The organism is Micromonospora sp. NPDC049662, assembly GCF_040675055.1.
Lineage (GTDB): Bacteria > Actinomycetota > Actinomycetes > Mycobacteriales > Micromonosporaceae > Micromonospora.
The window spans coordinates 1-86,328 of the sequence record NZ_JBFAOC010000028.1 but is presented as its reverse complement, the minus strand read 5'-3'; the positions used below and the strand labels follow the sequence as shown (position 1 = coordinate 86,328).

Here is an 86,328-nt window from a genome sequence, read left to right as displayed (position 1 = left end):
CGTACCTTCCCGTTCACCTCCCTGGCCGGGTACGCCGGCGCCCCCACCCCGTCGATCATGGAGTTGTGGTGGGTGACAAAGCGCCCGAACTAGTGTTCGGCGGGCACCACAACTCCATGATCGGCCACGACGGGGCGGGACCGGCGGGACTGGCGGGCGGCGCGGATAGCGTCGGCGGTGAAGACCAGCAGGGCGAGCCAGACCAGCGCGAAGCCGGCGAGGCGGGCCGGCGGCATCGGCTCGTGGAAGATCAGCACACCGCAGCCGAGCTGGAGGATCGGCGCCAGGTACTGGATCATGCCGAGGCCGGTCAGCGGCAGCCGGTTGGCGGCCCCGGCAAAGAGCAGCAGCGGGATCGCGGTGGCCGCGCCGGCCAGCACCAGCAGCGCGGTGTGCCCGGCCGAGACGTGCCCGAAGGTCAGTCCGTCGTGCCGGGACAACCAGGCCAGGTAACCCAGCGCGGGCAGCGCCAGCACCGCCGACTCGACGAAGAGCCCCTCGGCGGCGGGCAGCCCGAGCCGCTTCTTGATCAGGCCGTAGCCGGCGAAGCTGAACGCCAGGGTCAGCGCCAGCCAGGGCAGCCGGCCGTAGTCGACGGCGAGCACCGCGACGGCCGACCCGCCGATGCCCAGGGCCACCCACTGCGCGGCCCGCAGCCGCTCCCGCAGCACCGTCACCCCGAGCAGCACCACTACCAGGGGGTTGATGAAGTAGCCGAGCGCGGTCTCCACCACCCGGTCGGAGCTGACGCCGTAGATGTAGGTGCCCCAGTTGACGGCGATGAGCGCCGCTGCGGCGACAATTCCGGCGAGCGCCGCGCGTCGGCGCAGCAGGGCCCGCAGGAAGCCGACGTTGCGCAGCGCGCCGAGCAGCAGGGCCACGAAGAGCACCGACCACACGATCCGGTGGGCCAGGATCTCCAACGGGCCGGTGGGCCGCAGCACCTTGAAGTAGAGCGGGAAGAAACCCCAGAGCAGGTACGCGCCGATGCCGTAGAGGTATCCCAGGCGGAGTGGCGTCACGCCTCCACCGTAAGGGGTGAACCTCCGTCTGGTTCCTTTCCGGTGATGGGGGTCACCGGCGGTCGCCGATCGAGGTTCATCCACCGCTCGGGAACGTCCAACGGGGTGAAGCCCGCCCGCGCGTACACCTCGTGCGCGTCGTTGGTGATCAGCAGGATCCGCCGTACGCCCAGCTCGTCCAGGTGGTCTCGGACCGCGCCCACCAGCCAGGTGCCCAGGCCGAGCCCTCGCGCGGCCCGGTCGACGTACACGTCGCAGAGCCAGGCGAAGGTGGCGCGGTCGGTGACCACGCGGGCCACCGCGACCTGGCTGTCGTCGTCGGTCCGGTAAATGCCGAACGGCAGCGACCCCGCGAACGCCCGCACGACGCTGTCCCGGTCGCGTCCCAGTGCCCAGTACGCGTCGGTGGACAGCCAGTGGTGTACCCGGTCCAGGTCGAGTCGGGCGGGATCGGTGCTCAGCAGGTGGCCGTCGGGCCGGGTCAGGGTGAACACATCGGCGACGCTAACCCACCCGAGGGGGCCGCCAGCCGGCCAATTCCCGAACTCTGGTCACCGGACCGCCCCGCCCGTCGGGGCCGGGCGGTCCGGGACGGTGGTGGTCGGTCAGTCGCGGTCGAGGACGGCCCCGAGGATCCACGTCACGATGCTCACGAACAGGGCGCCGAGAACGGCGGCCGGCCAGAACCCGTCCACCGAGAACGGCAGCCCGGCCTGATCGGCGATCCAACTGGTGAGCAGGAACAGCAGCCCGTTCACCACCAGCGCGATGAGGCCGAGCGTGAGCAGGTAGAAGCCGCAGCCGACGGTCTTGATGACCGGCTGGAGCACCGCGTTGACGATGCCGAAGATCGCCGCCACCAGGATCAGCGTGGTGACCGTCTGGACGGCGGAGGTCGATTCCAGGTCGATGCCCGGAATGAGCAGCGTGGCCAGCCAGAAGGCCAGTGCCGTGGTGGCCAGCCGAATCAGCAACCCTTTCAGAAAACCCATGGCGGGGATCGTGCCACGGACCATCCACGGGCGTAACCCGGCGGTTGACCATCGAGGACGACCGGCCCGCCTCGCGCGAGCGCGCAGACCCCTGAGCGCGGGCGCGCGCAGGCCCCTGGGCGCGGGCGCGCTCAGGCCCGTGCCGGCCGGCCGATCAGCTGGGACTCGATCGGAGTCGGGGAGAGCAGTGCCCACCGCAACGCGCGACGGTTCACCACCGCCACCATGTCGTCGCGGATGCGGGTCAGCCAGTCGGCCGAGGCGCCCAGGCCCAGCGCCGCGCCGGCCAGCGTCGCCTCCGCCGGGTGCAGTCGCTGGAGCACCGCCAGGTCGGCGCGGGTCAACGTGTCCACGTCGGCCGGTGTCAGCTCGTCGCGCACCACGAGGGTGGCCCGCCACGCCGGACCGGGTTCGGTCTCGGCCGGCACCGGTCCGGTGTCGACGACCAGCAGCAACGGCCGCAGTGCGGCGCCGGCCGATTCGGCGACCGGCCGGCCCGGCGGGATGAGCGGAATCGTTCCGCCCGGCGCGCCCACCCCCCGTACGAACGGCTCCCACGCGCGGGGTCGCGCCGTCTGCACCACCACCAGCGCCCCCAGCGCCATCGCACGCAACGCGACGAGCTGAGCGGTACGCACCCCGCCCAGCAACAGCACCCGCGTGCCCTCCGGCCGGAACAGCCGCACGGTGACCGCGCCACCCTGCCGGTTGGTGCCGACCATCATCCCCGCCTCGCCCAGGGTCAACTCCCAGTCGTCCGGCGCCGCCTCGGGCCGCCCGGCCGAGGGGAGCGCCAGCGGTAGCGTGCCGGCCAGGCCGTCCAGGTGCGCGCCGTCGAGCCGCCGCAGTTCCCCGCCCGCGCCGTCGACGAGGCGGCCCAACGCGTCGACGGCCACGGTCAGTTCGGCCGTCGACGTGGCGGCCAGGCGTACGGTCAGCTCGGTCACCGCGGCCGGCCCCACGCAGAGCGACACGGTCGTCGCGGTCGCCGGCAGCGTCAGCAGCCGGGGTACCAGCCGCCGGGCCCCCGCCCCACCGCCCTGTGGCCAGCGGACCAGACGGAACGTCGCCTGGACCAGAGTGCCGGTGCGCAGCGACGGCCAGGCCTGAAGTATCGGCTCGCCGTCGTGATGGGCCAGCTCGCCCAGGACCCGCAGCGCAGCGGGTACGCCGAGCGGCCGGGCGGTCAGCGGCCCGAGCCGACGGATGATCCGGCGGGTCGTGCCGGCGAGCGCCCGGCGCAGTGCCTCCGGCGTCCAGCCGTCCGCCCGCAGCACCCGGACCGCGAGCACCGCCCGCTCCCGCCCGACGAGGCGGCCGTCGGTGAGCTGCCGGTACGAGGTCCCGACCGTGCCACCCGCCGTGGGGACGGGCGCCGGTGTGCCGGTGAGCAGCAGTTGGATCCGTACCGGTGGCACGTCCGGCCCCGGCGTCGGTAGCAGCGTGGACGGCGCGGGGATCGCCCGGGACGCGTCGCCGAGCAGGTCGCCGGGGTCTCCGAGTTCCAGCATCACCACCATGCCGCCGGTGTCCTCCAGCACCGCCGCCGGCCCGCTGGACAACTCGGTCGAGCCGACGACGGCTCCGGGCGCGACCAGGTCGAGCAGTTCGGCCGCACCGGCCCGCTCGCCCAGGCCGCGACGGCGGGTCACGTGCCCGGCGGCGGTGCCCAGCCACTCGAAGAGCCACCGGCCCCGGAACCGGGCGCAGGCGGCCGTCACCAGAAGCGTCGCCCCCAACAGCGCGGCGATCATGACCGGGGCGCCCTGGCCGGAGGCGGCGAGGACGACCGCCACGGCGACCTGCCCGGTGACCAGTTGGCCCGCGCGCATCGCCGCACCGAGCCGACCGATGGCGGCCCACCGCGCGGTGGGCCGTCGAGCGGGTACGGCGGCGCTGCCGAGAGTGCCCGACGCGCTGCCGCCGATCGTGGTCGATCCGACGTCCAGTGCGGTGCCGACCGACGGGACGGCGGGGATGTCCGACCCGGCGGTCGGGGAAGTTGCGGTCGGGCCCCACCCGGCGTCGCTCGCCGATTGCGCGCCCGATGTGGTGATCGGCGGCACCGCGCCTCCTCGACCCGCTCTGGACGTGCCCGGCGGCCGACCGCCCCCGGATGCCCGTCACGCGCCGCGACGGGGCTGCCGCACATAGTAGGCGACCGATGGCTGTCGTAGTTGTCCACAGGGGAGAGCCGGGGGTAGCAGAACCGCTACCAGGCCGCTACCGTCAGCCACGAAGTTCATCGCTGACCCGTGTCCGACCGTGCTCGTCGAGCGGGCCACGCGAGCGGTGCGCTCCCACCGCGGGCGCATTGACAGCCAGGCACGACCGAGGAGACGAGGTGACGTCCGGGTGTCCCAGACCCAGGCAGAAGCAGCGGTGATGAAGCAGACCGCCGCGAAGTTCGAACAGGTGGACCAGTCGTTGCAGTCCATGCTGACCGGCCTGCTGGCCGAGTTGGAGGTGTTGCAGCAGGCCTGGCGCGGCGCCGGCGGGCGGTCGTTCGAGCAGGTCAAGCGACAGTGGGCAGACGATCAGGCGGCGTTGCACCGCGCGCTGCGGGAGACCGCCGGTGCCATTCGCACCGCGGGCCGACAGTACGACGTCTCGGACGACGAGGCGGCCAGCCGGGTGGCCGGCACCAACCGCGGCGGCATCCAGCTGCCGCTCTGACCTGCCGGGAGGGCGTTCCGATGGACAACGGTGTGCTGGTCGTCAACTTTGCCGCGCTGCAACAGGCCGGCGCGGACATTCAGCGGGCGCTGAACACGCTCGACTCGCAGCTCGGCCAGCTCGAACGTGACGCTGCGCCGCTGGTGTCGGCCTGGTCGGGTGACGCCCGCGAGGCGTACGAGCAGCGCCAGGCGCGGTGGCGCTCCGCCTCGCAGGACCTGCAGGCGATGCTGCGTGCCATCAAGTTGGCGGTGGACGACTCCGCCGCCGACTACCTCGACACCGAGAAGAAGAACACCGGGCTGTTCCAGTGACGTCGGTGGGCCGGGAGCGCTGACATGACCGCGTCGGCGTCCCGGCCACCCTCGGGCGAGGGCCACGGCGGCGACCGGGTCGGGTCAGGCCGGCTCGGCCGGTCGCCAACGTCGGCGTGCGCCCCGGGGCAGCACGAGGGCCAGCACCACCACGGCGACAGCCGTCACGCCGATCACCGCGCCGGCCACCAGGGCCCGGTCTCGGGCGGTCGCGCGACGCGCCTGGCGGGCCAGCGCGGCCTGATCGGCCCGGTCATCGGCGAGCGCGGCGGCGGATCGTGGTCCGCCCGGCCGGCCGCCGGTCTCGGTGACCGCCCGATAGGGGTTCAACACGCCGGCCCCGTACCCGCCGCCGTGTCCCGGGCCGGGCGCGGGATCGGCCGTGGCGACGATCCGCTCCACCACCTCGGTGGCGGTCAGCTCAGGTCGGTACGCGCGCAGCAGGGCCGCGGTGGCGGCCACGAACGGCGCGGCGTAACTGGTGCCCTCCACCCGCTGGTGGCCCTGGGCGGGCGCGGCGACGAGCACCTCGCTGCCGGGGGCGACCAGATCGACGTACGCGCCGATCTGCGAGAAGGTGGCCCGCGTCCCGTCCGCCCCGATCGCGCCCACCCCGAGCACCCCGTCGTACGCGGCGGGGAACGGGCGCGGGTCACCGTTGTCGTGCAGGTTGCCCACGGCGGCCACCAGCACCACGTCCCGCTCGACGGCGTACCGGACGGCGGAACGGACCTGCGGGTCGTCGGCGTACAGCACCACGGAGAGGTTCACCACGTCGGCGTCGTGGTCGACGGCCCAGCGGATGGCGCGGGCGAACTCGCCGGCGCTGACCGTGCGCCCCGATTCCCGGCCCTGCACCACCTGCTGCTCACTCACACGTACCGGCAGGATCCGGGCGGCCGGCGCCAGTCCGTGGAAGGCGACGTCGGGCCGCGGCGCCGCCGCGATGATGCTCGCCACACCGGTGCCGTGCCCGGCGCAGTCCTGGCCGCCGTCCCCACCCGGTTCGAGCAGGTCGGCGCCGGGCAGCACCCGACCGGCCAGTTGGGGGTGTGCCCGGTCGACGCCGGAGTCGACCACCGCGACCGTCACCCCCGCGCCGGTGGTCAGCGGCGCGAGCCGCGCCGGGTCGTACCGCTGCTGGGGCCACGGTGTGGCCTCGACCTGTCGAACGGGCGTCAGTGGGGTCGCGCAGACCGGAGCCGATCGGCGCGGGCGGGCGGCGACGGCCGGACCGGTCGCGCCGGTCAGCAGCGCGACCGCCAGACCGGCCAGGACCGGGCGCGCAATCGACCGGGACATCGACAGCCTCCGTATCGTGTCGGCTCCGGAACGGGATGTTATCGCCTCGCCGTCACCGGGGCGGACCGCCGCCGGCCAGCCATTGTGATCTTGATGCCACCTTGTAGGTTGTACGCGATACCTGTGGCCTGTTCTCGGGAGGAGAGGTGGCCGTGACCGAATGGGAGCCGGCCACGGAGGCCGAGGTGGCGATGCGGGACGCGCTGCGCGCCAACGATCAGGAGCTCTACTTCCGCCTCCTGTCCCGTACCGAGCTGCTGTTGCCCGTCTCCGCACCGGCATCCGCCGGTCAGGCCGCCGGCTGGGGCACCTGGACGACCGGTGGCCGGACGCACGTACTGGCCTTCACCTCCACCACCGCGTTGCGGGCCTGCCTGGGCGAGCACGCGGGCACCCACCGGCGTGTCCCGTTCGCCGACCTCGCGCTGGGCTGGCCAAACCACGAGTGGTGGCTCGCGGTCAACCCCGGGCTGCCCGTCGAGGGGTACCTGCCGTCCTGGTTCGTGTCGCAGCTCTCCCGTGGTGACGTCCGGCTGCCGGGCCGCGCCATGGGCGCCCGGGCCCGGCTGGAGCGGGCCGAGACCCTCTCCCGGTTCCGGGCGGGTACGACCGGTCGGGACGCCCCGCCCGCCGCCGGGTTCGTACCGCCCTCGCCGCCGGTCCCCGAGGCGACGCCGCCCGGACGACCCGGGCCGAGGGGCGCGACGCCTCCGGTGTCTCCGACCCCCGCCTCGGCCCATCCCAACCGCGCGCCCGGCCCGGGTGACCTGCCGCGCCGCTCCGGGGTGGAGGACATGCCCGCCGCCGGGCCACCGCAGCCGACCGAACCGCCCCGCACCGTCCGGCCGGGCACCGGCGTCGGGCCGGGGGCGAGCCGCACCGCTGCTTCGCGGTACGTGCCCCTGGCCGCCGACCGCACCCGCGCCGCCCCGGTCGACCAGCCGATTCCACGCGCCGGCCGGCCGTCCGCGACCCGGCCGGCCAGCGAGGGCGACGGTCCGGCCGTCGGTGGTGGCGCCAACGAGGACGTCCGGCGCTCCTTCTTCGAACCGACGTCCGGTCGTAAGTCTGGCCTGCCCCCCGGCGACGGTCGGACGGGCGACCGGGCTGCGCCGCCGTCGCGGTTCGGGCGCGGCAGTCAGCCCTTTCCGCGCCGCCGTCCCGCCGACGCGCCCGGCGGCGACAGCGCGACCCAGGCCTTCGCGATGCCCGCGCCGGACGTCGGCCGCGGACCGTGGCCGCCCGCGGCTGACCAGGGCACATCCCGGGTGGTACGAGCGCCGTTGACCGATGACGAGGCCACGCAGCCGCTGCCGCCGCGGCGGCCCGACCCGTTGGCCGAGGAGCCCACCCGCGCGTTCCGGGTGCCCGGTTCGGTCAACGGCGGGCCGCCACCGGCCCGCCCTTCGGAGCCGGCGGACGAGACCCAGGCGATCCCGCGCGGCCGGCCCGCTGAGCGGCGGCGCTTCGAACCGGTGGAGGATCTGCCACCGGCGGTCGCGGAACCGGTCTCCGGCCCGCCCGCCCCCCGTCGCGGCTTCACGCCCATCGTCATCGAGGGCACCATCATCGAGTCCCGGGATCTCGATCCGCCCGAGGTCGGCCCCTTCTTCGACACCGGACGGCGACCCGGCCCGACGACCACCGCCCCGCCACCGTTCAGCCGCCCGTCCGTGCCGGACCCGTCTGTGTCCGGCCCGTCTGTGCCCGGCCCGTCTGTGCCCGGCCCGTCTGTGTCCGGCCCGTCTGTGTCCGGCCCGTCTGTGTCCGGCCCGTCTGTGTCCGGCCCGTCTGTGTCCGGCCCGTCTGTGTCCGGCCCGTCTGTGCCCGGCCCGTCTGTGCCCGGCCCGTCTGTGCCCGGCCCGTCTGTGCCCGGCCCACCCGTGCCCGGCCCGTTCGCGTCCGGCCCGCCTGTGCCCGGCCCGTCCGTGCCAGGTCCCACTGCCTGGGCCGCGTCTGGCGGTGGAGCGAGCCTGTTCGAGCCATCCAGCGTCCCCCCGGCCACCGACACCGGCCCGGCCACCGACGCCGGCCTGAGCGATGCCCGTTCGGCCAGCGACGCTGGCTTCGGCGGCGATGCTGGCTTCGGCGGCGACACCGGTCGGTCGTCCCGATCCCCGGTGGGTTACGAACCCGAGCCGGCACGCCCCGACTCCGACGCGGAGGCGACGATCGCGGACGCCGTCGAGCCTCCGACGGTCGACGAGCCGGCGTCCCCGCAGTTCCAGCCGGCGAACACCGTCGAGGAGGACCTGCTCGGCGCAGCCGGTGCCGGGAGCACGGACACGTTCCTGTCCACTCTGCTGCTGGCGCGCGTGCTGCTGCCGGCGGCGGCGGACTCGAAGCGGGGCAGCCGTCCCGGCGACCCGGGCTTCGTCTGGCGCACCGCCCGCCTCGACGGCGAGACGTACGTGGTGGTCTACACGTCCCCGGAGCGCCTCGCCGACCACGTCGAGGGCGCCGTCGACACGGTCCGGGTGAAGTTCGCCCAGCTGATCCGGCGCTGGCCCGACGAGGACTGGTCGTTCGCCGTCAACCCGGGCACCCCGGTCGGTGCGAAGTTGCCCGGTGACCAGATCGTCGCGTTGGCCAACTGGGCCGCCGAGGTGGGACTCGGCGACGACCTGGAGGTCGACCCGGTGGAACCGGCGGCCGAGGCGGAACCCGCCGCGCGTCCCCGGTACGCCCCGGCGGCGGTCGACCCGGCCCGCCCGACGGTGATGCAGAAGGCGATCGCGCCCAGCCAGCTCGCGTACTACCTGGAGCGGGGGTACGACCGGGTCTCCGGTTTCGTGCACCGGGCCGGTGAGCTGGCCCACCTGGCCACGCCGGCCGAGCTGCACGACGCGTTGGGCCTGAACTACCCCGGTTCGCCGTTCGTGCGGGACGCCGAGGAGATCTACGTGCTGCGTTGGCCGGCGCACCGGCCCAGCCTCTACCGAATTCCGTACGGCGGGCAGAACGAGGCGGCGATGCGTGCCATGGAGGGCTGGGTCATCGAGCGTCCGCCGTTCCGGGGCAACGGCTTCGCCCCGGGCGAGAGCAGTGACGTGGTGGCGGAGTTCAAGGTGGACAGCGCCCGCCTTCCGCACGGCGCGCAGCTCTGGCGGATCGGTGGCGACGGCACCGAACGGGTGGTCGCGGTCCTCGACACGGACGCGGTCACCTGGCGGCGGGTTCCGGAGGAGTGATGCGCGACGGTTACGTGGCCCGCTGGCAGGGCCGGGAGTACCAGGCCAGCCCGGACGGCGACGACATCCGCCTGTACCAGCCCGAGCCGGGCGAGGGCTTCGAGGAGGTCCGCGCGGGCCGCTACGTGCGGGTGCTGCCGGCGAGCGAGATCGAGGATCTGGCGTACGTGCGGACCACCTGCACCTGGCAGGGCCAGCCGTTCATCGTGCTCGGCGAGCACGACGCGTGGCTGCGCGTCGAGTACACGGGTGGTCGTTGGCCGGTGGCCGAGGCGATGCGGTTGGAGGTCTTCGACTTCGGCGTCTACCAGGGCTGGGCGCCGGCCGCCGAGGTCACCGATCTACGCGAGCAGCGGGTCTGACCAGTTACGACTTGGCCCACCGCAGGATCTCGCCGAGCACCACCTCGGGGGCTTCCAGGTGCGGGAAGTGCCCCACCCCGTCCAGCAGACGCCACTCGTACGGGGCGACGACGTACCGGCCGGACCCGAGGGCGGTCCGTGGCAGGGCGGCGATGTCGGCCGCGCCGTGCAGTTGCAGGGTCGGGGTGACCAGCGGTTTCTGCATGAGGCGCACGAATCGGTAGCCGTGCAGCCGCAGCACGGAACGGAAGGCCCAGCGATAGCCTTCCAGCGCGCAGAAAGCGGCCTGCGGGATGCGCATCGCCTCCCGACACCGTTCGGCGTACGCCTCGAAGTCCGCGCTGGCTGCCCAACTCGGGCCGGCCCAGCGGCGCAGGATCTCCTCGACGCCCGCCGCGCCGTCCCTGGTGAGCACGTGTTCGTAGCGGGGGAGCTGAAACTTCAATGCCGGGGTGGAGGCGGCGAACTGGCCGCGCGGGTCGGCGAAGATGGCGGCGCGCAGCCGTAGCGGGTGGGGTGCGCCCAGGACCACCAGCCGACGGACCAGAGATGGGTGGAACGACGCCACCGTCCAGGCGACCATGCCGCCGACGCCGCTGCCGACGAGTGTCGCCGAGCGCTCACCGAGGGCCCGGATGAGGCCGGCGATGTCGGCGGCGAGGGTGTAGCCGTCGTACCCCCGGGGTGGTTTGTCGCTGGCGCCGTAGCCGCGCAGGTCCACGGCGACCGCGCGGAAGCCGGCGTCGGCGACCGCGGGGAGCATCTGGTGCCAGGCCCACCAGTGCTCGGGGAAGCCGTGCAGGAAGAGCACCATCGGGCCGGTGCCGGCCTCGACCACGTGGAAGCGGCTGCCGTTGGCGCCGACGAAACGGTGCGTCCACGGGCCCTCGGTGAGGACGCAGGACTCGTCGACGGCCTCGCCGCGCTGGTCGGTCATGGTTGACAGCCTAGGACCCCGTCGGGAGGCGGCCGTTTTGCCGGCCCGACTGTGACCCTGCGGGGGATCAGACGACCGGGCTGATGTCGACGATGGTGGCCGGGATGCCGGGGCCACAGTCGGCGGCCGGGTCGGCGGGGCCGATGGTCACCCGGACCGTCGTACCGACGGTGAAGGAGCCCTTGTCGATGCCGTGCAGCGCGTACTGCCGGCCGTCGTCGGTGACGAGGCCGTAGCAGGGGCCGTCGCCGCCCCGGTTGATCCGTCCGGCCAGGGCGTTGGCCCGCCGGGCGTCGGTCGGCTTGCGCGGTGGTCCGGTCGGCGGGCGTAGGGTGGGCAGCGGGACACGTGCGCGCGCCGGGCGGCCGGCGGGAGCCGACGGCGTGGCCCCGCTTCCGGTCGGCGCGGCGGAGGCCGGTGGTGGGCTGGTCGCCGGGGTGCCGGACGGGGTCGGTTCGGCGGACACGGTGCCTCCTTCGTTCCGCGTTCCGGCGCAGCCGGCCAGCGCAAACAGGACGGTCAGGCCGGCGCCGGTCAGGGTGGTGCGGGTTCGCGGTCGCACGGGTGATCGGACGCACGCCACCCGGTCGGGGTTCCCCTGGAACGGGCGATGCCCGGGCAGGTGACCTGCCCGGGCATCGCCGTGGTACGGGTGGTGCCGGATCGAGGGATCAGTTGAAGCGGACGCTGGTGTTGATGCCGTCCTGCGAGATGACCTTGATCTTGGTGCCGGTGGCCGGGAGCTTGACGCCGTGGTTCGGCAGCTCCGGGTACCAGTACTGCTGGGTGTCGTCGAACAGCGGCTGCGCCGCCTGGCCACGGACGTAGTTGGCCTGGCTGTTGATGTGCAGCGTGAACGAGTCCGCCTTCTTCAGGCTGAACGGCGCGTCGTAGACCTGGACGCGGGCCCGCCAGGGGGCACCGGTCAGGTTGTAGGACGGCTCCGGGTGGGCGTCGATGATCATGTTCCGACCCTCACCCGGGTGCGCGAACGTGTCGTTGTCCGACCACCGCAGGTTCCAGTACGAGATCAGCAGACCCTCCTGGTACGCGTAGTGGTCCACGAGGTCCGGGCGGGTGTTCTGGTAGCCGAAGTAGTACGGGCCGGTCTTGAGGTACTTGTCGTACGAGGTGTACGACCGGGTACCGGCGATGTAGAAGTTCTCGAACGCCTTGGTGTAGGTGGCCGAGGCGATCTCGAACCTGCCGCCGAAGGTCCAGCCGTTGGCGCCGTTCTCGCCGCCGTCGGTGAACACGGTCTGACCGTCGGCGGTCACGGTGATCGCGTCACCGTAGAAACCGCCCCGGGACACGCCGCCGTCGGTCTGGTAGCGCAGCCGGAACTGCACGACCTTGCCCGCCGCGGAGTTCATCGGGATGTTGACGTCGACCCACTTGCCGCCGCTGGAGCCGTCCAGGGCGAAGCGCCCGGGGGAGATCTCCTTCAGCGGGTTGCCGTTGACGGTGCCGGGCAGGGTCGCCCAGGTCTTGCCGCCGTCGGCCGACGCCTCGAAGAACAGGTAGTCGAAGTTGGATTCGATGTTGTAGCGGCCCTTCATGGTCAGGGCGGCCGACGACTTCCCGGTGAAGTCCAGGGTCCGGGTCATCGTGCTGTTGATGTTGTCCTCGTTGCCGGTGAAGAACTGCTTGCTGCCCTCGAACGGCGCGCCGTTCGAGAAGGTGTAGTCCCGCTTCGGGAGCACGACGACCGCGGCCTGCGCCTCGGGCGAGTTGTACTCCTGCGGGCCGAGGACCAGCGTCTTCTTCTGCCCCGCGACGACGGTCTCGTAGTCGAGCCAGCCGAGCTGGAACTTGTTCCACGCGCCGAGGTCGCCACCGCGCTCGCCGATGCCACCGTCGTTCTTGGCGCCGAGCCGGCTCTGGGCCATCAGGGTCCAGTGCTCGTTGTTGTTGTCGCCACCGCTGATGACGTTGTAGTCGTCCGGCAGACCGAGGTCGTGGCCGTACTCGTGGTAGAAGACGCTCCGGCCACCGTTCTCCGGCTGGATGGTGTAGTCACCGATCCAGACGCCGGTGTTGCCGATTTCCGTGCCACCACCGAGGAAGGTGTCCGGACCGGTGCTGTTCTGGTCGGAGGCGTAGGCGTACCAGCGGTGGCTCCAGATCGCGTCCTCACCCTGGATCGGGTCACCGTCGGCCTGGTCGCCGCCGGAGTGGACGATCTGGAAGTGGTCGATGTAGCCGTCCGGCTCGTTGAAGTTGCCGTCGCCGTCGTAGTCGTACCGGTCGTACTGGTCCATCGACTTCACGTCGGCGGCGATCTGCGCGTCGGTGCGGCCGGCGGCCTTCTGGTCGAGGACCCACTGGTTGGCGGCGTCCCGGACCAGGTCCCAGGTGTTGTCGCAGACGTTGCTGTCGCAGACCGCCGGGTCGTTGGCCGGGTTGGCGGCGTCGTCGTCGGCGATCGGGTCGTCGGAGCGGCCGTACCGGGCCTCGTTGTACTTGACCTTGACCCAGTCGGTGACCTCGCCCTCGACGCTGTAGCGACCCGAGGACTGGGCCTCGTAGTACTGCTTCAGCGACTCGTCACCCGGGTTGGTGCCGAAGTAGAGCTGCCGGTAGTGGTCGGCGGTGTAGTCCGGCTGCCAGACGGTGGAGTTGTCCACGGCCCGGTTGGGTGCCGGGATCTGGTTGTGCAGCGGCCCGTCGAACTTCGTCGGCCCCGCGGTGTCGGGGTCGATGCTCTTGTCCGGGTAGTCCGGGTGCCGCTCGTTGCCGAACTCGGCAAGGATCACGAAGATCTTGTCGGTCTGCTCCCGGGAGAGCTCGACGTACTGGTCCTCGGTCTGAGCCGTGCCCGCCCCGGCGGTGCGGGCGGCGGCCCCGTCGGCCTGGGTCTTACCGACCTTGACGACCGTGCTGCCGTTGATCTTCTCTGCCTTGGACTTGCCGGCCAGGACCTTGCTCAGGCCCTCCTGGCGCAGCGCTCGCCGCTTGTCCTCCAGCGGGTTCGGCAGGTCGTGGTCGGCAAGGGCGGGCTCGGCGACCGACGGAGCGGCCGTCGGCAACTTCGGCTGCGGCGCGGCACTGGCGGACGGTCCGAACGCCAGCCCCGTCGCCGTCAGTGAAAGCCCGAGCAGACCCACTGCGACTTTGCGCACGTGGTACCTCCGGTGTGAGGGAACCGACCCAACGGGGGTACGGGCCGGTGAAAGATCGATCCCACTAGTGGGACCATTGGTGAACATAGACACTGCTGCGACGGGTGGGAAGATGCACGCGTCGATTTGTTGCAAGATTTTGTTGGGAATGCTTTTCACCGTCACACCCCCGCGCTTCATCTGCGCTCGAGTCAGGGCGGACCGGACGGCGACATCCGCAACGATGAATTTCGATCAATAAGATCAGATGAAACGACAGTGGGGCCGGTGGCGTTCCCGCCACCGGCCCCACCGTCAGTTGCCGAACCCGTTAAACCGTCACTTCGTCGCCGGGGTGACGTAGATCGTGGCGGACGAGTTGTCCTTCGCCGCCTTACGGATCGTCAACGAGACGCCGTTCTGCACGCCCGCGTCGGCCGGGTTGCCCGTGCCGAGCACGATCGCGCCGCCGCCCAGCGTCACGCCGTAGTAGTCCGGCGCCGGGCTACCGTCCGGGTTGGTCACCCGGGTGGTGTACGGCGCGTTGCCACGCGACGGGATCACGACGGAGGCGTCGTTGTCCCGGGCGTACGCGGCACCGTCGCGGATCTCGATGCCCGGGTACCAGCCCTTGGCGTCGGTGAAGCCCTTCACCGGCGGCAGGGCCTTGAACTTCGTGCAGTACGCGCTGTACGGCTCGCCCGCCGCCTCCAGGCACTCCGTGAAGGGGTACGTCTTCTGGAGCGTGAAGGCCGCGTTCGACGACTGCGGACGGCTGGGCAGGTTGTCCGTCACCGACGGGTCCTTCTCGGCCGCCGTGCCGGTACGCCGGTACGGCTCGTTGTGCGAGTCGACGATGAGCAGCCCGCCCTTGGCGCCGTAGCTCGGCAGCGAGGTCATCTGACCGGTGACGTGGTTGACGTCGCCCAGCGCGCTGTCCCGGTACCACACCAGCATGCCCGGCGCGTTGTAGGAGATCCGGTCGACCTTCCACGCGTCGCGCGAGTAGATGGTGTCGTAGGCGTACTTCAGGCCCTTGTCGAAGCCGTCGAAGTTGCGCCACTCGGCCAGGTAGTACTGCGCGTGCACCTCGGTGCCGCCGGAGACCTTCCAGCCCGCGCCGGTGGTGTCGACGAAGGTGCCGCCACTGGTCGTCCAGCCGTTGGCGCCGCCCTCGACGTCGTCACTCCATACGGTGGCGCCGCCGCCGGTGACCGAGAAGTCGTCGACGAACCAGTTGCGCTCCTCGAATGCCTCATCGGTGGCCAGGCGCAGTCGCACCTGCACGGTCTGGCCCGCGTACGCCGACAGGTCAACGTAGTCGTGACGCCAGCCGTCGGTGCTGCCGGTCAGGCCGTACTTCTTGCCACCGAAGTCGTTCATCCGGCCGTTCGGGTCGCCGTAGTTGTCCGGCGTCGTGACGACCGTGCCGTCCTCGGCATACACCTTCTGCTCGGACCAGGTGGTGCCACCGTCGGTCGACAGCTCGAGGAAGCCGTAGTCCCAGTCCTCTTCGATGATGTAGTTGTTCCACATCCAGAACTTGGAGTCCGCGGCGTTGGGCACGTCCACCGAGCGGCTCAGCTTGACGTCGGCCCAGCTCTGGTCGTTGTTGCTGTGCCACATCTTGGTGCCGCTGTGCGGGGTGGCCAGCACGGTCACCTTGTCCGGCAGGTCGACCTTGATGCCGTCCTCGGCGTCGATCGGCGTACGCGAGGTCTGCCCGAGCTTGACCTCGCGCGGGTTGGAGCCCGGACGGATGGTCAGCGGGTCGGCCCAGCCGAGCACCCACTTGTCCCAGATGCCCATGTGCGTCGGCAGCGCCTGGAAGATCTCACCCGAGTGCGATCCGGAGGCCATCAGGTCCCAGAAGTCCACGTCGGAGTCGGCGTTGCCGGAGGTGTCGTAGAGGTCCGGCAGACCGAGGTCGTGACCGAACTCGTGGGCGAAGACGCCGACGCCGGCGTCCTCCGGCTGCACGATGTAGTTCGACACCTTCAGGCTGGTGCCCGGGATGGTGAAGCCACCCGGCACCGAGGAGGAGTGCGCCCACACGGCGTACGTGCCCTGGCTGCCGCCGCCGCTCGACTTGCCCTTGCCGGCGTGCACCAGCACGAGGTGGTCGATCACGCCGTCCGGCTCGAAGAGGTTGCCGTCACCGTCGCGGTCGGCCTGGTCTTCCTTGTCGTAGTCGGCCCACGGGAAGGTCGGGTCCTTGGCGGCGAGCGCCTCGATCGCGTCGCCGGCCAGCCGGCTCGCGCCGGCCGGGTTGTCCGGGTGGCCGTTCATCGACTGCTCCCGGCCGGGCACCCAGTTGCCGTTCTCGTCCTGGGTGCAGCGGTTGGCCGCGTACCAGCCCTCGGAGTGCGGCACGGTGATCCACGGGCTGGCCTGCCCGTCGACCGTGTACGCGTTCTTGGACATCTCCAGGTACATGTTGTGCATCGTGCGACCGGAGATGTCGATGCCCTTTTTGCCGTCCGGGCCCTTGAGGTCCTTGCGGACCCGCTCGGTGATGCCCTTCTTGCTGTACAGCATCTTGTTGTAGTGCGACGGCGAGAAGTCCGGCACCCACATCGAGTTGTTGTCCTCGTGCTCGAGGCGCGAGGGGTCCGGGATCTTGTTGTGCTTCGGCCCGTTCTGCACGGTGCCGGGAACGCAGGTCCGGTCCTCGAACACCGTCTTCGGGACCATCACGTTGGTGAAGTCGTCGTTGGCCTTGTCGTTGAACTCGACCAGCAGCGTCAGCAGCTTCGCCGTCTGCGTGTTGGGCGCCTGCTTGATCTGGCGCGGGCTCTTGCCCGTCTTGATCGACTTGGCCTCGATCTGCGCGAGCTGGCGGGCCGTCACCGGGTTGCCCCGCGCGTGCTTCTGGTCGAACGCGCGGGCGTCGTCGACCTTGGGGGTGTAGACGCCGTTCTTGCCCTTGACCTCACGGCCGGAAGTGTCCGGCTGGACCTCGGGCTCGGCGTAGTTGATGTAGTACTCGTCAGCCCCGATCACCGCCCGGGGGGTGGTGGACGGCTGTGCCGCCGCACTGCCACTCACGGTCAGTGACGTGGCCGCGAGGGCGATGACGGGTAGCGCGACGAGTAGTCGTCGACGCGACCCCGGTTGGGAGTTTCTGTTCATGCCGCTCCGTTTCTCGGGCATGGGCGAGGGAAGCCGGCGGACTCCGTGCACGCAGCGTCGCGTCGAGGGCCAGCCGACCTTCGTGAAACTAAATGAGAATCCGGCCGAACGGCGGGAACGTGATGCAGGCGTTATCCGTCGGACCGTCGGCCGGTGGTACGCCCGACGGTCAAAGTCCACAAAAGACGACGGTGGGTGACGGTCCGTGCGGACCATCACCCACCGATCGGGGTACGTCTGTCGTCAGTCCTCGTCGGACTTCGCGCCACTCATCCCGGAGGAGATCAGCTCCATCACCGAGGAGTCCTGCAGGGTGGTGACGTCGCCGAGCGACCGGTTCTCGGCCACGTCCCGCAGCAGCCGACGCATGATCTTGCCGGAGCGGGTCTTCGGCAGCTCCGGCACCAGCATGATCTGCCGCGGCTTGGCGATCGGGCCGAGCGTCTTCGCCACGTGGTTGCGCAGGTCCGCGATGAGCTGCTCACCCGCCTCGCCGGCGATGTCCGTGCTGCCGCGCGGGATGGCGAACGCCACGATCGCCTGGCCGGTGGTCGGGTCGGTCGCGCCCACCACCGCCGCCTCGGCCACCGACGGGTGCGACACCAGCGCCGACTCGACCTCGGTCGTCGAGATGTTGTGCCCGGACACCAGCATCACGTCGTCCACCCGACCGAGCAGCCAGATGTGCCCGTCGTCGTCCTTCTTCGCGCCGTCGCCGGCGAAGTACATCCCCTCGAACCGCGACCAGTACGTCTCGATGAACCTGTCGTCGTCACCCCAGATGGTGCGCAGCATCGACGGCCACGGCTCACGCAGCACCAGGTAGCCGCCACCACCGTTCGGCACCGACTGACCCTGGTCGTCCACCACGTCGGCGACGATGCCCGGCAGCGGGGCCATCGCCGAGCCCGGCTTCGTCGCCGTCACCCCCGGCAGTGGGGAGATCATGATGGCGCCGGTCTCGGTCTGCCACCAGGTGTCCACGATGGGCAGCTCACCCCGGCCGACGTGCTGCCGGTACCACATCCACGCCTCGGGGTTGATCGGCTCGCCGACGCTGCCGAGGAGCCGCAGCGACGACAGGTCGAACCCGGCCGGGATGTCCTCGCCCCACTTCATCATCGTCCGGATCAGCGTCGGCGCGGTGTACAGGATGCTGACCTTGTACCGGTCGACGATCTCCCAGAACCGGCCCTTGTGCGGGGTGTCCGGGGTGCCCTCGTACATGACCTGCGTGGCGCCGTTCGAGAGCGGGCCGTACACGATGTAGGAGTGGCCGGTGACCCAGCCGATGTCGGCGGTGCACCAGTAGACGTCCGTCTCCGGCTTCAGGTCGAACACCGCGTGCGTCGTGTACGACGCCTGCGTCAGGTAGCCGCCGGTGGTGTGCAGGATGCCCTTCGGGCGGGCCGTGGTGCCGCTGGTGTAGAGGATGAACAGCGGGTGCTCGGCGTCGAACGGCTGCGCGGTGTGCTCGGCCGAGGCGGTCTCGACCGTCTCGTGCCACCAGTGGTCCTTCTCCGACCAGGCCACGTCCTCGCCGGTGCGGCGGACCACCAGCACGTGCTCCACCGACGGGCAGCTCGCCACCGCCTCGTCCACGGTCGGCTTCAACGCCGACGGCTTGCCCCGCCGGTAACCACCGTCGGCGGTGATCACCACCTTGGCGCTGGCGTCCTGGATGCGGTTGCTCAACGAGTCGGCCGAGAACCCGCCGAACACGACGCTGTGCGCCGCGCCGATCCGGGCGCAGGCCAGCATGGCCACCGCCGCCTCCGGGATCATCGGCAGGTAGATCGCCACCCGGTCGCCGGCGGTCACGCCCAGGTCGGTGAGCGCGTTCGCCGCGCGGCAGGTCAGCTCGTGCAGATCGGCGTACGTGAGAGTCCGCGTGTCGCCCGGCTCGCCCTCCCAGTGGATCGCGACCTTGTCACCGAGGCCCGCCTCGACGTGCCGGTCCAGACAGTTGTACGCCACGTTGAGCTGCCCACCGACGAACCACTTCGCGAACGGCGGGTTCGACCAGTCGAGCACCTCGTCCCACTTCTTCGACCAGGCCAGCCGGTCGGCCTGCCTCGCCCAGAAGGCGAGCCGGTCGGCCTGCGCCTCGGCGTACGCGTCGACGGTGACGTTGGCGTGCGCGGCGAGCTCGGCCGGCGGGGGGAACTGGCGCGTCTCGTTCAGCAGATTGGCCAATGCCTCGCTCATGCCGTGACTCCTCGTCCTCGGGGTGACCTGCGTCTCGATGGGCACGAGGGTAGTCGCGGGTCCCCCGGCCGGCGACCGCTGCCCACCCCGTCGCGCCGAGCGGCCCCCGCCACGCGCCCGACGGCCGTGCTGCGGGTGCGCGCCAGCGCGGGCCGCTTGATCGACACGAGATCGCCGAAGTGGGGGTGTTCGGACCGCCTTGATAGCCCCACTTCGGTGAAGTCGTGTCGATCCGGCCGACGGCCGGGTGGTCCGGGTCGCGTTGCGGGCGGGTGTGGGCCGATCAGCCCGGTGGGATCGCTAGCGTGGCGGGGTGACCACCGACCCGCTCGCCCCGCTGCTCGCGCTCGCCGACATCGCGCCCGCCGTCGACCGGGCCCGCGAACACTTCGACCGGGCGCTCGGGCACCGCGCGCTGCGCCGCAACGGCGGCCAGGTCGCGGCCGAGGTCGGCCTCCGCTCGGCGGTGGCCAGCGCCGCGCTCGAAGGGGCCGTGCACGAGCGCGAGGAGGTACGCGCCGGCACCGTCACCGAGCCGGTGCTCCAGGGGGCGCTACGGGTCGCCGGTGCCCTGCCCGGTCTGAGCGAACTCTGGCCGAAGGCGCCGCGGCAGGCCCTCGCCCGGCTGCACGTCCTCGCCGCCCGGGACATCGTGCCGGAGGGCGAGCTGGGTCGTCCGGTCGCCGATCCGGTGGTCGCCGCCCGCCTCGACGGGTTGGCCGGGCTGGTGGCCGGCGGGACGAAGGTCTCCCCGCTGGTGCTCGCCGCCGTCGTACACGGAGAACTGCTCAACCTGCGTCCGTTCGCCGGACCGTCCGGGGTGGTGGCGCGCGGCGCCGCCCGGCTGGTGCTGCTCGCCAGCGGCCTCGACCCGCGCGGCCTGCTCGCCGTGGACGTCGGTCACGCCGAACGCGAGCCCGAGTACGTCGGCGCGGCCGGCGCGTTCGCCACCGGCACCCCGGACGGGCTGCGCTCCTGGCTGCGCCACTACATGACGGCCGTCGAGGTCGGCGCCGACCAGCTCACCACCATCGGCGACGACGTTCTCGCCGCCGCGTGAGCGGTGGCTCAGTCCCGCCGGGTCGCCCGGTTGACCTTGGCCTGTAGCGCGCGGCGGGCGATCGGCCCGAGATCGTCGACGATCTCCATGAGGAGCGCGAGCTGGTCGAGCGCGGCCATCGCCCGGTCCGCGCCGGCCGGGTCCACCCCGTCGTAAAGTTCCAGCCCGATGAACGCGGCCGAGACCGCGCGAGCCAGGCCGGGCACGTCGGCCACCTCGGCGAACGGTGAGCCGGCGAGCAGCCTCCGCAGGACCTGCTCGATCTCGTCCACCCAGAGTTGGAGCGCACCGGCGGTGGGGGCGGCCATCCGCTGGTCCGCCTGTGCGCCCGCCAACATCTGGGCCAGGAAGGTGACGTTGCCGAGTTGCCGTTCCTCCTCGTGCAGCGCCCGCCCGACCGCGAGCAGCTCGCGCAGCGAACCGGCCGAGGCCAGCCGCGCCGACCAGTGCTCGACCCGCTCGGCGGTGCTGACCCGGCAGGCCGCCGCGAGCAGGTCGTCCACCGTGCCGAAGTGGTAGAAGACCAGCGCCTGGTTCACGCCGGCGGCGGCGGCGATGGTGCGGGCCGAGACGCCGGCGATGCCGTGCTCCCGGATGGCGGCGATGGCGCCGTCGAGGAGACGCTGCTTGGTGTCGGACATGGCTCTCCTCTCGGACGGGCCGGATGCGGCGGTGCGATCATCGCATCGGTGAGCAGTTGAGCCAGCCAGGCGACCCCGGGCAGCCGTAACGTCCAGCCGACCAGAGCCCAACCGAGATGGATGTGTTCGAGCGATCGGGCGACGGCGGCCACCCCCCGTTCCGGGTGGCCGTCGCCGCCCACGTACTCCGCCCGCCACAGCACGCGCTCGTGCTCCCGGGCCGCCCGGATCCGCAGGCCGACCGGATGCCGCCGGGCCAGCATCCGCCAGGTGGCCGCGCAGGGTCCGCAGTCGTCGTCCAGCCAGAGCACGGCCGGCTCTTGCGAGGGGTACGGCCGCCAGCGCGGCCACCAGTCGCGTACCTGCCGTCGGTAGGACCGCCAGGAATCGCCGTACCGCGTGCGCAGGTCGTGTTGCTCGTGTGGCCCGGCCACCGCCGCGCCGAAGGCCGTCGCCGACACCGCCCCCAGCGCCAGGGCGACGCTCCCGGTGACCGCCGCGGTGAACAGCAACAGCGCCACGGCGACGAGCTGCATCGGGTTGGCCAGGTACGCGTACGGGCCGGTGGTGACCAGCCGCCGCGGCGGATCCCACGGATAGGGCGTACCGCCGCCCCGGACGGCGAACTCCGCGACGGCGGCCAGCGCCGGCACGGCCACCAGCAGGGCCAACTGCGCGACGACCAGGATTCCGGTGCGGTCCAGCGCGATGAGGCCGGCCCATGACCCGTCGCCGACCTCGAACGCCAGGGTGGGGACGAACCAGAGCAGCAGGGCCGCGAAGACGCCAACCTGCAGGAGGGTCCGTGCGCCCAGGTGCCGGCGGTCGGCGCAGAGGCGACCGAGCAGTTGAGCGGGCAGCGCCACCGCGAACAGGCCGACGACCTCCCCGACGAGCCAGTGCGGACCGAGGCTGACCAGCGGGTGCAGCGCCGGCATCGCCACCGCGTCGACCCAGAGGAGCAGACCCAGCGCGACCGGCAGCGGCAGCGCCCGCCGGAGCAGCACCGGCAACGGGCCCCAGAGGGCCGCCCAGCCGATCCAGAGGTCCACCGGCATTCCCCGGTACGCGCCGTCGACCGGAGCGAAGGCGTACCAGCCGGTGCGGCGGGCGACCTCGTGCAGCGCCGCGATGCCGATCCCGGCGGCCAGGAACGCCAGCAGCCCCGCGGCCCGGACGGACCGGTCCCGCTCCCGAGCGCCGACGGCCAGCACGGCGGCCAGCGGCACGGCGAGGCTCAGCCAGCGGGCGACGGTCATTCGAGCGCCAGCATGTCGAGCAGGTGCCCCACTCCGGCGCCGAGCAGCACCTGCTGGATCGGCCCGAAGTACCAGGACGGGTCGAGGCCCCGCGTGTAGTCGACCCGGACCCGGATCTCGGTGTGCCCGGGGTCGACCGCCCGCCAGCTCAGCTCCGCGTGCCGCCAGGTGAACCAGCGCGCGGTGATGGAGCTGTCCTCGACGAAGTCGAAGCCCACCTGCCCCGGCGCGGCGCTCTCCACCTCGGCGAGCAGGTGGCCGCCCGGTCCGTGCGCGCTGCCGTGGTAACCGAACATCCACCGGTCGCCGATGTCGAGCCCGTCGCCGGTGACCTGTCCGGGCGTCGGTACGCCGAGGAGCCGCAGCGGCACCGACCGGACGTCGGTCGGGCGGGGACCGGCAGTGAGACGTTCGGCCACCTGGTCCACCGGGAGCCCGACGACCCGGGTCACCTCGACCGTCTGGTCCGGAGCCACCCGGGGAGCGATGCCCGTGCCCTCCAGGCCGGGCAGGAGCAGCAGGGGGACGGCCACGACGACGTACGGGCGGTTCGCCTCCCGCAGGGCGCGGATCAGCGCGGTGGTCCCGTGCGCCACCGCGTAGACCAGCGGGGCGGCCAGCAGGACACAGATCGCGCCCTCGTGCAGGGCCACCGACGCCAGGAGCAGGGCCATCGTGGTGGCCGTGAAGACCCGCCCGTGAGCCGACCGGCGGGGTGCGAGCGCGAGGGCGGCGGCCAGGAGCACCGGGAGCGCGACGAAGAGCACCGCGCTGTCGGCTCGGCCCTGCCGCACCACCACGACGAAGACGACCGCTCCGAAGAGGGTGATCAACCCGGCCAGGATCCAGTGCGCCCTCGTTCTGCGTGGTGTCGGTGCGCTGTCGTCGGTCATGCGAATCTCCCCGTCTTGAGCGGTCGCTCAAACGGAGGGTACGTCTTTTTGAGCGACCGCTCAATACGGCGTGGGACCGGGGATAATGAACTGTGTCGGATAGGCGACTGTCGACGATGCCGGTGGCACCGTGAAGGGTGAGCGCCGAGAGAGCGGATGCCTACCGAGGGTGGCGTCTCCGGCGAGAGTGGAGGCCGTGCGTCGCCCGGACGGGCTCGGTCAGGCCGTGGCGGCGGCGCGCGTGCGGCGGTGCCGGCCGTACCAGGCGATGCCGATCGCCACTCCCACACCGACCCCCAGCGCGGCCGCCGCCACCGGGACGGCCGGCCGCTCCCGCCAACGGCGGCCCAGCGGAATCGGATGCCGGAACTCCAGCACCGGCCAGGCGTTCTCCGAGGCCAGCTTGCGGAGCTGCCGGTCCGGGTTGACCACGCTCGGGTGCCCCACGCACTCCAGCAGGGGACGATCGCTGTACGAGTCGGAGTAGGCGTACGAGTCGGCCAGGTCGTAGTCCCGGGCGGCGGCCAACTCGGTGACCGCCTCGACCTTGCTCGGGCCGGCCGCGTAGAACTCGACCTCACCGCTGTAACGGCCGTCCCGCACCGTCATCCGGGTGGCGATCACGTCGGTCACCCCGAGCAGCTCGCCGATCGGGCGGACCATCTCCTCGCCGGACGCCGACACCAGCACCACGTCCCGCCCGGCCGCCTGGTGCTCCTCGATCAGGGCGGCGGCCTCGGCGTACACATAGGGGTTGATCAGCTCGTGAAGCGTCTCCGCGACGATCTGGCGGACCTGTTCTACCTGCCAGCCCTTGCAGAGCGCGGCCAGGTAGTCCCGTGTTCGGGCCATGGTCTGCTCGTCGGTGCCGCCCAGCCGGAACATCAGCTGCGCGTACGCCGACTTGACCACGTCACGCCGAGTGATCAGCCCGTCCCGGTAGAACGGCCGACCGAACGCCAGGGCGCTCGACTTGGCGATGACGGTCTTGTCCAGATCGAAGAAAGCGGCACTTCGGCCCACGGCGCGAAAGTCTAGCCGGATGGTCTATCGTCGGCGGGTGCCCGGGGTCAGGCCACCCCTTGGACCTGCGGACGGGCGCCCCCACCACCGCTCAGCGTGACCGTGCTCACATTCGGCGAGGAGATTTTCGCGCTGAGTGGAGTGAACACCACTCGACGTGACGGGCCCGCTCAGGCAGACTTGTCCGCACGACGTGCTTTCACATACCCGAAACAGACAGGCCCTCGGCGGTTGCACCCCCCGTGACCGCTGAGTGGTTCGGCTCGACCCCCCCGGAGCCGAACCGTTGACGACCCCCGTCTCCCCCCGACGGGGGTCGTCCCTTTGCAGGGAGCGCTCCCGGCCTGGTGACGCCTTGGCCGAAGTTGCTCCGCCGTCGGCTCAGGGCGGATCGACGAAGGCTGGTCAGTTGCAGCGCCGTCGGCCTCGCACCCAGTTGAGCCCTGCGCAGGCCCGACAGCTCATCGTCGAGCCCATCGGCGTAGGCCCCGGGGAAACGACCTCCTCGCCGTGGCCACACAACGCGCCCGCCAGTACGCCATGCTCGCCGCCGAAGCCACCTCCCCGGCGGCCATCGCCCAGCCGCCGAGGCCATTGCTCAGGAGAACTTGGTGTTCCACTAATCGCATTGAATGAAGCGGCGGGAGAGATCCACGCGGTGGGTAGATGGCCAATCTGAGCAGGCGTGGTCGCAACGTGTGAAGGCGGACGGAACATCGGTGTGGCGGAACCGAAGCCGACCGAACCGGATCGAGCAGGCCGTGGACGCCGGTGGCCAGGCTCGGGTTGGGGGATGCGGTCCGCGGGACCTGACGTGGGCGAGGTTGAGGCCAGCGAGAAGGCAGCAAGAGTGCCAACGCCTGAGGACACCACTGGTAGGTGCGGGCATGGCAGCCATGCTCGACGGCACACCGGACGGTACTGGATGGAAGGCGATAACGCCGCGGTCCCGCGTTCGGGACGAAAAGAGCTCTGTCAACGAGAGATCCCCGGAGCTTGACATCGATAGGAGGATCGGGATGGCATGAGAAGTGCCGTGCCTGTGAAGGTTTCGATCGCTGAAGGGCTGACTTAGACCATGAGTACTGTCAGGCGCAGCTTCCGCAAACGCCATCAATGGCACGCGTGGTCGGGTGAGTTCGCGGATCTTGAGCGTCTAGGGAGAATTGTCGAAGATTTGTACTCAACTTGGCTGAAAGAGCGTGAATACGAGGAGGGGCAGACGGGAGAGGTTGCTGAAGCGACCGGGGTCATTAATCTTGCCGGAGTTCCAGGTGGTGCTTCTGTCGGCGATGGCAACGAGATATATCCCTTTGTGGGATTAATTGTTGAAGACGAGGACGAGGTTTCGGGACCGATTTTTGAGGTTCTCCCCGAGGTTGATCGAAGAAGCGTCGTAGGCCTGAAGTTTGTGGCCACCCTTCGGCCGTCGGAGCGTTTGAGCGTTACTTTTGCTCGAAATGCTAATGAAGCAGTTATTGTTGAGGTTTCCTCGCGGAGGACGGGGTGGGCCAAGCAGGCTTATGCCCGACTGGCGGACGAGATAGAGAAGGGTGTGCCGCGTTGGGCATCGTTGCGTTCGGAGAACTCCAGGCCCCGTCTCGCAATATTGGCGGCGACGGCTACCGCGGTCTTTGTTGGCCTGGTGTTGCCGAAGTCGAGCGGATTGGAAATCCGGACCTCGGTCGGAGCCTTTGCATTTAGTCTGACGTGGCCAATTTTTTATATAGAACGCCTGCACAAGTGGATATTCCCCGGCTTTGAATTGGTGGGAGAGGGAAGTCAGTCATCTGGTTCCCGCCGTTTAGTAACTTTATTCCTGCTGGGTGCATCGATACCGATCGGAGTTCTAGTAAATGTTGTCTCCTAGCGCGATTTGGAGTCTGTGGAAGTTTGCGGGCGTGGACTAGGCGCTTCGACGGCTTCGGTGCCTGTCTGACGACGGTGACCGGGCCAACGGCAAGGCGCGTAGTGCCAGTGCGGCAGCGAAGCCACGGCAGCTGCTCGATGCGTGTCAGCTACCCACGGCGCCGCTGGTACTGCAACGGCAGTCACCTCGCTTCCCGGTGAACGGTGCGCCGCAACAGAGAGCGAACGGAATCGTCGGGATGCAGGTCGTGGCATGTGCCCGCGCCCGGCCGCATGGGCCCTGCCATCGCCAAGAGGCCGGACACGACGATGGCCGCCTGGTCGGCCACTTCGAGGCCGACGTCGGCAACATCGTTCTGATTGGCCGTTTCTTCGGCAGGCATGCGGTAGACCAAGTCCGAATGCGTCAGATCGTAGATCGTCGTTGCAATGATGAACGCCGGGCCGAGGAACAAAGAAGCCGACCGCGACGGTCGGTGCGCGTAGAGGCCAACGCGACGCTGACGTAACGACAGGGCCCAGCAGCCACGGGTGCCCTCGACGATCATTGGCCGGACCGTACGCAAACCCACGGGTCAGCCGGGGACGCCTGTCACCGGGGTCGACAGCAACGCTGACAGCATCCGGCACGGATCGGGTGACCCGTCGAGGTCACGGATGCAAACCGCGCGGTAATCGTCGAGCCTTTCGCGACACAAGTCCGGGTGGAAGTCGCCGAGGCAGTGGGGGTTCGGGTGGGTCCACCGGGGAAGCGCGACGAGGTCTGGTTCACCAGCCTCTATGCCGCCGAGTACGCGCACATCGTCCGGTACGGCCTGCGCCGCCTCGGCGACGCCGACGCGTCGGCGGAACTCGCCCAGGAGGTGTTCGTCGTCGCGTGGCGGCGGCGTCGGGAGGTGCCGGACCGCAGCCTGCCCTGGCTGTACGGGGTGGCCCGGCGCCTGTTGGCCAACCAGTGGCGCTCCCGGCGGGCCGCACCGGATCTGCTGCCGATCGTGGATGCCGACCTGACGCGGGTGGCCGATCCGTCCGGTGCGGACACGACCGTGGGGGTCGCCGACATTCGGGCGGCGCTGGCGACCCTCAACGACCTCGACCAGGAGATCCTGCGGCTCGTCGGCTGGGAGGAGTTGACGGTGTCCGAGGCCGCGCAGGTCCTCGGCTGCACCCGGGCGACCACGGCGGTGCGCCTGCACCGCGCTCGCCGTCGACTGACCGTGGCGATGTCGAGCCGTCCGGTCCGTCCCCGCCGCCCACTGATGGCGACCACGCGAGAGGAGCTGTGATGTTTTCGGTGGCCCGTACCCGTACCCTCATCGGCCCGGCCGATCCGGCTCGGAGCGCGACCGTCGCACCGCCCTCGGTCGCGGCCCACGAGTTGATCGATCGTGCCGGTGTCGCGGAGGCGGCGGCGCATCGGCGCGTACGCCCGACTCGCCGGCTCGTCCTGACGGCCGGGGCGCTCGCGGTGGCGGCCGGCGCCGCGGCCGCGCTGCGTCCGTCCGGCGAGCGCACGCCGGACGTCCCGGTTGGGCCGGGGGACGCGGTGGGGCTGGTGCTCGTGCCGGTCGCCTACCAGTTCGACGCCGACCCGCCGGCTGCCGGCCCGCGGCTGCGCACGCTGGCCAGCAAGATCAAGGACGCGGGGTACGACACCCGCGGCGGGCGCTACATGTACCACCACACGAAGGTGTGGGGTGACCCGGTGATGAGTTCGCCCGACGACCGTTACCACGTCGCCTTTGTCGGTGAGACGAAGGTGTGGCAGGCCGCGGACGGGACCGGCAGCCAGGCCAACACCCAGCTGGAGCCGCAGTACCCCGACGAGAAGTCCCAGGCCTACTGGCGGCGCAAACTCCCGCAGGGTCCGGCCGATGCTGCCGAGTCGTCGCTGATTCCGCTGCCGCCGATGGAGCTGACGCCACCACCGGCCGATCCGGTGCGACTGCGGGAACTGCTCAAGATTGAGTACGGCCCGGGATCGGCGAGCAAGGCGGTCGGCACGCTCTACGCGCGGTACGTCATACCGCGCGCCACCCGGGCGGAGATCCTGCGCGTCCTCGCCGACCTGCCCGGCCTGCGCTGGCGGGGGCAGGTGACCGACCGCGCCGGTCGGGCCGGTGTCGCGGTCACCTACGACGACCGGGAACACGACGCCCAGTCCCTCCTGATCTTCGATGCGGATACGGGTGGCCTGCTCGCCCACGAGATGCTGACGCTCACGCCGGTACGGCTCAACGCGTACCAGATGATCATCGACACCGCCTGGACCGACCGCGTCGGCTGACCAGCGATTTCTGGGGCCGCTCTCGCGGGAGCGGCCCTGCGGTGTTTTTGCGGCAGCGCCGCCAGCTGCACGAACACCAGTGCGCATAGCAGATCAACCGTCTCGGCGGGCGTTGTCCACAGGCCCCTGAGTTGTCCACAGGCGGCCGGGTCGAGGGCGTCGTTCGGGGTTCGTCGCGAGCAGGGTCGGTGGTGCATCCGATCCCGACCGCTGGAGGCCGCGATGGCACCCCGTACCTCCGTCCCGCCGATCCGACGGCTCCCACTGGTCGTCACCGGGGACGGCGACCTGCTCGACGACCTGCTCCGGCTCGCCGCCGCCGGCGGGACCGAGGTGGAACTCGCCGCCGACCCGGCCGCGGCACGCACCCGCTGGACCTCCGCGCCGCTGGTGCTGCTCGGTGTCGACCAGTCGCGGGCGTGTCTGCGGGCCCGGCTACCGAAGCGGCCCCGGTTGGTGCTCGTCGGCCGGGCCGGTCAGATCGACCCCGGCTGGCAGATCGCCGAGCTGATCGGCGCCGAACACGTCGCCGCGCTGCCCGCCGCCGAGCCGTGGCTCGTGGACCGCCTGGCCGAGCACGGCCCAGACCAGCCGGACGGCCCGGGTGCGCGGGTCGTCGCGCTGTTCGGTGGCCGAGGTGGCGCCGGGGCGAGCGTGCTCGCCGGCGGGCTCGCCGTGACCGCCGCGCGGGCCCGACTGCGCACCCTGCTCATCGACGCCGATCCGCTCGGCGGTGGCCTCGATCTCGTCCTCGGCTGGGAGCAGTTGGAAGGGCTGCGGTGGCCGTCACTCACCAGCGCGGACGGGCGGGTGGACGCACCCGCGCTGGTCCAGGCCCTGCCCAGTCGAGGCGACCTGGTGGTGCTCTCCTGGGACCGCGGCGAGATGCTGGCGCTGCCCGCCGCAGCCATGGCGGCGACCGTCGACGCCGCCCACCGGGGCCGGGACTTCGTGGTGATCGACCTGCCCCGGCAGCTCGACGACGCCGCCGTGGTCGCGTTGCAGGCGGCCGACCAGGCGTTCGTCGTCGTACCGGCGGAGTTGCGTGCCACCGCGGCCGCCGCCCGGGTGGTGGCCGTGGCCGCACCACACTGCGACGCACTCTCGGTCGTGGTGCGCGGGCCCGCCCCCGGCCGGCTGCGCGCCACCGAGGTGGCACGGGCCCTCGGGCTTCCCCTCGCCGGCACGCTGCGCCCCGAGCCGGGGCTCTGCCGGGGCCTCGAACGCGGCGAGGCCCCGGCGGCGGCGGGCAAGGGCCCGCTCGCCGCCCTGTGCCAGCGGATCGTCGCGGACCTCACCGGCGCCACGACCGGTGCGGCATGAGCGGCCAGCCGGAGGACACCTCCTTCGCGGCCCGGGTGCGGCAGCGGATCGTCGCCGCCACCGACCCGGTCACCCCGGCGGCGATCGTCTCCGCCGTACGTGCCGAACCCACCGCTGCCGTGCTGGGCGACACCGCCGTCCTGCGGATCGCCGACCGGGTGCACGACGACCTCGTCGGCGCCGGACCACTCGCCCCACTGCTGACCGACCCAGAGGTGACCGACGTCCTGGTCAACGGCGTACGCGTCTGGGCCGACCGGGGTGCGGGGCTGCACCAGGTGGCGATCCCGGTCGGCTCGGTCGACGACGTCCGGCGGTTGGCGCAGCGGCTCATCGCCAGCGCCGGTCGGCGGCTCGACGACGGCTCCCCGTTCGCGGACGCCCGCCTGCCCGACGGCACCCGCCTGCACGCCGTACTGCCTCCGGTGGCGACCGAGGGTCCCTACCTGTCCCTGCGGACGTTCCGGCATCGCCCGTACACGCTCGACGAGCTGGTGAGCCAGGGGACGGTGCCGCGACCGGTGGCACCGCTGCTCGCCGCGGTCGTCGCGGCCCGGTTGGCGTACCTGGTCACCGGCGGCACGGGCTCGGGCAAGACGACCCTGCTCAACACTCTGCTCGGGTTGGTGCCAGCCACCGAACGGATCGTCCTGGTCGAGGACGCGGCAGAGCTCCAGCCGGGGCATCCGCACGTGGTCGGGCTGCAGGCCCGTACCGCCAACGTCGAGGGGACGGGCGTGGTCAGCCTCGGAGACCTGGTCCGGCAGGCGCTGCGAATGCGTCCGGACCGCCTGGTCGTCGGGGAGTGCCGGGGCGCAGAGGTGGTCGACCTGCTGGCCGCGTTGAACACGGGTCACGACGGCGGTGCCGGCACGCTGCATGCCAACACCCCGTCCGACGTGCCGGCCCGGCTGGAGGCGCTCGGCATGCTCGGTGGTCTGCCCCGCGCCGCGCTGCACGCCCAGGTGGTCGCCGCGCTTCAGGTGCTGCTCCAGGTGCGTCGCGGCGATCAGGGCCGCGTCCTCGAATCGATCTGTCTGCTGCTCCCCGAAGGGCCGGAACGCCTGGCCACCGTGGTGCCCGCCTGGATACGTGGGCGAGGCCTGGGGCTGGCCGCCCGTACGTTCGGCGCGCTGCTGCGGGACCGGGGTGTCGCGGTCCCACCGATCCTCACCGAGCCGTGGCCCGGATCGGCAGGTCCGGCGTGAACGCCACGATGGCGCTGGTCGCGGCGCTGCTGCTGTCCACCGCGATCCTGGTGATCTGGCGGGCGAAGAGCATCAGAGACCGTCGGCGTCGGGTGCTGGCCCCGACCCGGCGTGCCACCGGTGTCGACCCGGACGACGCCCTGGTCGAGTGGATCCGGGACCTCGCTCGCGGGCAGGACCGGCCGACCGAAGACCTCGGCGGCACGGCCGCTTCGGCTGACCCGGGTGCGCTCGTGCAGCCGGGGGCCGGCAGTGGGCGCACGGCCGTCGCCTGGTCCACCCGGGACCTCGACGACAGCCCCGGCCGTTCGAGGGCGACCGGTGGACCCGAGGGACCCACCCGACCGGCCGGCCCGGCACGTCCGCCGGCCCGCCGGGACTCGCGCCGCCCGGCTGCCATTGCCAGGCCCGAGGCCGGAGCCCCGGCGGCCGTCGCTTCCCCGCACCACGAGGCCGGCAGGCTGTTCGCCGACCAGGCGGACCAGAGGGCCGGCGGGCTGTTCGCCGACCAGGCGGGTCATCGGGCCGGCGGGCTGTTGGCGGGGCCGGCAGGCCGCGAGACCGACAGGCCGCTCGCGGACCAGCCGGACCATGGTGCCGGCGGACTGTTCGTGGGGCCGGCGGGCCACGAGCCGGACAGGCCGGTCTCGACCCTTCTGGTACGCGCGCGACGGTCACCGCGTCGGGTGCTGCTCCTGGCCGGTCTGGTGGGAGCAGGTGTCGGAGCCGTGTCCGGCGGGCCGGTGGCCGCCCTGGCGATGGCCGGCTACGGCACGCTCGCCATCCGTGCCCTGCTGCGCCGGAGAACAAATCGGCAGGTCGAGCTGAATCGACGGCGCGGCCTGGATCTGCTGTGCGGCCTGGCGGCCGACCTCCGGGCGGGTTCGCCCATGCCGCCGACCCTCGAGATCACCTCCGTCGCGGGAGCATCGATGGCCGGCGTCGATCGGCTTCGCGACCTGACCTCGGCCGCCGTGCGGCTGGCGGACCGGACCGGCGCGCCGCTGGCGGAGCTGATCGAGCGGATCGAGGCGGACGCCCGTGCGACCGACCGTGGGCTGGCCGCCGCAGCGGCACAGGCGGCTGGCGCACGCGCCACTGCCTGGTTGCTGGCTGCTCTGCCGATTGGTGGGATCGGGCTCGGCTACGGGATCGGGGTCGACCCCCTGGCGGTGCTCCTGCACGACACGGTCGGTGGGGTGTGCGCGGTCCTCGCCGTCGCCCTGCAGATCGTCGGTCTCTTCTGGGCTGAGCGGCTGGGCGCTGGGCCGGGGCGGACCACCTGATGTCCCCGGTGTTGTCCACTCGCGGGACTGCGGGCATACGCCGCCGTCCGGATGCGATCCGGCTCGCGGCAGGCATGGCCGGGCTTGCCGTGGCAGTGGTTGTCGAGGGCTGGTTCGGATGGCTGGGCGCCGTTCCGGTCGCCGTCCTGCTGGATGTGTCGCTGCGGCGGATCGAGCCTCCCGCCGTACGCAGCCAGCGGCTTCGGGAGGCCGCCGACCTGCCGCTCGCCGCCGACCTCCTGGCGGCGGCGATGCGGGCCGGTGCGCCGGTGGACCGCTCGGTCCTAGCGGTGGCCGAGGCGTTGGACGGCCCGCTGGCCACCCGACTGGCCCGGGTGGGCCGCACGTTGCTCCTCGGTGGCGGCCCAGCGGAGGCGTGGTCGGCGTTGGACGGTGTGCCAGGGGCGGATCGGCTTGCCGCAGCGGCGTTCCGCTCGGCCAACAGCGGCGCGGCGCTGGCCGGTGCGCTGACCCGTCTCGCCGACGACCTGCGGGCCGACCGGGCCACCGCCGCCGAGGCGTCGGCCCGTCGGGCGGGCGTCCTCATCGTGCTGCCACTGGGGCTCTGCTTCCTGCCCGCGTTCATTCTCGCCGGCCTGGTGCCGGTGATCGTCGCCGTTCTCGGCGACGTGCTCTGACCCATCGAGGAAGGGAAGACCCATGCGCAAACTCATCGCCCGACTGCGCGGCGACGACGGAATGAACACCGCCGAGTACGCGGTCGGCACGCTCGCCGCGGTGGCCTTCGCGGGGATCCTGTTGAAGGTGCTGACCTCCGGCAACGTCCAGTCCGCGCTGACCGCGGTCATCGACCGGGCACTCAAGTGATCAGGCGCCGGCAGGTCGACCGTACGCGGAACGCTCCCGGGCGCGCGTCCGACGGCGGCCGGAGGGCCCACATCGTCGGCGGCGAGCGGGGATCCTTCACCGCCGAACTGGCGGCCGGCCTGCCGGCGCTTCTCCTGCTGCTGCTCGCCGGCCTGACGGCGGTGAACGCCGTCAGCACACAGGCGAGTTGCCTGCACACCGCCCGCGAAGCCGCGCTCGCCGCCGCCCGGGGCGCCGGCAACGCGGACGGCGCACAGGTCGCACCACCGGGGGCAGAGGTGTCGGTGTCCTTCGACGGCGACCGGGTGCAGGCGACCGTCCGCGCGCCCGTCCGTGCGCTGGGCGGCCGGCTACCACGGGTCACCGTGGCAGCCACCGCCGTCGCAGCGGTGGAACCCGGCGCCCAAGAGATGAGCCGGTGATGCCCCGGCCGACGGTACGGTCGCGCGGTAACGGCGGTAGCCATGGCATCGGCCCGGGCCACGGTCGATTCCGTGGCCGCAGCCCTGACATCGAGCGAGACCTTGACGGCCGAGCAGACGCGGAGCGGGGTGGCGCGACCATCCTGCTGCTCGCGCTGGGGCTGGTGTTCGTGCTGGTCGGGACATTCGGCGCCGCCGTCGCCGCGACCGGCGTGGCAGCCCAGCGGGCCGCGGTGGCCGCTGATCTCGGCGCGCTGGCCGGGGCCACCCGAGCGCTCGACGGTGATGCGGTGGCGTGCGCGTCCGCCGCGGACATCGCCCAGCGCAACGCCGGCCGGATGGTCGACTGCGTCGTCGACGGCCTGGACGTGCTGGTGACCGTCGAGGTGGCGTTCACGCCGGTCCCGGGCCTGACACGGGTCGCCACATCGACGGCCCGCGCCGGGCCGGTGCGCGGCTGAACGGCAGACCCGGCCGGATCGCAGTGGGTAGAGCCTGGTCGGGTTGGACTGGCAGCAGTAGCCGGCGGCGGGGCGGAGCTGTAGGGCCCTGCCCCGCCGGCCGAGCTTGAGGGGGTAGCTCCGCCGATCTTGCACTTTGTGTCGACGATATGTGGCTTTCGTGGCCTATGTCGGCGCACAAAGTGCAAGATCGCGGGCGGGGTGGCGAAACGCCAGCCGGTGCGTCAGCGAGCCTGGAGCGCGTCGAGGGCGACGGCCATGGCGATGACGAGGCGGCGGTCGATCTGCGGGTTCTGCACCTCGACGACGTACTTGTCGCGCAGGCCCCACTTCTTGACGACCGAGAAGACGGGCTGGCCGCCGGCGAGGAAGTCGAAGTGGTACGGCAGCCAGGAGAGCGAGTCGACGAACCGGCGCAGCAGCGCCACCGGCAGGCTGCGCTCCTGACCCGTCACCTGCGGCAGGCCGGCCTGCTCGACGTGCCACGTGGAGCGGAGCAGGGACTGGGCGAAGTCCTTGCGGAACAGGCCGATCGGGTTGCCGGCCGCGTCGGTGACGTCGTACGTCGCGCCGAGGTCGATGCGCTGGCGGGCCTTGAAACCGAGCAGGGGCTGCTGCTTGGAGTCGTCGGTGTAGATCGTCACCTGCTCCTTGAAGGCGAGCCGCTTCTGCTGCGCGAAGGCCAGCAGCTCGCCCTCGCTGCCGTCCGGCGCGACCGCGCGGACCTCGTACTGGTTGACCATCATCCGCAGCCGCTGGCGGATGTGGAACTGCTGCAGGGTCTGCAAGTTGTCGAGCTGCATCTGATCTCCTCAGGGGGTGTCGCGCCGGAGTCTCGCACAGCCGGGCAACCCCCGTCGGCCCACGCTCATCCGGCTCACCCACCCGACCAACCCGCGCACCCCGAACCGGCCACCCCGACCCCGGCCCACCCCGACCAGCTCGCCCCGACTGGTCCAGCCTGACCGGTCCGCCCGGCCGGACCGGTCACGCGCGAATTCAGCGACCGTCCACCGTCGACCGCAACGACCAGGTGTTGAGCACCTGGTGGATGCCGCGCAGTCGCTCGTTGATCTGCTCCAGCCGTTCGGCCTGAGCCAACGCGGCCAGCGCGGCCCCGAGCGCGATCTGCTGGTCGAGGGTGAGGTGTTCCTGGTCGATGGTGTAGAGCAGGTCGACGGTCTCAGCGATCGTGTCGGCCACAACTTCTCCTCGGGCGCGGGGGCGAAATACAACACAAGCATCGATGGAAGCGCTCCCACACCATTGTGCCCAGTGCCACCGGCATTCATGCAAGGTGGCTCAGGAGGGCAGATTGCCCAGCACCACGTCGAGGACCCGGATCGCGTCCGGCTTCGAGAGAGGGTTGTTGCCGTTGCCGCACTTCGGCGACTGCACGCAGGACGGGCAGCCGGTCTCGCAGCCGCACTCCGCGATCGCGTCGCGGGTGGCCCGCAGCCACGCCGACGCCGTCCCGTAGGCGCGCTCCGCGAAGCCCGCGCCGCCCGGGTGCCCGTCGTAGACGAAGACCGTCGGCGCCTCGGTGTCCGGGTGCAGGGCGGTGGAGAGGCCGCCGATGTCCCACCTGTCGCACGTCGCCATCAGCGGAAGCAGGCCGATCGCGGCGTGTTCGGCGGCGTGCAGCGCGCCCGGTACGTCGGCCGGCTGCACCCCGGCGGACGTCAGCGACCGCTCGGACAGCGTGAACCACACCGCCACCGTCCGCAGCTCCCGGGCGGGCAGGTCCAGCGGTCGGGTGTCGATCACCTCGCCGGTGGCGATCCTGCGCCGCTGGTACGACACCACCTGGCTGGTGACGTCCACCTCGCCGAGGAACATCCCGACCGGCCCGGCGTCGACGTAGGAGCGCACCGACACCACGGACAGGTCGGTGACGTCCCGGGCGTGGGTGGACCAGTCCGGCTCCTCGACGTGCACCAACGCGCAGCCGTCGGCGAGGTCCAGCTCGTCGACCACGTACGAGACGCCCTGGTGCAGGTAGACCGCGCCGGGGTGGAGCAGGAAGTGGGACGAGCCGCCGTCGACGGTGCCGAGCAGCCGGCCGGTCGACGACTCCACCACGACGACCGGTGCGCCGCCCTCGCCGCGCAGGTCCACCTCGGGGCGCTCGCGGTGTCGCCAGTACCAGCCGGTGGGCCGCTGTCGCAGCGCCCCGGCTGCCACCAGCTCGTCCACCGCCTCCTTCGCCCCGTCGCCGAAGAGCGCCAGGTCGGCCGGCGTCAGCGGCGCCTCGGCGGCGGCGCAGGCCAGCTGCGGGGCAAGCACGTACGGGTTGGCCGGGTCGAGCACCGTCGCCTCCACCGGCGCACCGAAGATCGCCTCCGGGTGGTGCACCAGGTAGGTGTCCAGTGGGTCGTCCCGGGCCACCAGCACCGCGAGGGCCTCCTGGCCGGAACGCCCGGCGCGGCCCGCCTGCTGCCACAGCGACGCCCGGGTGCCCGGATAGCCGCAGATCAACACCGCGTCCAGCCCCACCAGGTCCACGCCCAGCTCCAGCGCGTTGGTGGAGGCCAGGCCGAGCAGGTCACCGTGCAGCAGCGCGCGTTCCAGCTCGCGACGCTCCTCGCGCAGGTAGCCGCCCCGGTAGGCGGCCACCCGGTCGCCGAGCCCGGGCACGGCGTCGTCGAGCGCCCGCCGCGCGTTGGCCGCCACCACCTCGGCGCCTTTGCGGGAACGGACGAACGCGAGGGTGCGTACCCCCTCGGCGACCGTGTCGGCGAGGAGGTCCGCGGTCTCGCGCAGCGCCGACCGGCGGACCTGACGAAGGTCGTCGTGGTCGCCCGTCGCCTGCGGGGGGACCGGGGAGGAGGAGCCCGAGTCCGGTGGCAGCAGTGGCGGTTCCCAGAGCGCGAAGGTCACCCCGCCGCGCGGCGAGGTGTCCTCGGTGACCGCGGTCACCGGCAGTCCGGTGAGTCGCGCGGCGGCGGTCGCCGGGTCGCCGGAGGTGGCCGAGGCGAGGACGAACACCGGGCTGGCCCCGAAGCGCGCGCACTGCCGGCGCAACCGGCGCAGCACGTGCGCCACGTGCGAGCCGAACACACCCCGGTAGGTGTGGCACTCGTCGATCACCACGTACGCCAGTCGGCGCAGGAACCCCGACCACTGGGCGTGGCCGGGCAGGACGCCGTGGTGCAGCATGTCCGGATTGGTCAGCACGAAGCGGGAGTGTCGGCGGATCCACTCCCGTTCCGCGCGCGGCGTGTCCCCGTCGTAGGTGGCGGGGCGTACCCCCTCCAGCTCCAGGCCGACGACGGCCCGCAGCTGGTCGGCGGCGAGGGCCTTGGTCGGCGCCAGGTAGAGCACGGTGGCCCGGGGGTCGGCGAGCAGCGTGGCGAGCGCCGGGAGCTGGTACGCCAGGGACTTGCCGGACGCGGTTCCGGTGGCGACGATCACGTGGCCGCCCTCGTACGCCAGGGTGGCCGCCTCGGCCTGGTGCTGCCAGGGCGCGACCACGCCGCGGCGGTCGAACGCCGCCCGAAGCTCCGTAGGCGCCCACGCCGGCCACGGCGCCGGCACCCCGACGCGGGCGGGCACCCGCTCGACGTGGGTGACCGGGTCGCCCGCGCCCCGTGCGCGCAGCCGGCGCAGCAGGTCGACCGGCGGGGAGGAAGTCACGTCCTGCACTCTCGCACTGGTGTTCGGAGATGAAAAGCCGGGCCCCGGGGTAAGGGAAAGCCGCCGCCGGTGACCGCAGGGTGTCCCGGCGGTAGTGGTTAGATGCCCAGGAGAGTTTACGGCTCTGGCGAGGAGGACCGATGGAGCTGTCGCTGGCGACGCGCACCGTGGGCGAGCACACGGTGCTTGAGGTCGGCGGTGAGGTGGACGTCTACACCGCGCCCCGGCTCCGCGAACGTCTCCTCGAGCTGATCGACGGCGGCGCCCGGCACGTGATCGTGGACCTCGGGCGGGTCGACTTCCTCGACTCGACCGGGCTGGGCGTGCTGGTGGGCGCGCACAAGCGGCTGCGCACGGCCGGCGGCTCGTTCGCCCTGGTCTGTGACAAGGAGCCGCTGCTCAAGATTTTCCGGATCACGGCGCTGGACCAGGTGTTCCCGCTGCACGCCACGGTCGAGGCGGCGGCCGGCGCGGGCCCGAGCGGCGCCAACGCGTGATGGCGACGGTCCGGCTCTCCTTCTCTCCGGCCCCGGTGCACGTGCGTACCGCCCGACTGGTCGGCGTGGCCGTCGCCCGACGGGCCGGTGTCCGCGAGGACCTGCTGGACGAGGTGCGCCTGGCCATCGGTGAGGCGTGCACCCGGGCGGTCGCGCTGCACCGTCAGTACGGCCTGGCCGATCCGGTGCTGGTGGAGATGTCCGACGGCGGCACGTACGCGGTGCGGGTCGTGGACCGGGCGCCGATCGAGGCCAGCATCGGGCTGGCGGCGCTGCCGCCGGACGAGTTGGCCGACGAGTCGCTGACCGACGAGGCGTTGACCACGGGTGTCGGGTTCGCTCTGCTCGCGGGCTTCGTGGAGGACCTGCAGGTGCGCCCGGTCGACGAGGGCATCGGCACCGAGGTGCGAATGGTGTGGCCCGTCGGGCGCTGACTTCGGAACGACTGCGCACAAGGCCGTGTCCCCGCCGGGGAGGCGGCCTTGTCGTCATGGATCGGGCCCTATATCAGATTTCGTTTCATAACACAGCGACGAAGATCATCGAGACACGGTGCCACCTCGGTGTGACCTCGAACACTGTGGAGGGCTACAGTACCCGGGTTGTCAGCAAGTGATCCAACCCGCAGCCAGCGGGTATGGGTGGTCATCGCTGGTCCGCTGGGGTGGGTTGGCGCGCGCTTGCGAGTCCGCATCCAGGCGTCGACCGGTGCGTCTCCACCCGTCGACGCGAGTGTTCGGTAACAGGAGGACACAGATGTCCGAGACCTTGGCCGCCGACGGCGGCGGGCTTTCCCTTACCGGAGGCAATGTCACGTACGTCGTCATCGCCGCGGTCATCGCGCTGGTGGCGCTCGTCTTCGCCGCCGCTTTGACGAAGACCGTGCTGGCCGCCGGCAAGGGCACCACCAACATGCAGGAGATCTCGGGGGCGGTCCAGGAGGGCGCCTCGGCCTACCTGCTCCGCCAGTTCCGCACCTTGGCGATCTTCGTCGTCGTCGCCGTGGTGCTGCTCTTCCTGCTGCCGGTGCACGACACCGACGGCAGCGAGATGGCCGTGAAGCTCGGCCGCTCGCTCTTCTTCGTGGTGGGCGCCGTGTTCAGCGCGTCCATCGGTGGCGCCGGCATGTGGCTGGCGACCCGCGCGAACCTGCGCGTGGCCGCCGCCGCCCGGGAGCGCCAGGGTGGCCGCGAAGCCGCCATGAAGATCGCCTTCCGGACCGGCGGCGTGGTCGGCTTCCTCACCGTCGGCCTCGGCCTCTTCGGCGCCGCGCTGGTCGTCCTGGTCTACCGGGGTGACGCGCCCACGGTGCTGGAGGGCTTCGGCTTCGGCGCCGCCCTGCTGGCGATGTTCATGCGGGTCGGCGGCGGCATCTTCACCAAGGCCGCCGACGTCGGCGCCGACCTGGTCGGCAAGGTCGAGCAGGGCATCCCCGAGGACGACCCGCGTAACGCCGCCACCATCGCCGACAACGTGGGCGACAACGTCGGTGACTGCGCCGGCATGGCCGCCGACCTGTTCGAGTCGTACGCGGTGACGCTGGTGGCCGCGCTGATCCTCGGGCGGGCCGCCTTCGGCGAGGACGGTCTGGTCTTCCCGCTGATCATCTCCACCATCGGCGTGCTGGTCGCCATCGTCGGCGTCTTCATCACCCGGCTGCGCGCCTCCGACCGCAACGGTCTCACCGCGATCAACCGGGCCTTCTACATCTCCGCCGTGATCTCCGCGGTGCTGGTGGCGATCGCCGCGTACGCGTACCTGCCGGCGACCTTCGCCGACCTGGAAGGTGGCCTCACCGACGTCGACCGCAACCCGCGACTGGTAGCCATCGGCGCGGTGGTGATCGGCATCGTGCTCGCCGCCGCGATCCAGGCGCTGACCGGCTACTTCACCGAGACCAACAAGCGGCCCGTGCAGGACATCGGCAAGAGCTCGCAGACCGGCGCGGCCACCGTCATCCTCGCCGGCATCAGCGTCGGCCTGGAGTCGGCGGTCTACTCGGCGCTGCTGATCGGCGCCGGCGTCTTCGGGGCGTTCCTGCTCGGCGGCAGCTCCATCACGCTGTCGCTGTTCGCGGTGGCGCTGGCCGGCACCGGCCTGCTCACCACCGTCGGCGTCATCGTCGCCATGGACACCTTCGGCCCGATCTCCGACAACGCCCAGGGCGTGGCGGAGATGTCCGGCGACATCGACGAGCACGGCGCGCGCATCCTCACCGAGCTGGACGCGGTCGGCAACACCACCAAGGCCATCACCAAGGGCATCGCGATCGCCACCGCGGTGCTGGCGGCGACCGCGCTGTTCGGCTCGTACACGGACACCCTGCGGACCGCGTACGCGGACGCCGGCGTGGGCGACGTCGGCACCGAGATCCTCAACTCGCTGAACGTGGCCAACCCGCGCAACCTGGTCGGACTGATCATCGGTGCGGCTGTCGTCTTCCTCTTCTCCGGGCTGGCGATCAACGCGGTGTCCCGCTCGGCCGGCGCGGTCGTCATGGAGGTCCGCCGGCAGTTCCGTGAGCTGCCCGGCATCATGGACCGCACCCAGCGTCCGGAGTACGGCAAGGTCGTCGACATCTGCACCCGGGACGCGCAGCGCGAGCTGATGACCCCCGGCCTGCTCGCCATCCTGGCGCCGATCGCGGTCGGCTTCGGCCTCGGCCCGGGGGCGCTCGCCTCCTACCTGGCCGGCGCGATCGGAGCCGGCACGCTGATGGCGGTGTTCCTGTCCAACTCCGGTGGGGCCTGGGACAACGCCAAGAAGCTGGTCGAGGACGGCGCGTACGGCGGCAAGGGCTCCGAGTCGCACGCCGCCACGGTCATCGGCGACACCGTCGGCGACCCGTTCAAGGACACCGCCGGCCCGGCCATCAACCCGCTGATCAAGGTGATGAACCTGGTCTCGCTGCTGATCGCCCCCGCCGTGGTGGCCTACAGCGTCGGTGACGACCGCAACGTCGGCCTGCGGGTTGGTATCGCGCTGGTCGCGACGCTGATCATCGTGGCGTCGGTGGTCTTCAGCAAGCGCAAGGGCATCGCGATGGACGACTCCGACACCGGCGCGGGCAGCGCCGACCACCGTCCGGAGATCGTCAACGCCTGACACCGGCGGCACCGGGGTCCCCGCTCGACGCACCCGTCGGGCGGGGACCCCGGCCATCCGGACCGGTGCCACACCTGGCCGAAGGTCGTACGCTGCAACGCATGCGTACGTGCCGGACGTCTGCCGTCGGAAAGCTCACGGTGGTCCTGGCCACGCTCGTCGTCGTCCTCACCGGCTGCGGTGGGCCCAGCCCACGGGCCTGGGCGGCCTCGGTCTGCGGCGCACTCACGCCGTGGCGCTCCGAGATCAGCAAGTTGACCAGCAGCACCGATCAGCAGATGACGGCGCAGACCACTCCGGCGCAGGCCAAGGAGAACCTGGTGCGGCTCTTCGGCGGCGCGGAACAGGCCAGCGAGACCGCGCGCCGCAAGGTCGAGCAGGCCGGCGTCCCGGAGACCGACAACGGCGAGGCCATCTCCGCCGGCTTCCGGGGGTCGCTGGAGAAGATGCGGGACGCCTACGGCCGCGCCCGGGACACCATCGAGGGGTTGGGCACCGGCGAGCCCGCCGCCTTCTACGACGGCGTGCGGGCCGCCGTCGACACCCTGAACAAGGAGTACGACGCCAGCGCGCTGGACACCAGCAAGCTCAACTCCGAGGAGCTGAAACAGGCCTTCGACGAGGTGCCCGAGTGTCGCTGAACGGGCTCGGTGACACGCCGGCCGCGCAGTCGCTGCCGGCGCTGTTCCCCGTACCCGAGCCCGACCCGTCGCGGGCCGACCCGGCGCCTGCGGGTCCGAGCCGGCGGCGCGGCGGTTCCGACCGCTCCGAGTCGGCCCTTTCCGGGCCACCCCGGGCCGACGACGCGGGACGGCAACTCGTCTTCTTCGGCGCGGAGGCCGCCGAACCGGCGGTCGCCGATCTGGCCGGGCTGCTCGCCGGCCCGGGGGAGGTCGTCCGGATGGGCGGCACCGCCCGACTCGCGGTGCGGGTGGACGCCGCCTGGCGGGTGCACGTGCTCGTCGCCGAACTGGCGCTGCGCGGGCTGGCCGCGAGCTGGGAGCCGACCGAGGACCAGCGGCACGCCGTGCGGACGTCGTACACCCGGTTGTTGAAGCCGCTCGCGGTCGCCTGGCTGGACGGCCCGGCGAAGTGTCCTCCGGCGGCCTTCCACCTGACCGGCCGGCGGCTGCGGCTGTGGCTCGCCGCCGCCGGGACGCCGGAGCCGCCCGGCGGCTTCCTGCTGCGCCTCGGCGCGGGTGACCAGCGGTGCTGGGAGGCGATCGGCGCGGCTCTCGCCGCCGCCGGCCTGGCCGGCACGCTGCTCGGCCCCGACGAGGGTGGCCCGGCGTACCGGATCACCGGCCGACGCCGGTTGGCGCGGCTCGCCGAACTGGTCGGCGCCCCGCCCGCGGCAGCCCCGCCCGACGCCTGGCCCTAACCGCCCCCGCCGCCCCCGCCCCCGCCCACCGGCGTCGATCATGGAGTTGTGGTGGTGGACGTACCTCTCCTTCGGGGTCTAAACGCCCACCACAACCCCATGATCGACGTGAGCGGGAGGGGCGGGGGGTGGGGGTGGGGCGTGGGAGGGGTGGGGGAGGGGCGGGGGTGAGGTGTCTGGTGTTGGACAACTGGGGTTGGACGGGCTGGTTGAGGGCCTGCCATCGTCACAGTGACCCGCTCCGAGGCCTACCCACGGTGTACGGTGGCGCCGTCCGGCAGTGTCGAGCACGGCGGGCGGGATTCGACCGCCGCGCCGCAGCGGATTGCCGCCCGCGAAACCCGAAACGCGGACGGCGCGTTACGTTGGACATCCGGACCGCCGGTGCCACGGCGGGGTCGAGAGCGGTCGCTGTCGTAAGGCGCCGGCCGGCCACGAGCAGGAGTGAGGTCGGGGAGAGACGTGCCGAGCAACGCTGGAACCACCCGTCTGGTCATCGTCGAGTCACCGGCGAAGGCCAAGACGATCTCGGGCTACCTCGGCCCGGGGTACGTCGTGGAGGCCAGCTTCGGTCACGTCCGCGACCTGCCGCGCAACGCCGCCGACGTGCCGGCCAAGTACAAGGGCGAGTCCTGGGCTCGCCTCGGGGTGGACGTGGACAACGGCTTCCACGCCCTCTACGTCGTCTCGGCCGACCGCAGGCAGCAGATCAGCAAGCTGGTGAAGCTGTCCAAGGAGGTCGACGAGATCTTCCTGGCGACGGATGAGGACCGCGAGGGCGAGGCCATCGCCTGGCACCTGGTCGAGACCCTCAAGCCCAAGGTCCCGGTCAAGCGGATGGTCTTCCACGAGATCACCAAGCCGGCGATCCAGGCCGCCGTGGCCAACCCCCGGGAGATCGACCGCGACCTGGTCGACGCCCAGGAGGCCCGGCGCATCCTCGACCGCCTCTACGGCTACGAGGTCTCCCCGGTGCTGTGGAAGAAGGTCATGCCGAAGCTCTCGGCGGGCCGGGTGCAGTCCGTGGCGACCCGCATCGTGGTGGAGCGGGAGCGGCAGCGGATGGCGTTCCGCACCGCCGAGTACTGGGACATCCTGGCCACCCTCGCCGTGGCGAACGCCGGGGAGGGGCCGCGTACCTTCAACGCCACCCTGATCGCGCTCAACGGCGACCGGATCGCCACCGGTAAGGACTTCGAGCCCACCACGGGCAAGGTCCGGGCCGGCGCGGGCGTCGTCCACCTCGACGAGAGCGGTGCCCGGGGTCTGGCCGCCCGGCTCGACGGGCGGCCGTTCACGGTCACCCGGGTCGAGGAGAAGCCCTACCGCCGCCGCCCGTACGCGCCGTTCATCACCTCGACGCTCCAGCAGGAGGCGGCCCGCAAGCTGCGCCTGTCCTCGCAGCAGACGATGCGCACCGCGCAGCGCCTCTACGAGAACGGCTACATCACCTATATGCGTACCGACTCGGTGAACCTGTCGGAGACCGCCATCTCGGCGGCCCGCCGGCAGATCGTCGAGCTGTACGGCGAGCGCAGCGTTCCGCCGGAGCCCCGCCGCTACACCGGCAAGGTCAAGAACGCCCAGGAGGCGCACGAGGCGATCCGCCCGGCGGGGGACAACTTCCGTACCCCGGGCGAGGTGGCCAAGGAGCTGTCCGCCGAGGAGTTCAAGCTCTACGAGCTGATCTGGCGGCGCACCATCGCCTCGCAGATGACCGACGCCGTCGGTTCCAGCGTCTCGGTGCGCATCCGCGCGGTCTCCACCTCCCAGGAGGAGGCCGACTTCGGTGCGACCGGTAAGACCATCACCGACCCGGGTTTCCTGCGCGCGTACGTCGAGTCCAGCGACGACGAGAACGCCGAGGCCGAGGACGCCGAGCGTCGGCTGCCGACCCTGGTCAAGGACCAGCCGCTGACCGCCGACGAGCTGGCCGCGCAGGGCCACCACACCCAGCCGCCGTCGCGCTACACGGAAGCGTCGCTGGTCAAGGCCCTGGAGGAGCTGGGCATCGGTCGCCCGTCCACCTACGCGTCGATCATGCAGACGATCCAGGACCGGGGGTACGTCACCAAGCGCGGCCAGGCGATGATCCCCACGTTCCTGGCCTTCGCGGTGATCGGCCTGATGGAGCGGCACTACCCACGCCTCATCGACTACGACTTCACCGCCAGCATGGAGAACGAGCTGGACGAGATCGCGGGCGGTGACCACGCCGCGGTCGACTTCCTCACCGCGTTCTACTTCGGCAGCTCCAACGGCGCCGGTGACCAGGACATCGCCCGCTCGGGTGGGCTCAAGAAGCTCGTCACCGAGAACCTGAGCGAGATCGACGCGCGCAGCGTGAACTCGATCCCGCTCTTCACCGACGAGGACGGCCGGGAGGTCGTCGTCCGGGTCGGCCGGTACGGGCCGTACCTCCAGCGGGCGGTTCCCGGCGAGACGCCGGCCGCTCCGGCCGAGGGCGAGGAGGCCGGCTCCCAGGGTGACCGGGCGCCGATCCCCGAGGGCCTGGCCCCGGACGAGCTGACCCCGGAGAAGGTGCACGAGCTGTTCCTCGGCGGTAGCGGCGAGCGCAAGCTCGGCGACGACCCGGCCACCGGCGAGCCGATCGTGCTCAAGTCCGGCCGTTTCGGCCCGTACGTCTCCAGCGGGGAGCGCAAGTCCTCGCTACTGCGCTCGCAGACGCCGGACTCGCTCTCCCTCGACGAGGCGCTGCGGCTGCTGAGCCTGCCCCGGTCGGTGGGCGTCGCGCCCGACGGCGTCGAGGTGTTCGCCAACAACGGTCGCTACGGCCCGTACGTGAAGCAGGGCGAGGAGTTCCGCTCGCTCGAGTCCGAAGAGCAGATGTTCACGGTCACCCTGGACGAGGCGTTGGCCCTGCTGGCCGCCCCGAAGACCCGGGGCCGGCGGGCCGCCGCGCCGCCGCTGCGCGAGATGGGCGTCGACCCGTTGACCGAGAAGCCGCTGGTGATCAAGGACGGGCGGTTCGGCCCGTACGTCACCGACGGCGAGGTCAACGCGTCCCTGCGGCGCGGCCAGACCCCGGAGGCGCTCACCATCGAGGAAGCGTCCAAGATGCTGGCCGACAAGCGGGCCAAGGGTCCGGCCCCGCGCAAGAAGGCCGCAGCGAAGAAGGCTCCGGCGAAGAAGGCTCCGGCGAAGAAGACGACGGCCACCAAGAAGACGGCCGCCGCCAGCAAGTCCACCGCCGCGAAGAAGACCACCACCGCCAAGGCGACGGCGGCCAGGAAGGCGACCCCGGCGAAGAAGGCGGCCCCGAAGAAGGCCACCGCCAGCCCTGCCGAGGAGTGACGGTGAGCACGCCGCCCCAAATGGGTTAAATGTCCAAATTTGGGGTCGGGGTTCTGGCGTGGACTGCCTAATGTGAGGGAATGTTCGCAGTCCCTGTCCCGCGCCGCCGCATGCTCGTCGGTGCTGCCGCCGGTGCGTTGCTGCTCGCCGTGTCCGCGGTCGGCATCCGGGCGGTGGACGCGGGCAGTCCCTCGCCAGCCGGCGCCACCATGTCGCGCGCTTCCCCGCAGGCCGTCGCCCCCGGGTCGTCCGCCGGGCCGAACCGCGATCCCGCCAACCCGCGGACCGTGCGACTCGTCGCCGCGGGTGACGTTCTGATCCATCCCGCGGTGACCGAGCAGGCGCGCCGGGACGGTGCCCGTGCCGGCGGCATGGACTTCGGCCCGATGTTCGCCGGGGTCGCCCCGGCGGTCCGCGGCGCCGACCTGGCGCTGTGCCACCTCGAGACGCCACTGGCCGATCCCGCCGGCCCGTTCGCCGGCTATCCGTCGTTCAACGCGCCCCCGCAGGTGCTCGACGCGCTGCGCACCACCGGGTTCGACGGCTGCTCAACCGCCTCCAACCACACCCTCGACCAGGGTGCCGACGGGGTGGCCCGGACACTCCGCGCACTCGACGCCGCCGGGCTGGGGCACACCGGGAGTGCCCGCAGCGCCGCCGAAGCGGCCCGGCCCCGGATCTACCAGGTCGGCGACGTCCGCGTCGCCCACCTGGCGTACAGCCTGAACTTCAACGGGCTGAGCCGCCCCTCGGGCAAGCCGTGGCTGGCCAACCTGATCAAGCCGTCCGAGATCCTCGCCGCCGCCCACAAGGCCCGGGTCGCCGGTGCCGACATCGTCGTGCTCAGCCTGCACTGGGGTACGGAGTACCAGCACCTGCCGGACGCCGACCAGCGGGCGTGGGCCAAGCAGTTGATCTCCTCGCCCGACGTGGACCTCATCCTGGGCCATCACGCCCACGTGGTGCAGCCGTTCCAGCGCTTCGGCGACAAGTGGGTGGTCTTCGGCATGGGCAACGAACTGGCCCGGCACGAGACGCCGATCGACGACAACCGTGAGGGTGTGATGGCCCGGGCCACCTTCACCGAGACCGCTCCGGGACGCTGGACGGTGACCCGGATGGAGGCACTGCCCACCTGGACCGACCTGGCGCCGGCCCTGCGGCTGGTCGACCTGACCGCAGCGCTTGCCGACCCGGGCACCTCACCAGGCCGGCGGGGCGACTACCGGGAGGCGTACCAGCGGGTGCTCGGCTACGTCCGGGCCCTGGGTGCCGGCCCGGACCAGGTGGTGGCGTCGGGCGGCTGAGCGTCACCGCCGAGGGTGCGGCTCGAACCAGGGTGCTCTGCACCACACCGAGATCGCCCGCCTACCCGTTGAGTCGGTACCGCCGTACCGTATTGCCATGCCGGTTGGTCGGACGAGGCGTGCGGGCGGGGAGAAGCGGGCAGCCGTTCTCGACGCGGTGATGGACGTGCTCGCATCGCGCGGATACGAGAACACGCGGTTCGCCGACGTCTCGGCGGCCGGCGGCGTCGCGATCAGCACCCTCCAGACCTACTTCGGGTCGCGGGAGGACATGATCATCGAGGCCATGCAGGTGTTCACCGACCGGGAGGTCGCCGCCCTGGACGCGGTTTCGGTCGCCGAGGCCGACCCGTGGCGACGGCTGGTCGCCCTGACCGACCGGAGCCTGCACAACTCGGAGAGCGCCCGACGGATCCTGGTCGAGTTCTGGCGATCGGCGATGCGCGACGACGAACTCCGCGACCACAGCGCCAAGGTGCTGGCGCGTTACCGGGCGCCCTTCCTGGCCGCGGTGCGCGAGGGCGCCGAGCGGGGGGCGTTCACGCTGACCCACGACGCCGACGCGGTGACGGACTTCCTGCTCGCGGCTCTGGCCGGTCTGATCGTCTCGCGCGTCCAGCACCATGCCACGCCGTCACCCGAGACCTTCCGCGACGTCCTGCTCACCCAGCTCAGGCTGATGCTGGGCGTCCGGGACGCGGCTTCCCGTACCCGAACGGATTGAGGACGATGACCACCGTCGAGATCACCCGCTTCCGCGTGGCCGCGGAGCGCGCCGATGCCCTGCTGGCCGCACGGCCCGCGATGCTTGACGACTTCCAGGCCGACCGTGCCGGCTTCCTCGGCGCACGGCTGATCCGACTCGATGCCGGACAGTGGCTGGACATCGTCTTCTGGGCCTCGCCCGAAGACTTCGCCGAGTCCCGGCGTCGGGGCGGGAACCGGCCCGGCATCCAGGCGTTCTTCGCCCTGATCGACGAGGTGGTCAGCTCCGAGGAGGGCACCACGACCGATCCGGTGGGTGCGTGATGCGCGCAGCCTGGTACGACCGGCAGGGCCCGGCCCGCGAGGTTCTGCAGGTCGGCGAGTTGCCCGATCCCTCGCCGGGTGCCGGCGAGGTCCGGGTCCGGGTGTCGGTCTCCGGAATCCACGTGGGTGACCTGGGCAAACGGCAGGGCTGGTGGGGGTCCGCCATGTCGTTCCCCCGGGTGGTCCCACACGGTGACGGCGCCGGGGTGATCGACGCCGTCGGGCCGGGTGTCGATCCGGCACGGGTCGGTGAGCGGGTCTGGGTGTATCTCGCCCAGTCGTACCGCCCGTTCGGCACCGCCGCCGAGTACACGGTGGTGCCGGCCCGGCACGCCGTGCCGCTGCCCGCCGACGTGCCGGACGAGCAGGCGGCCGGGCTCGGTATCCCGGGCATCACGGCCCATCGGGCGATCTTCGCCGACGGTCCCGTGCGTGGGCAGCGGGTCCTCGTCACCGGTGCCCTCGGCGCGGTCGGACGGGCCGCGCTGGCGGTGGCCCGCCGGGGCGACGCCACCGTGATCGCGACGGTTCGAACGCCCGACCAGGTTGAACAGGCGCTGATCGCGGGCGCGCACCACGCGGTCGACACCGCCGGCGGCGACGTCGCCGCCCGGATCCTCGACCGCACCGGCGGGGAACCTGTCGACCGGGTGGCCGAACTCGCCTTCGACGCCAACCTGGCGACCAACCTGGAGATCCTCCGCGTCGGCGGCGTCATCGCGACCTACGCGACCGTGGCCGCCGAACCCGCCATCCCGTACTGGCCGCTGGGCTTTCAGAACATCACGGTCCGGTTCCTCAGCAACGACGACTTCCCCGAGTCGGCGAACGAGGCCGCCGCGACCGACCTGACGGCCGCGCTCGTCGCCGGTGATCTGCGCTATCCGATCGCCGCCCGGCTGCCGCTGGCACAGATCGCCGAGGCCCACGAGTTGGTCGAGCGCGGCGCCCGGGGCCGGGTCGTCCTGGACCTCTGACGGGCGGACGCCGCCCTCACGCGCCCAGGATGTGGGTCAGGTGCGGGCTGGCGAAGACGCGGTGCGGGTCCAGGCGGTCGCGGACGGCCTGGAAGTCGGCGAAGCGGGGGTACGCCCCGGCGAGGGACGCCGCGTCGCGGTAGTGCAGCTTGCCCCAGTGCGGGCGACCGCCGAGTGCGGCGGCGACCTTCTCGAACGCCTGGAAGTACGGCTCGTACGGCATGCCGACGTACTGGTGTACGGCGATGTACGCGTTGTCCCGGTCGTAGCCGTGGGACAGCCAGATGTCGTCGGCGGCGGTGAAGCGCACCTCGACCGGGAAGAGGATCTTGAACGGGAGTCCGTCCACGATCCGTCGCAGCGCGGTGAGCGCCTCCGGTAGCGCCGCGCGGGGGAGGCCGTACTCCATCTCGACGAAGCGGACCCGGCGCGGGGTGCAGAACACCCGGTCGGAGCGTCCGGTGTACCGCCGTTCGGTGAGCGCGCGGGCGGAGACGGCGCTGATGCCGGGTGCCAGGGCGGGCACGGCCCGGCCGAGGCGGCAGGCCCCGGCGAAGACCCGGTTGGACAGGAAGTCGTCGTCCAGCCAGCCGCGCCAGCGGGACAGCGGCCGGTCGTTGACGGGTACCCGGTCGTTGGCCTTCACCTGGACCCGGGACGTGTACGGGAACCAGTAGAACTCGACGTGGTCGTGCCGGCCGATCAGCGCGGGCAGGTCGCCGAGCACGTCGTCGAGGGCGGCGGGGCGTTCGTGGGCGTGCAGGACGAAGGCGTCCACGCAGCGCAGGGTCACCTCGACCAGGACGCCGAGCGCGCCGAGCGAGACCCGGGCGGCGGCGAAGACGTCGGGGTGCTCGTCCGCGGAGCAGCGCAGCACCTCGCCCGTGCCGGTGACCAGGGTGAGGGCCTCGACGAAGGTGGAGAGGCAGCCGTAGCCGGCGCCGGTACCGTGGGTGCCGGTGGAGATGGCGCCGGCGATGGTCTGCGCGTCGATGTCGCCCAGGTTGGGCAGCGCGAGGCCGTGCCGGGCGAGCAGTCCGTTGAGCGCGTGCAGGGGCATTCCCGCCGGTACGGTGACCAGTCGGCGCGCGACGTCCACGCTGACACCGGTCTCCAGCTCGGACAACTCCATCCGCCGGTCGTCGGCGAGGGCGACGGCGGTGAACGAGTGGCCGCTGCCCGCGACGCGGATGCGGCCTCCGGCGGCGGCGGCGTCCCGAACGGCTTCTGCCACCTCGTCCGGCGAGCCGGGGCGCAGGATCGCGGTGGCGCTGCCACGCTGGTTGCCGGCCCAGTTGGACCATCCGGCGGTGAGCGGTGCGGTGCCGACCATGCGCGCTCCTCATTCATGAATATGAACTGACTTCATATCAGGAACGTTGTCCCTGGTAAATACCGCAATTGCGGTCCGCTCGTTGTACCGGTAGTCACGGACTCGTGACGTGGAGATATGTTCATCCGTCGAAGGGGGGTGGCGCCGAGTGTCCACACCAGCCGCCACGACCGGGCCGCTGCGCCGCGTACCGGTGCAGGGTCGAAGTGTCGCGCGGGTTCAGCGCATGTTGGACGCCTGCGCCGAGCTCGTCGACGAGGTGGGGTACGAGGGGCTGACCACGACCCTGCTCGCGGAGCGCGCCGAAGTGGCGATCGGGTCGGTCTACCAGTTCTTCCCGGACAAGCGGGCGATCGTGCAGGCGTTGACCCTGCGCACGATGGAGTCCTACCTGCAGCGGCTCGACGAGCGCTTCGCCTCCGACGAGATGACCCACTGGTGGGACGGCGTCGACGCGGGAATCGACGAGTACATCACGATGCACCGCACCGTCCCCGGCTTCCGTACCCTGCACTTCGGCGACGTGGTCGACCTGCACCTGCTCGACGAGCAGCGTGACAACAACGGCGTCATCGCCGACCAGTTGGCGCGGGTGCTCACCGAGCGCTTCGGTCTGACCGACGTGCCGAAGCTGCGCTTCGTCCTGGAGATCGCCGTGGAGGCCGCCGACGCGCTGATCAAGCTCGCGTTCCGGCGCAAGTCCGACGGCGACGAGCGGGTCCTGCTCGAGGCGAAGGCGCTGATCCGGGAGTACCTGCACCGCCAGGTCGACGGATGCGAGAGCGAGCAGCGCGCCGAGGCCGCCCAGTCCGCCTGACCTGGCGGCGCGAACACCTAGAGGAACGCGTGGCCCTCGCCCCGGTAGGTGGGCACGGTCGCCACGACCGCGTCCCCCTCGACGAGGTGCAGCTCGTTGACCCGTTCGCACAGCTCACCTGCCTTGGCGTGCCGGAACCACACCCGGTCGCCGACCTGCAGGGTGGCCGCCGCCGCGCCGGCGAGAGGGGTCTGCACCTCGCCGGCGCCCTCGGTGCCGACGAGCTTCAGGCCGGCCGGCAGCCACGGTCGGGGCAGCCGGCTGTCGGCCGCCTGGCCGGAGGCGATCCAACCGCCGCCGAGCACGGTCGCCAACTCCGGCGTCGGTCGGCGGACCACCGCGCAGGCGAAGAACGCCGCCGGGGTGGGCCGCCAGGCGCGGTACGCGTCGAACAGCGTCGGCCCGTACAGGCCCGATCCCGCGGTGACCTCGGTGACCGCGGGATCGGCGCTGGTCGCGGCCACGCTGCCGGTGCCGCCGCCGTTGACGAACTCCAGGTCGGCGTGTTCCCGTACCGCCGCCACCGCGGCGCCACGGCGGGCCAGCAACTCGCGGTAGGAGCCGCGCTGAGCCAGCCTGATCGCGCCCGCCAGCAGCGTCCGCCCCGGCGGCGCGTCGCCCAGGCCGGCGATCTGCGCCTCGTACGACATGAGCCCGACCAGCCGGAAGCCGGCGCGGCCGGCGACGGTGGCGGCGAGCGCGCCGGCCGCCCGGGCGCTGTGCACCGGCGAGCGGCGGACGCCGACGTGCACGCCACGCAGCGGTCGCCAGGAGGCGTCCAGGTCCAGGCAGAGCCGCAGCTCGGCGCGTTGCCCCGGGGCGCGGACGGCGTCGACGAAGTCGAGCTGGCCGGTGCCGTCGATCATGAGGGTGATCGCGGCGGCGAGTGTCGGGTCGGCGGCCAGCTCGGTGAGGGCCGCCCGGTCGGCGCTCGGGTACGCCACCAGCACGTCGTCGCTCAGACCAGCCCGGACCAGCCAGATCGCCTCGGGGAGGGTGAACGCCATGACCCCCTGCCAACCGGGCCGGGTGAGCGCCCGGCCGATCAGGTCCCGGCTGCGCACCGACTTGCTGGCCAGCCGGATCGGCTTGCCGGCGGCGCGGTCGGCCAGGGCCGCCGCGTTGGCGTCGTAGGCGGTGAGATCCACCACGGCGTACGGGGGGTCGAGATGGGCGGTCGCCCGGTCCAGGCGCTCGCGCAGTTTGTCGCTTTCGATGGCCACGTGTGCACGCTAACTGTCCGACGATGAATGCGAAACACCCTCGCATACGTCCCGGGCTGCGGTCGACGCCGTCGGCGGCCTAGGCTCAGCGAGCAGGAGAATGTCGCCGGTGGGGCGGCCCCCACCGGGTCTAGAGTGTTCCACCGGGGGTGCCCAGCGATGGGCCGGCACGTGGAGGTACGGCCATCGAAAGCCAGAACAGCGGCGAGTCGCCCGGCGTGTCGCGCGCGGGTGACCAGTCGGGCAGCGCCGCCAACCAGTCCAGCGGTGGTCAGGTCGACGCGTCCGGCTATGCCGCGATCCGCTCGGTACTGCGAATCAGGCCGTTCCGCCGGCTCTGGATCGTGCTCGGCGCGGCCTCCTTCGGTGACTGGCTCGGCTTGCTCGCCACCGCCCTCTTCGCCGCCTCGCAGGTGCAGGGCAGCACCGCCCAGGGCGCCGCGTTCGGCGGGGTCACCGCGATCCGACTACTGCCCGCGCTGGTGCTCGGCCCGGTGGCCGGCGTCTTCGCCGACCGGTTCGACAGGCGTTGGACGATGGTCATCTGCGACCTGCTGCGCTTCGTGCTCTTCGCCTCCATTCCGCTCTACGCCCTCAGCGGGGCCGCCGGCGGCCTGGTGGTCGGCTGGGCGCTGATCGCCACCTTCCTGATCGAGTCGCTCACCCTGCTCTGGATCCCGGCCAAGGAGGCCGCGGTCCCCAACCTGATCCCACGGGCCCGCCTGGAGGCGGCCAACCAGCTCACGTTGATCACCACGTACGGCCTCACCCCGGTGGCCGCGGCCATCGGCCTCGCAGTGCTGGACCGTGGTGTCAGAGGCGCTGTGGGCGGCGATCTACCCTCCTGGGCCGAACCGGCTCAACTCGCACTCTGGTTCAACGCCTTCTCCCGGCTCGCCACCGCGTTGGTGGTGGCGTTCGGGATCAAGGAGATCAGCGAGGCGCAGCGCGGCGAGGCGGGGCGTTCCGAGCAGAGCATGTTCCGGCAGTTCTCCGAGGGCTGGAAATTCATCGGCCAGACCCCGCTCGTCCGCGGCCTGGTGCTGGGCATCTTCGGCGCGTTCGCCGGCGGCGGCATCGTGGTCGGCACGGCCAAGTTCTTCGCCAACTCACTGGGTGCCGGCGATGCCGCGTTCTCGCTGCTCTTCGGCGCGATCTTCGTCGGTCTGGCGCTCGGCATCGGGCTCGGCCCGATGGTCGTCAAGGAGATGTCCCGGCGTCGCTGGTTCGGCATGAGCATCGTGCTGGCCAGCGCCGCCGTGATGACCCTCGCCTTCGCCATCCACCTGTCCATGGCGATCGTCGGCGCGGTGCTGGTCGGCGCGGGCGCAGGCATGGCCTTCCTCGCCGGCACCACGCTGCTGGGCGGTGAGGTGGCCGACGAGGTGCGCGGCCGGGTGTTCGCGGTGGTGCAGATCGGCACCCGACTGGTGCTGATCCTGGCCATCGGGCTGAGCAGCGTGTTGGTCGGCGTCGGTGGCTCGCGCAAGCTGGAGATCGCCGACCTCGGCATCTCCGTCTCGTCCACCCGACTGCTGCTGCTCGCGGCCGGCGCCGCCGGCATCTTCGCCGGCATCAGCGCCTTCGGCCAGATGGACGACAAGAAGGGCGTCCCGGTCCTCGCCGACCTCTGGGGCTCGATCCGGGGCCGTCCGCTGACGCCGGCGGAGCCGTTCGTCTCGGCCGGGCTGTTCGTGGTGTTCGAGGGCGGCGAGGGTGCCGGCAAGTCCACCCAACTCGCCGCGCTCGCCGAGCGGCTGCGCACCGACGGGCGCGACGTGCTGGTGACCCGCGAACCGGGGGCGACCGGCGTCGGCCGGCGGATCCGGTCGCTGGTGCTGGAGACCTCCGGCGACGAGGCGCCGTCCCCGCGCGCCGAGGCGCTGCTCTACGCCGCCGACCGGGCGCACCACGTGGCCTCCGTGGTCCGGCCCGCGCTGGTCCGCGGCGACGTGGTGATCAGCGACCGGTACGTCGACTCGTCGCTCGCGTACCAGGGCGCCGGGCGCACGCTCCCGGTCGACGAGGTCTCCTGGCTCTCCTCCTGGGCCACCGGCGGCCTCAAGCCCGACCTCGTGGTGCTGCTCGACGTCGAGCCGCGCACCGGCCTGTCCCGGGTCGCCTCGCGCAGCGGTGCGGCCGACCGGCTCGAGGCCGAGTCGATCGCCTTTCACGAGCGCGTCCGCTACGCCTTCCTCGACCTCGCCGCCGCCGACCCGAAGCGCTACCTGGTGCTCGACGCGTCCCGGCCGGTCGGCGAGATCACCCAGCTGGTGGTCCGGCGCGTCGAGGAGATGCTCGGCAAGCCCGGCGGCATCGTGCACCCGCGACCCGCGCAGGGCCCGGACACCTCGGTGCAGCCTGAGTTATCCGACGCGGAGCTGGTGACGATGGAGCATAAGACCTGATGCCGGACGTCTTCGCCGACCTGGTCGGTCAGGACGAGGCGGTGACCGAACTGCGCCGCGCCGCCGCAGCGGCGGCGGCCGTGCTGCGTGCCGCCGCGACCGACCGGGCGCCCGCCCTCGTCGCAGCGGGCGAGGCCGAAATCGGGGCCGGCACCCCCGACCCGGCCGCTGGCATGACCCACGCCTGGATCTTCACCGGGCCACCCGGGTCCGGCCGCTCGGTCGCCGCGCGCGCCTTCGCCGCGGCCCTGCAGTGTGCGTACGGCACCGGTTGCGGCGAGTGCCCCGGCTGCCACACCACGATGGGCGGGACCAACGCCGACGTCCGGCTGGTGGTGCCGGAAGGGCTCTCCATCGGCGTCGGCGAGATGCGCGCGCTGGTGCTCCGCGCGGCCAGCACCCCGTCCGGCGGGCGCTGGCAGGTGGTGGTGATCGAGGACGCCGACCGGCTCACCGAGGCAGCCGGTAACGCCCTGCTCAAGGCCATCGAGGAGCCGCCACCGCGGACGGTCTTCCTGCTCTGCGCCCCGTCCACCCACCCGGACGACATCTCGGTGACCATCCGGTCGCGCTGTCGGGTCGTACCCCTGCGGCAGCCGCCGGCCACCGCGGTGGCCGAGGTGCTGGTCCGTCGGGACGGCATCGCGCCCGACGTGGCGCAGTGGGCGGCGGCGGCCGCGCAGGGGCACGTGGGCCGGGCCCGCCGGCTGGCCCGCGACCCGGAGGCCCGCAAGCGGCGTGCGGCGGTGCTCGCCGTGCCGCGCCGGCTGACCGGCGTGGGCGCGGCGTTCGACGCGGCGTCCGCGCTGATCGAGGCTGCCGAGGCGGAGGCCGAGGCGTCGGTCGCCGAGGCCGACGTGGCCGAACGGGCGGCACTGCAGACGGCGCTCGGCGCGGGCGGCACCGGCCGGGGCGCGGCCGGCGCGATCCGGGGTGCCGCCGGGCAGCTCAAGGAACTGGAGAAGCGGCAGAAGTCACGGGCCACCCGCGCCCAGCGCGACGCGCTCGACCGGGCGCTCGTCGACCTGGCCGGCTTCTACCGTGACGCGCTCACCATGGCGCTGCGCGCACCGGTCGACCCGGTGCACACCGACACCGCCGCGCTCGCCGGCGCCGGGGCCCAGAAGTGGGACGCCGAGGGGTCGCTGCGCCGGCTGGAGGCCGTGCTCGCCTGCCGTGCGGCGATCGACGCGAACGTCAAGCCGCGCATCGCCGTCGAGGCGATGATGCTCGCCCTCTGGAAGGGTTGACCAGCAGCTCCCGCCGGTTGTCCACAGCCATCGACACGTGCGATTGCTGTGCGGTACGGTCCGGTGTGCCGTGGTGACGGTGGCGGCACGCTCAGTGATGATCCATCCGGGAGGAGTCGCCGATGCCGCGGGGGGAGATCGACGAGGCCTGGATCGAGGAGGCGGTGCGGCGCTACCGCCGTATCGAGTCGTTGCAGGCCGAGTTCGACCAGGCCGTGTCGACGGTCGAGGTCACCGTCCGTTCGCCGGACGGGTTGGTCGAGGTGGTGGTCACCGCCGCCGGCCGCATCACCGACGTCCGGTTCCTGGGGCCACTGCACGCCCGCAGCCCGCGCGACGTGGCCGGCTCGGTGCAGGCCGCGGTCACCGCGGCGGCGGACGCGGCCGAGTGGGCCCGGGAGAAGCTGCACAACGAGACGTTCGCCGCCTACCGACCGCTCGCGGGGGCCTGACGTGGACACGCTGCGCGCGCTCTCCGCCCGGCTCGACGAGGCGAGCGCCACGCTCACCACCCTGTCCCACACCGTCACCGCCAGTGATCCGGCCCAGGCCGCGTTCGGCGCGGACGCCCCGGGCCGCCCCGGCGAGATCGGTCGCGCGCTGCATCGACAGTGGGCCGCCGCCACCGACGACCGGGCCCGCGAGGCCCGAGCTGCCGCCGGCCGCCTCGCCGCCGCCGCCTCGGCCGTCCGCGAGGCCGCCGACCGGTACGCCGAGGTCGACCGCGCCGCCCGCCGCCGGATCACCGGAGAGCCGTGATGGACCCACTGGACCGGCTCGCCGAACCCGGCCTCAACCTGCTGCGCCGGGTGGACGCGTTGCTCGCGGCCGGTGTTCCCGAAGGGCACCGGGTGTGGCCCCTGCTCCGCCGGATGCAGGTGCTGCCCGGCGACGCCGTCCGGGGCTTCCTCGACCTGCACCCGGCGCCGCTCGTCAGCGCCGGGCACGCCGTGCGCCGGCTCGTCCGGGGGTACGACGACGTCGGCGCCGCGCTCACCGACCCCGTGCTCTGGTCCGGGCCGGCCGCCTCGGCGTACGGGCAGGAGCGTGCCGCGCTGCTGCGCCACCTGGACGAAGGGCCGGAGAGCCTGGTCGGGCGGATGGAATCCACCGCCGGGTACGCGGACGCGCTCGCCGACTGGGTGGAGGGCAGCCGTCTCGCCCTCGCCCGCACGCTGGCCGACCTGCTGCGCTCGGCCGAGGCGGTGGCCGTGGTCGCCGCCACCGCCGCCGGCCCCCCGAACCGCCTGACGCCGGTCGGGCCGGGCGTCGCCGACGCCGCCGAGATCGCCGCGCGGGTGCTGGCGGTGCTCTGCGTCGCGTACGACGGCGCCGAGACACTCCTGCGCCAGTGGGCGCCGAGCCTGGCCGAGTCCACCTGGCGGTCGCCGACTCAGGAGCGCGCCCGCTACGACCAGCACACCAGGGTCGGCTGGTAGCAGTACCCCCGCCCGCTCCCAGGCCTGGTCGTGGTCGTTGTTTTGCGGGTCGACTCGTGGCGTTGCTCAGGCCCAGATGTGTCGGTCCGCGGCTATAGGCCACGGCGTCGCTCCGGGGCCGGTGGTGGTTCCGGCGCGGGCCACGGCGTTGCTCCGGGGCCGGTGGTGGTGGTTCCCGCGCGGGCCACGCCGTTGCTTCGGGCCGGTGGTGGTGGTTCGCGGGCAGGCCACGGCGTCGCTCGCGGGCGCCAGAGCAGAGCCGGCGCGCACGGCGACGCCGTGGTCTTCCCCCTGCACCCCCCGCAGGTCTGCCTCCACTCAACGCTGTCCGGCAGCGTTTGTCCCCTTCCCGGGCACGGATTCAACCGTCCGGGCGAGGATCATCGGCACGACGGGTGGCCCGGCAATCGGTCGAGTCGACGGTCATGGATGGAGATGGAGGTATCGCCCGCCGCGTTCTCCGCGGTGATCCGTCGTAGGGTGGGGGGATGGGCATGCTCTGCGCGGTCAGCTTCAACCGGTACGGGCGGCTCTACTACCTGGACCCGGGCGAGCTGCGCCCCCAGGTTGGCGACCGGGTGCTCGTGCCGACCGACGACGGACCCGAGGTCGCCGAGTGCGTCTGGGCCGCCCAGTGGGTGAGCGAGGAGACCGACGGCTTCCCCCGGCTGGTGGGGTTGGCCGGCGACGACGACCTGCGCCGTGACGAGGCGCTGCGCCGTCGTAAGGCCGAGGCGAAGGTGGCGGCCAAACGGCTGATCCGCGCGCACGGCCTGCCGATGAAGGTGGTGGCCGTCGACCATGTGCTCGGCTCCGCCGACGGCGGCGGCGAGCGCAGCACGGTCTACTTCACCGCGCCGCACCGGGTGGACTTCCGGTCACTGGTCCGCGACCTCGGCGCCACCCTGCACTGCCGGGTCGAGCTGCGCCAGCTCTCGGCGCGCGACTCGGCTCGGGTCCAGGGCGGCATCGGCTCATGCGGTCGTGACCTGTGCTGCGCGACGTTCCTCACCGACTTCGAGCCGGTGACCATCCGGATGGCCAAGGACCAGGACCTGCCGCTCAACCCGCTGCGGATCTCGGGAGCCTGCGGTCGACTGATGTGTTGCCTCAAGTACGAACATCCGCTGTACCAGCGCTTCCAGGAGACCGCGCCGGCCGTCGGCAGTCGGGTGACGACGCCCGAGGGCAGTGGTCGAGTGGTCGGCCACAGCGTGCCCCGCGACGCGGTGACCGTACGCCTCGACGCGGACGGCTCCCGCTGCTCCTGCTCCCGCGCCTCCGTCTGCGCCCCCCGCCAAGCCCACGACCAGCACTACACCCCCTAAAACCCCACCCCCACCCCTCACCCCCCACCCGCCAGCCCGCGTTGATCAAGAGGTTCGCGTCAAAATTCGGGCTCCGGATGACGCAAACCTCTTGATCAACTAGTGGTCCGGTCAGGTGAGGACTACGGGGGGTTCGGTTAGGTGGGGGGTTAGGGGGGTTTTGGGGGTCAGCCAGCTTGCGGTGGGGGACTGGTCGGGGTTGACCTGCCAGTCTCGGGACACCCGGTCGACGCCGATGGCGTAGACGGTCAGCGTGCCGTCCGGGTCGATGCGCAGCCGCAGGAACGACTTGGAGTCCTCGATGCCCTGGCCGGCGAACAGTTCGTTGACGTTCACCCCGAAGGCGCCTGCCACCAGCAGATACGCTGCGACCAGCTGACTCGCCACCAGCCCGATGACCGGGCCGTACACCACCACGGCGGCGACCGCCGGCAGCGGCCACGGCCAGTCGTAGAACGGCAGCGCCAACCAGAGCCAGGTGCCGCCGGCGGCCAGCGCCACATGGGCCACACCGTGGCCGACGCCGAGGAGCCAGTGCCGGGCGTGCCGCTTGCCGCTGGCGCTGGGCGGCTTGGCGAACAGGATCGCCGCGATCACCGTCACCAGCACCATCAGCACCAGCGGAACGCTGAACAGCCGTTGGTCGCTGCTGTCGCCCCAGTTGGCCGTCGCGCCCGCCATGGCAAGCATCAGCAGGGTGTGCAGGGTGCCCAGCAGGGTCGCGAAGCCCGGGTTGCGGAACGGCAGTCGGCCGAAGATGCCCCAGCCGTAGCGGCGCGAGCGGGCCGCGTCTGGGTAGCGGGCCACCAGGTCGTACGGCTGGGTGCGGCTGGCCCGCCGGGCCAGCGTGTCGCGCGGTGGTACCTCGAGGCGCTCGGGCAGCTTGTGCGTGGGGTACAGATAAGCCCCACCACCACCGCAGGTGATCAACTGCCGGTCGTGCCCGGCATAGCGGGCGTAGTGGTGCAGGTCGCCGGAGAGCAGCAGCCGCACCCGTGCACCGGTCGGGTCGATGATCGTCCGTACGAAGTAGTCGACCGAGTCGTACGCCGTCGGGTCGTCGGCGGCCTTGACCCACGTCGGCGACGGCGTCGCGATGATCACCTTTGACTCCGGGGTGAGCCGCCGGGCCACCTCGTCGAAGTAGGCCAACTGCGGATCGTCGAGGTACGAGCCGGACTGGTCGTCCACGCCGAGCAGCCACCAGCCGGCCGGCAACTCCACCGCGAAGTACGACCGCGACTGCCCGGTGCGCCAGCCGGCGAAGTTACGGTCCCGGGAGCGGACGAACAGCCGCAGGAAAGCGGTCAGGCCGTCGTACCAATCGTGGTTTCCCGGCACCGCGAACAGGGTGGGACGGTCGGGCGGCGTCGCCGGCAGCGCCGCCTGGTAGGGACCCTTGCAGCGGTTCTCGTACTCCGCGTAGGCCGCCGACGGGTAGACCTGGTCGCCGCCCATCACCAGGGTCTGCGCCCGGGGCAGCCGGTGCCCGTCCACGGTCAGCTCCGGCTGCGCCAGCAGGTACGCGACGGAGTAGGTGGCGTGGAAGCCGTCGCCGAGGTCGGCCACGTAGTCGAGCCAGAGCCCACCGTCCGGCCCGGCCTGGCGGAAGATGTCGTCGCCGAAGGCGTTCTGCAACTCGCGCTTGTCGAGGTACGCGCCGAAGAGGATCGCCAGCAACGTCCGGATGCCGGTGCTGATCAACAGGAACGGCGCCAGCCACGGCACCGGCTTGCGAGGGGTGAAGCCCAGTTCCAGCGGGTCGGTGGAGCGTGGGCGGCGAGGAGCCGGCTCTCCGTCGGGTTGCGCGTCCGCCGGTGCCTGGTGATCGTCGCGTTCGTCAGTCACCCGCCGCAGCGTAGTACCGGTCTGCGTGCGCTGCTGTCTGGTAATTGGCCGGATGGCGGTGCTTGTCCGTTTGGCGGCGGCGGGAGCGTCGGGGTATCCCGCTCGGCCCAGGGGTACGGGGTGCCGTACACTTGCTGATCGTTGCCGCCTTAGCTCAGTCGGCTAGAGCGACGCACTCGTAATGCGTAGGTCGACGGTTCGATTCCGTCAGGCGGCTCGGCACGGAAGCCCAGGTCATCGACCTGGGCTTCCGCCGTTTCTCAAGGTCCAGGACACCGCCGCCGGACGCGCCAGCCCGCACCCTGCGACCGCTCCGTTCAACCGGTTGACGCCCGCTTCCAGGTCGTTATCGAACAGCCCGGCGTACACGTCAAAGCCGCCCGCAAACCGGCCGCGCTCGGACTGCTGGCGACTGAAGCGCCGGCATCGGCCGGCACGCCGGCTGGTTGCAGGTGCTTCCGGCGGTGATCTTCAACGGAGATCGGCTTGAGGGGGCGTGGCGGTACATGTCAGACGAGGAGTCCCTCATCGGCGCCGCGCTCGGGTCGGGCGACGCGGCGGGCGCGCGGGCGCTGGCCCGCCGGATCGGTGTCGCCTCACGGGTGCGGCCTGAGACGGCGGCCGGCGCAAGGATGCCCCGACAAGTTGCCACTGCGCATTTCCCGGCAAACGCCATCCCACCCGAAAATCCACTGAGGATGAATTGGCGTGGATCTCGTAACATTGATGGCGGACGTTCGGTCGAGGAGCGGGGAGTGGTGGCATGAAGTTCGACATGGGGGCTCAGACGCTCGGCAGTCTGACCAAGCAGACGCAGGGTTCCTCCGATGATCTCGGTTCTCTGATCAAGCAACTGATCACCGCGGCCGAGCCGTTGCAGGGCAACTTCAACGGGGCCGGGCGGGTGGCATTCGATTCGTTCAAGGCGAACGCCGATTCGATCACCGCCGAACTGAACTCCTCCCTGGGTGCGATTCTGGGCGGCCAGAGTGGAATGGACTCCTCGTTCGGTCAGGGTGACACCGAGATGTCCGACAATGCGAGGTCGTCCGAGGGCACCGCGAACTTCGACGCCGCCAGGTTCTCCAGCAGCCGCTGACACGGGGAGTGACAGTCATGACAGACCGACGCAGTTTCGATACCGGCACGTCGCAGCAGGTGCAGGGTGACCTCGCCGGCATCATCGGGCGGCTCGAGTCACTGATCTCGCAGCGCAGCTCCGACGTCGCGGCCGCGATGGCCGACTTCCAGGCCGATGGGGTGTCCGAGGAGTACCGGACGGTCGAGGACCGGTGGAACCGGGCAGCGGGCGAGGTCCGCACGATCATCGACCTGGTCAAGACCACCATGACGAAGAACGACGAGACGGCGAACACGACGCTGTCCCGGGCCCGCTCTGCGGTGCAGTCGATCGGTTGAGTCGTTATCCGACGAGTTGTTGACGAGGGAGCACGAGCGTGAGCGCGTGGGATATCTCCCCCGGTGGAGTGCGCGACGTCCTGACTCGTACACATGCCGCGGCCATGCCCTTCGAGGGGCAGATGACGAGCTTGAACTCGGCGTTGGAGGGATCCGCCACTGAGTCCAGTTCGGAGATCGTGGGCCAGGCGCTTCAGGGCTTCGTGGAGTCGATTCGGACGGATCTCGAGTTCGTGTTCACTCGCACGGGGGCGTGCATGCAGGCAGCGGCGCAGGCGACGAACGCCTACGTCGAAGGTGATCTGGAGATGGCCGCGAACGCGCAGCGCAGTGCCGCGGCGGCACCCGACCCGTCGGCCACGATGCCGGGGCCGGGCGGTGGGGCGGTGCCCCGATGATCAATCCGGGGGAGATTCCGCAGATCCCCGGCAACATGGATGCGCTGGCCACCCACGCGCAGACGGTTCGGACCGCTGGCGTCGACTTCGCCAACACCGGCCAGGCGGTCGACAGCACCTGGCAGGGGCTGGCGGCGGTGTACACGGCGCCAGAGGCGGCGCAGCTCTTCGCCGCCACCGGCCCGGTGCGTACGGTGTCGGCCTCGGTGGGCGAGGACATCCAGGCGGTCGGGGCCGCGCTGGCCACGTACGCCACCGAGGTCAAGGAGATCAAGGCTCAACTCGCCGCGCTGAAGGGCCAGGCCGAGGAGTTCGTCGGCTCGATCAAGGACGACGAGGACTGGCGCGAGGACCAGGGCAAGGTCGACAAGCACAACGGCCTGATCACCGCCGTGAACACGCAGGTGGCCGCGTTCTTCGAGGCGCAGCGCAAGTGCGCCAACACCATCAACGCGCTGTACGGCGGCCTCCAGTATCGGGCCGACAACGCCGACGGTCAGGCCGACAACGGCGAGTACGGCTTCACCGCCGACACGCTGAACGCCGCCGCCGGTGAGGACGGCGCCCTGCCCTGGGGTAGCAACGAGGAGCACGACCGCGGCTTCTTCGGCGACGTGGGGGCGTACTTCGTCGGCATCGGCATCAGTTTCGTCACCATGCTTCAAGACCTGGGCGGGCTGATCGGCCGGGATCCCACCACGGGTGAGTGGAGCTGGGGCACCGCCGGTCAGTCGTGGCTGGGGCTCGGCAAGTTCGTGTGGGCGGTCTCGATCTACGTCAACCCGGTGACGATCGTGATCGACCAGACGGTCGGCATGCCGTTCATGGAGCAGCGCGAGGCGGGCAACCTCCTGCTCAACGCGGGCAAGACCATCATCGCGTACGACACCTGGGGCGAGGACAAGTCGAAGGCCGCCGGCATGGCCACCTTCAATATCGTCTCAGCGATCGTGGGTACCAAGGGTGCCGCCTCCGGGCTGCGCGGCGCGGGCGCGGCGGTCAACACCATTCGAGGCAGCGCCACCGCCGCGCGGATCGGCGCCGCGTTGGTCCGTACCGGTAACTGGCTCGACAAGCTGCCCACCGTCGGCGAGGTGGCGATCAACATCGCCAGGAAGTTCGACATCAAGATCCCGCAGCTCGGGTTGGTTCCGGCGATCGCCGGCGACGTGCCGATCGGGCGTGGCTTCGACGTCGAGATGCCCAACGTTCGCGGTGGCGACGCGATGCACATGGACGGCGGCAACGGGCCGGGCGGCCATCTGCCTGGCGGGAACACGCCGGGCGGTCACGTCCCCGGTGACCTGACGCCCGGTGGGCATATCCCGGACGGCAACGCCCCCGGTGGGCACATCCCTGACGGCAATACGCCGGGCGGGAACCTCCCCGAGGGCAATACTCCGGGCGGCAACATCCCGGACGGTAACGGGCCTGGCGGCAACATCCCGGACGGTAACGGGCCTGGCGGCAACCTCCCGGACGGCAACGGGCCTGGCGGCAACCTCCCGGACGGCAACGGGCCTGGCGGCAACACCCCCGACGGGAACCCGCCGGGCGGAGGAAACGCCGATCGTGGGCGGGATCTGACGCCGGATGAGCAGCAGCGGTTCCTCGACCAGGCTGGCCGGCTCGATCCCGCAGCGCGGGCTCAAGTCCAGGATCTGCTCTCCCGTACCGATCTGCCGGACGGCATGGCCAACCAGGCGGCGCGGGACTTCATGGACCTCCAGGACTCCGGGCGGCTGGCGGGAGGCGTCGACCGACAGGGAGACATCTTCCGCGACGTGCTGAACAACCTCAGCGGGGACCGGTCTGCCTTCGAGGGGGCCGCGACGGAGCTGCGTGCCGCAAACGAGGTGCTGCAGAGCGGCGATCTGGCGCCCGGCAGCAAGATCGGTCTGAACGTCGTCGCCGGTGAACGGGTCAACCTGGGCAACGGCACGGTCGTCGACACCGGGCGCATCCCCGAAAGCGATCTCGTCTACCAGACCGCCGACGGCAACGTTCACGTGACGGAGGTCAAGGCCACCGCACAAACCGTGGCCAACAAGTTCCGATCCGATCCTGCTCAGTTGGATCGCATGCTCGACTGGCGTAACGGTGCCCCGGGACGTGAGGTGAGCGTTCGGGTCGGCACCGATGAGGGCTGGACGGGACTTTTCAGCCGCGCTGGCAACGATCCTCCACAGATGGCGATTGAACGGCTCGCCGATCAGAACGTACCGATCAGCATCGGCGGGCGTACCTTGACCCCGCAGCAGTTGACCGCGCTGCAGGAGGCGGTGGAGCGGGCCGCAGCCGACCCGGCGCATCCGATGCGCAAGCCGGGCGCCTGGTTCGGCGAGCACCTGCCGAATCTCGAAGCGGCACGTGACTTCCTCAGGCCCTACGGAGTTGATTTCCTGTGACCGATCCCTGGGTTACCCCCGAAATGCTGGCCGCCGTGCCAGTCCCATGGCGACTGGCGGATCCCGTCGAGCGTGGAAAGGCGACGCGCGAGCTGCCGCCCAGCCCACCACAGCGGGCCGAAGCCCTGCGGGCGTTGGAGACGTGCCTCGCCTATCTGGTGGACGTCCGGGACCGTTACGGCGACGACACCGATTGGGGACTTCCCAAGGCGTTCTTCGACGACTACTGGTTCATTCTGTACACCCGGCTGAAGCAATCGATGCCGACTCTCGCCGACGTCACGCCCGAGAAGGTGCGCGCCTGGGCTGACGCGTACCTGGACTCGGAGGACGTCTTCGGCGTCACGTGGACGACGCCACCGGACGAGGTCATCGACAGCATTGGTCGATCATGGGCCTTCTTCATCCTGCAGGGAGCGACAGAGAGCCTGGTCCGCTGGTTCCGCAACGTGGGGCCCGACCAGTTGGACGATTCGGAACGAGCCCGGGTGGTCAGTCTCCTCAAGGAAGCCACACCTCGACTGCAGTGGCGTCTGACGATCGTCACCATTCCGGCGATTCTCGATCTCGACGGCTCGGCGGAGAAGGGCTACTTCGATCGTCTGGCGAACGATCCGGGCCTCCACGAGAAGACCCGCGCCGAGGCGGAGAGTGTGAGCGCGTTCATCGACCGCCAACACGAGCCGATCTAGTTGTCATGGGGGAAAGGGCGTGAGTGTTTCAAGCTACCTGGTGTGTCCGTCGCGCCAGTTGATGATCGGGCTTGGTAAGCGGCTGAGAGAGCCGAGTGGGACGGTCATCGGATACTCCATCGGTAACCACTTGACCTCCGAAGATCCCCAGCTCACGCAGGCGCTCTGGACGTTTCTCGCCGACACCGCCGGTGCCGGACTTGTCGTTAAATTCAGCGACGACGAGGACTTCGAGGAGATCGCGGGCTATCGCGAGCTCGGCGGGGATGAGCACGGCGACATCACGATCGAGGACTACGTGCGCACAGGCGTCTAGGGTTGCCTCGCCCTGAACCGACGTGTTGACGCGATATGTCGGCGGGGCGTCGGCGATACTGTCGAGGTGGAGTACGTGTCCAGGGCGCCGCGACCGCCGCTGGACGCGCTGATCGACGACCTCTATTACCTGGAGGGTTCGTCGCCGTACGCCCGGCTGATGTTGCCGCCGATGCCGGCGGCGCTGCTCATCGTCAACCTCGGGGCGCCGTTTCGCATTCGTGCCGGTACCGACATCGAGACGGTCGAGTACGCAGACGGCTGTGTCGTCACCACTCCCACCCGCGTCGTGGAGTTCGGGTACCCACTTCGGACCCGGTCCGTCGGCGTGCACGTCAAGCCGTGGGGACTGGCGCCGTTCCTACCGATGCCCGCGGTCGAGCTGTGTGACCGGCCGGTGACGTTGGAACAGGTGTGGGGCCGGCCCGCCATTGCCGAGCTGCGCGACCGGCTGGCTACGGCGGACGGGCCCCACCAGATGCTGACGCTGCTCGAGGACGAGCTCATGCGACGGCTGCGCGAGACCAGCGGCCTGGGGTTGGTTCGTCATACGAGCAGCGTCATCGCCGCGACCAGCGGGGCAGTGGCCATCGACGACCTGAGGGTCTCGGCCGGCGTCAGCAGCACGCACCTGGTTCAGCGGTTCAAGGATCACGTCGGCGTTACCCCGAAGCGGCTGGCCCGCACCTACCGCTTCGCCGCCACCGTGCTCACGATCGACCCTGCCGGGCCGGTTGACTGGGCCGAGCTCGCCAGCGGCGCGGGCTACTTCGACCAGGCCCACTTCGGCCACGAGTTCCGAGCGTTCACCGGGCTCACACCGACCCGGTACGTCGAAGTCCGGCGGCGGTTCTTGCGCGAGCACCCCGGCCACGTGTTGGACGGTTGGCCGCTGCCGGTCGATTGATTTTCTACAAGAGCGGCAGCTCACGGCACGCTACCTTGGGGCGTCTCAGAGCAGAGGAGAGCCCGTGGGCAAGGTGGTCATGTACGGCTCGGTGTCGGTGGACGGCTTCGTCGCGGACGACAGCGACCAGCCGGGACCGCTCTTCGACTGGCTGGCGAACGGTGACGTCCCGCTGGACGAGAGCGGCATGGTGAAGGTCTCGCAGACGTCCTACGACTACACCCGGCCGTACTGGGACCAGATCGGGGTGACGGTCGTCGGCCGCCACGTCTTCGATCTGACGGACGGCTGGGACGGGAAGCCGCCGAGCGGGATCGACCACGTGGTCGTCGTGACGCACCGGCCGCCGCCCGAGAGCTGGGACCCCGCGACGCCGTTCCACTTCGTCGGCGGCGTCGAGGCGGCCGTGGCCCGAGCGCGGGAGCTTGCGGGTGACCGCGTGGTCGAGGTCGCCGCTGGCGACGTCGGTGGCCAGGTGCTTGCCGCAGGCCTGATCGACGAGGTACGCATGGACGTCGTACCCGTGGTGCTCGGCTCCGGGAAACGTTACTTCGGGTCGGTCGACGCGCAGCACCTGCTGGAGGATCCGGACGTGGTGATTCAGGGCAACCGGGTGCTCCACCTGCGCTACCGGGTGCGCCGCTGACCGGTGTGGTCAGGCGATCGGCGGGTCAGCCGCCATAACCGGCGTTCAGGCCGTAGCGACGCAGCACCGCGCCGAGCGTCTCGTACGGCGCGCCCGGACCGCCGTCCAGCCGGTACCACCACGCCCGTCGGGCACCCCGCCCGAAGGGCCGACCCACGACAACCTCGTGCTCGGACTCGACGGGGTTTTCGTGGTGGCCGACGAGGATGCCCCACGGCAGCGCCGGCATGCTCGGTCGGCTCGACCGCAGCCCGCCGGACCGGCCCGGATGCACGGACACGATCAGGCTGCGGGCGCTACCCGCCAACTTCTCGGCGAGTCCTTCGAGCGTCGCCGCGTCGACGACCGACAGGGGCGGGCCGGCCAGCCGGAGTTGTTCGCGGACGCCGACGTCGACCCGTTCGACCGTCAGGACCCCGAGCGTCGTCGTCTCGTCGTCGCCGCCGACGATGGTCAGGCTGGTGGGTGCCGGCGCGCGCGTTCGACAGAATGCGGTGAGTTCGTGGCGTGACCACGGTTCGGTGACCGGTTCCGCGACGCCCCAACCGGTCGGCTCGGCGCCGGTGAGGGCGCGCACGGCGGCCTCGGCGCTGGCGCCCAGCCGCAGGGCCTCGGTGGCGGGGTGCATGGTGACGATCTGGATCTCCAGGCCACCCGTCCACGGTGTGTTCGTGGGCAGTGTTCCAGCGGTCTGCGCGGCGTCGGGTCTGGCGAAGCGGTGACCGTCCCAGCGCAGCGGCAGACCGGTGAGGCCGTCCCGGTACTCCTCGCCCGCCCGCACCACCCACTGGCCCTGCGCCTGGGCGAGCATCGTCTCGAACGGGTACGTGATGACGCCGTCCACCGGCGTGACGACCTGGAGCAGCAGACCGTCGCGTACCGCGTCGACGGCCGCCTGCGCGAGCCACGGTGCCAGGCCGACCACCGCCCGGTCCTGGTGCAGGACGACGGCCCGGTCGGTGATCGTGTCGGTCGCGCCGTTCATCGGCTCTCCCATGTCCGCCCTCCGGTGATCTCGACCAGCGCGGCGGTGAAGCGACGGGCGACGTCCGCGGCCTGCGGGTCCGCGCCCGGCGCCCGGCTCTCCACCCACCACACCGGCTCGGGTACGTCGTCGGCGGGCGCGAGGCCGAGGAGCCGCCGCGCCTCCCCGGGTACGCGCACGAGGCGCGCGGCCTCGACGCTCAGCAGGAGCCGCCCGTCGAGGGGATCGAACAGTTGCACCAGCCCGACCGCCTCGACGGTGTCCATCTTCAGCTCGGAGCCGGCCGCGAGCAGGGCCCCGAGCATCGCGGCCGCATCGGGCTCGGCGCGGCACAGCGCCACCGTGTCGAACGTCATCAGTGCTCCTTCGTCTCACCGGTGAACGCGGTCTGCACCATGCGGGGACCGTCGCCGGGGCGGATCAGTTGCGCGCGGCCGGTCGGCAGGACCATGGGCCGCACGCCGGAGAACAGTTGGCCCTCCGTCCGGTCGCCCGACATGAGCAGGCTGAGGCAGCCGGCCTCCCGTACGGCCAGCGGGAACGGCTCGAACAGGCCGCGTGAGGCACCGGCCACCCGGCGGGCCATCACGACGTGCAGCCCGGTGTCGCGGCCGGCCGCCACGTGCGGCACCAGCGCGCCGAGCGGCTGGGTGGCCGACGCGGCCAGGATGTCGTAGTCGTCGATGAGCAGCACGATCCGGGTACGCGCCGCCTCCGGCGACTGCCGTTTCGCCAGCTCGTCGGAGACCGCCCTGGAGAGTTGCTGGGCGAGCGCCGGGTTCGGGGCGTACCCGCCGCAGTAGGAGTCGGGCACCACGTCGGCGAGGGCACGACGCGGGTCGAACACGGCGAAGACGAGTTCCTCGGAGTCGTACTGCCCCATCAACTCCTCGGCGACCAGCCGCAGCAGGTTCGTCTTGCCCGTCCGAGGGTCCCCGAGCACGAGGAGGTGCTGGTCGCGGCCGAAGAGGTCGAGGGCGGCGGTGGAGAAGTCGTGCTCGTAGCGGCCGAAGGGAACCACCCCGTGACCGGAGGGCGCGCCGGCCAGGTCGGCCACGGGCAGCACGGCGGGCAGGACCCGCACCGGCGGCGGCAGCGCGCCCGTCCAGGCCGCCCGTACCGATCGGGCCGCCGCGACCAGACCGGCGACCGCCGGGTCGGCGACCCCGTCCAGGCGGGGAAGCGCCACCTGGGCGAACAACTTCTCGCTGGTCAGCGCCCGACCAGGCTGGTCCGGTGGTACGGCTCGGGCCTGCCTGCCGTCGATGCTGGATTCGGCGGGCTCGGTGAGCCGCAGCTCGACGCGGTTGGCGAAGGCGACCTGCTGGGCGGCGCGGACCTCGTTCCATCGCCGGGCCGTGCCGACCACGTGGATGCCGTAGCGACCGCCCCGGGCGAGCAGGCCGTGCACCTTGCCTTCGAGACCTTCGAACTCGGCGTTGAGCTGTCCGTACCCGTCGATCAGCAACACCACGTCGACGCAGCCGACCTCGGTGCGTACGGCTTCGTCGGCGTTCCGCAGGTCCTCGACCGTGTCGAACTGGTGGCGGGTGAAGATGCGCTGCCGCCGGGTGAGCATCGCGTGCACCTCGTCGACGACACGGCGAACACGCTCACGGTCCTCGCGTCCCGCGACGCCGCCGACGTGGGGCAGCTCGGCGAGCCCCGACAGGCCGTTTCCCAGCAGGTCGATGCCGTAGATCCCGACGTCGGTGGGACGGCGGGTGGTGGACAGGCTGAGCGCGAGGGTGCGCAGCGCCGTTGTCTTGCCGCTGCCGGGCCCGCCCAGGATGAGCAGGTTGCCGCCGCTCCCCGCGAGGTTCAGCACCCAGGGGCCCTGCCACTGGCGGGCCGGGTCGTCGAGTCGGCCCAGCGGAACCGGCAATCCACCGCCGGGCGGCGGGCTCATCCCCAGGCGTACGCCATCGGGTGTGGTGCTCACTCCGCCGGCCATCTCGTCGAGGGTGAGCAGCGACGGCAGGGGCGGTAGCCAGATCGCCGGGACGCGCTGCCCGCTCGCCGCCATCTGCCGTACCACCGTGGACAGCAGGGTCGGTCCGGTGGTGCGCCGGGTGGCCGTCGGCTCGGCCGGCGCGCTCTCGTCGACGTCGGCGTGGGCGGTTCCGAACATCGGCATCGGTTTCGCCAGCGGTCCGACGATCGGGGCGAGCTCGGCGTCCGCACCCTCGTCGAGCGGGCCGGACACGTAGGCGGCCTTGAACCGCTGGTAGATCGACACGTCGACCTTCAGGTACCCGTTCCCGGGCAGCGGCGGCAGGTGGAACGCGTCGACCGTGTCGAGGACGGTGCGCGACTCGATCTCGGTGAGCGTACGCAGGCCGATCCGGTAGGCGAGATAGTTCTCCAGGCCGCGCATCTTGCCCTGCTCGACGCGCTGGCTGGACAGCAGCAGGTGCACGCCGATGGACCGCCCGATCCGACCGATGCGCAGGAACAGGTCGATGAACTCCGCCTTGGCGGCGAGCAGTTCACCGAACTCGTCGATGAGCACGAGGAGGTGGGGCAGTGGGGGTAGGTCGCTGCGCTCACCCTGGGCGCGGAGCATCTGGTACTCGGTGATGTCGGTGACCTTGCCGGCGTCGGCGAGCACCTGTTGGCGGCGCTGCACCTCGCCGTCGAGGCTCGTGTACATCCGCTCCACCAGCGCCGCGTCGGCCGCCAGGTTGGTGATCAGCCCGGCCAGGTGCGGTAGGTCGCTGAACGGCGCGAAGGTGGCCCCGCCCTTGTAGTCCACGAGGACCATCGCCATCCGCTCCGGCGGATGACTCGCCGCCAGGGCGAGCACGAGCGTACGGAGCAGCTCGCTCTTGCCCGAGCCGGTCGCCCCGACGCACAGCCCGTGCGGCCCCATGCCGAGCTGCGCGGGCTCCTTCAGGTCGAGCAGCACCGGACGCCCGGCGGGATCGACCCCGATCGGGACACGGAGAAAGTCTCGCTCTCCACGTGGCCGCCAGAGGCTGGTCAGGTCGAGGTCGGTGAGGTCGGACAGGCCCAACAGATCCTGGAAGTCGGCCGGTGGGGTGCCGGTGCCGTCGTCGTAGGAGTCGGCGGACAGTCGCAGCGGTGCGACGCTGCGGGCCAGTCCCTCCACGAGCGGACCCGGCGCCGCGTCGAGGGTGCCTCGTACGGTCATGGCGGGGGACGCGGTGAGGTCCTCCAGGGTGACCGAGTCGCCGTCGATGGTGATCCGGCGGGAGACGTCGCCGGGCTCGTGCAGCCGGTCGGCGAGCAGGTGGACCACCGTGACGCCGAGGCTGTCCAGTCCGACCGTCGGGTCGGGGCTGGCCAGCACGCGAGCCAGCTCCCCGTGCGCGTCGTCGATGACCAGCAGGCGCGGTCGGGCCTTCGCCTCGGCTCGCCCGCCACCGTGGCGGAACGCCTTGAGCGCGCTGGTGGCCCGCTCCTCCAGGTCGTCGCGGAGCAGTTCCACGAGCGTCTGCGCCGTCGTGACCAGCAGCGGGGTCGGGCCGGACGGGCCGATCGAGGTCCGGTCGAGCAGGTGGGGCAGCCACCGCGCCCACCGCCAGTCCCGGGCCCGTTCCGGAGTGGTGATGATCGCGAGCGTCACGTCGTCCGGTGCGTGGAACGTGGCGACCTGCACGAGGATCGCCCTGGCGACGGCCACTGCCTCCGCGTGGTTCGGCGCTATCACGCTGACGTCCCCGGCGCAGTCGAGGTTCGCCCGCAGGGGCAGCCCGGGTGTCAGCGCGAAGCGGCGGATCAGTGAACGCGCCTCGTGACGCATGAACGGATCGAGCGGGTTGGTGGGCGTGCTCTGCTCGCGCAGCTCGATGGGTCGCACCGGCAGCGCGCCCACACCCAGTCGTACGTGCAGGAAGTCGATGTCGGCGCGTCGGCGCTCCCAGAGCCGGGCGGGGCTGCGGATCACGTCGAGCAGCCGGTTCACGGGCGGGTCGAGGAGGCTGGCCTCCGTACGCATCCGCTGCTCGCTCTCGCGCAGCTGGTCCCGCAGCTCCTCCAGATAGTCCTGGTAGCGCTCGCGCTGCGCGCGGCGCTGTCGGCCGGCCTTGCCCAGCTGGGTGAGGTACATCGCTCCGGCGGCGCCCAGCGCCGCCACCATCACCACCGCGCCGAGGGCCGCGAACCCCGAGCCACGCAGGAACATCATCATGCTCATGGCCACGCCCGCGCCGGCCATCGGCAGCAGCGCCTGTAGCCCCATCGCGGACCGGCCGTCGGGCAGTTGCGGTGGCGGGTCCAGCACCAGCGGGTCCATCGTTGACATCGGGCGGGCCATCCGGGCCGGGCGGTGCACCATGCGCGTCGACATGCGGTCCTCCGGTCAGGTCTGCCGGGCGCGGGTCAGGGCCAACGCGGCCGCGCGGGTCACCTCCACGAGTGTCGCCTCGCCGATCCGTGACGGCGTGATGAGCGCGCCGGCGGCCAGGTGACGGTCGTAGGGCAGCGCCACCACCGGTACGCCGGTCTGCCCGATCAGCTCCCGTGCCGCGCGTTGGTCCAGCGTCGAGCGGCCGTGCGGGTTGCCCGCGCTCAGCACGACGACGACCCGGTCCAGCCACGCCCCGTACCCGTCGTCGACGATCCGACGGAGGGCCTGGTAGGTGCCCCGTACCCCGTCGGGTGTGGCCGCCGCGACGAGCACCACGGCGTGCGCGTCGGCCATCACCCCCGCCGGGGTACGGGCCTCCAGGCCGGGTGGGCAGTCGGTGACGGTGACGGCGAAGAGGCGCGACAGCGCGCGGGTGACCGCGGTGCACAGGTTCGCGTTGGTGGTGCCGCCCGGCAGCACCCAGAGGCCCGTCCCGGTGCGGGGTAGGAGTGGTGCCAGCTCGCGTAGGTCGCCGCCTCGTGCCGCGAGCAGGCCGGGTGCCAGCTGGTGCAGCGACGGCTCGCTCGGCACGCCGAGCCGCCAGGTCAGTGAGCCCTCGTACGGGTCGGCGTCCGCGGCGAGGACCGGATCGGCACGACGGGCCGCGAACACCGACGCCAGCAGCGCGGCGACCGTGGACTTCCCGGCGCCACCCTGCACGGAGGCCACCGCGATGCGCCGGCCGGTGTGTACGGGCGACTGCACCTCGGCCGCCAGGTCGGTGAGTTCCCGGTTCTGCCGGCCGCTGGCGAACATCTGGCTGGCGCTGCGCCAGGTACGCCGTAGCGCGGAGTCGCCGGAGGGGGGACGGCGTGCGATCGGCGGATTGTTCGGTTCGGCCACCGAGGGACCGGCCGGCGGTGCGGTTCGCGGCACCGGAGGAGCGCTCATGCCACCCCCTCTCTCAGAAGGTGTCGAGTAGGCGTGAGTAGAGCCCGAACACCCCTACGGCGACGGGCACCAGCGCCATCACGGTCAGGGCTTCGAGCCGGTCAGCGATCTGCCGGCCCCGCGCCAGGATGTGTGGCGGCGGCCGGTACGCCAGGATCGCCAGGGACACCGCGCAGACACCGAGGGCCGCCACGGCGGTGGCCCACCACGTGTCGGGTCGCTGGTGTATCCAGCTCAGCAGCAGGCCACCCACGACGGTCAGCGTGCCGGTCACCAGCGCCACCACTTCGGCCGCCAGCGGGAAGGCGCGCATCCGCAGCAGTAGGGCGGCGGCCACGAGGACTGCCAGCGTCAGTGGCCACGGACCCGGCGTGGCCGCCAGGACGAGCCCGGCGAGCGTCGCCGAGGTCGCCGCCGCGATCGCCGCGACAGCCAGTCCTCTGTGCGCGGAGTCGACGGCGGCCTGTACGGATACGCGGTTCACCGGCTCGTCGTTGCTGCGTCGGTCGTCGAGGCGGGTGAGGCCCGAGGTGATCAGCGCGAACCGGGGTAGCAATCCCAGCACGCCCACCGACGCGATCGCCATCACCGCCGCGGTCCGCTCGTCGGAGACGCCGAACAGCAGCGGGGTGCCCCAGCCCGCGACCAGGAGGAGTGCTGTCCCGCCACCGAGGAGGCCGGCGCGGCCGTTGCCCGTCGCCGCGCCCACGGTCAGGACGGTGCAGCCGATCACCACGGCCCACAGCGCCAGCTGTCCGGCGCCGGTGTCGGTCCAACCGGGCACGGTGGTCGTCACGATCGCGGCGCCGCTCAGCAGCACCGCCACCCCGACGGCCCGTCGGCCCGCCACTCCGAGGAGGAGGCCGGCCAGGGCGACCGCGCCACCGACGACGCTGACCAGGGCGGGACCGAGTCGTGGGCCGGAGAACAGGGCGGCCGTGGTGGCGGCCACCAGGCAGGCGGTGGTGGCGGTCCACGTCCGAGGGACGTCACCCCACCGGCCGCGTCGACGCGTGAGATCGTCGCCGACCTCGTCGGAGACGTCGTGGACGATCGCCGCCGGTGGTGCCTCCGAGATGGGATCGACCCGGAGCAGGGCGCCGTCGGGAACGGCGGCCTGCCGCAGACTGCCGGCGGGATCGAGCACCGTACCGTCGAGGGTGCTGATCTGGTAGCCGCGCGAATCGTCCGTCGGTGGGTGGCCCACGAGGGCGACGACCTCGGGCAGCAGCAGGCCGAGTGGTTCGTCGGCGGGCAACACGAGGTCGATGCGGCGGTGTGGCCCGGCCAGGGTCACCCGACTGAGGTGGCCGGCGGACGCGAGGGTCTGCGGACCGGTCATCGCTGGCCTGTCGGCTGAACCGCTGCCGGGTTGCGTGCCCGCTGTTGCTCGGCGACGACGTTCTGCAGGAAGGACCAGCCCACACACACGGCGCAGGCCACCGCCGCGAGCACGAGACCGGCCCGCAGCCAACGGAAGCCGTCACCCGTGGCGCGGACGCGGCGCTGCCTGCCCCACAGCAGCAGCTCCCGCATGCGGGCACGGCGAACCGCGACCGACTCGATGAGCTGGGTGTCGAATTCCCGGGCCACGGCTCGATTCTATCCACGGCCGCTAATTCGATTGGGGGCGACGATCACGCGCTGCCGGTGAGCCTGCCACGCCAACGCGTCGACGATGATCAACCTATGAAGGGCCGGTGGCTCCGAGTGCGGCGGCCACTCGGGCTGCCTCGTGCCGGCCCTGGTCCCGTCCGGCGGCCACGAGCCCGGGTACCACGGACCGGTCCGTCACGCTCGTGCCCTGCGCCCGCTTGGAGGCCGTGTCGCGCAGCAGCAGCTCGACCGGGCGGCCCTTACCCAGGGCGGCGCGCTGCTTCTCGATCCGGGCCCACGGCCCGATGGCGGCGGTGCTGGGCGCGAGGGCGATCACCGGGCCGTTCCCGGGTGCGAGGTCCAGGTTGAGGCTGGATCGCATGCCGCCGTCCATGTACCGGTGACCGTCGATGGCAACCGGAGCGGCGGACTGCGGCATGGCGCAGCTCGCGGCGACCGCGTCCACGAGGGGTACGCCGTCGTGCCGCGTGAAGAGGCGCAGGACGCCGGACTCGACGTCGACGGCGGTGACGCGCAGGTCGGCGTCCTTCCAGTTGTGGTCGGGGAGGCGGGCCTCGGCGATCCGGCGCTGCCGCGACGGGTCGTCGATGGGTGCCGCGAGCGCGAGCTTGCCGAGGCGACGGGCGGCCTGCTCGGGGCTGCGGGCGAACAGCTGTGCCCGGGCGAGCCGCAGGAGGCTGAGCAGGCCCAGCGCGGGCCCGGTCTCGTGGGGTACGCCCTGACGCTGGCGCTCGTACAGCTCGGGCAGGGGTGTGCCGCTGGCGATCTGGGCGCCCACCACCGCGCCGGCGCTGGTGCCGAGAAGCACCGCGTCCGGGCCCACGGTCAGTCCCTCGTCGGCGAGGCCGGCGAGGACGCCCACCTCCCAGGCGATGCCGGCGACTCCACCGCCACCGAGCACCCAGACCGGCCGCGTGTCGTCCGTCATCGCCATCCTCCCGCCATGTTACCGCTAACGCTGTTCGCAGTTTGACGCTAGCAGGGGACCTGGAGGGCCGACAACTGCTGGCTCAGGGCTTCCGTCGGCCGAAGATGATCCCGCCGAGCTTGCTCTCCGGCGAGGTGACCGTCATCTCCGCCTCGACCGCGAAGCCGTTGTCGCGCAGCCAGGCCGTCATCCGGGCCGGCCGGCGACGGTGCACGTGGACCCGCATCGGGTGGCCGCCGTACCCCTCGGTCTTGAGCGTCGTCTCGTCACCCACGTGGAAGCCGACCAGCAGTGGGCCGCCCGGCCGAACCACCCGGCGAAAGTGCGCGAGGACCTGACCGAGCCGTTCGTCCGGAACGTGGATGAGCGAGTACCAGGCGAGCAGACCGGCCACCGAGCCGTCGGCCAGGTCGAGGTCGGTCATCGAGCCCATCTCGAACCGCAGGTCGGGGTTGTCGCGGCGGGCCACCGCCAGCATGCCGGGGGACAGGTCGATGCCGAACACGTCGAGACCCAGCTCGTGCAGGTGGGCGGTGATGCGACCGGTGCCGCACCCCACGTCCGCGACCGGACCGCCGCCCGCGGCGCGGACGAGTTCGGCGAACAGCGCCAGCGCGGCCCGCTCGTAGGGTGCGCTGGCCAGAAAGTCGCGGACGAGGTCGGCGTAGCTGACCGCTACCGTGTCGTACGAGGTGCGCGTGTCGGCCAGCCAGTCGTCCGCGTCCATCATGGAAGATTATCGGCCGACGGTCACCTGTGCCGGCCCCCTGGGGGCTCCACCTCTGTCGGGGGTTGCTGAGCGTACGGTCAGCGCCATGAACGACAGTCGCGCCGCCAGACCTCTTCTTCGCCGAACCTCGGACCTGCCCGCCTGCCCGGCGAACGGGGTGCAACGCGCGGTGGGTTCGGCGTCGGGTGAGCGTCGATGAACCGCAGCCCGGTGCTGTTGGGCGCCATCGCACTCGCCCTCGTGGCGGCCCTTCTGTCCGCGCCCGGTGGAGCACCCGTGACCGCTCACGCCGCAGCGGTCGCCTGTCCCACGCCAGCGCGGCCGACGATGAAGATCCTGACCGTTGGCGACTCGATCACCGAGGGCGCGACGATGGCCGGCTCGGTGAGCGCTGCCTACCGTGCGGAGTTGGGGCGACTGCTCACCGAGAACTGCGTCCCGCACACCTTCGCCGTCGCGGCGGTGGGGGGTACGACCTGCGGCTACTGGACGACACGGATGGCGGACCTCGTCAGCACGCACCAGCCCGACCTGATCCTGCTGAACTGCGGGACCAACAACAATCTGTCGACCGCCACGGCGACACAGATCACCGCTTTCGAGCGCACCTACCGGACACTCTTCGACATCGCACTGGACATGGACCCGGACGTCGTCATGTACCCGGCGTGGGTGCAGTACAGCGCCGGCCATGGCACGACCGGCTGCACGACCCCACCGGGCCCGAGCCCGGCCTGGCTCCCCGCGAGCGAGGCCGTCGTCAACGACGCGATCTACCGCAGCATCAAGGTCATCGACGAGTTCGGCGACCGCGTACCGACGTGGATCGACTACCAGCCCATCCCCGAAGGCTATCTGGACGAGTGTGGGGTGCACCCCACACCGGGTGGCTACGACGTGATGGGCAGGCTGGCTTACAACACCATCGCCCCACGGCTGGGTGTACCGCTCGCGCCACTGCCGTGTGGGTTGGTCGGCCGTCGGCCGGACCATCCGGTCGGTGACTGGACCCCCTGCAGGACGATGAACCTCAACTCGTGACGTGTGTCCGCTCGTCGCCGCCGATTCAGACGTAGATCTTCTTGGCGTACTCCGGGCCGTAGTGCCTCTCCAGCTCCTCCAGGCTCTCGACGGGCGCCTCGACCTCCTTGATCAGGCGGGCGCGGGACGGCAGCACGTCGGGCTGCCAGGTCTCCGGCTGCCACAGCGCGGACCGCAGGAACGCCTTCGCGCAGTGGTAGAAGATCTGCTCGATCTCCACCACCACGGCGAGCACCGGCCGGTGTCCCTTGACGACCATGTCGTCGAACCAGGGAGCGTCGCGCACCAGGCGGGCCCGCCCGTTGATGCGCAGCGTGTCGGTGCGGCCCGGGATCAGGAACAGCAGCCCGACGTGCGGGTTGTCCAGGATGTTGCGGTAGCCGTCCGCCCGCTTGTTGCCCGGCCGCTCCGGCAGCGCGATGGTCGTGTCGTCGAGCACCAGCGCGAACCCGGCCGGGTCGCCCTTCGGGGAGACGTCACAGGTGCCGTCCGCGCCGGCCGTCGCCACCAGGCAGAACGGCGCGGCAGCGAGCCACTGCCGGTCGCGCTCGTGCAGGCGGGGGCGGTCCTTGTTGGCGGCCCGGGGGTGCGGCGTCCCGAGCAACTCGCGTAGTTCCTCGTGCGTGGTGATCTCCACCGTCACGTGATCCTCCCTGAGCCGTTGACCAGGGTGGCGGGCGCGCCACCGTCGCCAGCCTAGGCCCGCGTGGCCATCGAGGTTTGCCCCTGGTAGCCGGGGGTACGGCCTCACTCGACACGCCCGCCGCACGTACCGTCCGCAGGAGCGCCGACCAGTGGAGGCCGGGACATGGAGAGCCGACTCAAGGTGCTGGGTCACCCAGTCCATCCAATGCTTGTCATGTTCCCGGTCGCGTTGCTGGTCACGGCGGTGCTCTTCGACATCATCGACACCGTTGGCGGCCCCGATTTCCTCGGCGAGGTCGCGTACTGGAACATCACCGTCGGTCTGATCGGCGGCCTGCTGGCCGCGGCGGCCGGTTCGTTCGACCTGCTGGCGATCCCGACGGGCACCCGCGCGAAGCGGGTCGGTCTGCTGCACGCGGGCGCGAACGTCGCGGTGATCCTGCTCTTCGCCGCCGTCTGGGCGGTCCGGCTCAACGCGGACTCGCGGGCCGCCGGCGGCGCGCTGATCGCCATCGAGGTGGTCGCGGTGGCGATCCTCGGCATCAGCGCCTGGCTCGGTGGCGAACTTGTCGACCGGCTCGGTGTGGGCGTCGACCCCGACGCCGATCTGAACGCGCCCAGCTCACTGCGACCCACCACCCAGCGGATCGGAGACGCGCGATGACCGAGCAGCAGGCCGGTGGTTTCGGTCGGGGGTGGCGCAGCCGGCAGCAGGGCTGGGACCCGATGGGCGAGTTGCAGTCGCTGCGCGCCGAGCTGAGCCGGTTGGTCGGCGGCCGGGCCGGGGCGTCCGACGTCGAGCTGACCGAGACCGCGGACGGTTGGCAGGTCGTCGTGCGGTTGCCCGGCGTCGCGCCGGAGGAGGTCGCCGTCGAGCTGGACGACCGCGAGTTGTGCGTGCGGGGCCGCTCCGAGGCGGAGGTCAACGCCGACCAGGGCATCCCCGGTGGCTTCGAGACCCGGGGTTTCGAGTACCGCGTCGACCTGCCGTCGCGGGTCGACCCGGAGGGCATCGACGCGGTGATGGACCACGGGCTGCTGCGGGTCCGCCTGCCCCGGGCGGCGAGGCCCGCGCCGCGCACCATCACCGTCGGCCGCACCGGGCCGCGCTCCGGCGGCCTGTCCGGGGGTACGCCGGTTCCGGCCGACCCCGCCGCGGACCGGGAGCTGCACCACCCGGACGCGGTCGGCGAGATCGACCGGCCGTAGCGGGCCAGGTGGTCACCCCGTCCCTGCTCGGCCCGACGGCCGGGCGAGTCGACGACGTGCGGCGGATCGCGGTGCTGCGCGCCAACGCCCTCGGCGACTTCATCTTCGTCCTGCCGGCGTTGGAGGCGCTGCGTGCCGCGTACCCCTCGGCGGAGATCGTGTTGCTCGGAGCGCCGTGGCACGCGAAGCTCTGGCGCGACCGGCCCGGCCCGGTGGACCGGGTGCTGGTGGTGCCGCCGGGGCCGGGCATCCGCGAGCCGGTGGCCGACGAGTCGACCTCGACGGTGGACGACTTCGTGGCGGCGGCCCGGGACGAGAGCTTCGACCTGGCGGTGCAGCTCCACGGTGGCGGCGCGAACTCCAACCCGTTGATCAGTCGGCTCGGCGCCCGGGTGACCGTCGGGCTGCGCGCCGAGGACGCGCCCCCGCTGGACCGGTGGCTCCGCTACGTGTACTACCAGCACGAGGTGATCCGCTACCTGGAGACGGTGGCGCTGGTGGGCGCTCCGGCCACCACGATCGTGCCGACGCTGGCGGTCACCGACGCCGACCGGGCGGAGGCGGAGCGGGTGCTCGGCCCGCCGGAGCGACCCCGGGTGGCGTTGCATCCCGGTGCCAGCGACACGCGACGGCGCTGGCCGGCCGAGCGGTTCGCCGAGGTGGCGGACGCGCTGCACGACGACGGCTACGAGGTGCTGGTGACCGGTACGCCGGCGGAGCGGGACGTCGTGGACCGGGTGGTCGCGGCGGCCGGTGCGCCGGTCCGGCCGCAGGTGGGCACGCTCAGCCTCGGCGGGCTGGCCGGCTGCTACGCCGGTTGCGCTCTGGTCGTCTCGAACGACACCGGCCCGCTGCACCTGGCCGGCGCGGTGGGTACGCCCACGGTGGGCATCTTCTGGGTCGGCAACCTGATCAACACGGCGACGCCGCTGCGCGGCCGGCACCGGCCGATCACCTCGTGGATGGTGCACTGCCCGGTCTGCGGGGTGGACTGCACGCCCGGCATCTATCCGCACCGACCGGGCGACGGGGAGTGCCCGCACCGCGACTCGTTCGTCACCGACGTCCCCGTGGCCGAAGTGCGCGAGGCGGCCCGCGAACTGCTCAACCCATAGTTAAGCCCTCGTCGGCGAGGACGACCTCCCACGCCTCCACGTCCCGTTCGGTGACCGTGGTGGGGGTCTCCAGGTGGTAGGCGCCGCTGGGCAGGATGCCCGCCCCGCCGTGCCGGGTCAGCACCGCGAGCTGGGCGGCCACGTCCTCACCCTGGTGCCGCTCCTGCACCCGACGCCAGAAGTCGAACCCGCCGGAGTCGAGGAGCTTGGCCCGGTCGTAGAGCACGCAGCCGCCGATCCAGGACACCTTGTACGCCCGCCACGCGCCCGGCGGCAGCCCCACCGTGGCGGTGACGTGCAGCAGATTGGCCGCCGAGTGGATCCGGGCGCGTTCCCACTCGACGGTGCCCGGGCGGATCCGCTCCGGCGCGGGCGGTCCGGCCCACTCCTCGTAGTGCCCGTGCGTGTCCGGACGGACGTCGTCGACGTACGACAGACCGTGCACGCCGTTGCCCACGAACCCGCAGCCCAGCTCCTCGATCGCGGTGACCAGCCGGCGCAGCGCCCCCGGCTCCAGCCAGACGTCGTCGTCGAGGTTGAGCACGTACCGGGCGGCCGACGCGTCGAGCAGGTACGCGCGGTGCTCGGCCAAGCCCCGACGCGGCAGCCGGCGGGTCAGCAGCACCGGGTGGCCGGCGTGCCGCAGCGCCCGGACCATGGTGGCCGCGGCCGGGTGGGCGTACGCCGGGTCGCCGTCGGACTGGTCGCTGACCACCACGCCGAAGCCGGGCACCCCCTCCTGCGCGGCGAGCCCGGCCAGGGTGACGGCCAGCTCGGTGGGCCGGTTACGGGTCGGGATCAGCACGTCGACGAGCCGGTCGACGCGGAACTCCGCCGGCGTGCCGAGGGCGAGGGGCCGGTTCACGACGACTGGGTACGGGTGCTCAACGACGGATCGGAGGCGTACGACGACGGGTCCTGACCGTGGGACCGGATCCGTTCGATGATCGCCGAGGTGGACCGGTCCGCCACGTATCCGAGGGTTCGCACCTGACCGCCGAGCCGACGCACCAGCGGCGCTTCCGGCACCAGCTCGGGCGGGTAGTCCCCGCCCTTGACGTAGACGTCCGGCCGGACCGCCTCGATCAGCGCGGCGGGCGAGTCCTCCTCGAAGACCACCACGTGGTCCACGCAGGACAGCGCGGCCAGCAGGGCGCCACGGTCCTCGACCGGGTTGACCGGCCGGTCCGGACCCTTGAGCCGGCGTACGCTGCCGTCCGAGTTGACCGCCACGATGAGCAGGTCGCCCAGGGCGCGGGCCTGCTCCAGGTAGCGCACGTGCCCGGGGTGCAGCACGTCGAAGCAGCCGTTGGTGAACACCACCGACCGTCCCGCCTCGCGGTGTTCGGCGACGATCGCGTCCAACTCGTCGGTGCCGACCACCGCCGGGTGCCCGCTGGCCTCCGGCGGCATGTCGAGCGCGGCGAGCAGGTCGTCGCGCAGGCACACACAGGTGCCGGTGTCGGAGACCGTGATCGTGGCCGCGAGTTGGGCGAGTTGCGCGGCGGTGGGCAGCGGCGCGGCGGCGGCCAGGGCCAGGGTCATCGCCGCCAGGTAGGCGTCTCCCGCTCCCACGGCGTGGCTCGCCGGGACCGGGGTGCTGTGGCTGCGCCGCCGCTCGCCGTCCGCGCCGCCGACCACCGCGCCGTCGGTGTCCAGGGTCACCGCGACCACGTCCGCCCCCGTGTGGGCGTGCAACTCCGCCAGGCGCGACTCGGCCAGCACGGCCCGGTCCACACCCGCTCCGGCCTCGGTGTTCACGGTGACGCCCGTCCCGGTGACGCTCAGACCGTCGCCGGTGAGGGCCACCCGACTCTCGCCCGGAGTGGGTTCGCCGACCGGGCCGGGACGGTCGTCGACGCGGGCCCCGCCCGGGGCGGCCCCCACGCTCAACTCGGACGGCCCGTCGGCCGGATCGATGTCGGGGTGCTCCAGGTGCAGGTCGGTGCCGGCCGTCGTACGGGTCGCGCCACCGGCGCGGGCCAGCAACCGGGTCGCCTCGGCGAAGCTCGGGGTGACCACGGTCGGCGCGAGCCCCCGCCAGTCGGCGAGGTCGTGGGCGTCCAGCGCGACCGTGGCGTACCGCTCGCGGTTCTCGACCAGCCACGCGCGGACCGGCGCGGGCAGCGCCCCCAGGCCGTAGTCGCAGACCACCAGGGTCGGCGCCTCGCCGTCAGCGGCGGCGCGCAGCTCCTCGGTGGCGCAGTCCAGCGCCGTGAGCAGCCGGGTCACGCCGTCCGGGTCGAGCGCGTCGTCGGGGTCACCCGAATCCTCCCGGAGCAGGATCTGGTTGCCGGCCAGCATCCGCCGCTTCACGGGGGTGGGTCGGCCAGGGTGGTTGACGGTACGGTCCCAGACGCCGGCCCGGTCCAGACAGTCGTGCAGTTCGTCCCCGGCGACGTCCGCGCCGACCGGCGCCACCAGCACGGCCCGACCGCCGAGGGTGGCGACGTTGACGGCGGTGTTCGCCGCCCCACCGGCAGCGGAGATCCGTCGACGCAGGGTCAGGACCGGGGCGGGCGCCTCCCGGCAGAGCCGGTCGGACTCGGCGAACCGCCACTCGTCCAGCATGGCGTCACCGACGATCAGGACCGGACGCCCGAGCCAGCTCTCCACGACGGTGGCGAGCCTGCGCTGTTCCGCTGCTGCTCCTGCCATGCCTCCCCGGGTCCCCAGCGGCCCCCGGGCCAAACCTGGGCCGATGTGACGCCCCTCGTGGGGTGTTTCGGGCGGTAGGGCGCGGGAAGGGAACTGAGGAACCCCGGAGAGGAGATGTACCGAGATGGCAGCGACATTGCAGGGTAAGAGGATCGCCTTCCTGGCCGCCGACGGTGTCGAGGAGGTCGAGTACGTCCAGCCGCGCGAGGCGGTCGAGAACGCCGGCGCGACCGTGGAGCTGGTCTCGCTCAAGCCCGGTTCCATCCAGTCCTTCAACCACCTCGACCAGTCCAAGACGTACGACGTCGACGTCACCGCGGACCAGGCGGACGCCGCCGGGTACGACGCGCTCGTGCTGCCCGGAGGGGTGGCGAACCCGGACTTCCTGCGGTCGGATCCGGACGCGGTGCGGTTCGTGAAGGCGTTCTTCGAGGCCGGCAAGCCGGTCGGGGTGATCTGCCACGGCCCGTGGACGCTGATCGAGGCGGACGTGGTGCGCGGCCGGAAGATCACCTCGTGGCCCAGCCTGCGCACCGACCTGACCAACGCCGGCGCAACCTGGGTGGACGAGGAGTGCGTAGCAGACGGCAACCTGGTGAGCAGCAGAAACCCCGACGACCTCCCCGCCTTCTGCACCCAAATCACCAAATCCTTCGCCGCCTCCTAACCCCCCATTTCCCCGGTGATCAAGAGGTTTGCGTCATCCCGACCGGCGTGTCGTGACGCAAACCTCTTGATCACCGCGGCATAGGTCGGCGGTTGCGCGCATGTTCTGGGGTGTGCGGGAAAGAGGGGCGTATGACTGCCGACGCCTCCGCTGCCCCGGTGCTGAATCGCCAGCAGATCCGGCTGCTCATGCTGGGTCTGATGACCGGCATGTTGCTGGCCGCCCTCGACCAGACGATTGTCGGTACGGCCCTGCCGACGATCGTCGGTGAGCTGGGCGGGATCAACCACTACTCGTGGGTGGTCACGGCGTACCTGCTCGCCTCGACCGCGTCGACGCCCCTGTACGGCAAGATGGCCGACCTGTACGGGCGTCGCCCGGTCTTCCTCTTCTCGATCGGCACATTCCTGCTCGGGTCGCTGCTGGCCGGGCTGTCGCAGAACATGACCCAGCTGATCATCACGCGCGGCATCCAGGGGCTCGGTGCCGGTGGTCTGCTGACGCTGGCGTTCACGATCATCTCGGACGTGGTCTCACCTCGGGAGAGGGGCCGTTACCAGGGGCTCTTCGGCGCGGTGTTCGGCATCGCGTCGGTGGCGGGACCGTTGGTCGGTGGGTATTTCGCCGAGACCGACTGGCGGTGGATCTTCTACATCAACGTGCCGCTCGCGATCCTGGCCATCGTGGTCTGCTACCACGTGATGCGGCTGATCCCGTTCGAGCGGCGGGACCACGCGATCGACTGGCTCGGTGCCGGCCTGCTGGTGGCCGGGGTGAGCAGCCTCCTGCTCGCGCTGAGTTGGGGCGGCAACGAGTACCCCTGGGGTTCCGGGCTGATCATCGGTCTCTTCGTCGCCGGTGCGGTGCTGGCCGCGCTCTTCGTGCTTCAGGAGGCGCGGGTCGCCGAGCCGATCCTGCCGCTGCGGCTGTTCCGCAGCGCCACGTTCGCGCTGGCCAACTCGGCCGGCTTCGTGCTCGGTCTGGTGATGTTCGGGTCGATCATCTTCATCCCGCTGTACCTCCAGATCGTCAAGGGCGCCTCGCCGACCCGCAGCGGTCTGCTGATGCTGCCGATGATGGCGGGCATCATCGTCACCTCGATCGTCACCGGTCGGGCGATGAGCCGGATCGGCCGCTACAAGTGGTTCCCGGTGGCCGGGGCGGCGACCCTGCTGGTCGGCATGCTGCTGTTCACCCGGTTGCAGGTGGGTACGTCGCTCTGGGTGGCGTTCGGTTTCATGGTGGTGATCGGCGTCGGCCTCGGTCTGTGCATGCAGTCGCTCGTCCTCGCGGTGCAGAACGCGGTCTCCGTCCGTGACCTGGGCGCCGGTACCTCGTCGGCGACGTTCTTCCGGTCGCTGGGTGGTTCGTTCGGGGTGGCGATCCTTGGCACGGTGCTCTCGTCGCGGCTCAACTCGCAGCTTGCCGACCGGCTGCCCGCTGCGATCGCCCAGCTCCCACCGGAACAGCGGGCCGCGGTGGCGGCGAGCGGCGGCACGAACATCTCGATCAACGACCCCGCGACGATCATGGCGCTGCCCGGTGCCGTGCGGGCCGCTATCCAGGCGTCGTTCGTGGAGTCGCTGCACCTGGTCTTCCTGACCGCCGGACTCGTCGCCATCGTGGCGGTGCTGGTGACCCTGGCGATGCCCAACAGCGAGTTGCGGGGTGCCGGCCCGCAGGGTGCCAAGGGCGGGGCCGACCCGCTCGGCGGCGAGGCGCCGGCACCGGGCGGTAAGCCGCTGACCCGCGAGTCCAAGGAAGAGGCCGCCGCCGACATGGAGGCCAAGTCCCAGACGATGATCTGACCGCGCGGTCGCCCGGACCGCTCCCCGGCGGCCGGCCGGGTGGTTCGGGGCGGAGAGGTCCGGAGCTCTCCGCGGCGGCCGGCAATTGCCAATGAGCGTGATGCCTGTGAGTCATCAAGATGACTCACAGGCATGAAGCGCCTTGGCAGGTGCGCGCCCCGACGCCATAGGGGCAGAGCTACATGTG

79 protein-coding genes and 1 tRNA gene are annotated in these 86,328 nt (G+C 71.8%); 48 read left to right on the top strand and 32 right to left on the bottom strand.

The features are described 5' to 3' along the window. Positions 1-89: 89 nt before the first annotated feature. From rarD to eccE, 4 genes are all read right to left on the bottom strand, one after another. On the bottom strand, positions 90-1,022 hold the full coding sequence (gene rarD, locus AB0J36_RS21240; RefSeq protein ID WP_357392616.1) for an EamA family transporter RarD: 933 nt from the start codon (positions 1,020-1,022) through the stop codon (positions 90-92). Beyond that, on the bottom strand, positions 1,019-1,516 hold the full coding sequence (locus tag AB0J36_RS21235; protein ID WP_357123568.1) for a GNAT family N-acetyltransferase: 498 nt from the start codon (positions 1,514-1,516) through the stop codon (positions 1,019-1,021). The genes rarD and AB0J36_RS21235 overlap by 4 nt, the downstream gene beginning before the upstream one ends. A gap of 111 nt (positions 1,517-1,627) precedes the next feature. Further along, positions 1,628-2,014, bottom strand: coding sequence for a phage holin family protein (locus AB0J36_RS21230; protein WP_355049298.1), 387 nt, complete (start codon positions 2,012-2,014; stop codon positions 1,628-1,630). A gap of 131 nt (positions 2,015-2,145) precedes the next feature. Beyond that, on the bottom strand, positions 2,146-3,846 hold the full coding sequence (eccE, locus tag AB0J36_RS21225; protein WP_357392649.1) for a type VII secretion protein EccE: 1,701 nt from the start codon (positions 3,844-3,846) through the stop codon (positions 2,146-2,148). Positions 3,847-4,369: 523 nt separating this feature from the next. Here eccE and AB0J36_RS21220 point away from each other — a divergent pair. Next, positions 4,370-4,690, top strand: coding sequence for a WXG100 family type VII secretion target (locus tag AB0J36_RS21220; RefSeq protein ID WP_357123575.1), 321 nt, complete (start codon positions 4,370-4,372; stop codon positions 4,688-4,690). A 20-nt stretch (positions 4,691-4,710) separates the two neighbouring features. Next, on the top strand, positions 4,711-5,004 hold the full coding sequence (locus AB0J36_RS21215; protein ID WP_357123578.1) for a WXG100 family type VII secretion target: 294 nt from the start codon (positions 4,711-4,713) through the stop codon (positions 5,002-5,004). 84 nt (positions 5,005-5,088) lie between these two features. On the opposite strand, the gene mycP is transcribed toward AB0J36_RS21215, so the two are convergent. Next, positions 5,089-6,306 (bottom strand): type VII secretion-associated serine protease mycosin, encoded by a 1,218-nt coding sequence (mycP, locus tag AB0J36_RS21210; protein WP_357392618.1) that lies wholly within the window; start codon positions 6,304-6,306, stop codon positions 5,089-5,091. Positions 6,307-6,458: 152 nt separating this feature from the next. Between mycP and AB0J36_RS21205 the strand changes: the two genes are divergently transcribed. Then, the gene (locus AB0J36_RS21205) at positions 6,459-9,497 is read left to right on the top strand and encodes an SseB family protein (protein ID WP_363661023.1); all 3,039 of its coding nucleotides are present in this window, start codon (positions 6,459-6,461) and stop codon (positions 9,495-9,497) included. Further along, positions 9,494-9,859: a hypothetical protein gene (locus tag AB0J36_RS21200; RefSeq protein WP_030486287.1), complete on the top strand. Its 366-nt coding sequence runs from the start codon at positions 9,494-9,496 to the stop codon at positions 9,857-9,859. Before AB0J36_RS21205 ends, AB0J36_RS21200 begins: the two co-directional genes overlap by 4 nt. Positions 9,860-9,863: 4 nt before the next feature. On the opposite strand, the gene AB0J36_RS21195 is transcribed toward AB0J36_RS21200, so the two are convergent. From AB0J36_RS21195 to acs, 5 genes are all read right to left on the bottom strand, one after another. Beyond that, positions 9,864-10,796, bottom strand: a complete 933-nt coding sequence (locus AB0J36_RS21195) for an alpha/beta hydrolase (RefSeq protein ID WP_363661022.1) — start codon at positions 10,794-10,796, stop codon at positions 9,864-9,866. A gap of 67 nt (positions 10,797-10,863) precedes the next feature. Beyond that, positions 10,864-11,262, bottom strand: a complete 399-nt coding sequence (locus AB0J36_RS21190) for a hypothetical protein (RefSeq protein WP_363661021.1) — start codon at positions 11,260-11,262, stop codon at positions 10,864-10,866. A 205-nt stretch (positions 11,263-11,467) separates the two neighbouring features. Then, positions 11,468-13,903, bottom strand: coding sequence for an immune inhibitor A domain-containing protein (locus tag AB0J36_RS21185; RefSeq protein WP_363661024.1), 2,436 nt, complete (start codon positions 13,901-13,903; stop codon positions 11,468-11,470). Positions 13,904-14,236: 333 nt separating this feature from the next. Next, the gene (locus AB0J36_RS21180) at positions 14,237-17,029 is read right to left on the bottom strand and encodes an immune inhibitor A domain-containing protein (RefSeq protein ID WP_357123597.1); all 2,793 of its coding nucleotides are present in this window, start codon (positions 17,027-17,029) and stop codon (positions 14,237-14,239) included. A 243-nt stretch (positions 17,030-17,272) separates the two neighbouring features. Continuing rightward, positions 17,273-19,237, bottom strand: coding sequence for an acetate--CoA ligase (acs, locus tag AB0J36_RS21175; protein ID WP_357392622.1), 1,965 nt, complete (start codon positions 19,235-19,237; stop codon positions 17,273-17,275). Between the two features lie 313 nt (positions 19,238-19,550). On the opposite strand from acs, the gene AB0J36_RS21170 reads away from it, so the two are divergent. Continuing rightward, the gene (locus AB0J36_RS21170) at positions 19,551-20,297 is read left to right on the top strand and encodes an oxidoreductase (RefSeq protein ID WP_357392623.1); all 747 of its coding nucleotides are present in this window, start codon (positions 19,551-19,553) and stop codon (positions 20,295-20,297) included. Positions 20,298-20,305: 8 nt separating this feature from the next. Here the strand turns inward: AB0J36_RS21170 and AB0J36_RS21165 are convergent, their stop codons facing one another. From AB0J36_RS21165 to AB0J36_RS21150, 4 genes are all read right to left on the bottom strand, one after another. Continuing rightward, the gene (locus tag AB0J36_RS21165; protein WP_357123606.1) at positions 20,306-20,938 is read right to left on the bottom strand and encodes a TetR/AcrR family transcriptional regulator; all 633 of its coding nucleotides are present in this window, start codon (positions 20,936-20,938) and stop codon (positions 20,306-20,308) included. Continuing rightward, positions 20,833-22,197 carry a methyltransferase gene (locus AB0J36_RS21160; RefSeq protein ID WP_357392624.1) on the bottom strand — a complete coding sequence of 455 codons (1,365 nt, stop codon included), beginning with the start codon at positions 22,195-22,197 and terminating at the stop codon, positions 20,833-20,835. Before AB0J36_RS21160 ends, AB0J36_RS21165 begins: the two co-directional genes overlap by 106 nt. After that, positions 22,194-23,090 carry a hypothetical protein gene (locus AB0J36_RS21155; protein WP_357175960.1) on the bottom strand — a complete coding sequence of 299 codons (897 nt, stop codon included), beginning with the start codon at positions 23,088-23,090 and terminating at the stop codon, positions 22,194-22,196. Before AB0J36_RS21155 ends, AB0J36_RS21160 begins: the two co-directional genes overlap by 4 nt. Before the next feature lie 219 nt (positions 23,091-23,309). Then, the gene (locus AB0J36_RS21150; protein ID WP_357123615.1) at positions 23,310-24,113 is read right to left on the bottom strand and encodes an HAD-IB family hydrolase; all 804 of its coding nucleotides are present in this window, start codon (positions 24,111-24,113) and stop codon (positions 23,310-23,312) included. An 887-nt stretch (positions 24,114-25,000) separates the two neighbouring features. On the opposite strand from AB0J36_RS21150, the gene AB0J36_RS21145 reads away from it, so the two are divergent. Together AB0J36_RS21145 and AB0J36_RS21140 are read left to right on the top strand one after the other, a co-directional pair. After that, positions 25,001-25,141, top strand: a complete 141-nt coding sequence (locus tag AB0J36_RS21145; protein WP_357123619.1) for a hypothetical protein — start codon at positions 25,001-25,003, stop codon at positions 25,139-25,141. Between the two features lie 50 nt (positions 25,142-25,191). Beyond that, complete coding sequence (locus AB0J36_RS21140; RefSeq protein WP_357392625.1) at positions 25,192-25,983, top strand: hypothetical protein; 792 nt, start codon at positions 25,192-25,194, stop codon at positions 25,981-25,983. Between the two features lie 181 nt (positions 25,984-26,164). Here the strand turns inward: AB0J36_RS21140 and AB0J36_RS21135 are convergent, their stop codons facing one another. Next, positions 26,165-26,530, bottom strand: coding sequence for a hypothetical protein (locus tag AB0J36_RS21135; protein ID WP_357392626.1), 366 nt, complete (start codon positions 26,528-26,530; stop codon positions 26,165-26,167). A 186-nt stretch (positions 26,531-26,716) separates the two neighbouring features. Between AB0J36_RS21135 and AB0J36_RS21130 the strand changes: the two genes are divergently transcribed. The 9 genes from AB0J36_RS21130 (at position 26,717) to AB0J36_RS21090 (ending at position 33,797) form a co-directional block, all read left to right on the top strand. Continuing rightward, a complete protein-coding gene (locus AB0J36_RS21130) occupies positions 26,717-27,268 on the top strand; it encodes a sigma-70 family RNA polymerase sigma factor (protein WP_357123628.1) in 552 nt (183 codons plus the stop codon). After that, the gene (locus tag AB0J36_RS21125; RefSeq protein WP_357392627.1) at positions 27,268-28,269 is read left to right on the top strand and encodes a CU044_5270 family protein; all 1,002 of its coding nucleotides are present in this window, start codon (positions 27,268-27,270) and stop codon (positions 28,267-28,269) included. The genes AB0J36_RS21130 and AB0J36_RS21125 overlap by 1 nt, the downstream gene beginning before the upstream one ends. Before the next feature lie 222 nt (positions 28,270-28,491). Next, positions 28,492-29,592, top strand: a complete 1,101-nt coding sequence (ssd, locus tag AB0J36_RS21120; RefSeq protein ID WP_357123635.1) for a septum site-determining protein Ssd — start codon at positions 28,492-28,494, stop codon at positions 29,590-29,592. Continuing rightward, positions 29,589-30,800 carry a TadA family conjugal transfer-associated ATPase gene (locus AB0J36_RS21115; protein WP_357392628.1) on the top strand — a complete coding sequence of 404 codons (1,212 nt, stop codon included), beginning with the start codon at positions 29,589-29,591 and terminating at the stop codon, positions 30,798-30,800. The genes ssd and AB0J36_RS21115 overlap by 4 nt, the downstream gene beginning before the upstream one ends. After that, positions 30,797-32,086, top strand: coding sequence for a hypothetical protein (locus tag AB0J36_RS21110; protein ID WP_357392629.1), 1,290 nt, complete (start codon positions 30,797-30,799; stop codon positions 32,084-32,086). Before AB0J36_RS21115 ends, AB0J36_RS21110 begins: the two co-directional genes overlap by 4 nt. Continuing rightward, a complete protein-coding gene (locus AB0J36_RS21105; RefSeq protein ID WP_357392630.1) occupies positions 32,086-32,724 on the top strand; it encodes a type II secretion system F family protein in 639 nt (212 codons plus the stop codon). Before AB0J36_RS21110 ends, AB0J36_RS21105 begins: the two co-directional genes overlap by 1 nt. Positions 32,725-32,746: 22 nt before the next feature. Then, on the top strand, positions 32,747-32,914 hold the full coding sequence (locus AB0J36_RS21100) for a DUF4244 domain-containing protein (protein WP_234584142.1): 168 nt from the start codon (positions 32,747-32,749) through the stop codon (positions 32,912-32,914). Between the two features lie 71 nt (positions 32,915-32,985). Continuing rightward, complete coding sequence (locus AB0J36_RS21095) at positions 32,986-33,336, top strand: TadE family type IV pilus minor pilin (RefSeq protein WP_357392650.1); 351 nt, start codon at positions 32,986-32,988, stop codon at positions 33,334-33,336. Beyond that, positions 33,336-33,797 carry an Rv3654c family TadE-like protein gene (locus tag AB0J36_RS21090; protein ID WP_357392631.1) on the top strand — a complete coding sequence of 154 codons (462 nt, stop codon included), beginning with the start codon at positions 33,336-33,338 and terminating at the stop codon, positions 33,795-33,797. The genes AB0J36_RS21095 and AB0J36_RS21090 overlap by 1 nt, the downstream gene beginning before the upstream one ends. Positions 33,798-34,021: 224 nt before the next feature. Here AB0J36_RS21090 and AB0J36_RS21085 read toward each other — a convergent pair whose 3' ends face one another. From AB0J36_RS21085 to AB0J36_RS21075, 3 genes are all read right to left on the bottom strand, one after another. After that, positions 34,022-34,600, bottom strand: coding sequence for a hypothetical protein (locus tag AB0J36_RS21085; protein WP_357123657.1), 579 nt, complete (start codon positions 34,598-34,600; stop codon positions 34,022-34,024). 196 nt (positions 34,601-34,796) lie between these two features. Beyond that, a complete protein-coding gene (locus AB0J36_RS21080; protein ID WP_357123660.1) occupies positions 34,797-35,000 on the bottom strand; it encodes a hypothetical protein in 204 nt (67 codons plus the stop codon). Positions 35,001-35,099: 99 nt separating this feature from the next. Beyond that, positions 35,100-37,442 (bottom strand): DEAD/DEAH box helicase, encoded by a 2,343-nt coding sequence (locus AB0J36_RS21075; protein WP_357392632.1) that lies wholly within the window; start codon positions 37,440-37,442, stop codon positions 35,100-35,102. A 131-nt stretch (positions 37,443-37,573) separates the two neighbouring features. Here AB0J36_RS21075 and AB0J36_RS21070 point away from each other — a divergent pair, with 131 nt between their 5' ends. The 10 genes from AB0J36_RS21070 (at position 37,574) to AB0J36_RS21025 (ending at position 49,044) form a co-directional block, all read left to right on the top strand. Next, a complete protein-coding gene (locus AB0J36_RS21070; RefSeq protein ID WP_355049272.1) occupies positions 37,574-37,930 on the top strand; it encodes an STAS domain-containing protein in 357 nt (118 codons plus the stop codon). After that, the gene (locus AB0J36_RS21065) at positions 37,927-38,364 is read left to right on the top strand and encodes an ATP-binding protein (RefSeq protein ID WP_355049271.1); all 438 of its coding nucleotides are present in this window, start codon (positions 37,927-37,929) and stop codon (positions 38,362-38,364) included. The genes AB0J36_RS21070 and AB0J36_RS21065 overlap by 4 nt, the downstream gene beginning before the upstream one ends. Before the next feature lie 322 nt (positions 38,365-38,686). After that, positions 38,687-41,035: a sodium-translocating pyrophosphatase gene (locus AB0J36_RS21060; RefSeq protein WP_357123667.1), complete on the top strand. Its 2,349-nt coding sequence runs from the start codon at positions 38,687-38,689 to the stop codon at positions 41,033-41,035. Positions 41,036-41,136: 101 nt separating this feature from the next. Then, complete coding sequence (locus tag AB0J36_RS21055) at positions 41,137-41,676, top strand: hypothetical protein (RefSeq protein WP_357123670.1); 540 nt, start codon at positions 41,137-41,139, stop codon at positions 41,674-41,676. Next, on the top strand, positions 41,667-42,416 hold the full coding sequence (locus tag AB0J36_RS21050; RefSeq protein WP_363661020.1) for a hypothetical protein: 750 nt from the start codon (positions 41,667-41,669) through the stop codon (positions 42,414-42,416). The genes AB0J36_RS21055 and AB0J36_RS21050 overlap by 10 nt, the downstream gene beginning before the upstream one ends. Positions 42,417-42,878: 462 nt before the next feature. Further along, positions 42,879-45,731 (top strand): type I DNA topoisomerase, encoded by a 2,853-nt coding sequence (topA, locus tag AB0J36_RS21045; protein WP_363661019.1) that lies wholly within the window; start codon positions 42,879-42,881, stop codon positions 45,729-45,731. Positions 45,732-45,811: 80 nt separating this feature from the next. Next, positions 45,812-47,038, top strand: a complete 1,227-nt coding sequence (locus tag AB0J36_RS21040; protein ID WP_363661018.1) for a CapA family protein — start codon at positions 45,812-45,814, stop codon at positions 47,036-47,038. Positions 47,039-47,135: 97 nt separating this feature from the next. Continuing rightward, the gene (locus tag AB0J36_RS21035; protein ID WP_357123682.1) at positions 47,136-47,762 is read left to right on the top strand and encodes a TetR/AcrR family transcriptional regulator; all 627 of its coding nucleotides are present in this window, start codon (positions 47,136-47,138) and stop codon (positions 47,760-47,762) included. Positions 47,763-47,767: 5 nt separating this feature from the next. Further along, positions 47,768-48,067 carry an antibiotic biosynthesis monooxygenase gene (locus AB0J36_RS21030; protein WP_357123685.1) on the top strand — a complete coding sequence of 100 codons (300 nt, stop codon included), beginning with the start codon at positions 47,768-47,770 and terminating at the stop codon, positions 48,065-48,067. Next, complete coding sequence (locus AB0J36_RS21025) at positions 48,067-49,044, top strand: NADPH:quinone reductase (RefSeq protein ID WP_357392635.1); 978 nt, start codon at positions 48,067-48,069, stop codon at positions 49,042-49,044. Before AB0J36_RS21030 ends, AB0J36_RS21025 begins: the two co-directional genes overlap by 1 nt. Before the next feature lie 16 nt (positions 49,045-49,060). Here AB0J36_RS21025 and AB0J36_RS21020 read toward each other — a convergent pair whose 3' ends face one another. Continuing rightward, complete coding sequence (locus tag AB0J36_RS21020) at positions 49,061-50,377, bottom strand: D-arabinono-1,4-lactone oxidase (RefSeq protein ID WP_357392636.1); 1,317 nt, start codon at positions 50,375-50,377, stop codon at positions 49,061-49,063. Positions 50,378-50,603: 226 nt separating this feature from the next. Between AB0J36_RS21020 and AB0J36_RS21015 the strand changes: the two genes are divergently transcribed. Beyond that, entirely contained in the window at positions 50,604-51,194 is a 591-nt protein-coding gene (locus AB0J36_RS21015; RefSeq protein WP_357124646.1) for a TetR/AcrR family transcriptional regulator, read from the top strand. 17 nt (positions 51,195-51,211) lie between these two features. On the opposite strand, the gene AB0J36_RS21010 is transcribed toward AB0J36_RS21015, so the two are convergent. After that, on the bottom strand, positions 51,212-52,417 hold the full coding sequence (locus tag AB0J36_RS21010; protein ID WP_357123697.1) for an amino acid deaminase/aldolase: 1,206 nt from the start codon (positions 52,415-52,417) through the stop codon (positions 51,212-51,214). A gap of 317 nt (positions 52,418-52,734) precedes the next feature. Here AB0J36_RS21010 and tmk point away from each other — a divergent pair, with 317 nt between their 5' ends. From tmk to ricT, 6 genes are all read left to right on the top strand, one after another. After that, complete coding sequence (gene tmk, locus AB0J36_RS21005; RefSeq protein ID WP_357124649.1) at positions 52,735-54,825, top strand: dTMP kinase; 2,091 nt, start codon at positions 52,735-52,737, stop codon at positions 54,823-54,825. Next, positions 54,825-56,075 (top strand): DNA polymerase III subunit delta', encoded by a 1,251-nt coding sequence (locus AB0J36_RS21000; RefSeq protein WP_357123700.1) that lies wholly within the window; start codon positions 54,825-54,827, stop codon positions 56,073-56,075. The genes tmk and AB0J36_RS21000 overlap by 1 nt, the downstream gene beginning before the upstream one ends. 122 nt (positions 56,076-56,197) lie before the next feature. After that, positions 56,198-56,527: a YbaB/EbfC family nucleoid-associated protein gene (locus AB0J36_RS20995; RefSeq protein WP_355049259.1), complete on the top strand. Its 330-nt coding sequence runs from the start codon at positions 56,198-56,200 to the stop codon at positions 56,525-56,527. A gap of 1 nt (position 56,528) precedes the next feature. Beyond that, complete coding sequence (locus tag AB0J36_RS20990; protein WP_355049258.1) at positions 56,529-56,834, top strand: hypothetical protein; 306 nt, start codon at positions 56,529-56,531, stop codon at positions 56,832-56,834. Further along, the gene (locus tag AB0J36_RS20985) at positions 56,834-57,514 is read left to right on the top strand and encodes a hypothetical protein (RefSeq protein WP_357172015.1); all 681 of its coding nucleotides are present in this window, start codon (positions 56,834-56,836) and stop codon (positions 57,512-57,514) included. Before AB0J36_RS20990 ends, AB0J36_RS20985 begins: the two co-directional genes overlap by 1 nt. 488 nt (positions 57,515-58,002) lie before the next feature. Further along, positions 58,003-58,842: a regulatory iron-sulfur-containing complex subunit RicT gene (gene ricT / locus AB0J36_RS20980; RefSeq protein WP_357123709.1), complete on the top strand. Its 840-nt coding sequence runs from the start codon at positions 58,003-58,005 to the stop codon at positions 58,840-58,842. Between the two features lie 111 nt (positions 58,843-58,953). Here ricT and AB0J36_RS20975 read toward each other — a convergent pair whose 3' ends face one another. Continuing rightward, positions 58,954-60,690 carry a metallophosphoesterase gene (locus AB0J36_RS20975; protein WP_363661017.1) on the bottom strand — a complete coding sequence of 579 codons (1,737 nt, stop codon included), beginning with the start codon at positions 60,688-60,690 and terminating at the stop codon, positions 58,954-58,956. A 143-nt stretch (positions 60,691-60,833) separates the two neighbouring features. On the opposite strand from AB0J36_RS20975, the gene AB0J36_RS20970 reads away from it, so the two are divergent. From AB0J36_RS20970 to AB0J36_RS20930, 9 genes are all read left to right on the top strand, one after another. Continuing rightward, positions 60,834-60,907 (top strand) — tRNA-Thr (locus tag AB0J36_RS20970). Between the two features lie 546 nt (positions 60,908-61,453). Next, complete coding sequence (locus tag AB0J36_RS20965; protein ID WP_357123716.1) at positions 61,454-61,789, top strand: hypothetical protein; 336 nt, start codon at positions 61,454-61,456, stop codon at positions 61,787-61,789. A 17-nt stretch (positions 61,790-61,806) separates the two neighbouring features. Beyond that, a complete protein-coding gene (locus AB0J36_RS20960) occupies positions 61,807-62,109 on the top strand; it encodes a pore-forming ESAT-6 family protein (RefSeq protein WP_355049252.1) in 303 nt (100 codons plus the stop codon). 38 nt (positions 62,110-62,147) lie between these two features. Then, on the top strand, positions 62,148-62,507 hold the full coding sequence (locus AB0J36_RS20955; protein WP_355049251.1) for a DUF6507 family protein: 360 nt from the start codon (positions 62,148-62,150) through the stop codon (positions 62,505-62,507). After that, positions 62,504-64,915: a hypothetical protein gene (locus AB0J36_RS20950; protein ID WP_363661016.1), complete on the top strand. Its 2,412-nt coding sequence runs from the start codon at positions 62,504-62,506 to the stop codon at positions 64,913-64,915. The genes AB0J36_RS20955 and AB0J36_RS20950 overlap by 4 nt, the downstream gene beginning before the upstream one ends. Beyond that, positions 64,912-65,607: a hypothetical protein gene (locus AB0J36_RS20945; protein WP_357123723.1), complete on the top strand. Its 696-nt coding sequence runs from the start codon at positions 64,912-64,914 to the stop codon at positions 65,605-65,607. The genes AB0J36_RS20950 and AB0J36_RS20945 overlap by 4 nt, the downstream gene beginning before the upstream one ends. A 19-nt stretch (positions 65,608-65,626) precedes the next feature. Beyond that, on the top strand, positions 65,627-65,923 hold the full coding sequence (locus AB0J36_RS20940; protein ID WP_363661015.1) for a hypothetical protein: 297 nt from the start codon (positions 65,627-65,629) through the stop codon (positions 65,921-65,923). Between the two features lie 75 nt (positions 65,924-65,998). Beyond that, on the top strand, positions 65,999-66,829 hold the full coding sequence (locus AB0J36_RS20935) for a helix-turn-helix domain-containing protein (protein WP_363661014.1): 831 nt from the start codon (positions 65,999-66,001) through the stop codon (positions 66,827-66,829). 64 nt (positions 66,830-66,893) lie between these two features. Beyond that, entirely contained in the window at positions 66,894-67,475 is a 582-nt protein-coding gene (locus AB0J36_RS20930) for a dihydrofolate reductase family protein (RefSeq protein ID WP_357123732.1), read from the top strand. 25 nt (positions 67,476-67,500) lie between these two features. On the opposite strand, the gene AB0J36_RS20925 is transcribed toward AB0J36_RS20930, so the two are convergent. The 8 genes from AB0J36_RS20925 to AB0J36_RS20890 form a co-directional block, all read right to left on the bottom strand. Then, entirely contained in the window at positions 67,501-68,460 is a 960-nt protein-coding gene (locus tag AB0J36_RS20925; RefSeq protein WP_357172010.1) for a DUF6177 family protein, read from the bottom strand. After that, positions 68,457-68,816 carry a hypothetical protein gene (locus AB0J36_RS20920; RefSeq protein ID WP_357172009.1) on the bottom strand — a complete coding sequence of 120 codons (360 nt, stop codon included), beginning with the start codon at positions 68,814-68,816 and terminating at the stop codon, positions 68,457-68,459. The genes AB0J36_RS20925 and AB0J36_RS20920 overlap by 4 nt, the downstream gene beginning before the upstream one ends. Then, complete coding sequence (eccCa, locus tag AB0J36_RS20915) at positions 68,816-72,772, bottom strand: type VII secretion protein EccCa (protein WP_363661013.1); 3,957 nt, start codon at positions 72,770-72,772, stop codon at positions 68,816-68,818. Before eccCa ends, AB0J36_RS20920 begins: the two co-directional genes overlap by 1 nt. Positions 72,773-72,784: 12 nt before the next feature. Next, a complete protein-coding gene (locus AB0J36_RS20910) occupies positions 72,785-73,723 on the bottom strand; it encodes a hypothetical protein (protein ID WP_357123745.1) in 939 nt (312 codons plus the stop codon). Between the two features lie 13 nt (positions 73,724-73,736). After that, complete coding sequence (gene eccD / locus AB0J36_RS20905; protein WP_357392643.1) at positions 73,737-75,065, bottom strand: type VII secretion integral membrane protein EccD; 1,329 nt, start codon at positions 75,063-75,065, stop codon at positions 73,737-73,739. Continuing rightward, on the bottom strand, positions 75,062-75,316 hold the full coding sequence (locus AB0J36_RS20900) for a hypothetical protein (RefSeq protein ID WP_355049238.1): 255 nt from the start codon (positions 75,314-75,316) through the stop codon (positions 75,062-75,064). Before AB0J36_RS20900 ends, eccD begins: the two co-directional genes overlap by 4 nt. Positions 75,317-75,410: 94 nt before the next feature. Further along, a complete protein-coding gene (locus AB0J36_RS20895) occupies positions 75,411-76,268 on the bottom strand; it encodes a patatin-like phospholipase family protein (protein ID WP_357392644.1) in 858 nt (285 codons plus the stop codon). A gap of 82 nt (positions 76,269-76,350) precedes the next feature. Then, entirely contained in the window at positions 76,351-76,995 is a 645-nt protein-coding gene (locus tag AB0J36_RS20890; protein WP_357123756.1) for a class I SAM-dependent methyltransferase, read from the bottom strand. A gap of 198 nt (positions 76,996-77,193) precedes the next feature. Here AB0J36_RS20890 and AB0J36_RS20885 point away from each other — a divergent pair, with 198 nt between their 5' ends. Further along, entirely contained in the window at positions 77,194-78,039 is an 846-nt protein-coding gene (locus AB0J36_RS20885) for an SGNH/GDSL hydrolase family protein (RefSeq protein WP_363661012.1), read from the top strand. A gap of 25 nt (positions 78,040-78,064) precedes the next feature. Here AB0J36_RS20885 and AB0J36_RS20880 read toward each other — a convergent pair whose 3' ends face one another. Then, the gene (locus AB0J36_RS20880) at positions 78,065-78,682 is read right to left on the bottom strand and encodes a pyridoxamine 5'-phosphate oxidase family protein (RefSeq protein WP_357123763.1); all 618 of its coding nucleotides are present in this window, start codon (positions 78,680-78,682) and stop codon (positions 78,065-78,067) included. A gap of 165 nt (positions 78,683-78,847) precedes the next feature. Between AB0J36_RS20880 and AB0J36_RS20875 the strand changes: the two genes are divergently transcribed. The 3 genes from AB0J36_RS20875 to AB0J36_RS20865 are packed head-to-tail and all read left to right on the top strand — an operon-like array spanning position 78,848 to position 81,008. Beyond that, entirely contained in the window at positions 78,848-79,348 is a 501-nt protein-coding gene (locus tag AB0J36_RS20875) for a DUF2231 domain-containing protein (protein WP_355049234.1), read from the top strand. After that, positions 79,345-79,893 (top strand): Hsp20/alpha crystallin family protein, encoded by a 549-nt coding sequence (locus AB0J36_RS20870; RefSeq protein WP_357123766.1) that lies wholly within the window; start codon positions 79,345-79,347, stop codon positions 79,891-79,893. Before AB0J36_RS20875 ends, AB0J36_RS20870 begins: the two co-directional genes overlap by 4 nt. 8 nt (positions 79,894-79,901) lie before the next feature. Beyond that, complete coding sequence (locus AB0J36_RS20865; RefSeq protein WP_363661011.1) at positions 79,902-81,008, top strand: glycosyltransferase family 9 protein; 1,107 nt, start codon at positions 79,902-79,904, stop codon at positions 81,006-81,008. On the opposite strand, the gene AB0J36_RS20860 is transcribed toward AB0J36_RS20865, so the two are convergent. Continuing rightward, on the bottom strand, positions 80,998-81,873 hold the full coding sequence (locus tag AB0J36_RS20860; protein ID WP_357172004.1) for a glycosyltransferase family A protein: 876 nt from the start codon (positions 81,871-81,873) through the stop codon (positions 80,998-81,000). The two genes, AB0J36_RS20865 and AB0J36_RS20860, sit on opposite strands and share 11 nt — an antisense overlap. Then, positions 81,870-83,666, bottom strand: coding sequence for a D-glycero-beta-D-manno-heptose 1-phosphate adenylyltransferase (gene rfaE2 / locus AB0J36_RS20855; protein ID WP_363661010.1), 1,797 nt, complete (start codon positions 83,664-83,666; stop codon positions 81,870-81,872). The genes AB0J36_RS20860 and rfaE2 overlap by 4 nt, the downstream gene beginning before the upstream one ends. Positions 83,667-83,790: 124 nt before the next feature. On the opposite strand from rfaE2, the gene AB0J36_RS20850 reads away from it, so the two are divergent. Both AB0J36_RS20850 and AB0J36_RS20845 read left to right on the top strand, forming a co-directional pair. Next, positions 83,791-84,333 (top strand): type 1 glutamine amidotransferase domain-containing protein, encoded by a 543-nt coding sequence (locus AB0J36_RS20850; RefSeq protein WP_363661009.1) that lies wholly within the window; start codon positions 83,791-83,793, stop codon positions 84,331-84,333. Positions 84,334-84,464: 131 nt separating this feature from the next. Next, positions 84,465-86,141 carry an MDR family MFS transporter gene (locus AB0J36_RS20845; protein ID WP_357123781.1) on the top strand — a complete coding sequence of 559 codons (1,677 nt, stop codon included), beginning with the start codon at positions 84,465-84,467 and terminating at the stop codon, positions 86,139-86,141. Positions 86,142-86,328: the final 187 nt, after the last annotated feature.

Bases quoted from the DNA above. Each gene is read 5' to 3' on its own strand.
- mycP (WP_357392618.1), bottom strand. From the start codon at position 6,306: ATGTCCCGGTCGATTGCGCGCCCGGTCCTGGCCGGTCTGGCGGTCGCG.
- AB0J36_RS20995 (WP_355049259.1), top strand. From the start codon at position 56,198: ATGCCGCGGGGGGAGATCGACGAGGCCTGGATCGAGGAGGCGGTGCGG.
- AB0J36_RS21000 (WP_357123700.1), top strand. From the start codon at position 54,825: ATGCCGGACGTCTTCGCCGACCTGGTCGGTCAGGACGAGGCGGTGACC.
- AB0J36_RS21040 (WP_363661018.1), top strand. From the start codon at position 45,812: ATGTTCGCAGTCCCTGTCCCGCGCCGCCGCATGCTCGTCGGTGCTGCC.
- AB0J36_RS21055 (WP_357123670.1), top strand. From the start codon at position 41,137: ATGCGTACGTGCCGGACGTCTGCCGTCGGAAAGCTCACGGTGGTCCTG.
- AB0J36_RS21115 (WP_357392628.1), top strand. From the start codon at position 29,589: ATGAGCGGCCAGCCGGAGGACACCTCCTTCGCGGCCCGGGTGCGGCAG.
- AB0J36_RS21165 (WP_357123606.1), bottom strand. From the start codon at position 20,938: ATGTCCGACACCAAGCAGCGTCTCCTCGACGGCGCCATCGCCGCCATC.
- AB0J36_RS20895 (WP_357392644.1), bottom strand. From the start codon at position 76,268: ATGACGGACGACACGCGGCCGGTCTGGGTGCTCGGTGGCGGTGGAGTC.
- AB0J36_RS20950 (WP_363661016.1), top strand. From the start codon at position 62,504: ATGATCAATCCGGGGGAGATTCCGCAGATCCCCGGCAACATGGATGCG.
- AB0J36_RS20875 (WP_355049234.1), top strand. From the start codon at position 78,848: ATGGAGAGCCGACTCAAGGTGCTGGGTCACCCAGTCCATCCAATGCTT.
- AB0J36_RS21025 (WP_357392635.1), top strand. From the start codon at position 48,067: ATGCGCGCAGCCTGGTACGACCGGCAGGGCCCGGCCCGCGAGGTTCTG.
- ricT (WP_357123709.1), top strand. From the start codon at position 58,003: ATGGGCATGCTCTGCGCGGTCAGCTTCAACCGGTACGGGCGGCTCTAC.
- AB0J36_RS21035 (WP_357123682.1), top strand. From the start codon at position 47,136: ATGCCGGTTGGTCGGACGAGGCGTGCGGGCGGGGAGAAGCGGGCAGCC.
- AB0J36_RS20925 (WP_357172010.1), bottom strand. From the start codon at position 68,460: ATGAACGGCGCGACCGACACGATCACCGACCGGGCCGTCGTCCTGCAC.
- AB0J36_RS20885 (WP_363661012.1), top strand. From the start codon at position 77,194: ATGAACCGCAGCCCGGTGCTGTTGGGCGCCATCGCACTCGCCCTCGTG.
- AB0J36_RS21085 (WP_357123657.1), bottom strand. From the start codon at position 34,600: ATGCAGCTCGACAACTTGCAGACCCTGCAGCAGTTCCACATCCGCCAG.
- AB0J36_RS20910 (WP_357123745.1), bottom strand. From the start codon at position 73,723: ATGAGCGCTCCTCCGGTGCCGCGAACCGCACCGCCGGCCGGTCCCTCG.
- AB0J36_RS21020 (WP_357392636.1), bottom strand. From the start codon at position 50,377: ATGGTCGGCACCGCACCGCTCACCGCCGGATGGTCCAACTGGGCCGGC.
- AB0J36_RS21105 (WP_357392630.1), top strand. From the start codon at position 32,086: ATGTCCCCGGTGTTGTCCACTCGCGGGACTGCGGGCATACGCCGCCGT.
- AB0J36_RS21140 (WP_357392625.1), top strand. From the start codon at position 25,192: ATGAGTACTGTCAGGCGCAGCTTCCGCAAACGCCATCAATGGCACGCG.
- rfaE2 (WP_363661010.1), bottom strand. From the start codon at position 83,666: ATGGCAGGAGCAGCAGCGGAACAGCGCAGGCTCGCCACCGTCGTGGAG.
- AB0J36_RS21100 (WP_234584142.1), top strand. From the start codon at position 32,747: ATGCGCAAACTCATCGCCCGACTGCGCGGCGACGACGGAATGAACACC.
- eccE (WP_357392649.1), bottom strand. From the start codon at position 3,846: ATGCGCGCGGGCCAACTGGTCACCGGGCAGGTCGCCGTGGCGGTCGTC.
- eccD (WP_357392643.1), bottom strand. From the start codon at position 75,065: ATGACCGGTCCGCAGACCCTCGCGTCCGCCGGCCACCTCAGTCGGGTG.
- AB0J36_RS20870 (WP_357123766.1), top strand. From the start codon at position 79,345: ATGACCGAGCAGCAGGCCGGTGGTTTCGGTCGGGGGTGGCGCAGCCGG.
- AB0J36_RS21160 (WP_357392624.1), bottom strand. From the start codon at position 22,197: ATGACCGTCGCCCGCTGGCTGAGCCTCGCCGTGCCGCTGGCCGCCGTG.
- AB0J36_RS20965 (WP_357123716.1), top strand. From the start codon at position 61,454: ATGAAGTTCGACATGGGGGCTCAGACGCTCGGCAGTCTGACCAAGCAG.
- AB0J36_RS21090 (WP_357392631.1), top strand. From the start codon at position 33,336: ATGCCCCGGCCGACGGTACGGTCGCGCGGTAACGGCGGTAGCCATGGC.
- eccCa (WP_363661013.1), bottom strand. From the start codon at position 72,772: ATGTCGACGCGCATGGTGCACCGCCCGGCCCGGATGGCCCGCCCGATG.
- ssd (WP_357123635.1), top strand. From the start codon at position 28,492: ATGGCACCCCGTACCTCCGTCCCGCCGATCCGACGGCTCCCACTGGTC.
- AB0J36_RS21155 (WP_357175960.1), bottom strand. From the start codon at position 23,090: ATGACCGACGACAGCGCACCGACACCACGCAGAACGAGGGCGCACTGG.
- AB0J36_RS21070 (WP_355049272.1), top strand. From the start codon at position 37,574: ATGGAGCTGTCGCTGGCGACGCGCACCGTGGGCGAGCACACGGTGCTT.
- AB0J36_RS21060 (WP_357123667.1), top strand. From the start codon at position 38,687: ATGTCCGAGACCTTGGCCGCCGACGGCGGCGGGCTTTCCCTTACCGGA.
- AB0J36_RS20890 (WP_357123756.1), bottom strand. From the start codon at position 76,995: ATGGACGCGGACGACTGGCTGGCCGACACGCGCACCTCGTACGACACG.
- AB0J36_RS20985 (WP_357172015.1), top strand. From the start codon at position 56,834: ATGGACCCACTGGACCGGCTCGCCGAACCCGGCCTCAACCTGCTGCGC.
- AB0J36_RS20920 (WP_357172009.1), bottom strand. From the start codon at position 68,816: ATGACGTTCGACACGGTGGCGCTGTGCCGCGCCGAGCCCGATGCGGCC.
- AB0J36_RS21230 (WP_355049298.1), bottom strand. From the start codon at position 2,014: ATGGGTTTTCTGAAAGGGTTGCTGATTCGGCTGGCCACCACGGCACTG.
- AB0J36_RS21015 (WP_357124646.1), top strand. From the start codon at position 50,604: ATGTTGGACGCCTGCGCCGAGCTCGTCGACGAGGTGGGGTACGAGGGG.
- AB0J36_RS21195 (WP_363661022.1), bottom strand. From the start codon at position 10,796: ATGACCGACCAGCGCGGCGAGGCCGTCGACGAGTCCTGCGTCCTCACC.
- AB0J36_RS20960 (WP_355049252.1), top strand. From the start codon at position 61,807: ATGACAGACCGACGCAGTTTCGATACCGGCACGTCGCAGCAGGTGCAG.
- AB0J36_RS21030 (WP_357123685.1), top strand. From the start codon at position 47,768: ATGACCACCGTCGAGATCACCCGCTTCCGCGTGGCCGCGGAGCGCGCC.
- AB0J36_RS20845 (WP_357123781.1), top strand. From the start codon at position 84,465: ATGACTGCCGACGCCTCCGCTGCCCCGGTGCTGAATCGCCAGCAGATC.
- AB0J36_RS21145 (WP_357123619.1), top strand. From the start codon at position 25,001: ATGGCAGCCATGCTCGACGGCACACCGGACGGTACTGGATGGAAGGCG.
- AB0J36_RS20850 (WP_363661009.1), top strand. From the start codon at position 83,791: ATGGCAGCGACATTGCAGGGTAAGAGGATCGCCTTCCTGGCCGCCGAC.
- acs (WP_357392622.1), bottom strand. From the start codon at position 19,237: ATGAGCGAGGCATTGGCCAATCTGCTGAACGAGACGCGCCAGTTCCCC.
- AB0J36_RS21125 (WP_357392627.1), top strand. From the start codon at position 27,268: ATGTTTTCGGTGGCCCGTACCCGTACCCTCATCGGCCCGGCCGATCCG.
- AB0J36_RS21180 (WP_357123597.1), bottom strand. From the start codon at position 17,029: ATGAACAGAAACTCCCAACCGGGGTCGCGTCGACGACTACTCGTCGCG.
- AB0J36_RS21135 (WP_357392626.1), bottom strand. From the start codon at position 26,530: ATGATCGTCGAGGGCACCCGTGGCTGCTGGGCCCTGTCGTTACGTCAG.
- AB0J36_RS21215 (WP_357123578.1), top strand. From the start codon at position 4,711: ATGGACAACGGTGTGCTGGTCGTCAACTTTGCCGCGCTGCAACAGGCC.